Origin of the sequence: Rhizobium ruizarguesonis (assembly GCF_017357285.1) — a bacterium.
Lineage (GTDB): Bacteria > Pseudomonadota > Alphaproteobacteria > Rhizobiales > Rhizobiaceae > Rhizobium > Rhizobium ruizarguesonis.
In genome coordinates this window covers 1-114,306 of sequence record NZ_CP071679.1, presented here as the reverse complement: position 1 = coordinate 114,306, position 114,306 = coordinate 1, and the positions used below count along the sequence as shown (strand labels likewise).

Genomic DNA, 114,306 nt, shown 5'->3' with positions numbered 1-114,306 from the left:
CCGCCTGATGGCCGATCTCATCACGGGCGTCGAACCGCCCGTCGACATGAAACCCTATCGCGTCGACCGTTTCTGAGAGCGGCGTCGACGCAAGGCGAAGGGAGTGACTATGCGAAGCGAACTCTACATCGATGGGCAATGGGTGAAACCGGCCAAGGGCGGAACCTGCGAGGTGATCAATCCGGCGACTGAGGAGGTGATCCACAGGATCGCCGCCGCAACGGCCGAAGACGTCGACCTCGCCGTGAAGGCCGCGCGCCGCGCCTTCGACAGGGATGGCTGGCCGAAGCTGACGGGAGCCCGGCGCGCCGGATATCTCCGCGCCATCGCGGACGGCATCCGCGCCCGTCAGGCCGAGATCGCCCGCCTCGAAGTTCTCGACAACGGCAAGCCGTTTCCAGAGGCCGACTGGGACGTCGCCGATGCGGCGGGCTGCTTCGACTTCTATGCGGGTCTGGCCGAACAGCTCGACAACAATCCCGAGGAGGCGATCGCGCTTCCCGACGCACGGTTCACGTCCAAGGCGGTGCGCGAGCCGATCGGGGTGGCCGGCGCGATCATTCCCTGGAACTATCCGTTGCTGATGGCGGCATGGAAGGTCGCCCCGGCACTTGCCGCCGGCTGCACCGTCGTGCTCAAGCCCGCCGAATTGACATCGCTGACGGCGCTCGAGCTGGCGGCGGTCGCCGACGAAGCCGGGCTGCCTGCTGGCGTCCTCAATATCGTGACGGGGGCAGGCTCGATCGCCGGGCAGGCGATCATCGACCACAGACAGGTCGACAAGCTCGCCTTTACCGGCTCCGGACCGGTCGGCTCGAAGATCATGGCCGCGGCCGCCCGCGACATCAAGCGCGTCAGCCTGGAGCTCGGCGGCAAGTCACCCTTCGTCGTCTTCGAGGACGCCGATATCGACAAGGCCGTCGAATGGATCATGTTCGGCATCTTCTGGAACCAGGGCCAGGTCTGCTCTGCCACCTCCCGCGTTCTCGTGCACGAAGCAATCTACGGCCGTCTGCTCGAACGGCTGGTCGAAGAGACGAACAGGATCAAGATCGGCAATGGTCTCGACGAGGGAACCCTTCTCGGCCCGCTCGTCTCGAAACGCCAGTACGACCAGGTCGTCGCGGCGATCGAAGGCGCCCGGAAGGCCGGCGCCACGGTTGCCTGCGGCGGCACCCGCCCGGAAGGATTCGACAGGGGGTTCTATCTCAGGCCGACGGTACTGGCCGACGTGCCGCTCGACAGCGACGCTTGGAAGGAGGAGATATTCGGACCGGTCGTCTGCGTGCGCTCCTTCAAGACAGAAGAGGAGGCCGTGGAGCTCGCAAACGACTCCCGCTTCGGCCTGGCCGCGGCTGTCATGTCGAAGGACGATACCCGCGCCGAGCGGGTTGCCGCCGCCTTCCGCGCCGGGATCGTCTGGATCAATTGCTCGCAACCGACGTTCACGGAAGCTCCGTGGGGCGGCTACAAGGAATCCGGCATCGGCCGTGAACTCGGACGCTGGGGCCTCGACAACTATCTCGAGACCAAGCAGATCACCCGCTTCGCCAGCGAGGCCCCCTGGGGCTGGTACATCAAGCCGGAGGCGGCCGAATGAACTGGAACCGGACCCTCGATCTGCTGCAGGTCCACTGCCAGGGCGAGATCGGCAAGGTCATCGTGGCAGGAGCGCCGGAGATACCTGGCGCGACGATGCTCGACAAGATGAACCACATCAACACGGTCGACGACAGTCTGCGCCGCTTCGTCACCTTTGAGCCGCGCGCCAACGTCGCCATGTCCGTGAACCTGCTGGTCGAGCCGACACGCAGCGATGCGGATGCCGGCTTCATCGTCCTCCAGGCCGACCGCGCCCACCCGATGTCCGGCAGCAACTGCATCTGCGTGGTCACGGCACTTCTCGAGAGCGGGCGGGTGCCGATGTCGGAGCCGGAGACGGTCGTCCGCCTCGACACGCCCGCCGGACTCATCGTCGCACGCGCCGCCTGCCGCAACGGCCAGTGCCTGTCCGTCAGCCTCGACAACGTGCCGAGCTTCGCCGAAGCGCTGGACAAGGAGGTGGAGACGCCGAAATGGGGCCGCATCAAGATCGACGTCGCCTTCGGCGGCGTCTATTACGCGCTCGTGGATGTCGAGCAACTCGGCCTCGATATTGCGCCTGCCAATGCCCGGCTGCTCGCAGAAACCGGTATCGAGCTCAAGTCGCTTCTGTCAGGGCAGGTCTCGGTCGCCCATCCCGTCCTCAGCGGTATCGACGAGATCGCTTATGTGATGTTTCGTGGACAGGAAGCCGATGGCGCGGTGCGGACCTGCACGACGCTGCAACCCGGCCGCGTCGACCGATCGCCCTGTGGGACTGGTAGCTCGGCGAACCTCGCTGCGCTCTACGCCCGCGGAGAGGTCTCCGTCGGAGACCGCAGGACGTCGCGGTCGATCATCGGCAGCGAATTCCTGGCGGAGGCGATCGGCGAGACCGAGGTGGGCGGCCGCCGCGCCGTGCTGCCGAGAATAACCGGCCGGGCCTTCGTCTATGGCCGGGAGCAGCTGCGCATCTCCGCCGATGATCCTTTCGCTGCAGGATTCGCACTGTCCGACACCTGGGGTCCCCAGGTCGGCCTTCTCGGTTAGGAGCCAAAGTTGTCTCACCCTCAAGCACTGGCCGGCCAGACGGTCCTCGTCACCGGGGCGTCGGGCGGGATCGGCGCAGCCATCGCCGAACGCCTGGCTGCGGAAGGAGCCCGGCCCATCATCCATTATGGGCGCGACAGGCAGCGCGCAGAAGCTTTGCTTCGCAAGCTCGGCGGAAACGGCCTGATCGTCCAGGCCGATCTCTCCCGTCCAGACGGCGCCTTCGCGCTATGGCACGAAGCACTTGCGGCGGCGGGGCGCATCCATGCCGTCGTCAACAATGCCGGCATCCGCAACGAGATCTCGATTGACGCCGATCCGTCCGATTGGCAGGCCGCCTGGCAGAAGGAGTTTCAGGTGAACTTCTTCGCGGCAGCGGACCTGTGCAAGGAAGCTCTCGTGCATTTCAGGCAGAACGGCGGCGGGCGGATCGTCAACATCGCAAGTCGCGCCGGACAGCGCGGCTACGCAGCCGACGCCATGCCATACGGCGCGACAAAGGCAGCGCTGATCAATCTCACCAAATCGATCGCGCGCAGCTTCGGGCGCGACGGCGTCGTCGCCGTCTCCATCGCGCCGGGGTGGGTGCGAACCGATATGGCCGAGAATTTCGTGGTGAGGCACGGAAAGGATGCGGCAGTTGGCGATATCCCGATCGGGGAGATGGCCGAAACGGGAGAGATCGCCGAGCTGGTGGCGTTCCTGCTTCGCCCGTCGCAGGCCTCGGTCAACGGGGCGACGTTCGACGTCAACGGCGGCAGCTACATCAGATAGAGCAATTCCAGCAAAACTGCGCAGCGGTTTTGTGTCCGGAATTGCGAAAAGCAAAGAGCTCCAAGAGGTTCGATATGAAAAGATTTGTCAATAAAGTCGCGGTCGTGACGGGCGGCGGAGGCGGCATAGGATCGGCCATCTCCAGGAGGCTGGCCGACGAAGGTGCCTTCGTGGTGGTGACGGACGCCAACATAGAGGCGGCAGGCGAAGTCGCCTCGCTGATAGGGGCCACGGGCGGATCTGCAACTGCGATCGCGGCTGATATCTCCCGGAAGCCGGAATGCGTCGACCTCGTCGCGAAGGCCTTTGCGATCAAGGGACGGTTGGATGTTCTGGTCAACAATGCGGGCATAAACCGGCGCGGAAATCTGCTGTCGCTGTCGGATGAAGACTGGCAGACGAGCTTCGCGGTCAATCTGGATTCGATGTTCCATCTCTGCCGTGCGGCCCTCCCGCACATGATCAATGCCGGTGGCGGCGCGATCGTCAACACGGCCTCGCAATGGGGGCTCTACCCCGCGCCGAACCACATCGCCTACAACACGACGAAGGCGGCAGTCGCCGCCTTCACCCAGAACCTCGCCCGCGACTATGCGCCCGACAAGGTCCGGGTCAATGCCGTCTGCCCCGGTGAAATCCATACACCGATGCTCGAAGCCGGCGTCACCCGCTCTGGTCGGACGATCGCCGATCTCGACAAACTCGTGCCTTACGGCCGTATCGGCAGGCCGGAGGAGGTGGCAGCGCTCGTTGCTTTCCTTGCATCGGACGAAGCGGCCTTCATGTGCGGCTCGCTCGTGGAAATCACCGGCGCGCAAGCTGTGGCTTGAACGGGTCGGCCGAATTCGGTGGCAGCATGCCGGACTGTCGGAGGCGCTTGATCCTGCTTTCGTTTCGGATTTCATCCGGTTACAAGGCGAGGAGGCTGCGAACATTCGACCGAACGGAAGGCATCGATCTTGAATCTCCTGCGTCGCGCACTCTTGGCGTCCATCGGGGCGTTGGTCGGCTGGAAGCAGTCATCGGCGAAGGAACCCAGCCCTCATGGTGGCGAGGAAACGGCGGTGCAAGCGGCGGCGGGATCGTCGGTAACGCCTCGGCATGTCTTATGTTTCCTCAGCAGGGAACGAAACCTCAGCGCCTTGTCCGAGGCCGCATCACAGGCGATCCGTGACTTCGCCACGGGCTTCAGCGTCGACGAGAATTACTCCCAGGCCGAGCCCGATGACCGGATGGTCCAGTCCTTCGCCGTGTGCTGGGACCGGGTCGAAGCCGATGCATGGAGCCCGGCAGACGAGGAAGCCGTCGCCGATCATCAATCGGTCCTCTATGTCCTCGGGCCGAGCGTGACGCAGGCAGAGACGGTGAAGGTTTCTATGCTGGCGCTGCGCCTCGTCGAACGCTTGATCGATGCGGGAGCGGTTGCTGTCAAGGGTGAAAGCGCCGGCATTGCCCACGGCCTCGACCGATGGAGCGAGCTGATCCGGCAAGGAGCGGAGGCGCTGAAGGCCGCCGACCCGCTGGCTCAGCAGCGGATCGGCCGACTGGCCTTTGCGAAGCGGCCGCTATCGGTTCCGGGGTACCTGGAGAGCGTCGGTTTCCATCTCGTCGGATTGCCGGAGGTCTATGTGCCTGAGACGGCTGGCAGCGAAAGACAGATCGTCGCCATCATGGATGCGGTTGCCGACGAGATCGCGCAGCGGGGCCTCGAGCCGACGCTTAGGGATCGCCGTGCAAGCCTCTCCTTCGATTCCACCTACGAACCGGATGAGTTCAAGTTCAATCCATACGGCGTTTTCAGGCTGCCCAAGTGAGCCTGGGACGTCCAGCCGATTGCGACAGCTCTCTCGGCTCAGTTGTAGGTGATCGTGTCGCCGACCCTCGGGCGATTGAAGTAATGGCGATCGAAGCTGTAGCCATTCTGCCCGGTGAAGTTTGAAAAGAACGCCGAGACCGGCGTCGTCAATGTGTACTGCACCCGGGTCAGCACGACCTGCACGCCGTCATCCTGGATCTCCGAAGGGACCTCGATTGTGCTCGCCGAGCCGGAGTTCAGTGCGGAGGTGTTGAGTGCTGCAGACCAGTTGACCGTTGCGCTGCCGCTCTTCGCGATATCGTCCACCGCAACGGTGATCGTCAGCCCTGTTGTCTCATAGGGCTGCAGGATGAAGCTGGCGCCGGAGAGAAGCTTGGCGACATCGGACTTCGTCCAGGAGCCCTGCTGTGAAATCATGTCGCCTGTGGAAGAGGCGATCTCATCTATCTTTCGGCTGACTGTCAACGCATGGCCGAGATCGACGGTGCCGAACAGGAGCATCACCAGGATCGGCAACACGAGCGCGAATTCCACGCCCGAAGCCGCCGACCGGTCGCGCATGAGATGAGGGGCGAGGGATCGGGCAAAGCGGAAAAAGGACTGGCTCCGTCTCATCATGTCAGAAAGGCTCGTTGCGGAACAGAACGGAAGATCCGAGCAGGTAGCGGCCGTCGGCAAGCTTGGCGCTCGATAGGCTGAAGAAATTCACGACGGCAGTCCATGGCAGGAACGTCTGAACCAGGACGTAGTCGCTGCCCTTGCCGATATCATAGGTCTCGGTGACCGTGAGATTGCCGCTGTCGTCGATGGGATCGGCGCTGGCGGCGGACGAGAGGTCCGAGAGCACGTTCACCTTGACCAGGAGATCGCTGGAACAGCTGAACGAGAGAAGCATGTCATTGCAAATTCTGGCCTTGAAATCGGCCTGCGTGATCTTCGAGGACGCCACCTCGCCGGTACGGATCATCCGGGAGATCTTGTGAACCGAAGCGTCCAGCGCCGAGTTGACGAAGAACATCAGCGACACTTCGATAATGCCGAAGATCATGATGAAGAGCGGCAGAGCCAGGATCGCAAATTCGATCGCAGCGACCCCTTTGCGATCGCCAAGCAGGCGGTGCAGCGATGCCAAGCGTTTCCCTGGCCTCATTGGGTCAGCCGAACGGATGCGAGATATTGGGTGAACAGCGCCGACAGGCCTGCCGTGATCTCGGCCGACGACGATGCTGATATGAACAGGCTCTTGGAAGATGCGCAATCGGAAAGCGCATAGGGAATGTAGTCGCGTCTCGTGATGCTGGACGACACGCCGCTTTGCATGGTGCCACCATAGGTGCTCTTCCAGTTGGCGCTTGCCATGGTCGAACCGACGGTCGCATTGTAGCCCCAATCCGAAGTGAGCGGCAGGTATTCGGTATAGAGAACCGCCATGGTGGCGGACTGGTTTTTGACGTAGGCGCACCAGTCCGGATTGAGAGGCGCCACCTTGTTCCAGTATGCCCCGGAAATTGCTTTGTTGTTCGACCATGTGACCTTGTCGGTCACCCATTCGCGCTGCGACTGGACGCCATCCGTCAGCAAGAGAACCAGCTTGAGCGGCGAGTTCGTGGAGGTTCCGTCCCCGCCGGTCCCGACCTTCTGCTTGAGCGTCGCAAGCGACACGTCAAAATAGGTGGCTGCCTTCGAGGTCGCGCTGGTGAGACCGTAGCTTGAGTCTGCTAGGCGTGTTCGCGCCGTGTCCGTGCTCAGCGTCGGGGCCAGGACTTCCGTGAGGGTATCGCCGAGGCTATATAATCCGACCTTGATGCGTTGATGATTGCTGTCTGAGGTGTCGATCAGGGCAAGCACGTCCTTGACGGCATCTCCGGCGACGTCGGCGCGCAGCTTTATGTTCTTGGCCGTGCTGTATTCATAGTTGTTTGCGTATGTCGTCTTGCCGATTTTGTGCGCATCGCCCGTGTGGCAGGCGAACTGGCAGCCGATGCCGGAATACATGGTCGTCTGGCCGGCCGTTGTTGCCGCCAGAAGCATCGACGGTGATGTGTCGATGACGATATAGACATTGAGATAGGAGGTGGCCGGCCCCTTGACGGCGCTTGCCACGCTGACGTCAACGGTGTCGATGTTGGCGATCTTCATCAGCGTCGTCGGAACCGTGCCGCTCGCCGTCGCCGTGATCTTATGGTTTGATGTATCGATGTCGATGTCGCCAAGCGTATAGCTGTTTTCCACTTGTGCGTGGAACCAGTCGGAAACTTTTTGCTTGAGAGCGACGGTGTCGTCGGTATCGATCTCTTTGACTGCGGCGATCAGCGCCGTGTCGAGGTCGCTCTGCATCCTCTGGCGGACATTGTAGGTACGAATGTAGTCAAAACTGGCGCCGACTGCGACGATCATCGGCACCAGGGTGAGCGCAACGACGATCGCGACATTGCCGCCCCGGTCGCTTCCGAGACCGCGGAGAGCTTTGAAGATCCGAGCAAATGAATATGAAAGACCCGAGCGCAAGAAACCACCGTCACATAAGTCATACTAATGTGCAAGAAGTATCCGAATTGCTTAAGTCTCTGTTAATTTTTGCATTTTCCGGCAGAACGCGGACTGTCGACGCATTGTTTCATGCGCATATTGTATATGTCTGCGAATTATGGATAGTCGCGGAATGACACGTCATCTCTTTCATGCCGGGGGGATCCGCATGAGTGAGTAAGCCGGAAGCGGGGATACGCACGTGGCGCATCCGCGACCTCTCCAGCGTTTTCGTTCAACAGCGTGAACTATCCAAGCGCGGAGATCATGACCGGCAGTGTGGCCGCGGCGAGGGATAGCGCTTGCAGAAAACGGCGTCGGAGAAATTCACGTGTCATCGCGTCCTCCTGGGGTGCACCTGGGTCATCAGTCGAGCAGACGGCCCTTATTGTATTCGTCGTCGGAGACCTTTTCCATCCAGGTGACCGAGTTCCCGTCCAGGGCTTCTGCGACCGCGAAATGCGTCATCCCCTCGTCCATTGAGGCGCCATGCCAGTGTCTGATATGCGGCGGGATCCAGACGACATCACCCGCGCCGACCTGTTCGACGGGGCCATTCGCCTTCTGAACCCAACCTTTCCCGGAGACGATGAAGAGCGTCTGGCCAAGCGGATGGGTATGCCATGCAGTACGGGCGCCAGCGGAAAACGACACCGTCGCGCCGCCAATCCTTGCCGGCGCATCGCCACGATAGAATCCTGACGTTTCCACTTTGCCCGTGAAGTACTGTTCCGGTGCGGATGCCTTGCCATTCCCCGCGCGTGTGATTTTAATTTCTGTCGTCACGGTCGACTCCTTTACCGTTGGTGTCTCGCGCTGATCGAAAACACGTTTCACCACTGGAACGGCGGACATGGCTCTTGGCCAACCGGCATAGAAAGCGATGTGGGTGACGATCTCGGAAACCTCTGCACGCGTCAGGCCATTGTCCATCGCGCGGTTCGCATGGAAAGGAAGCTGTTCAGGCTGCCCGATCGCCACCAGGGCCGCCATGGTCACGAGGCTGCGGTCTCGGGCAGATAGATCTGGACGCTGCCAGAGGTCGCCGAACAGGACGCGGTTGGTGAGGTCGGCAAGCGCCGACGCCGTCGATGCGACATTGGTGTCCACGGTCGCCGCACGCGCCGCCTCGGCCGCAGCGTCAAAGTCGATCCGGGCGGCATCGCTGTTCGAAACGGTGCCGATCCCGCGCTCTTCGAATACCTTCTTCGTCTCGGTGACAGCAGACATGGCATTGGGCCAGCCGGTATAGAAGGCAAGCTGCGTGATCAGTTCGCCGATCTCTTCAGGCTTCACGCCGTTGTCGAGTGCCCGGCGGACATGGCTTCCGGTCTGCGCGGCCTTGCCGGTTGCCACCAGGGTGGCAACGGTCACGAGGCTGCGGTCACGAGGCGAAAGTTCCTGACGTTCCCAGACCTCACCGAACAGCACGTCGTCGGTGAAATGCCCAAGACCCGGCGCGGTCTCGTAGACGGCCGGAGGGGCAACGCGCGCGCGCCTGTCTTCGGCTTCGGCGCCCGCTGCTGCCAGTGTGGACATTGCGATGGTGGCTGCGATCTTCTTCATGAATTTGTCTCCGTCGAAGGTTTAATCAGACACATAAGCTTTAAGGCTCGCCGGAGCGGCCAACCGCCCCTACCGTCGAAGCAGCGTCTTGATGGCCCGGCGTTCGTCCATGGCGCGGTAGCCCTCCGCCACGTCCGCAAGTGGGCACACAAGGGGAGCCTATGCTGATCCCTCAGCAGTCCGGGTCGTAGCCGCGCCGGGAAGCTGACGCCTGACTGACGGTCTTGCGTCTCGATCTATTATTGCTGCGTCCTCGCTCTGTGCCGGAGGAAATATACTGCCCTACCATTGATCGGATTAGATGGGATGTTTGGCATGAACCTATGACAGTCATTCATGAATGCGCTTTTCATGTTCGCGCGCGCGCCAACCGTGTCACGCATTGATGAATGAGAATGATGAGATGCGATGAGAGGCACCTGATTGGGTTGGTTTTCGCCCAACGTTTGTCTTCGACGCCTTTACCAGCCGGCGTCGCTCCGCCTCAGCTTCCTTACGCCGATGACCCATAATTCCTGCGAGAGCTGCAATCGTGTCCGCCTCACCTGAACGGCCACGCTCTACATATGCCTCGGGCAGTGGTCATGTTCTACTCGTTCTTCGTGGACTACTACGTCTCCTCGATGACCGGCGCAGTGAAGGAGTGAAGTCTACCGCAGGCACGCCGTTGCTTCCTGCAGCGGAGCCTTCCCATCATGTATCGACACCTCGTCTTGCCGAGATCGAATAATTGTAAATTGCCGCGTAGCTCGTCGATACGAGCAGCGGAAATGCGATGGTCTTGAGTATTTCCGGCGTGCCGGTCGCCGCATGGATTGCCACGAGAATGCTGGCTGAGCCGATACAGGCAATGAGAGGCGGCGCCCAAAATCGCACAGATCCGACGAAGCGCTTTGAAAGCCAGTCGATGACGGATTTCAGGAAAAGCGTCAGGCAGGCGGATATCGTACCCTGCACAAGGCCGGCATAGAGTGGCAATGGCATGGCGTGCGCGCGATTGGCGAAAACCGCCCAGCTGCCCATTGCCAAAAAGGCGAAGAGAACATGTACGCCGCCGCTGCGGAGTAGCCGGTGCAGTGCATTCGGCATCACAGCGACCACCCGTGGCGTACAAGATGGTGCAATAGGGTCAGAGGCCGTTCTTCATCGCAGCGCGCAACGTATCGTTGATACGATCCTGCCAGCCAGCGCCATTTTCCTGGAAAAAGGCAAGCACATCACTGTCGATCTTGAGCGAAACAAGCTCCTTGACATTCGGCAGTGCCGGCCGCTCAACGGCTTGTTCCGGCTTCTTCTTCGCGGGTTTGAACAATGCTTCGGCAGCATCCAGTGGATTGACAGGTCTGCGGGGCGGGTTTGCCATGGTTGTCACTTTCTATTGTCTATCGGAGCGACATATGAGCGGCATACGTGATGTCGGCCGCTTCGTCGACTATTTATCTTGTTTTGCGAGAAGGCGATTTAGCCGAACTGCTTGATCGCCAGCGTGCCGGGCCGCAGGTCGTCGTATGGAACGATGTCGGGTCTTGGCTCCATCGTCAGCATCGTGAAGGCTTGGCGGCGGCGGCGCATCAAAGCGGAAGGCTGATGGTGGTTCCTCAATCGCCCATGAAGCCAGTCATATCGAAGACAGCGGCGTTATCTTGAACCTCGCGCAGCCCCTTGTAGGACGCATGGCGGAGATTGCCGTCATCGGTCCAGCCGCGAAACTCGATCTCGGCAATCAGCGTCGGCTGCACGAAGACGAGGCGCTTGCCCTTCAACGGAGTAACCGGCCGGCTCGTCTTCAACCGATCGAGCGTCTTTTTTAGCTGCTCCGCATCCCTGGCACTGAAACCAGTCCCGACCGACCCCACGTAAACCCAGTCGAAACCTTGTCTGCCGGCCACAAGCAGGCTGCCGATGCCGCCGCGGGCGGATGCCGACTGCTCGTAGCCGACGATCATGAAGCTTTCGCTCTGGACGCACTTGATCTTCAGCCAGTCGCCCGTGCGGCCGCTGCGGTAGGGCCGGTCGCGATGCTTGGCGATGATGCCTTCCAGATGACGATGGCAGGCGTGCTCGAGGAGATCTTCGGCCGGCAGGTCTATTTCTTCGGAAATGCTGATCGTGCCATTGCCGCCTTCCGGTATCAGGTCTTCAAGAAGGTGCCGTCGCACGTCAAGCTCGGTGCCAGTGAGATCGTGACCGTCGAGATAGAGAAGGTCGAAGGCGACGAGGATCGACTCTATCGACACTCGCTTGCCGCCCCGCCCGCCAAGCGAACGCTGCAGGGCGCCAAAATCCGATCGGCCCTGCGCGTCAAGAACGACCGCCTCGCCATCGAGGATGGCTGTCGTTACCCCAAGCGCTTTTGCTGCAGCGGCGATGGTGGGGAAGCGATGGGTCCAATCATGGCCGCCGCGAGTGGTGACCCGCACGCCCTTCGGCTCAACATGGATTGCCAATCGATAGCCATCCAACTTGACCTCATAGAGCCAATCCGACCCCACAGGCACGGTCGGCTTCAGCAGCGCAAGGCAGGGCTCGACGCGCAACGGCATTGGATCGAAGGGCAGGCTTGGCTGGTCGGGATCGCGCTTGCGGATCGGACGAGACTGCAGCGTTGCGTGGGACTCGTCGAGCAAAGGCAGAATGGGGCGGCGCGGGCGCGTCATGATTGGGTTTAACGCCTCCCCGGGCGGTTTTCCGCTTCGACCGACTTGCGCAGGGCATCCATGATATTGATGACATTGCTCGGTGCCGGTTGTTGTTTTTCCCCAGCCTTGGGCTTTGCCCTGCTCGGCTTTTTCATCTGCTTCTTCTTCGCGTCGATGATATCGAGGAGCTTGTCCTGAACGGGATCGGAGACCATCGTCGGGCTCCAGTGTTGCGTCTGCTTTTTGATGAGCTGCTGGACGAGCGGCATCATCTCGCTGTCGGCAGCCTCGTCATCGACCCTCTCGAAATAGGTGTCGGCGTTGCGCACCTCATCACCATATCGCAGCGTCCAGAGCACGATGCCCTTGCCGCGTGGCTCCAGCATGACGGCGCGTTCCCGCCTTGAGATCACGAGTCTTGATATGCCGACCATATTCTCGGCGGCCATGGCGTCGCGGATGACGGAAAACGCTTCCTGGCCGACCGGATCGTCCGGAGAAAGATAGTAGGGCGTATCGAGCCAGATCCAGTCGACGCCATCCCGCGGTGCGAAAACTTCGATGTCGATTGTCTTGGTACTGTCGAGTGCAACGTTTTCGAGTTCCTCATCTTCCAGAATGACATACCCGTTCTCCCCGCGCTGATAACCCTTCACCTCGTCCTCGTCCTTCACCTCCTTGCCGGTGACGGAATCGACATAATGGCTGACGACGCGGTTCTGCGTCTCTCGGTTCAAGGTGTGGAAGCGGACCTTCTCATTTTCCGACGTCGCCGGCATCATCTGAACAGGGCAGGTGACGAGCGACAGCTTGAGGTAGCCTTTCCAGTGGGGACGAAGGGCCATGGAATCCTCCAATCAGCTGGCGCGGCGGTGTTGAGCGCCACCGGTGCCACGCGATTTCGCCGACGTCGCACGCGCTGCCGTCTGGCGCCCCTTTCCGGCATTGGCGTTAACCGCTGAGCGCTTGGTCTTGGCGGACGCGGACATTCCGGCACTTTCACGCAGCGCCTGAAGGAGGTCGCCGGGCTTGGATGCCGGGGGCGTCTTCTTCTTCGGCAGCGTCCGGCCCTCAATCTTAGCCTTCACAAGCTCTGCCACCGCCGCCTCATAGCGGTCGTCAAACTGCTTGGGATCAAATTGGCCCTTTTTCGTGTTGATGATGTGTTTGGCGAGCTCCAGCATCTCACCTTCGATCTTGAGGTCCGGCATTTCCTCGAAAGCCTTTTGCGACGAACGGACCTCATAGTCATAGTTCAAGGTGGAACCAACCAGGCCGTTGCCGTGCGGCCGAATGAGAACGGTGCGCAGACGCCGGAACAAGACCGTGCGAGCAATTGCAGCAACCCTGGCCTTTTTCATGCCGTCGCGCAGCAGCTTGTAGGCGTCGCCGCCTATCTTGTCAGGAGCAAGGTAGTAGGGCTTGTCGAAATAGACATCATCGACTTCCTCGCAGGGAATGAACGCTTCGACCGTAAGTGTCTTGTCGCTGTTTGGAATGGCTGCCGCGACTTCGTCGGGTTCGAGGACGACATATCGCCCGTCCTCGATCTCAAAGCCTTTGACCTGATCCTCACGCTCGACGGGATTGCCGGTTTGGCTGTCGACGAACTCGCGCCGAACACGATTGCCGGTCTTTCGGTTCAGAGTGTTGAAGGCGATCCGTTCGGAGGAGGATGCCGCGGTGTAGAGCGCGACAGGAAACGCGACTTCTCCAAACTTGATGTAGCCTTTCCAATTCGCCCGCGGGGCAACCATCTACGCGACTCCCTCACACAACCAACGCGATTCAACTGAATCACCTGGCAAATTGTTCCGAGTCGAAACGAATCTAAATTCAAGGACTTAACACGTAGAGATCTCCCGTATTCCGAGTCTGGAGATGTTATTGTTTCGATGACTCTTTTTGTCGCAACGTGCGTTTGAACGAGGCGGCAACCACCAAGATATATCCGACTTCACCGCCAGCATTCTTCAACGGGCGCTGTACTTCGCGTCGAGATCATCCATGGCCTTGACGTTACCGGCAGAGCGGCCGTTCTCGTCGAAGGTCTGGGCAAGAAACGCATCAGCGATCGACTTTGCAAGCTCGGTTCCGATGACGCGGGCTCCCATGGTGATGATCTGCGCATTGTTGGAAAGCGCGGCACGCTCGGCAGAATAGGTGTCGTGCGTCAGGGCGGCGCGGATGCCCGGAACCTTGTTGGCCGAGATGCAGACGCCGATGCCGGTGCCGCAAACAAGGATCGCCTTGTCGTAGGTGCCGTCGATGACGCCTGAGGCGACGCGGTCCGAGAGGTTAGCGTAGAAAGGATCGGCGCCGGCGCTGGTGCGCGAGACTTCGTAGACGTCGAAGCGCTCCTTCAGATGGTCTGCCAGGATCTTGGCGAGGCCTTCGCCGGCGCTGTCTCCTGCAATGGCAAGCTTCATGGTCTTTCTCCTCAGAGTTTGGCGGCGCATTTGGCCAGGATGTCGAGGTAACCTTCGACGTTCCAGGCCGAACGGCCGATGAAGAGCCCGTCGATATGCGGGCTCAAGATCAGTTCTTCGCAGTTCTGGGGGTTGACCGACCCGCCGTAAAGGCAGGGGATCGTCCGGCCCAGCACAGCTTCAGCAACGGCGATGATTTCAGACTGGCGGGCATCCGCATAATCTGCGGTCGCCGGGATGCCCTTCTCGCCGATCGCCCAGACCGGCTCGTAGGCCAGCAGGATTTCGGCACCCTTTTGGGCGCCCGAAAGCTTCGAAAGCGCGCCGCGCACCTGGGTCGCGAGGATATCGGCGGCCTTTCCGCTTTCGCGGTCGGAAAGCGTCTCGCCAATGCAGATCAGCGGAACGAGACCGTGGCGAACGGCCGCTTCGGTCTTCAGACCCACAGTCTCGTCGGTCTCTCCAAAATGTTCGCGCCGTTCGGAATGACCGAGCTCGACGAGATCGAGATTGCAGTCCTTCAGCATTACCGGCGAGACTTCGCCGGTCCAGGCACCCTGGTCGGCCCAATGCATATTCTGGGCGCCGACCTTCACCGAGGTCGTGGCAAGCATCGCCTTGACCTCGCGCACGGCGGTGAAAGACGGAATGACGAAGCGCTGGATATGCGGGTCGCGCGCGGCGTCGGCAGCTTCGAGACCGCGGGCGAAATGTTCGGCTTCAGCAAGCGTCTTGTTCATCTTCCAACTGGTGCCAATCCAGAAGCGCGGCTTTTCGGTCATGTCGGATCCTGCGTTGATGCGATGGTGAGCGTAATGCCCGCCTGCTCGAATTCTTCCAGGACAGCAGCATCCGGTGCGCTGTCGGTGATAATCGCGTCGAAATCGGCCAGATCCGCCATGACATGCAGGGCGGTGTGGCCGATGCGCTGATGGTTGACCAGAAGGCAGGTCCTGGTCGACGACGCAATCATCGCCCGCTTGGCGCGCACGACGTTGTCGTCCATATGATAGGCGCGCCCACCGCTGACGGCAGGCGTTGAAATGAAGGCGATGTCGGCCCTCAGCCGCGACAGTGCCTCCTCGGTGACGACGCCGAGATAGGCGTTGAATTTCGCCGAATAGATGCCGCCAAGCGCGATCAGCGTGATGCCGGTTTCGCCTTTCAGCCGCTCCATGATCGCCGCATTGTTGGTGATCAACGTCAGCGGCCGCTTCTGCAGCAGCATTTCCCCGAGCACGGCCGCCATTGAGCCGTCATTTACCATCACCGTCATCCCCGGCTCGACCAGTTCCAGCGCGGTCTCAGCCATAGCCAGCTTGGCTTCGCTGCCTTGGCGCTCGCGAATGCGGAAATCGCTTTCGAACTGCGTTCCGGCATCAATGGTCGCGCCGCCGCGAACCTTGCGCAGGACGCCCGCCTGCTCGAGATCGTCGAGATCGCGATGGATCGTCATCTTTGACACGGTGAAGCGATCGGCAAGGTCGTCGAGATCGACGGTCTTGTTTTCGACGAGCAGGTTGACGATCAACTGCTGCCGCTCTTCTCGCCTCATCCCGCTCTCCCACCCTCGTTGATGTTAAGATAACGGAGTATGCGTGATAATCAACATTTATTGTGTTATTTTGCGATAAAATGTTGTTGTCTTCCCATAGCTACTTCAGCAGCGCCTGCGCAGTTCGCTCATCGGTGATCAGCCCGAAAAGACGGCGGCTATTCAGAATTGCCCGGATGGCCGCCACTTTCGACTGTCCGCCCGCCAGCGCCACAAGCCGCTCTTTCTTGGTCTTAGGGAAAGACGCAGAGAGCGTGCGCGCCGTCAGCGCGGTGTCGAGGATGTGGCCGTCGGCGTCGAAAAAATGTCCGAGGATTTCGCCGACGCCGCCAGCTGCGGCAATGTCGTCGATTTCACCGGGTTCGACCATGCCGGACAAAACAAGCTGCGCCTCGGCATCGACAGTTCCCAGGCCGACGAGCTTCAGGTCAGCATTATTGGCAAGATCGAAGACCTCCTTGACGGCACGCTGCGCCTTCAGCACTTCGCGGTCCTCGCCGGTATTGGCGAAAAAGGGAACCGGCATCACATAGGCGTGGGCGCCGGTCTTTTCGGCGATGCGATGCATCACGTCATAAGGATTGGCGCCATAGTTTCGTGTCAACCCGCCAAGCAACGAGACGAAGCGCAGGTTCTTCGCGCTCACCCTCGGCATATATTGGACGGCGGCGGAAAGCGTGCGGCCATGACCAAGGCCGATGACTGTGTTGTCGCCGCGCTCGATCTCGCGCTTGAGATAGCCGGCGCCGGCATGACCGAGTGCGCGCAGCGGCAAGCCTTCCTCGCCGAGATCGGGGGCGACCTCGCAATATTGAAGCCCGAACCGTTCCGAAAGCCGCATCTCCAGCTCGACGCATTCGACGATATCCCCGTCGATGGTGACTTTGACGACACCATCGGCAACCGCTCTTGCGATCAGGCGATGGGCCTTTACCGACGGCACGCCGAGGCGGCGAGCAACGTCGGACTGCGTCAGGCCACCGGCATAGTGAAGCCAGGCAGCACGCACGGCAAGCGTATCATCGGCGTCCGTCATCACGGCTCCTTTTCGAAGGTCATGCGGCGATTCCGCCGTATCGCAGTGCTGCCTTTTAAAGATCTCCGCCTCAGATGTTCAAGTCAGTGACGCCGGTGTCGATATGCGGCGCCCAGAAGGCGACGCTTTCGGCGATCTGCGGGATGACCTGGCGATCGTTCGGCTCGCGTTCCTTGAAGGAGAGTTCCAGGCAGATTTCATTGTCCTTCGCCCCACCTTCGGCCAGTGCCTGGAGCAGAGGTGCCGGCTGGATGCGGCCCTTGGTGTTGAATTCGGCGGTAAAGGGCCGGTGCCCGCCCTTGTCCATCAGGCTCTGTTTGATGTGGATGATCGGCGATACCGGCGGGACGGCGCGCGCCCAGGCATAGGGGTCGTAGTCATCGGGATCGGCGGAGGTGATGTCGCCATGATCGATATCCGCCATCATCCACATCGGAATGGCCATTCCGGCGGCCGTCAACCGCTCCTGCAGCGACAGGCAAGCGCCGATCGTCTCGCCGAACTCGCGGCCGATGCTCATCGGCTCCCAGAACATGTAGGAGAGGCCTGCGGCGCGCGCGTGCTCGGCGACATCAGCCCAACAATCGATGGCGATCTTGATCAACTCCTCGCGTCTGGCCGGATCGTCGAAGTCCTTGTAAGTGAAGATCGCAAATTGCGTTCCGACCGCGTGGCCGCCGAGATCGGCAGTGATGTCGGCAAAGGTCTTGAACCAGTCGACGTAGTAGCGGCGGACATCGGCATCCGGATGTCCGAAATGGTTGAGGCGCCCGTAGGGGCCTGTCATGCCCGAGGTGACACGTACGCCGGTGCGCTTCAGCGCAGCGCTCATCGTGCGCGTCAGGCGGCTGATCACGGGCGCCTGCCAGCTCGGATTGATAAATTCGTGGGTCAGTTGGAGGTCGCGGATCCGCAGGTCACGCGCAACCGTGTCGATCAGATCGTCTGGGTCGGCGAAGCGGTTCACCAGCGGATTGGTATTGAGCGAAAGGGTCAGCGGCATGGCGGCATCCTTCAGGCGGCGGCAAGGCGGGTTGAAGCAAACCACTCGCCAAAGGCCGCGCGCTCCGCTTCGTTCAGATGGAGGTAGTGTTTGGTGCGGCGATAGAGGATGTCGTCGGCCGTTTCGGCCCATTCCGTGGCGACGAGGTAGCGGGCCTCGGCCTCATAGAGCTGTCCACCGAAATGCCGCCCGAGCCCTTCTAAGCCCGTCGCACCGGCAACCACATTCCTGGCGCGGGCGCCATAGAGACGGCCATAGTGATGCACGAGCTTGCGCGGCATCCAGGGATAGATATCGCGCAGGCTGTTGGCAAAGCTCTCGTAGTCGGCATTCGGAATTTCGCCGCCCGGCAGCGGCGCTTTCTCAGTCCAGTCGCCTCCCATGTTCGGGAAGATGTGCTTCAGGCGCTGCATGCCGCGTTCAGCGAGCTCGCGGAACGTGGTGATCTTGCCGCCGAAGACGTTGAGCAGTGGGGCGGCGCCTGTCTCGTCGAGATCGAAGACATAGTCGCGGGTAACGGCCGACGGATTGCCCTTGCCATCGTCAAACAGCGGGCGCACGCCGGAGAAGCTGTGCAGCACATCGTGGCGACGCAGCTTTTCCTTGAAGTAGCGATTGACCGCCTGGAGCAGATACTCGATCTCCGTCTCGTCGGCGGTAACATCCTCGGCCCGGCCTTCGTACGCGATATCGGTCGTCCCGATCAGCGCCTTGTCGCCCTCGTAGGGATTGATGAAAATGACGCGTTTGTCGTGGTTCTGCACCAGATAGGCATTGGCGCCCGCCCAGAACTTCGGCACGATGATGTGGCTGCCCTTGACGAGGCGGACGTTGCGGCCGGAGTTCGATCCGGCGACGCGATTGATGATGTCCATCACCCAGGGGCCGGCGCAGTTCACCAGACATTTGGCACGGAAGGTTCGCGTCTCTCCCGTGGAGTTGCTTTTGGTGACCACGGTCCAACCGCCATTCTCGCGGCGGGCCGACACGGCGGGCGAGCGGGTCAGCACCAGGGCGCCGTTTTCCGCTGCGCTGACCGCATTCAAGGTCACGAGGCGGGCGTCGTCGACCCAGCAATCGGAATATTCAAAGCCGCGTGTGTATTGATCGAGGATCGGCGTGCCTTCCGGGTCGCGGAGCAGATTGAGCGTGCGGGTCCCGGGCAGCTTCTTGCGGCCGCCGAGATGATCATAGAGGAAGAGGCCGAGCCGCACGAGCCATGCGGGGCGATCCTCTGGGCTGTGCGGCAGGACGAAGCGCATCGGCCAGATGATATGCGGCGCGGCATTGAGCAGCACTTCACGCTCGATCAACGCCTCACGCACCAGGCGGAATTCGTAATATTCGAGGTAACGCAAACCGCCATGCACCAGCTTGCCCGAACGTGACGACGTTCCCTGTGCCAGATCGTCCTTTTCGCACAGCACGACCTTCAAGCCGCGGCCCGCGGCATCGCGTGCTATCCCCGCGCCGTTGATGCCTCCGCCGATGACGAAGAGATCCAGGAGTTCGGGTTCAGTCATGTCGTACTCCTTCGATGCCTGCTGCATCAGAACTTGATTACTCGCCCACCGGCGATGTCGTTGCGGCTTCGGCGAGCTTGTCCCAGGCGGGCGCCATTGCCTGGCGTACATCGGTGTAGGCAGAAAAAAGCCGGTCGAACCGGTGGGCCTCACTGGCATCCGGTGTTTCCGGATCGCCGAGCAGCGGCGTCACCCAGTCGGCAATGCAATCGTCCATGCTGGAATAGACGCCGACAGCCACCGCGGCCATCATCGCCACCCCGGCCGCCCCCGTCTCCTCGCGGCGCGACTGGCGGATCGGTGCGTTAACGGCGGCCGAGAGTGAGCGGCGAAGGGCGACGGAGCGTGTTGCCCCGCCCGTGAGCCGCAGCTCTTCGGGCATCGCGCCCATCGCCGCGTAGCAGTCGCGCGTCGCAAGCCCCAACCCTTCGACCACGCCGCGCAGCAGGTCGGGGAAACCGTGACGCATTGAAAGCCCGGTGAAGCCCGCGCGCGCATTGGCGTTGACGAAAGGCCCACGTTCGCCCGCTTCTGAAATGTAGGGGTGGTAAAGCACCGCCCCCGGTCGGCTTTCTGCAAACCAGCCGTCGATGCGCGCAATGAGGTCTGCATGCGAAGCAGGCTTGCCTGCCTCGGCCATCAGATAGGCGGCGACATCGAGGATCCAGTCGATGTTGATCGTGGCGCCCATATTCGTCTGGACCTGGGTGACGATGCCGGGGATGGGCAGGGCGATCACATAGCCGGTGCCCTCACGATTGAGCTGAACGTCGGCAACGGACTTGGCGCGCAAGTGCACGCCGGTCGAGCCGATCGTCGAGCAGGCGGCGTTGCGAGCGCTGCTGCGCACGCCTGCACCAAGCGCCGTCATCACCATGTCGACATAGCCGAGGCAGACCGGCGTTCCGGTCAGAAGTCCACAGGCCTTCGCCGCCTCCGATGTCAGCGGGTGGGCGATCTCGCTGCCGTCGATGATTTCGGGCAGCAGCCCGCGCCTGTGGTCAAGGCCGAGCGCGTCGATCACCACTGCATCATACTGGCGCGTTCTGAAATTGCCGAAGGTGAAACTCGCCTCGGACGGATCGGTCGCCCGCACGCCTGTGAGGTTGAGATAGAGCCAGTCCTTGCAGTGCAGCGCCGTCTCCGCCTGGTCGAGAAGATCCGGCGTGAAGCGATCCATATGGGCAAGTTGCGCGCCCTGCTGGCAAGTGTTGAGGCCGGTGCCCGTTGCCTCGAAGCGGGCACGGTTCTGGGTTCCGCCGGCAAGTGCCGTAACCGTCGGCGCAGCACGCGCGTCGAGCCACAGCCAGGCATCGGCGACCGGCGTATTGCCGCGGCCGACGAGCCAGGTGCCGTCGCCCTGTCCGGTGACGGCGATGGCTGCGGTGCGGGATGCAAGATCAGGGACTTTTTCGCTAAGGCCACGCAACGCGCTGGCGCAATCGAGCCAGGTCTGATCCAGCGACTGCGTTGCCGAGCCATCGTCTCCGGTGGTGTATCTGTTGCGAACGGAGGCCGTGGCAATCTGGCGTCCGGACGGATCGAAGGCGACGGCCTTGATGACCGAGGTGCCGGCATCTATGCCAATGATGATCTTCTGGGTCGATATCATTGCAGGCCTATCTCGTCACCACCGCAAGCCCCACGGCGGGCAATACGCGCATCAAATTCATCTGAAGTCCTCCCAATCCCTGAATTCTCTGGGATGATGCATCCGGCTGCCAACTTCGGCCCTTCCACGGGCAACGACAAGCGCGCCGCCTTTGACAAATCCCAGATCTGGCGCGCAGCCGAAACCTCCCTAAGCTCGCTCGGAAACATAACATAAAGATACCATAATGCCAGTAAGATTTTTCTAGCGATGTAATTTTTTTCATTTAAAATAGAGGAGCAAGGAGTTTACTTCCGCGCTGTCGAGCTATCGGCGTGTGGCATGGAAAACGGCGGTGCGCGCGATGCTCGATCTGTGATTTTTTGAATGAAAAACAAATAGATGCTTGCATCGTTCGATCGAATGACAAGTGTGAAGGCGATTGCATTTCCTGCCACTTTTTGCTGCGCCGCAGCGTGATGAACAAGATGTGAGGCCGTGCCTTTTAATCGAGTTGCTGCGAAAGTGCCGTTGACAGTTCGTAAAATTTATAACATCATTTGCGGCATAAATAACATACTTCTATCACGGAAGTGCGCTTCCTGATGGAGAATTTGCAGGGCCAGGCGGTTGGAGGAGACGGCCGCCGGTCTTGTTGAGGAGGCTTCCAATGCGAATTTTCGTCCAGAGTTGTGCTCTTGCGGGTGGCCCGCCGGCTTATGTTCCGGTGCGACGCAATGCTTCAGCCCGCCTGCGATCATCGTCGCGCTAACCCTCCATCTCGCCATTCCAAGCCAAGGCCGTCCGGACATGAGTACATCGCCCGATTATCCAGCATCAAAGCCGAGCAGCGGCAATCGCGGGCTCCTTGTCAGCGCGGCGTTGGCGGTTATCGTCGTTGCAGCGATCGCGTTCGATACGACGGTCGTCAAGATCGGTTCCGAAAACGATGTCCGCCAGCAGGCATTCTCTCCGGAAACCTTCGGCGCCGAGCAGTTTCCGAAAATCAAGGCTAATGTCGAGGAGCGGGCCGTTGCAGCCGCCGATCTCGCGGCCGCCATTGCCGCCGACAAGAAGGCGGCGGCCGAGAAATACGGCACTGCGACGAGCACCGGACCGGTCATTCCCGTCACGCTGACCGGCGTTTTCGGCGCCCGCAAGTCGAACACCAACGAAATGAAGATCGATGGGCTGCCTCCCGAGACGGTGGTCCGTGTCCAGACCGGTCCTGCGGTCAACGGCACGGACCTCCGCGACGCAACCGGCACCATCGAATTCGGCCAGTTCACCAACCAGATCCAGTATCAGGATGCCGGCTCGGCCATCAATAACGAGATGAAGAAGGCGGTTTTTGCGGGCCTGGATGCTGACGCCCTGGACGGAAAGCAGGCGACCGTCGTCGGCGTCTTCAAGCTCATCAATCCGAAGAACTGGCTCGTCACGCCGGTGAAGGTCGAGCTCAAATGAGCCAGCCGCAACGCAGCAACGGCGCGAAAGGCGAGGTCGTCCTCGCTGCCCGCAACATCGCAAAATCCTACGGCAGCGTTCACGCCCTGAAGGGGGTGAACTTCGACATTCATCGCGGCCAGGTCACAACGTTGTTCGGGGAGAACGGCGCGGGCAAGTCGACCTTGATGAAGATCCTTTCGGGTGTGGCGCAGGCAAGCTCCGGCGAGATCATTCTCGACGGCTCGCCGATCAGCTTCAGCTCGTCGACCCATGCGCGCGAGTGCGGGATCTCCATCATTCACCAGGAGCTCAGCCTCGCCCCCAATCTCAGTGTCCGCGACAATATTTTCATGGGCCGGGAGATCATCAAAGGTGGTGTCGTCGACTTCGCAGAAGAGGAGCGTCAGACCCGGGCGCTGATGGAAGAGCTCGAGGAAGACATCGATCCGCAGACCCGCGTCGAGGATCTTCGCCTGGGCCAGCAGCAGATCGTCGAAATTGCACGAGCCCTCTCCGTCAATTCGCGCATCCTGATCATGGACGAACCGACCTCAGCGCTGAGCGCGACGGAGGTGGAAGTGCTCTTCAAGGTCATCCACGACCTGACCAGCCGCGGCGTGTCGATCGTCTACATCTCGCATCATCTGGAAGAGGCGCTGCAGATCACCAATCACGCCGTCGTTCTGCGCGACGGAAACATGACGGCCTACGCCGAGCGCAAGGATATCGATCTCGAATGGATCGTCCGCAACATGGTCGGTGAGAATTTCGACCTCGGCAGCCCGCCGCAAGGTCACCAGTTCGGAAACGTCTCGCTTTCCATCGAAAACCTCAGTGTCCCCGGTCCTTCCGGCGCTGCCTATAATGCAGTCGATCGTCTGTCTCTCAAGGTGCGTGCCGGTGAGATCGTCTGCATCTACGGGCTGATGGGCGCCGGGCGCACGGAACTGCTCGAGTGCATTGCCGGACGTCTGCGCGCAAGCGGCGGACAGGTTCTGCTCGAAGGACAGGACGTCAGTGGGCTCAGCATCGCCGGGCGCATTGCCAGCGGTCTCGTGCTCGTGCCCGAAGATCGCCAGCGCGACGGTCTCGTCCAGACGATGACGGTCGGCTCCAATCTGTCGCTTGCGAGTATCCGCGCCTTCACCAAAGGGCTTTTCACCTCCGGCCATCGGGAGCGCGATCTCGTCAATGACGCGATCCGGCGGGTGCATGTGAAAACCGATGGCGGTGCAGCTTCGATCGGCTCGCTCTCCGGCGGCAACCAGCAGAAGGTTGTTATCGGCAAGATGCTGGCAACCCAGCCGAAGGTCATCCTGCTCGATGAGCCAAGCCGCGGCATCGACATCGGCGCCAAGGCGGAAGTTTTCAAGTTGCTTGCAGAGCGCGCCAAGCAGGGATTGGCGGTCATCTATTCGACGTCCGAAGTCAATGAATGCCTGAGCATCGCGCACCGCATCATCGTCATGCATCGCGGCAGGATATCGGCCGAGTTCGGCTCGGATGTCACCAAGGAAAAGATCATGGCCGCCTCCGGCGAAGCCGTGGTCGCGCACTAGCCTGGATTATGGAGCACTGATTATGTCAGTCACGAACATCACCGAAAAGAAATCAGTTTCCAGCGGGCAGAAACGCAATACCAATATCGTGCGTCTCATCCTGGAAGGCCGAGCCTTCTTCGCGCTGATCGTCATCATCGCGGTCTTCTCGTTCCTGTCGCCCTATTACTTCACGCTGAACAACTTCCTGATCATGGCGTCGCACGTCGCGATCTTCGGCATTCTGGCGATCGGCATGCTGCTCGTCATCCTGAATGGCGGCATCGATCTGTCGGTCGGCTCGACACTGGGGCTTGCAGGCTGCATCGCCGGTTTCCTGATGCACGGCGTCACGCTCACCTATTTCGGCGTCATCCTCTATCCGCCGGTCTGGGCCGTCGTCGTCATCACATGTGCGCTCGGTGCGCTGGTCGGTGCGGTCAACGGCGTGTTGATCGCCTACCTCAAGGTGCCGGCCTTCGTCGCCTCGCTCGGCGTGCTCTACGTGGCCCGCGGTATCGCGCTCTTGATGACCAACGGCCTGACCTACAACAATCTCGGCGGCCGTCCGGAACTCGGCAATACCGGCTTCGACTGGCTCGGCTTCAATCGGCTCGCAGGCATTCCGATCGGGGTCATCGTGCTTGCGGTTCTCGCCATCATTTGCGGCATCGTGCTGAGCCGCACCGCCTTCGGCCGCTGGCTCTACGCCTCAGGTGGGAACGAGCGTGCCGCCGACCTCTCCGGCGTCCCGGTCAAGCGCGTGAAGATCATCGTCTATGTGCTTTCCGGCGTCTGTGCTGCGATCGCCGGCCTGGTCCTCTCCTCGCAGCTGACCTCCGCCGGTCCGACGGCAGGCACAACCTACGAGCTGACGGCGATCGCAGCCGTGGTCATCGGCGGTGCGGCGCTGACCGGCGGCCGCGGTACCGTCCGCGGCACCATGCTCGGCGCCTTCGTTATCGGCTTCCTTTCGGACGGCCTCGTGATCATCGGCGTCTCGGCCTACTGGCAGACGGTATTTACCGGCGCGGTGATCGTTCTCGCCGTCCTCATGAACAGCATCCAATACGGCCGCCGGGTCAAATCGTCCTGACGGCTGAGACCGAAACTTATCCACGACGGCGGGCTGGAGTCCACGAAGCCGATTGGGGAAAGCACTGCCGGATCCCCGGCAATAACTGAACTCACAAATGGGAGAGAGACTATGTTTAAGAAAGGCATGCGCATACTTCTGGCCGCCGCGGCCGTAGCACCGCTTCTTGCAAGCTCCGCTTGGGCAGCGGGCATGATGACGATCATCGTCAACGATCCGTCGAATCCCTATTGGCTGACGGAAGGCAATGTCGCCAAGGCAACTGCCGAAAAGCTGGGCTACACGGCCTCGGTCAACGCCCACAAGGGTGACACCAATACCGAAAGCAACCTGATCGATACGGCGATCACCAACAAGTCGGTGGCGATCATCCTCGACCCGGCAAACGCCGACGGTTCCGTCGGTGCGGTCAAGAAGGCCGTTGCTGCCGGCATCCCGGTCCTCCTCGTCAACGCCGAAATCAACCAGGAAGGCCTGGCGAAGGCGCAGCTTGTTTCCAACAACGCACAGGGTGCCGCCCTCGGCGCACAGCAATGGGTCGAAGCGATCGGCGACAAGGGCAACTATGCCGAACTCTTCGGCGCTCCTTCCGACAACAACGCTGCAACGCGTTCGAATGGCTACGAGACCGTCCTTTCGCAGTATCCTGATCTGAAGAAGGTCGCCAAGGAAGTTGCCAACTGGGACCGCACCCAGGGCCACAACAAGATGCAGTCCATGCTGCAGGCCAACCCGGATATCGTCGGCGTCATCTCGGGCAATGACGAAATGGCGCTCGGTGCGATCGCAGCACTCAAGGAAGCCGGCAAGCTCGCCAATGTGAAGGTCGGCGGCTTCGACGGTTCGCCGGATGCCGTTGCTGCCATCAAGGCGGGCGAACTCCAATACACCGTCCTCCAACCGGTTGCCGTCTTCTCCGAAGAAGCCGTCAAGCAGGCCGACAACCTGATCAAGACGGGCAACACGGGCGCCAAGAGCGAGAAGCAGCTCTTCGATTGCCTGTTGATCACCAAGGACAACATCGACAAGTACACCGGCCCGTTCGTTCTGGCGCAGTAAACGGTAAAAGGGCGCTCGTTAGAGCGCCCTCATTTTCATGCTGGAAGCGATGGCCGACGGTCCAACCGCCGGTTGCGTTTCGCCTTTTTGCCTTGGCGCGGCAATCACTGTACGAAGCTGGGATCCATAATTCAGCGACAGGAGTGACCCGTGACACAGAAGACCAGCCGGGACGACGATCTGTTGGACCAGCTCACCAGCGACAGCCGGCAGACGCGCCAGATCGCGCGCCGCCGCATGATTGCAGAGGCCGTTATGGGTGAAGGCTCGATGCGGATTGAAGACCTGACAGACCGTTTTGGGATCAGCCTGATGACGGCTCACCGCGATGTCGATGAACTCGTCAGCCGCGGCCTCTTCAGGAAGACGCGCGGTATCGTCACGGCGGCGGCGACCAATCTCATCGAATCCAGCGACGTCTATCGCTCGAACCGTCAGTCGGTGGAAAAGAAGCTGATTGCCGAGGCGGCAATGCAATTCGTCGAACCGGGACAGGCGATCTTTTTCGATGACTCGACCACGGTTCTTCAGATGGCGGCACATCTGCCTTCGAAGGCGCCGGTCACGGCAATCACCAATTCCCTGACGCTGATGAATGCGCTGACGGGCCTGCACGACGTGACGCTGCTCGCCCTTGGCGGCCAGTATTACAATTGGTGCAACGCCTTCATGGGTCGCATGACCATCAACGAGATCAAGGCTCTCAGGGCAGATGTCGCGTTCATCTCGATGTCGGCGATCAGCGACGGCACGGTGCTGCACCAGTCTCCTGAAACAGTCGATACCAAGCGGGCCATGTTCGATTGTTCCGTAAAACGCATCCTGCTTGCCGATCATACCAAGTTCGAACGGCGCGCACTCCACAGTTTCGCAGCACTGGATGAGTTCGACGTCGTTATCGTCGACGACAAGACCCAGCCGGTGCACATCGACCGCATGCGGTCCAGAGATATCAACGTGGTCATCGCCAAGGGCGCCGGAGGGCGCTCCTGACGGCGTGGGCCAGTTGCTCGTCATGAGGTAAACCTGAATGCCGACACTGCTCGGGATCGATAGTGGTTTGACCGTCACCAAGGCGGTCATCTTCGATATCGATGGCACGCCGCTTGCAGCCGCCCGGCGCCGCGTTACGCAGTTCATTCCGAAGGCCCGCCATATCGAGCGCGACATGGATGAATTATGGAACGCGACGGCCGATGCCATCCGCGAAGCGATTTCGCTCAGCGGGCGACCGGCAAGCGACATAGAGGGCATTGCCGCTACCGCGCATGGAGACGGCATCTACCTGCTCGATCACGCCCGGAAGCCGCTTGGCCGGGCCATTCTCTCGCTGGACAGCCGGGCAGGGGCGATCGTCGACCGGTGGACGAAAAGCGACGTCGCCGACCTGGCGATCGAACTGACGGGGCAGATCCCGCACGTCTCCGCGCCATCGGCATTGCTTGCCTGGATCCGCGAAATGGAGCCTGAGCGCTACAAGCGCATCGGCCATTTCATCAGCTGCAAGGACTGGCTGCGGTTCTGCCTGACCGGGATCATCGGTACGGACCGCACCGAAGCCAGCACCTCCTTCACCAATGTCAAAACGCAGAACTACAGTGAGGACGCTCTTCGGCTGTTTGGATTGGAGGATCTCGTCCACGCCCTGCCACCAGCCTCGCGCTCCGACCAGATCGTCGGACGCGTGACGCGTGAGGCCGCGCAACTGACGGGCCTTGCCGAAGGAACGCCTGTCGTTGCCGGCCTCCACGACGTCACGGCCTCGGCGCTCGGGGCAGGGGGCTATGCCGAGGGTGTTGTCGCGGTCATTGCCGGAACCTATTCGATCAACGAAACGCTTTCGTCGGAACCGCGTGTCGACCGGCGCTGGTTCTGCCGCAACGGGATTGCACCCGGCATCTGGAACAGCATGTCGATCTCCCCGGCATCGACAGCCAATTACGACTGGTTTCTGGACACGCTCTGCGCTGCCGAACGCAAGAATGGCGAGGTGCAAGGCAACTCGATCCACGCCCTGCTGGCGCCCGAGATCGATGCCGCTTTCGAACGCCCCTCGACGGCGCTCTTCCATCCCTATCTGTTCGGCTCGCCTTATGGCGCAGCCGCCAGCGCCGGTTTCTTCGGGCTCGGTGGATGGCACGACCGCGGCGACATGCTGCGCGCCGTGCTTGAGGGCATCGCTTTCAATCATCGCATTCATGTCGACGCGCTTCGCGACGGCTTTGCCTTCGATCAGGCGCGGCTCGCCGGTGGCGTCTCGCGCAATCCTGCCGTCGTGCAGATGTTTGCCGATGTGCTTGGCATGCCGGTCACGGTAACCGAGACGGATGAGGCGGCCGCCTGGGGTGCTGCGCTTTGTGCCGGGTCGGGCGCCGGGGTCTTCGCCGACCCGCAGAGCGATCCGCGCGACACTGCCTCCATCGCAAAGACTTGCCGGCCCGATGCAGCGCGCAGCGCGGATTATGAAAAGCGTTACCAGGTGTTCCGCGAGATTGCCGACGCGATGATCCCCCTTTGGCCTAGGATTGCCGCGCTTGCGCCGGAGCAATCGGCAAACTGAAAAGACAGATGCCTGCTGCGGCGGGCAATTTAGGACGATGAGCATGACCCCCGATTTGCAGCAGCGCTTCTCGAATCTCGGCGAGAACGATATCGACGTTTTGATCATCGGGGCGGGCATCAACGGCGCCGGCCTGTTCCGCGACCTCTCGCTACAGGGTGTCAATTGCCTGATCGTCGACAAGGCCGACTTTGGTTCCGGCACGAGCGCTGCACCATCGCGGCTCATTCACGGCGGCCTGAAATATCTGGAAACGGGTGAGTTCGGACTGGTTGCGCAGTCGACGCTTGAGCGCAACCTCCTGCTCAAGAACGCGCCGCATTGCGTCGAGCCGCTGCCGACCTTCATTCCGGTCTTTTCCTGGACCCGTGGTATCTGGGCAGCGATACGGACGCTCTTCGGGTCGAAGACGGCGCCACGCAGCCGTGGTGCCGTTCTCATCAAGATCGGGCTTCGGCTCTACGACTTTTTCGGTTCACGCGACCAGGTCATGCCGCGCCACCGGCTGATCCTGAAGAAACAAGCGCGCAAGGAAATGCCGCATGTCACCCCCGCCATCGTCGCCGGCGGCATCTACTACGATGCCAAGATCAGCAGGCCGGAGCGGCTCGTCTATGAGCTCGTGAGCGATGGTCTCGATGCGAATACGAGGAGCCTCGCGGCAAATTTCGCGACACTGGCTGCCGTTTCAGATGGGCGTTTGACCTTCCGGCTGCCCGATGGTCGCGATGTCACCGTTGCTCCCAAGCTGGTCGTTAATGCGGCAGGTCCCTGGATCGATCACGTCAACACTTTGCTCGGCGCTCCATCGCGCCTGATCGGCGGCACCAAGGGTTCCCATATCCTGCTTGACCATCCCGAATTGGTGCGAAGCCTCAACGGCCATATGATCTATTTTGAGGCCGACGACGGTCGCATCTGCCTCGTCTACGACTATCTCGGCCTGGCACTGGTCGGGTCGACCGACATTCCGGCGGATGATCCGGACAATGTCCGCTGCGAAGAGCCGGAAACCGAGTATTTCCTCGAAAGCGTCCGCTCGCTACTGCCGACGCTCCGCTTCGATCGCGACCAGATCGTCTACAGCTATAGCGGTATCCGCCCGCTGCCGGCATCGGATGCGGCCGCACCGGGGTTGATCAGCCGCGATCACTCCGCGCCGGTGAAGGAGCCAGAGAAGGGCAGACCTTTTCCGATCATTTCGCTGGTCGGAGGCAAGTGGACGACGTTCCGCGGCTTTGCGGAAGAGGTTGCCGACACCGTTCTCTCCCGGCTGCAGCGCCGCCGCAGCCAGTCGACACGCTATCTAGCGATCGGCGGCGGCAAGGCCTTTCCGGCTGATGCCGAGCAGCGTAACGCCTGGATCAGCGATGCCGCGTCACGCAGCGGCGTCGCCGCCGAGCGTGCTGACGAACTGCTCCGCCGCTACGGCACGACGGCCGCAGCCCTGCTTTCTTCTGTTTCAGGCTATACCGACGAACAGCGCCTGACGGGTGCGCCGCGTTACAGTCTCCGCGAGATCGACTGGATCGCCCGGAACGAGCTCGCTATCCACCTGTCGGACATCGTGATGCGCCGCACGACGCTTGCGATCGAGGGTCGGTTGACGCTGGAAGGCTTGCAGGAAATCGCCGGCGTTGCCGGGGCAGCGCTCGATTGGAATGCCGAACGAACGGCAAGCGAAATCGAGGACGTTGTCAGCCAGCTGAGCCGCTTCCACGGCCAAGCACTGACAGGCAAGGTTGCCGCCGAGCCGGAAAAGGCACCGCGCCCGGCCGCAGGCTAGAACAGGATGATTTTAGGCCGGGTCGGCCTAAAATCTGAATCCTGTTCTCCATTATATAGTTAGAGCATGATGTCGTCCGAAAACCGCTTCACACTTTTCGGCATCATGCTCTAGCCCAGTTTCAGGAGAAAGCCGGATCGAGAGAACCGGACTTGTAACGCTTGGCCATTTCCGAAACGGGAAGGGGCGTGATGCGGCCGGCCATACCGGCAGTGCCGAACTGTTCGAAGCGCTCCTTGCAGAGCTTGGTCAGCGCCGCCATCGCCGGCTTCAGATATTTGCGCGGATCGAACTCGCTTGGGTCCTCCTGCAGCACGCGGCGGATCTGACCGGTCATCGCCATTCTGCCATCGGTGTCGATATTGACCTTACGCACGCCATTCTTGATGCCGCGCTGGATTTCCTCGACCGGCACTCCCCATGTCGGCTTCATCTGACCGCCATATTTGTTGATGATCTCCTGCAGCTCGATCGGGACCGAGGACGAGCCATGCATGACGAGATGCGTGTTCGGGAGCTTACGGTGAATTTCTTCGATGACGTTCATCGCCAGCACCGAACCGTCCGGCTTGCGGGTGAACTTGTAAGCGCCATGCGATGTGCCCATCGCGATGGCGAGCGCATCGACCTTGGTTTCGCGCACGAACTTCACGGCTTCGTCCGGATCGGTCAGCAATTGGTCATGCGAAAGCTTGCCCTCGGCGCCGTGGCCGTCCTCGGCCTCGCCCATGCCGGTCTCCAGAGAACCGAGAACGCCGAGTTCACCTTCCACCGAGATGCCGCCGAAATGCGCCATATCGGTCACCATCTTGGTGACGCCGACATTATAGGCCCAGTCGGCGGGCGTCTTGGCGTCCGCCTTCAGTGAACCATCCATCATCACCGAGGTGAAGCCCGCCTGGATCGCCGTCATGCAGTTGGAGGGATCGTTGCCGTGATCGAGATGCACGCAAACCGGAATATGCGGATAGATCTCAACGACGGCATCCATCATGTGCTTCAGCATGATGTCATGGGCGTAGGCGCGTGCTCCGCGCGACGCCTGCATGATAACCGGCGCCTGACACGCGTCCGCGGCTTCCATGATGGCGAGCGCCTGCTCCATGTTGTTGATGTTGAAAGCGGGAACGCCGTAGCCTTCCTCCGCAGCATGGTCGAGCAGTTGCCTCAGCGTAATGCGTGCCATCCAAGATTCCCCCATATCGATGGTCGATCGAAACGCCGCCATCTCTTCGAGACTAGAGCCCGGGCGTGAGCCGTTCAAGCGTCTTATTTTAATAGGCAAAATGGCATAGGAGGAGGAACGTAACAAGCAATAATAACAATATCACAACGAGTATGATATTTCTCAAGAGTCATCTCGCATGCGTGAGCCGAATGAAATTCAGGCCTGTGCTGAAGAGACGGGGCGTCATGCCCCTTGCCGGCGATGGCGAGAACTCTTCAGCCAGACACCCGTGCGGCCGCTGGCTGTTATGGCTTGTGGTTGATGGCAGTCGGCCAGCAGTGGAATCCGGAATATCCGGCACCGGGTCAGATGAGACCGTATTGTTCCGCCTTATTGCGCAGGAACGGCAGGCCCTTGTCCATGACCTCTTCCATATCGCGTGCAACGGGGCGCCAGACGGCCAGGCCATAGGCGACCTCGGGCGGCATGTTGATGAAGCTTTCCATCGCAAGCCCGCCCTTGAAGCCGATTGCGGCAAGCGCGGCATAGATCGCATCCCACGGAATGTTGCCATAGCCCGGCGTACCGCGGTCGCTCTCGGAAAGGTGGATATATTTTAGGTGGTCGCGGGCGATCAGGATGCCGTTTGCCGCACCCTTTTCCTCGATATTCATGTGGTAGGTGTCGAGGTGAACGAAGATGTTATCCGCGCCGACACGCTCCACCATGTCGACGGCTTGCTGCGCCGAGTTGATCAGGTGGTTCTCGTAGCGGTTCACAGCTTCGACGCCGAGTTGGATGCCGTACTTCTTCGCATGTTTTGCCGCAACGTCGAGCACTTTGGCGATGTTGTCGTATTCACCTTGCGTCGGCGGCACGCCGGTGCGCTCGCCGATGCCGCCGAAGATGACGCCGGACAGAGCTTCCCCGTTCATGTCAGCGGTCTTTTCGATCGCAACCTTCAAGTGCTCGATTGCTGCCTCCGGGCGGACGGAGGCCCAGGCATGCTCCGGCAGGCCGAGCGAGCAGACGGCCCGCAGCTTGTTCTTTTCAAGCAGGTCGCGGGTGTGTTTGGCATCGACGGCAGGCGCATTGAGCAGCGCGATCTCGATGAAATCCATCTTGTAGTGCACCGCTCCGGCAATCGCCTTCTCGGCGCCTGCGCGGTCCCAGTTCATGGTCCACATGCTGGTGTGAACGCCGAAACCTTCCATGATCGTATCTCCTATTTCACGATTCTGATGAACTTGGCCGAGAACCATCGCAGCACCATCACGACGATGAGCAGGATGCCCCAGACGGCAGTGGTGAGGTGCTGGTTGGCGCCGAGCAGGTTGAGCCCCGAAGAGAGAAGCTGCAGTACGATGAGCGCCACAAAGACGGGCAGGACGCGGCCGAAGCCGCCGAATGGATTGATGCCGCCGAGGAAGCAGGCGAGCACGGTGATCAGCAGATAGGACTCGCCGTGGCCGACGCGCACCGAATTGAAGCGCGCAAGCATGATGATGCCGGCAACCGCAGCCATCACGCCGGAGAGCATGTAGACCAGCACCAGGATTTTGCGGGTGTTGATGCCGGAATAGCGGGCAGACTCGATATTGGAGCCGATCATGTAGGTGGAAAAGCCGAGCTTGGAGCGCGAGAGCAGGATGTGGCTGGCGATCACGCAGGCGATCAGGATCAACAACGGTACCGGGATGCCGAGGATGCTGCCGTGGCCGATCGGAGCGATGAAGGTGGGGAAGCCCGAGATATCGCCGCCGCGCGTCAGGAACTCGCCGAGGCCGCGTAGGAAGATCATCATCGACAGCGAAACGAGGATCGGATGGGCGCGGGTAAAGGCGATGACGAGGCCCATGACCAGGCCGCTCGCGGCGCCGACGGCAAGTGCCAGAGCCGAGCCGAGCAGGAAGGCGCCCGGACCGGCTTCGATGCCGCCATTGGCCTGCAGCGTCCAGGCGAGCGTCAGGCCGGCGATGTTGGCGGTGAAGGTGATCGCAAGGTTGAGGCCGCCGGTGAGGATCGGCATCAGCATGGCAAGCGTCAGGACGCCAAGCTCGGGAAGCTGAAAAGCGACCGATCCGAAGGTCGCGCCCGTCAGGAAATGCGGCGAGGCGAAACCGAAGACGATGAGCACGGCCGCCAGCGCGGCGAGGGGACCGGCCATGTCGGCCCCGAAGATGGCGTTGAAGCGGGCGGCGAGTGCGTTCATCAGCTCTCTCCCCTTTCTGCAGGCCTGTCACCGGTCGATTTGCGGGTCGCAAACACCGGCACCAGGTTGCCGATGCGGGCGCTCGACAGGGTGATCGCAACGAGGATGATTGCGCCGACGATCATCTTGAAGGCGAAGGGCGAGACGCCCATCAGGTTGAGGCCGTTCTGGGTGATCGAGACGAGCAGCACGCCCAGCACGCAACCGAGCACGGAGCCCTTGCCGCCGCCCAGCCGCGCCCCACCGAGCACCACAGCAGCCAGGACATCAAGCTCGCGGCCATAAAGTGCGTTCGGTACGACCTCCTGCGCATAATGCGCCTGCATGAGCCCGGCGATGCCTGCCATCAGTCCAAGCCAGCCGAAGGCGATGAACTGCATGGCGCCGATATTGATGCCGAAGCGGCGCGCGCCTTCCGGATTGTCGCCGAAGGCATAGAGCTGCCGGCCGGTCGTCGTGCGGGTAATGAAGAACCAGGTGGCGAGCGTGCAGACGGCCATGACGACGACCGGCAACGTGATCTCGGCCCAGCTCCCGTCGGCCATTTCGCGCTCGTAAATGATGACGCGGGTCGTCAGCCAGTCGGGCAGATTGTAGATCGACACGCCCTTGGTGAAGAACATCAGCAGGCCGAAATAGACGTTGAAGGTCGCGATCGTCGCGACGATCGAGATGATCCGGAAGCGGTGGATCAGGAAGGCGTTGATCACGCCGAGCACGATGCCGATTCCGGCCGCGATCAGGAAGCCGGATACCCATCCACCCCCGCCGATCCGCTCGAGCGCAAGTGCAGTGACATATTGCACGATCGAGGCGGCGACGGCGAAGGAGATGTCGATCCCACCTGATATCAGCACCACGAGCAGGCCGACGGCGAAGATGATGTTGACCGCGCTGATATTGAGCAGGTCGAAGACATTGCCGAGCGTGAAGAAACGGTCGGTCATAAAGGCCAGGGCAACGCTCATCGCGATGATGACGGCAAACAGCACGAATTCGGTCGTATGGGACAGGAACAGCTTACGCATAGACCGCCGCCTCCAGGTCCTTCAGTGTGGTCGCGCGCGGATCGTGCCAGCCGGCGATGCGGCCCTTTTCCATATGGATGATCCGATCGGCGTTGAAATAGACCTCCGGCACCTCGTCCGAAATCAGGATGATCGCAAGCCCCGCCTCGGCGAGACGTGCAACGATTTCGAAGATGCCGGCGCGTGCGCCGACATCGACGCCGACCGTGGGTGCATCGAGGATCAAGACCCTCGGATCGGTGGCGAGCCATTTGGCGATCGCGACGCGCTGCTGGTTGCCGCCCGAAAGCGTCGAGATCGCATCGTCCTGCTTGCCGATCTTGACGCCGAGATCGGCGATCCAGCGTGCGACCAGCGAGCGCTTCTTTTCCGGCGAAATGAGCCGGCCACCCAGGATGCGGTTGAGCGAGGCCATGACCAGATTGTCGGCGATGGATTGCGGCTGGTTGAGACCGAGCGAAAGGCGGTCTTCGGAGAGATAAGCGACGCCTGATGTGATCGCCTCGCGGTTGGAGGCAAAGCGCACCGGCCTTCCCTCCAGCATAATCGTGCCGGCTGCGGGCCGGCGCATGCCGAACAGCGTGAGCGCAAGTTCGGTGCGCCCGGAGCCGAGCAGGCCGGTGATCCCGAGCGTCTCGCCATGGCGCAGATCAAAGGAGATGTCCTCGAACTCGCCGGGCCGGGAAAGCTTGCTGACAGAAAGCAGGACCGGGTTCTGCGATACGTCGCGGGCGCGAACATTCTGGTCGAAGGTGCGCCCGGTCATCAGCTCGGTGATCTGAGACTGGGTCATGCCCTCCACCGGATAGACCCCGACCAGCGCGCCATCGCGCAGCACCGTGATGCGCGAGGAAATTTCCAGCACTTCCGCAAGGCGATGGCTGACGAAGACCACGGCAACGCCCGAAGCCGACAGCGTGCGCACGATCGCCAGCAGATTATCAGTCTCCGACTGGGTGAGCGAGGCGGTCGGCTCGTCCATGAAGACGATCCGGGCCTCTCCGACCAGCGCGCGGGCAATGGCGACGATCTGGCGCTGCGCGATGGCGAAGTCCTTGAGGGGTCTGTCGACGTCGAGTGTGACGCCAAGCCGGGCAAGCGCCTCCTCGGCTATTGCGCGGATCGCGGCATAGTTGACGAAGCGCGGGCGCGAACCGGAAAGGGTCTGGAAGGCGATATTCTCAGCCACGCTCATCTCCGGAAAGAGCGCGAGGTCCTGCCAGATGATCTGGATGCCGCGGGACTGGGCCATGCCTGGCGTCATGTGGGATATCGTCTCGCCGTCGAAGACGATCTCGGCGCCGTCTGCGGGCCGATAGACGCCGGAGATCACCTTGATAAGGGTACTCTTGCCGGAACCATTCTCGCCGGCCAAGCAATGCACCTCGCCAGGCAAGACTTCGAAGGAGACATTTTTCAGCGCCTTCACACCGCCGAATGTCATGTTGATGCCGCGAAGCGAAAGAAGCGGCTGGGCCTTCACACCATCATCCGTTGCCATGCTCATGCCGGTTGCCTGTCCAGTCGAATGCCATGAAAGGTCAATGGTCCAGCCATGGCCGGATACCGCTCTTTTTCCCGAACGTCGGGCCGGTCCACATCGACCGGCCCGACACCCGGGGAGGGGGCCTCTTCAGAGGCCCATTGCGGCCAGGTCGTCGACCGTATCCTTGTTGATCGGCAGCAGTTGATCGACGATGATGTCGTTGCCGACCGGCTTGATCACGCCGAGACCCGGAATGTCATCACCTTCCTTGACGCTCTCGCCCTTGATCAGGCGATCGGCGAGCGTGACGAAGACTTCGCCGGCCTGTTTCGGATTCCACATGAAGCCGCCCGATATCGCACCTGATTTGATCAGCTTCTGGCCTTGGCCTGGCGAGAACGGGCCGAGCACGAAGATCTTGCCCGTCTTGCGGCGTTCCTCGATAGCGCGCCCGGCGCCGATCGGACCCTGGCTGCCGAAGGCGAGGAAGCCGGTCAGATCCGGATGCGCAGCGATGAGATCGAGCGCCGTCGAGCGGCTCTTGTCGACGTCTTCCGCCACGCCGTAGCGCTCGCCGACGAGTTTCATGTCTGGGTAGTTTGCCTTGATATAGGCAATTGCGGCGTCCGCCCAGGCATTGTGGAGCGGCACGGTCAGCGAACCGACGAAGACGGCATATTCGCCTTTGCCGCCCATTTTCTCGGCGAGCAGCTTGCCATGCGCTTCACCGAAGCCTGTGGCCGATGCGAGTTCGAAATTCCAGTCGGCGCCCTTCTGCGAGGGCGATTCATGCGTAATGACCTTGATGCCGGCGGCCTGCGCCTTGGTGAGCACGGGCTCGAGCACCTTGGCATCGTTGGGCACCACGCCGATGACCTTGACGCCCTGGGCGATCAGATCTTCGATGGCGCGCACCTGCAGCGCCGGGTCGGCGCTGGTCGGGCCGATCATGAAGGCATCGACGCCGAGTTTCTGGCCCTGTTCCTTGATCCCGGCCTCCATCGCATTGAACCATGGAATGCCGCCGATCTTGACGACAATGCCGACCTTCGGTGCGTCCTCTGCAAACGCGACCACCGCCCCGGCAAGCGATAGCGATGCGGCAAATGCCGCTGCGATAAGTCTCCTCATCTTCACTCCTCCTCAAGGTCGCTCATACGAACGACGACCACCGGCCGGCTTGCGGCAGGTTGTTCCTGGTTGCTTCTTGGCGAGGGAATACCCTTGCCTCCCGTCCCGCCTCCTCCGGCGAACCATCTTTTGCACAATCGATCTTTCTTTTTTGCACAATCGATGGTGCAATGACTATCGATCAAGGTGGGGCTTTCGTCAAGAGGGGTTTGTTTCTAAGGGAAGCGACAAAGGAAAGGCGATATATGACCGACATCAGCAAGAAGAAGGCGACGATCTACGATCTCTCGATCCTATCGGGTGCGTCGCCTTCCACCGTGAGCGCCGTGCTGAACGGAAGCTGGCGGAAACGGCGTATCAAGGAGGCGACGGCGCAGCTGATTCAGAACCTGGCAAACGAGCACGGCTATACGGCAAATCTGCAGGCCCGCGGCCTGCGTTCGTCCCGCTCTGGCCTCGTCGGTCTTCTGCTGCCGGTGCACGACAACCGTTATTTCTCCTCCATGGCGCAGTCTTTCGAGGCGCAGGTCAGAAGCCGCGGCCAGTGTCCCCTCGTCGTCAGCGCCTGTCGCGACCCGGAGGAGGAGCGCCAGGTCGTCGAGACACTGATCTCCTATTCCATCGACGAACTTTTCATCGCCGGCGCAACCGATCCGGATGGCGTGCACAAGGTCTGCGAAAAGGCAGGGCTGAAACACGTCAACATCGATCTGCCCGGCACGCTGGCGCCGTCGATCATCAGCGACAATTGTGAAGGTGCGCGCATGCTGACGCAGGCGATCATCGGGCGCGCGCAGGAGGATGGACCGCTTTCACCTGACGATCTGTACCTCTTCGGCGGCCGCAACGATCATGCCAGCCATGAGCGAATTCGCGGTTTCCGCGACGTAAAGCGCGCACTGCTGGGCGCAGATCCGGACGTCTGCATCCAGCCGACCGGCTATTCCCCTGCCATGACTGCCCGCGCCTTCGAAACCTTCTACGAAGGCCACGGAAAGCTGCCGCGCGCATTCTTCGTCAATTCCTCAATCAATCTCGAAGGGCTGATGCGCTTCCTCGCGCTGCACCCGCACGAGACCTTCGCCGACATCATCGTCGGCTGTTACGATTACGATCCCTTCGGCTCCTTCCTGCCTTTCCCCGTCTTCATGATCCGGCAGGACAGCGAGGCGATGATCACCAAGGGGTTTGCGATCCTCGATGCAGACCGCGGCGCGCCAATCACGCATCTGGTGCGGCCGACGCTCGTCCCACCCCGCACGGCACTGACCGGCCCACTCGACGCACTGAAGGATATCGAGTAATGCGTCCCACCTCGTTGGAAATGCTGGGCTGACGGAGAACAGACCCTTTGATGCCCGATCGCGTTGGCATCGACAACTGCCTTATCGGATCTAGCTTTCTGTGATGCGGCGATCTTCATCGGAGCCGACGGAAAGCTGCTTCCAGTCCAGGTCTTCCTGCAGCTCGAGATATTGCGTCGCGCCGATCTGGTCTGTGTCGCGCAATTCCTCGAGCCGCTGGCGCTGGGCAAGAACGGCGGCGATCGTCAGGTGGCGGCGGCGATCGAGCGGCGAGGTCTTGTTTGCATCGGTTGATGCAGTCCAATGATCCTTGCAGATCGTCCGTATCGCTTCGGCTTCAGTGCCGCCCTCCTTCTCAAGCCGCTGAAAGGCCGCTTCGGCGAGCGATCTTCGGGCCGCCTTGAGTTCATCCTGGACTTCTGCCTGCCGACCGAGTTTCAGGAAATGGATCATCGGTGCCAGGGTCGCCCCCTGAATGACCAGGGTTGCGAGCACCACCGCGAAGGCCGTCAGCACGACCAGGTCTCGTTCCGGAAAGTCGGCGGGGAGCGCGAAGGCCGTCGCCAGCGTAACGAGGCCGCGCATACCGGCCCACCCCACCAGCAAGGTCTCCCCGGATGTGAAAGGCGCCAGTTCATGGCCGCGTCGGTGGCGAGACGCGACGACGGCGTGAAGCAGGAACGCCATCACCATACGCGCCAGGATGACGCCGACCACCACGATGGCGGCAAATCCCATCGCCCGCTGAAGCTCTTCGGCCGACATCGCTTCAAGGATGCGGCGCGCCTGCAGGCCCATCAGCAGGAAAGCCACCACGTTCAGCAGGAAGACGACAGTCGTCCAGACGGCGAAGGAATGCACCCGCATCCGTGGTGAATCCTTGACCGAAGAGAGAGTGGCGAGCGTCATTGCGCTCGCCACTGTGGCAAGGACAGCCGACAGATGCAGATGTTCGGCGATAAGCCAGGTTGAAAAAGCGTAGACGAATTGAAGCAGGGTCCCGCCGACCGTGTTTTCGGTTATCGGCCGAAGCCGCGAGACAAAAAAGCCGAAAACGATGCCGAAAACGATCCCACCAGGTGCGGCAAGCCCCACCTGAAGCGCCGTCCCGGCATCCAGTCCGCCACGCGCCTGGACAGTCAGCGCAGCCCCGAAAAGCAGCAGCGCGGTTGCGTCGTTGAACAGGCTTTCTCCCTTGAGCAAAGCATCCACACGGCGGGCGACCGGCAAATTGGAAAGGACTGCCGTGGCGGCTGCGGCATCGGGCGGCGAAACAATTGCGCCGAGTGTGACCGCAACCGCAATCGGAAGCCCGACCGTCAGCATGCTGATCGACACGACCACGCCTGTCGTAACGAGAACCGCAACAACAGCATAGAAGAACAACGGCAGCAGCATGCGCCGCGCCGCGCCCACCGGGAAATCATAGGCCGAATCGACAAGGACCGGCGCGATGAACAGAGCGAGCGCTGTCGGCGGATCGATGGGGATCGTGGGCGCGCCGGGCAACATCGCCACGCCGACGCCGGCGGCAGCCAGAATGCCGGGGTAGGGCAGGCGCATGCGACGCGTGACCTGCAGCAGCAGGATGGCAACCGCCAGCAATGCAACAAGTGTTTCGAAGAACGTCATTTCAGCATACTAGCAGGCTTTCGAGCACATTGAAGCGGGTGCCACCCCGATGTAAAGCTTGTGTCGTATCAAGCTGATGAGGGCGACGATGGACTACGAGGTTGCGATTGTCGGCGCTGGCGCAGCCGGGATTGCAGCGGCAAAAGGCCTGGCCGATGCCGGGCGCTCGGTCATCATCCTGGAGGCCAGCAACCGCGTGGGTGGACGGGCCTGGACAATCGAATTGGCCGGAATGCCGCTGGATATGGGTTGCGGCTGGCTGCACTCTGCCGAGCGCAATCCTCTCGTCGCCATTGGCCGTGGGGCCGGGTTCAATATCGAGCGCGGGCCGACGGCGTGGCAAAGCCAGTGGCGCGATCTCGGCTTTACTCAGGATGAGCGCGCGGCGGCGGCGGCGGCATGGACCGCTCTTGAGGAGCGGATGCGGACCAATCCTCCCGCCAGCGACAAGGCGTCGGACGCGCTGGAGCCAGATGGCAAATGGAACGCCTACTGCCAGTCCCTCAGCGGATATATGAACGGCGCGCCGCTCGATCGGCTGTCGGTCGCCGACTTTCTTGCCTATGACAATGCAGCGACCGATGCCAATTGGCGGGTGCATGAAGGCTATGGAAGTCTGATCAGCGCGGCCGTTCCGAACGTGGCCCTGCACCTTTCGACGCCCGTACGACGCGTGACATTGACCGCGAACGGCGTCCAGCTGGAGACCGACCGCGGTCTTGTCACATCAGGTGCCGCGATCATCACTGCATCGACCACCGTGCTGGCCCGCGGAACCATTATCTTCGACCCGGAGGCCGACGATCACCTCCATGCCGCAAGTCAGCTGCCGCTTGGCCTCGCAGACAAGCTGTTTTTGGAGCTCCATGGCAATCATGGTCTAGAGCCGGAAACCCATCTGCTCGGCGACCCGCAAAATGCCGAGACCGGCAGCTATTATATCCGGCCGCTCGGCCGGCCGGTCGTCGAAGGCTTCTTTGGCGGAAACGGCGCTGTCGTCATCGAACGCGCGGGTTTGGTAGAAGCATTTGCCTTCGCACTCGACCAGCTGGCATCACTGCTCGGCAGCAACATCCGCCGCTACCTGCGGCCCCTGGCAGCCTCTTCCTGGTGTCGCACCGATTGGATCGGCGGCTCCTACAGCCATGCGCTGCCCGGCCATGCGGGCGCACGCGCAGTCCTGGCGCGCCCGCTCGGCGACCGGCTATTTTTCGCCGGCGAGGCGACGCACCAATCCGACTTTTCGACCGCGCATGGCGCATGGGAAAGCGGATTGCGGGCCGCCGACCAGGTTGCAGCTGTTCTAACACCCTCGTGATATAGAAGGGTGAATCTCGTTTGTCTTTATTGGCCGGCGGTGCAGGGCCATGTCGATACTCGACGGATGTGATGACAGTATCATTACGACGCGTGTGAAGATGATGTCGTTACGTGCTTAGACTGTTCTTCCAAGCCACGATTTCGATCCTGTAGGAGATAGGTCTGTTATGCGATCTTCCGCTACGATATTCTTGGACGATGAAACTTAGTCAGACCATACGGTTCTGTGCCTCCAAGGACGGCACCCGTATCGCCGTCGCGTCTTGCGGGCAGGGACAGGTGATCCTGCGGGCGGCGCACTGGCTTAGCCATGTCGATTATGATCTCGAGAGCCCGGTGTGGCGGCCATGGCTCCAGGCGCTGTCCGCCCACAACCGGTTTGTGCGCTACGATCCGCGTGGCTGCGGCCTGTCGGATCGGCATGTCGGCGACCTCTCCCTTGAAGCGTGGCACGCCGATCTCGATGCCGTGGCGGCGTCGATCGAGGAGCCCCGCTTTGTCCTCCTCGGTCTTTCGCAGGGCGGCGCACTCGCTATCGCATATGCCCTTAGATATCCCGAGCGGGTATCGCATCTGGTGCTCCTGAACGCGTATGCTCAAGGTGCCCGTGCCAGAGCTCAGACCGAGGCCGAGCGGCTGGAAGCCGAGACCCTTGTCAATTTCGTTCGCATCGGCTGGGGACGCGATAATCCAGCGTTTTGTCGGTTCTTCACCAACCTCTTTATCCCCGACGGCACACCCGAACAGCATCGCTGGTGGGGCGATCTCGAGCGCCAAACGGCAACGGCCGACGTCGCCGCGCAACTGCTTTGGCAGATGCAGGGGATCGATGTGCTGGACCTTGCGGCGATGCTGCGCCTCCCAACGTTGATCGCGCATAGCCGCGGCGACGTGCGCGTGCCGTTTGATCAAGGTTGCAAGCTGGCCGCCGCGATTCCGAACGCGAGCTTCGTGCCGCTTGAGAGCAAGAACCATGTGCTCTTGCCGGACGAACCAGCTTGGAATGTGTTTCAAGCCGAACTTGCTGCCTTCCTCGGACAGGATCGGTCCGTACGGCCGCGCGCAGTCAGCGAGGCCGGTCTGACACCCGCCGAGGCGACCCTTCTCGACCTCGTCGCAGAGGGGCTCGACAACCGCGCAATCGCAGAGCGGCTTGGCAAGAGTGCAAAGACCGTGCGAAACCAGCTGTCGGTGATCTTCAGCAAACTCGGCGTGCATAGTCGCTCGCAAGCGATCGTCATCGCGCTCTCCGGATAAATCCGCGTCGCAGGCAGGTCGCCACATCCTCCGTTGCCGATGGGACATCTGTCCCTCCAATGAGCGGATTTCTTCGCAGACGCGGGACGACCGCCTCATGCCCGGCAAGACGACGGCCTTCATCCTTGACGGCACGGGTGGCAAGACGCCGCCCGAGGACCGGGAGGAATTTCACGTGACGGAACTCAACGAAACAACGCTCAATGAACTCGTAGGTCGCGTCCTTGGCGACCTTGGCGGAGCGGTCAGTGTGCCGCTGGTTCGGATCGGTGATGCTCTCGGGCTATACAGGACGCTTAAGGAGATCGGGCCTGCGAAGGTCGACGAGCTTGCCGATGCTGCCGGATGCGCGCCTCGCTATGTGCGCGAGTGGCTGGCCGCACAGGCCGCCTCAGGTTACGTGCACTATGAGCGAGGAAGGTTCTCGCTGACGCCCGAGCAGGCCCTTGTGTTTGCCGAGCCGGACAGCCCGGTCAATCTGATTGGCGCATTCGATACCGCTGCTGCGATGGTCGAGAACCAGCCAAAGGTGCAGTCTGCCTTCAAAACCGGCAGAGGCGTCGCCTGGGGCGATCAGGCCGGTTGCATGTTCTGTGCCGTCGCGCGACTGTTTCGTCCAGGATATGTCAATGCCCTTGTGCAGGAGTGGCTGCCGGCGCTTGACGGTGTCATCGACAAGTTGAAATCGGGTGCAACGGTGGCGGACGTCGGATGTGGGCACGGGCTCTCGACGATCCTGATGGCGCAGGCGTTTCCCGATTCCCGGTTTACAGGCTACGACTTTCATCCGGGCTCGATTGCCGCTGCGACCGCGCACGCCCAAGCACACGGGTTAACGAACCTGCACTTCGAGGTCGGCCGGGCGCAGGACTTCGACGGTCGAGATTTCGATTTGATCACCTGCTTCGACTGCTTGCACGACATGGGCGACCCGAAAGCCGCGGCGGCTCATATCCGAAAGGCGCTGAAAGACGGCGGCGTCTGGATGGTGGTCGAGCCAATGGCCGGAGATACGCTGGAGGAGAACATCAATCCGGTTGGGCGGCTTTACTACTCAGCTTCGACGATGATCTGCGTTCCGACCTCGCTTGCGCAGGAGACAGGGCTCGCGCTTGGTGCGCAAGCGGGAGAGAGGCGATTGGCCGAGGTGATCCGGTCGGGCGGTTTCACTCATGTCCGGCGTGCAGCCCAGACGCCCCTCAACATGGTTCTCGAGGCGACCTGAGAGGGTCGCAGCCTCTCCATGGAAATGCCGCGCCGCATTCAAGGCCTCGTCAGGAAAGTCGACGAGTGCGGCGACTGGCTTGCGGCAGCGCGCCCGCCACCTGATCCCCAGCGGCGGCGATAACGCGTTCAGGCTGACGAAGGAGCAGGTGCTTCGGTGTCTTCCCGCCGAGCAAGCTGTCCGCCAACCGATATTATAGATAGCAAATAATTTGAATCCTATCGATATTGATGCTATATACTCGTTCATGAACACCTACAGCAACCTCCAGCGTGTCTTCACCGCCAACCTTCTTTCGACCGGTCGCCAGTGGCGCCGTGCCGTAGATCTGGCGTTGAGTTCGCATGGCATCTCCGAAGCCTGTGCGGCACCGCTCCTCTGGATCGGCCGCCTGGGCGGCGGTGTTCGTCAGGTCGTGCTCGCCAGCCACGTCGGCATCGAAGGACCGTCGCTGGTGCGTCTGCTCGACCAGCTCGAAACGCTCGGGCTCGTCATTCGGAAGGACGATCCGGCCGACCGGCGGGCCAAGGGATTGTGGCTGACCGAGCAAGGGGCAACGCTTGCCGCTCGCATGGAAAAAGTGCTCGACGATCTGCGCGGCCACATTCTTCAAAACGTCGACAAGGCCGATCTGGAGGCCGCCATCCGGGTGCTGCAGGCCTTCGACAACAGCGAGATGCCGCAACCAGGCACCTTGGAAAAGCAGGTCGAGGCAGCATCGTGAGTTTTCCCAGTTGGCGTGATTGGCTATTTTCAGCCAAGGCTTTCCTTGCATCGATGCTTGCGCTCTTCGTCGCATTGTCGCTCGACCTGCCGCGCCCTTATTGGGCTATGGCTGCCGTCTATGTCGTTGCCAACCCGTTGGCCGGCGCGACGAGCTCGAAAGGTCTTTACCGCGCGCTAGGAACGCTGCTCGGCGCCTCGGCCGCCGTCTTCCTCGTGCCGCTCTTCGTCAATGCGCCGGAGCTTCTGTCGCTGGTGATCGCGCTCTGGACCGGCACGCTGCTCTTCCTGTCGATGCTCGACCGCAGCGCCCGAAGCTATGTCTTCATGCTGGCGGGATATTCGCTGCCGCTCATTGCTCTGCCATCTGTCGGCGCGCCGGAGACGATTTTCGATACCGCGCTTGCCCGTTCCGAAGAGATCATCATCGGCATCACCTGCGCCAGCATCGTCAGCGCTGTCGTATTTCCGGCAAGCGTCCGCACCGTGCTCGGCGGGCGTATCGTCTCATGGTTCGATGACGCCGGAAGCTGGGCCGACGAAATCCTGCGCGGGGAGGGCGCATCGCCCGCAACCCCGCTGAAGCGGCAGAAGCTCGCTGCCGACATGACTGGCCTGGACCTCATCATCAGCCAGCTCGGACATGATGCGAACGGCCGTGATATCGTTCGCCATTCCCGCGAATTGCGGGGACGGCTGTTGATGTTATTGCCTCTCTTCTCCTCGCTCGCCGATCGCCTCCATGCACTAAAGGCCGACGGCGAACGGCTACCTGCGGAACTCTCGAACGTCCTCAACGACATAGCCGATTGGCTGCGGCAAGGCGGCAAAGGCGAGGCCGGGGATAACGCCGAGCGTCTGCGCGGGCGCGTCGAAGCCCTCCAGCAATCGGACCCGGACAATGTCGGTTGGAATGCGCTGCTTTTCCGCAGTGCGCTGGCTCGCCTGGCGGAGATCGTCGATCTCTGGCACGACTGCCTGACACTGCGCGACCAGATCCGAAGCAGCGATCACGCCGGACCTTGGCATCCCGTCTTCCGGCACCGCCGCATCGTCGGCCGCAACCGCCATTACGATTATGCGCTGCTGGCCTTCGCCGCCTGTTCGGTGATTGCAGCGATCGTCGTCGCGTCCTTCTTCTGGATCTTCTCCGGCTGGCAGAACGGCGCAGGTTTCGTCACCATGGCCGCGGTGGCATGTTCTTTCTTCGCGGCGCTGGACCGACCGGCGCCCTTCATCCGTTCGATGTTCATCTGGTGTGCCGTCAGCCTTGTCATCTCCTTCATCTACATCTTCGCCATCCTGCCGGCTGTGAACAGCTACGAACTGCTGGTGCTGGTATTTGCGCCGCCCTTCCTGCTTCTCGGCCTGCTGATCCCGAAGCCTCAGTTCAACATGCTGGCGATGCTGCTTGCGGTAAACAGCGCGTCCTTCATCGCGCTTCAGGATCGGTACTCTTCGGATTTCACGACCTTCGCCAACGAAGCGATCGCGGCCCTTGCCGGCATCGGCTTTGCCCTGGGCTGGACACTGATCGCTCGTCCCTTCGGCGCCGAACTCGCGGCGCGGCGGCTCCTCCGGGCTGGCTGGAGAGACCTTGCCGAGACCGCCGCCGGCGAACGGCGGACCGACCATGAACAGCTTTCGGGGCGCATCCTCGATCGTCTCGGTCAGCTGGTTCCCCGGCTGGCCGCCGTCGAGGATCGCGAACTGAAAAAGGTCGACGGCTTTGCCGAGGTGCGTCTGGGTTTCAACGTTCTGATGCTGCAAACGAAGAGAGCCGAGTTGCGCGGCTCAAGCAGTTTGTCGGTCGGGCATGTTCTGACCGGCGTATCGGATTTCTACCGGTCGCGCCTCAAGGCGGGACAGGCGATCGATCCGCCGGACGAACTGCGTCAATCGATCGACGACAGTCTCGCGACAGTCGTACTCGAAAACCCGCAAGCGGATAGAGAGAATGTCGATGCCCTCGTCGGCCTTCGCCGCGCGCTCTTCCCGGAAGCGGCTCCGCCGGCAAACTGGCGCGATCCGCAAGCTCTTGCCACTCCTCTCCAAATTGCCGCCGAGTAAAAGCCAATGCCTGCCGAATTCGATCTCTACGGCGTCTATGTGCCACGCCTCCTCGTTCTCATGATCTTAAGCTTCATGCTGGTCATCCTCATTCGCCGGAGCCTTAGTTGGCTCGGCGCCTATTCGCTGGTCTGGCACCGCGGCCTCTTCGACCTTTCCCTCTATGTGCTGCTCCTGGGAGCAGTTTCCTCTTTGACACGCTGGTACTTCGTATGAACACGCTCAAATTTTCAATCCGCCTCATCGTGACCCTGGCCTTCGTTTGCGCCGCCTTCTATGTCGGCCGCGGCCTCTGGGTTCATTACATGGACGAGCCCTGGACGCGGGACGCCCGCTTGCGCGCCGACGTCGTCGGCATTGCACCCGACGTATCCGGCCTCGTCAGCGAAGTGGATGTACAAGACAATCAGCGTGTGAAGAAAGGTGACGTGCTCTTCCGCGTCGATCGCGAACGCTTCAACATTGCGCTTGCCCAGGCAGAAGCTGCCCTCGAAGGAAGCAGGGCTGCGATGGAGCAGGCACACCGCGAACGCGAACGCCAGGAGCGGCTTGGCGATGCGGCGTCGTTGCAGCAAAAGGAACAGGCCCGCACTGCGGAAGACCAGGCACGGGCCGCCTATGGGCAGGCGCTCGCAAACCGCGATCTCGCCAAGCTCAATCTCGACCGTTCAGAAATCAAGGCGACCGTCAACGGCACGGTTTCGAACCTGAGTTTGAGACCCGGCGACTATGTCACCGCCGGTACCGCGAAGGTCGCGCTCGTCGATACCGACTCCTTGCGCGTCGAAGGTTATTTCGAAGAGACGAAGCTGCCGCGCATCCACGTCGGCGATACGGTGTCGGTCCGCCTCATGGGGCAGAGCCAAAGGCTCCAGGGTCATATCGACAGCATTGCGACCGGCATCGAGGATCGCGAGCGCACCGCAGGCACCGGCCTGCTTGCCAATATCAATCCCACCTTCAGCTGGGTGCGGCTGGCGCAGCGCGTGCCCGTGCGCATCAATCTCGACAATGTGCCTGGAAACGTTCACCTCATTGCTGGCCTGACGGCAACCGTCGAAGTGCGAGAACCATCATCGAAGCCTACCTCGATTGACTGAGCCCGCGCGCCATACGGACCCCGGATTGGGGGGTCAGAAACCCATCAATCCGGGTCCGTTTTCCAAGGCGGTGAGAGCAAAAGGATATCGCTGTCGCCGCGCCGTACTGACTTGCGTTTAATCGAGTTCCATAAACTGCATTATGCCACTTTGGCATGACAGATGGTGCGTTCAAGGATGAAGTGCGAAAGAAACCAATGGGTTATCGCTCGCAAGGAAAGCGCACGGATATTCTAGTTGACGCCGAGAAACTGCTTCAGCTCTGCAGTCTGAGGATTGGCGAAGACGTCCTCCGGCAGGCCTATTTCGTGAACGCGGCCCTGATGCATGAAGACGACGCGGCTGCAGACGTCGCGGGCGAACTTCATCTCGTGCGTTACCATCAGGAGCGTCATTCCCTCGGCGGCAAGCTCGCGCACGACGGCCAGGACTTCGGCGACCAGTTCCGGATCGAGCGCGGAGGTGATCTCGTCGCAAAGAAGCGCGGTCGGCTGCATGGCCAGCGCGCGGGCGATGGCGACGCGCTGCTGCTGGCCACCCGAGAGCTCGTCGGGATAGGCGTCGAACCTGTGGCCCAGCCCTACCCGCTCCAGCATCTTTCGGGCGGTGGCCTCGGCTTCGACTTTCGGGGTCTTCTTGACCACGGTCTGTGACAGCATGACGTTGCCGCCGACGGTCAGGTGCGGGAAGAGGTTGAACTGCTGAAAGATCATGCCGACCTTGAGGCGCAGTGCCTTCAGATGCACTTCGTCATCAAGGAGCTGCGCGCCGGCCACGGAGATGGAGCCGTCGGTGATGGTCTCAAGGCCGTTGATGCAGCGAAGCAGGGTCGATTTGCCTGAACCGCTCTTGCCGATAATAGCGATGACTTCGCCAGCCTCCACATCGAGATTGATGCCTTTCAGCACCTCGGTGCTGCCGAAGCTCTTGCGGACTTCAGTGATTTCGATGAGCGACATTGAGCTTCCTTTCCAGGATCTGGCTGCTTTTCGACAAAGGCCAGCAAAGGGCGAAGTAGATGAGGGCGACGAGCCCGTAGACGGTGAAGGGCTGGAAGGTGGCATTGGTGACCACCGTGCCGGCTTTCGACAATTCAACGAAACCGATGATCGAAGTCAGCGCCGTTCCCTTGACGATTTGAACGGAGAAGCCGACCGTGGGCGGTATGGCGACCCTCAGCGCCTGGGGCAAGATGACGTAGCGCATCTGCTGCAACCGGCCCATGCCGAGGCTGGCGGAGGCTTCCCATTGACCCCTCACGACCGCTTCGACGCAGCCTCGCCATATTTCGGCGAGGAAGGCGGCGCTCCACAGGGTGAGCGTCAATCCCGCAGCAAGCCAGGCCGGCACATCTATCCCGAAGAGACCGAGACCGAAAAACGCGATGAAGAGCTGCATCAGCAGCGGCGTGCCTTGGAAGAGCTCAATATAGTATTTCGCAAGTACCCTGAACGCCTTGCGCTTGCTGATGCGCAAGAAGAGCAGCCCCAGTCCGACCGCGCCGCCGCCGATGAAGGAGACGAGCGAAAGCAGGATCGTCCAGCGGGTGGCGAGCAGCAGGTTGCGCAGGATGTCCCAGAGTGTGAACTCGATCATCGCGTCGCCCTCCTCGGGAAAATGAACCCACCGACCACCGCCAGCACCTGCCGAAGCAGGATCGCCAGCACAAGATAGATGGCTGTCGAGACGATGTAGGCCTCGAAGGCGCGGAAGGTTCGCGATTGTATGAAGTTCGCAGCAAAGGTCAGATCCTCGGCGGCGATCTGCGACACCACCGATGAGCCGAGCATGACGATGACGACTTGCGACGACAGCGCCGGCCAGATGCGCTGCAGCGACGGCACGAGAACGACATGCCGGAAGGTTTCGAAGCGCGTCATGGCAAGGCTCTCGCCCGCCTCGAACTGACCCTTCGGAGTTGCCTGGATGCCCGCGCGGATAATCTCGCAGCTATAGGCGCCGAGGTTGACGACCATCGCGAGGTTGGCGGCCGTCAGTTCGGAAAGCTTGAGGCCTAGCGACGGCAGACCGAAAAAGATGAAAAAGAGCTGGATGAGAAACGGCGTATTGCGGATCAGTTCGACATAGGTCGCAACGACAGGCTTCAACCAAGCCGGGCCGAGCGCGCGCACCCAGGCACAGAAGATGCCGAGCGAAATGCCGAGCACGCCGCCGATCGCGATAAGCTCCAGGGTGATCAGTATGCCCTTGATGATCTCAGGATAATATTCAAGCAGCCAGCCGAATTCGAAATGATAGCTCAAGGAATTGTCCCCTCTTCTGGCGACGGAGCGTCACGTCATCCCGCGCGCAGGCGCGGGATGACGTCCGTGAGACCGGCTTCCTTACAGATCCGACGGGAGATCGGCGCCGAGCCACTTCTGCGAGATGGCGTTGAGCGATCCATCGGTTTTGGCGGCAGCGATAATGCCGTTTACCTTCTCCAGAAGAGCCGCCTGTTCCTTGTTGAGACCGATGTAGCAGGGCGAGTTCTTGATGAGGAATTTCATCTCAGGGCGCTTGGGAGGATTTTTGGCGAGGATCGCAGCGGCCACGACATTGCCGGTCGCGATGGTGTCGACCTGACCGGACAGGAAGGCCGAGATGGTGCCGTTATTGTCCTCGTAGCGCTTGATCGTCGCATCGGCCGGCGCGATCTTCGTCAGCTCGAGATCTTCGACAGCGCCGCGCGTAACACCGATGCTTTTGCCTGCGAGATCTTCCACCTTGGCGATCGAAAGATCGGCGGGCGCGAACACGCCATTGAAGAAGGGGGCGTAGGCCGTGGTGAAATCGATCACCTTTTCGCGCTCCGCATTCTTGCCGAGGCTTGATATGACCAGATCGACTTTGTTCGTCTGCAGATAGGGGACGCGGTTGGCGCTGGTGACCGGCACGAGTTCGGTTTTGACAGCCAGCTTCTCGGCAATGAGATTGGCCACATCGATATCGTAGCCCATCGGCGCCATGTCAGTGCCGACGCTGCCAAAGGGCGGGAAATCCTGCGGGACGGCGACACGCAGCGTACCGCGCGCCGTGATGTCGGCGAGAGCATCGGCGTAAGACGCGGAGCCGAAGCCGAAGGTTGCAGCCAGGGTCGCCATTGCGAAGAAGACTCGTCTTGTCAGCATGTTTTAATTGCTCCTTTGAAGTTGTGGTTTTTTGGGTCCGGGAGTTGGGGACACGGTCTTGGGAGGAAGTGACAGGGAACTGCGCAGTTCCGAGAGCGGGTCCGGGCGTGTGGTGAGATCGAGCCCCATTTCCACTTCGTCCAGATGTTCGACAGAGAGTTCCGCAGCTCTGACGAAATCGCCCGCTTGCATGGCCTCGAAGATGCGGCAGTGCCCGTCATGGGACTGTGCGGCATGAAATTCAGATTGATAGAGCATCGAGATGAGGATCGTCCTCGCTGTGAGATCGCGGAGGATATCGACGATGATGGCGTTCCCGCTCAATTCTGCGATGCGGATGTGGAAATCACCCATCAAATAGGTCAGGCGCTGGCGGTCGCCCGCAGCCATTGCCGTCTTTTCCTCGTTCAAATGCACGTCGAGAGCTTCGCTTCCCTCGTCCGTCAATACGCGCATGCTGCGCAGCAATCCGGCCTCGATGACGCGCCGTGCCTCATAGACCGCGATCGCCTCTTCAGCGGACGGCTCGACAACAAACCAGCCTCGTCTCGGACTGACATGCACGATACCGCGTGTTTCCAAGCGCATCATGGCTTCACGGACGCGGGTTCGAGACACGCTGAAGAGCGTTGCCAGCTGGTTTTCACTGAGACGCGTCCCAGGCCGAATTTTGGCTGAAAGAATCCCGGAGACGATCGTCTCCTCGATGGTCTTCTGCGTGCTCTCAGATGTCTGGCTATCTTGCATACAAGACAGGAAAGCAAAGCTCGTGCCAAAATTCTGCGTTCAGGACTTCCAAGATGTCTCGGATCCCTCCCCCTGGAATTTGCACGCTGGGAATGCAAACTGAGCGTAAATTGAGCGAGTCCCCGCAATTCCTTGCAAACTTCTCAGCGTCGGCCGCGCAAAGCCGGGAAAGCCCCTTCCCTATCGAAAAGTTGCTTGCGGCTAGACCGGTTCGGCTTATATAGTCATGATAGTCACTATAGTCAGGGTATAGCGAATGCAGCCATCCCGACCAGAGGATAAAAGTTGGACCGTCGCCAGTGCGAAGGCCAAGCTGTCTGAGGTTATCGAACGCGCGCAAGCAACACCGCAAACGATCATGCGCAATGGTAAACCAAGCGTCGTCGTCGTTTCGGCCGAGGAATGGCAGCGGAAGACCGCGCGCAAGGGCACCCTTGCAGAGTTTCTGATGCAATCGCCGCTGCGTGGCGCCGATCTGGACCTCGAACGGCAGCGCGACGAACCGCGTGATCTCCAGCTGTGAGACTTCTGCTGGACACCAATGTGCTTTCCGAGGTGACAAGGCCGCGTCCCGATGCACATGTCCTGCAATGGCTGGACGATCTCGACGAGGATCGCTCATTCATCAGCGTCGTATCGATCGCGGAGATCCGGCGTGGTGTTGCATTGATGGAAAGCGGTCGGAAGCGCGACGCGCTGGCTGAATGGCTTGCCCAGGACCTGCCGCAACGCTTCGAGCAGCGTGTCATCCCTGTAGACCAGGCGGTTGCGATAACCTCGGGAGACTTGATGGGGCTCGCAAAGCGAAGCGGACGCGGCTTGTCGTCAATGGGTGGCTTGATTGCCGCCACCGCGATTGCCCACGATCTCACCCTCGCCACCCGTAATATAAAGGATTTCGAGAGCCTTGGGATCGAGCTTGTCGATCCTTGGATCGAGCGCCCGTGACGATCCGCAGAGCGGACCGTCACGGGATCTTTTCGTCTAGTTGAAACTCGAGGTCTTGAGGAATTCCGCCAGCCGTTCGGTCTTCGGATGCACGAACATGTCCTTCGGATCGCCCTCCTCGCAGATGACGCCCTGGTTCATGAAGATGACCCGTGACGAAACGTCGTAGGCAAAGCGCATCTCGTGCGTGACCAGCAGCATGGTCATGCCGTCGGCGGCAAGCCCCTTGATGACCTGGAGCACTTCGCCCACCAGTTCCGGGTCGAGCGCGGAGGTCACTTCGTCGAACAGCATCAGCCTCGGCGACATGGCGATGGCGCGGGCGATCGCGACGCGCTGCTGCTGGCCGCCGGAAAGCTGTCCGGGATAATGGTTCGAGCGGGCGGAAAGGCCGACACGATCGAGCCATTTTTCCGCGATGGCGCGGGCATCCGGCTTCGTCATTTTCTTGACCTTGACGAGGCCGAGCATGACATTTTCAGCGGCACTCATATGCGGGAAAAGATTGAACTGCTGAAACGCCATGCCGGTCAGCGCGCGTTGGCGTGCAATCTCTTTCTCGCTCTTGCGGCGCCGCGTTGCGCCTTCGGCGCGGTAGCCGATCTCCTCGCCGTCGAGGCTGATCGTGCCGCCCTGGAATTCCTCAAGCATGTTGATGCAGCGCAGCAAGGTGGTCTTTCCGGAGCCGGATGAGCCGATGATGGAAATGACTTCGCCTTCCTGCACGGCGCAATCGACGCCCTTGAGGACTTCGTGGATGCCGTAAGTCTTGCGCAGACCCTGGATGTCGAGAATGGTCTTGGCCATCGGGGGAACTCCTCAGGACGGCAGGGCGGTCTTGCGCTCGACATATTTGCCGAAGTGCTCGATGCCGTAGTTGATGATGAAATAGAGACCGCCAGCCAGGAAATAGAACTGGAGGCTCATGAAATTGCGGGAGATGATCTCCTGTGTGCGCAGGAGAAGTTCTGCGACGCCGATGACGGAGAGCAGTGTCGAGGCTTTCACCATCTCGGCCGCCGTATTCACCCAGGCCGGCAGGCACTGGCGCATGGCCTGCGGCCACAGCACCGAGGTGAAGGTCTGGGTAAAGGTGAGGCCGATCGCCTTGGCGGCTTCGGTCTGCCCCTTCGGGATTGCCTGAAGCGCTCCGCGCACGATTTCGCCGACATGGGAGGAGCAGAAGATGGCAAGGGCAAGCACGCCGGCCGAGAACGGCCCGAGATCGAGGCCGACGGCGGCCGACACATAGTAGCTCGCCAGCACGAGCACGAGCACCGGCGTGCCGCGGATGATATCCGTATAGGCGCGCACGGCCAGACGCAAAACAACGCCGCCATAGACGAGCGCCAAACCAACGAAAACACCGAGTACGGAACCGGCGAGGATGGCCAGCAGGGAGATCGACACGGTCACGCCGATGCCGTTCATGATGACGTAGCGGGCGATCCAGAGTTGTTCGAGAAAAGTGTGGGACATCAGGGCTTATCTCGGCAGGGCCAGACGGCGCTCGACGAAGCGCATCACGGCGGCGATGAGGAAACAGGTCGCGACATAGAGCGCTGACGTCACCATCCAGGTCTCTATGACGCGGAAGCTCTCGACATTGATCTTGCGGGCAGCAAACGTCAGTTCGGGCACGGCGATGGCGGCGGCGAGCGAGGTGTCCTTGAAGAGCGAAATAATCGTCGAGGACAGCGACGGCAGCACGTTGCGCAGCATCAGCGGAGCGATGATGGAACTGCGGATCTGCATCCCCGTCAGGCCGATGGCAAGACCCGCTTCCGTCAATCCTCTCGGGATCGACAGCAGCCCGGCGCGGAACACCTCGGCCAGATAGGCGCCGGAGTAAAGGGATAGAACCAGGACGAAGCTTTTTATCTTGTCGAGGCGCAAGCCCATCTGCGGCAGCGCGAAAAAGGCGAAAAGCACCAGGACGAGAATCGGCAGATTGCGAATGACAGTGACATAGACCCGTGCCGGCACGACTGCAAAACGGCTTTTGGACGTCAGCGCGAAGGCCACGACGAGGCCGATCGCGGCGCCGATCAGGATCGAGATCATGGCAAGGCCGAGGCTGAGCGCGAGCCCGCTCAAAAGAAAATCAAAATTGCGCCAGACGGCAGCGAAATTCAACGTGTAACCCATACGGGCCGCCCTTTCAGACCAGAGCATGATGCCGAAAACTGTGAGCGGTTTTCGGACGACGTCGTGCTCTCACTCTCTAAATGCGGAGCGGGAAACGTGTCCCGCTCCACATGGCTGTTACTTGAACTCGACGGGAAAGCCGATCTGTGGCGGGGTCAGATCCTTGCCGAACCAAGTCTTGAAGGACTTGGCGTAAAAGTCGAATTCAACGCCGGTCATGGCTTCGTGCAGGGCGGTGTTGACGAAGTTCAACCAATCCTGATCGCCGCGTTTGACGGCGCAGGCATAGGTCTGCGGGTTCCAGCCGTAGCCGGCATCTTTATAGCGACCCGGATTCTGCGTCATGTACCAGGCGAGCGACGACTGATCCGTGGCGACTGCATCGGCGCGTCCCGATTCCAGCGCCTGATAGATCAGGTCGACGGAATCGTACTGGTCGACGGTGGCCTCCGGCAATGCCGCATGCACCATCGCCTCGGCATAGACGTTCTGGAGAACCGAGATGGTGACGGAGGAGCCGGCCGTCTTGAGGGCGGCGTAGTCGGCATATTTTCCGTCCGCCTTGAGCATCAGGCCTACACCCTCGCGATAATAGGGAATGGTGAAGGCAACCTGCTGGGCGCGCTCGCCGGTAACGGTCATGAACTGGCAGGTGATGTCGACTTTGTCGGTGGTGATGTTCGGGATGCGGGCATCGGAGGACTGGTTCACATATTCGATCTTCTCAGGGTCGCCGAAAAGCGCCTTGGCGATGATATGGCCCATGTCGACGTCGAATCCCTGAAGCTTGTCGTCGGCGCTCTTGAAGTGCCAAGGCGCATTGGTGCTGCCCGTGCCGAGGACGAGATGGCCGCGGGCCAGCACTTCATCGAGCTTGCTGCCTTCGGCCAGCACAGGCGTGGACAACAGAGCGGCGGCGGCCAGCGACATCACGCCGGTGCGAAAGGAAATGGTCATGGCGTTCCCCTTATGGATGATTTCTATTGTTCCAGTATAATGGACGCATGTCTGTTTTACTGGAATAACGTTATCAAGTGCCATCAAGGATGAATTGTCAATGGGTCGTGCCGAAAAAACGCGCAGTGGTGCGCGTGGCGATTTTTTTGGCAGCGCAGCATTTTTCTCTTGTTTCCGAGCTTCATCATCATGCCCCTCCCGCTCCGTGACCTGGCGGCCGAACCGAGCCTTTATCTTCGGTGGGTTGATGAAATCTCCGCCGGTGGGCTGCCGACGATGCGGCCGCAGAGCCGGCGCCTCCGGATCCGGCCGCCTTAGGGGGGGTGCGGTCGCGGCGCGGATCAGCGAACCGGCCGCTTCACCTGCGGCGAACGAGCCATCGAGTTGCAGGATAATCTGCCGGGTGAAGGCGAACAATTCACCCGCATGGCGCCGACGGTCGATTTGCGCGAAAGGCCCGACGCATGGATCGAGCGTTGCAAGCCGAACCATCCCGGTTCGAGGTAGCTTGATTGAAGTGGGGTGGGCAGCGCGGCTGAAGTGTGGGAGACAACCAGCCGAGCATATGGCCAGCCCAGCCGTCCTGGGCGCGGCATTGCAACGCATACAGCCGTCGCGCTGTTTGCGAGCTTTATCGTGTCCCGCTTCGGCCTTTCGATCACGGTGACGTTCTGCCGTCACCGATACTGCTCAGATATGGCCTCAACTTGGGCAGATCAGAATTCCTCCCAATCAGACTTCAGCGCGACGGACGCCGACCCACGCATGGACGCGGCAGGCGAGGTACGAACGACTTTCAAAGCCGTCGGTGCGGCGGCGTGGCGATCCGCCTGCACGAACGAAGACCTCGATCTCGGTGCATCGTTGAAACGGAACTGTTCAAGAAGCTCGAAGAGCGCGGCAGCCTCTCGCGCAAGGCCGTGGCTCGCGGCCGTCTGCTCCTCGACCATCGCGGCATTCTGCTGCGTTCCCTGGTCGACGGTGTTGATGGACTGGCTGATCTCGCCGAGCGCAGTCGATTGCTCGCGCGCCGCCTCCACGATCGCCGTGACGTTGGTATTGATTTCGTGAACCTGACTGGCGATTTCCTGGAGCGCGGATCCGGCATTCGTGACGAGGGCAACGCCGTTTGCGACATGAGAACCGGATGCCGTAATCAGGCTCTTTATCTCCTTTGCAGCTTTCGCCGATCGCTGCGCCAGTTCGCGGACCTCCTGGGCAACGACCGCAAAACCCTTGCCGGCCTCCCCTGCCCGTGCCGCTTCTACGCCGGCATTAAGCGCCAAAAGGTTCGTCTGGAAGGCAATCTCATCGATGACACCGATGATGTTGGAAATCTCGCGTGACGAATTTTCGATCTGGTCCATCGCTCCAATCGCGTCACGAACCACCTGGCCGGAATGTTCCGCATGGTTCCTGGTACGCGCCACGAGCTGACCGGCTTCCTCCGCACGGCGGCTCGAATCCTTGACCGTCGTCGTGATTTCCTCAAGGGCGGCGGCGGTTTCTTCGACGGATGCCGCTTGCTGCTCGGTACGTTTTGCCAGGTCGTCGGCCGCCGTGCGGATTTCGTTGGAACCGGCGGAGATCGCCTTGGCATTTTCGGCAACCGTCGCCATCGCGCCCTTCAACTTTTCCGAGGCGCTGTTGAAGTCGGAACGCAGCCTTTCCAGTGAAGGAATGAAAGGCTTCTGGATCGCCTGCGACAGGTCGCCATCCGCAAGATTCGTCAGGCAAAGCGCAAGTTGTTCGACATTTTCGACGCGTGCCGTGACATCGGTCGCGAACTTCACGACTTTGAACACCTTGCCGTTCAGGTCAAAGATCGGATTGTAGGAAGCCTGGATGTAAACCTTTCGTCCACCCTTGCCCACACGCGTGAATTCGTCGGCAACCAGTTGGCCGCTCGCAAGTTTCCGCCAGAATTCCTTGTAAGCCTCCGACCTCGAGTAATCGGCTTCACAGAACATCGAATGATGTTTGCCCTGGATTTCGGCAAGCGAATAACCAAGCGCGGTCAGGAAATTGTCGTTCGCGGTCAGGATTTCGCCGGCCGGCGTGAATTCGATGATCGCCTGAGCCCGGGACAATGCGTCGATCTTGCCCGCATGCTCGGCAGATTTCAGCTTCTGCGCGGTGATATCGGTTGCAATCTTGATGACCTTGACCGGCTTCCCGCGTCGGAACACGGGATTGTAGGATGCTTCGATCCAGACCTCACGCCCGCCCTTTCCGAGCCGCTTATATTGTTGTTGATCGAATTTCCCGGCCGACAGCTTCGTCCAGAAAGCCTTGTATTCTGCCGAGGATGCGTAGGCAGGTTCGACAAACATGCTGTGATGTTTTCCGACGATCTCCCTCAACTCGTAACCGAGCGCCCTGCAGAAGCTTTCGTTTGCGGTGAGGATATTGCCCGATAAATCAAACTCGATCATCGCTTGCGACTTCGACAGAGCCGCAAGAACCGCGACAGCATTTGCACCACGATCAAGAATATTCATTCGCAAATCCCCCTAGATTCATCGCTGTCGATCCCGCCATTTCGGGAATATTCGCCCATGCTTATTAACGGGGATTTAATTATGAATATAACGTGCAGGATATTTTGTTTTCAACCAGCGCTGCGTTCATCAGGCGCATCCGGGCAAAGGCACCGGCCCCCTGCCCCGCAGGGCAGCGATGCACTTCCGTCAGCTTCTCCGGGAACGGGCCTACAGGCCGCTCAACTGCTTTTCAACTGCGCCACCGCAAGCAGCGTGTCAGCGCTGATTGTCGCCGAGCCGGTCAGGATCGACAGGGCTGACGACGTGGTGCCCGTGCCGTTGGCCATGTCATACATGGCGGTGAAGCGTTGGATCAGATCGTCGACTTTGTCAGGATCCGACAGATCCTTCATGTCGATGAAATTGTCGACCATCTCGGCTTGCTTGTCGACGTCCATGTTCGAGACGTAACTGGACAGGTTGAAGGTCGTCGTAAAGAACTCAAAGAGCGCGCTGTCGCCCAGAATGTCATAGGCGTTCGAAATCTCCGGCGCCTTGCGTGCGAAATAGAGGGCAAGGCGCACGCCGGTGTTGCTGTCGCCCTGGTCGTCTTCGAGCGTCAGCCTGACATAGGAGTCGATCGTTTCCAGCACATCGCCGCGCTGCTGCACAGTCCCGGTCGGATCGGCGGAAATATTGCCGTCCTGATCGAAATTGAACGAGCCGACGAGTTCGCCGAAACGATTGTCGTCCAGCTTGTTGACATAACTATCTTCGTCGTCGAGATCGGAAGAAAACATCTTCTCCAACTCGTCCGACGTGACATCGTCCGGGTCGAGCCCCTTCGCCTCAAGCGCAAAGCTAACCAGGCGATCGTCGGCCAGAAATTCGCTGGCCGTGGTGATCGTCGCCATCTGCTCGCGAAAATAGGTGATCTCGTCATTCGCTGCATCGGTCGCCTCGGTCAGTTCGTCGCCTTCGAGGTATCGGATTTTGTTCTGCTTGTAATAGGCGGCATAGTCGTCGACGACGGATTCCGACATGGCCTGCAAGGGAACGGTGACGTCACCATTGTCGTCGAAGTTGAAGGCTTTGCGAAAGGCTACGAACCGGTCGTCGTCGAGGCTGTTGACATAGCTTTTCGAGTCCGCGGGATCGCTTTCGAGAATTTTCCGAACTTCGCTTCTCGAAACGCTGTCCGGGTCTATGTCATAGGCGCGCAACGCCATTTCCCACAGTTCCGGAAGATCGTCGTTGTCGTCGTCATCATCGTCATCGTTCGATACGAGGAAATCATCGATCGAGGTGACGCTGGCGATGCGTGTCGTATAGTTGTCGGTGGCATCTTCCGTGCTGGCATTGGCGACCAGCACCTGATAATTTTCGTCGAAGGCTGCCGTGGTCGTGGCGGTCTGGTTCGAGGTCTGGGCGGTGTCGCCATCGGCAAGCGCGCCGTCCTCGTCGAAATTGAAGGCGTCGTGCAGGTCAGACAAGCCGATCGCTTCGGCGATGTCGGCGCTTTTCAGGGCTGCCGAAATGTAGGAGTCGGATTCGTCGTCGGAAAGCCCGTAGGCGATCCTGAGATAGCCGACCAGTTTGTCGTCGCTCATCAATTGGTCGACGGAGGTGATGTTGCCAATTTCGGCAGCAAAATAGGTGTCGTAGGCCTCCCCGGTTTCCGTGGACGCGATCGTCGACGAGGCCACCGCATAAGCACTTGATACCAGCGAGATCTGGTCCTCCGACATCAAGTCGCCGTCGGTCGAGCCATCCTCGTTGAAGTTGAAGGCCCTGGCCAGGCTGACATAGACGTCGTCGCCAAGCTGGTTGACGAAACTGTCGGCATCGTCCAGATCGCTCGTCAAAACCTGCTTCAGGAAGCTGCTGGACGTGTATTCGGTGCTGAGACCGAAGGCCGTCAGCGCATAGTTCTTCAGTCTGGAGCTCGACAGAAATTCATCGACAGAGGTGATCGACGAGATATTGTCTTCAAAATAATCCGTCTCGTCCGCGATGTCGTCCGCCTCGGTGTCGAAGGATTCCTCATAGGCATCGAGCAGATTGTCCCGCTGCACGTCTGACTGCGCCGTCTTCGTCTCGCCCCCGAATTTGAAGGCGGCGGCGAATTCGGCGTAGCGGCCGTCGCTCAGACTGTTGGCGAAGCTCGATGAATCGCTGAGGTCGCTTTCCAGCACCTTCTTCATGAAGGCCTTGGCATATGTCATGTCGTCGAGCCCGTAGGCCTTCATGGCATAGGAGTAGAGCTTATAATCGCCCATGAATTCATCGACCGTCGTGACCTTGTCGATGTTTTCCTTGTAATAGGCACTGTCGCGGGAAACCGTTGCCTGCGAAGCCACACTCGAGAGACTGGCGTTCAGATTTCTGGCGACCGAGAGGTAGCTCACATAGGTGGAAACCAACGTCTGTCCCTTTGCATGAGCGCGCGCGCGAAAGCCTGCCGGCAGTCACGGTTGAAACTTTTCATGTTTGCTGAGATGTTGCCGCCGCTCATGGCGCATACGGACCGCATTCATGCGGCCGAATCAATTTAATAGAACCACATGGTACTATAATTATTCGAAAATGCAACAGGACGTCGAAAGCCGAGGGATTGCGGCTTTATCGCGTTAAGCGGCCCCGACGCCCGCCGCAAAGATTGCAATGCAACGCCTGAGATGGGCAAGCAGCACCGCCCGATCAGGCCAGGCCTGAGCGCGCCCTTCCGGCGGACCCATGCCGCCGAAAATCATATCCATCAGCATCCGGGCTCCGCTGGCCGGATCATCAAGTGACAACTTGCCTTCCGCCCTACGGTGGCTCAGCCAGTCGGTGAGGTCCTGCCGGCTGGCAAGCATGCCTTCGCGCTGCAGAATATCGACGAGCTCGGGAAACTGCGCCGCTTCGCGAAAGACGAGTTGCAGGAATCCGGCACGATCCGCGTCCTTGTCCTCATCCATATCGATCATGAAGATACGTTCGAGGCTCTCGGCGATCGAGATATCTTCAGCAGGCCGCGGCAAGTCGAGCATCAGGCGCCGATGCGCGCCGACCACAGCGGCAAACAGCTCTTCCTTGCTCTGAAACAGCTTGTAAAGCGTCTGTTTTGAAACACTCGCCTCGCTGGCGACGACTGCGGTCGTACTTCCGGCATAGCCGTATTTTACAAAAACGCGGCGGGCAATTTCGACAATATGCGCCCGCTTGTCCTCGTCGCTTGAGACTTTCGGCCGGCCTCGCTTGCGCGGCTCATCTACGGGCTCGTCGGCAACATCCATAATGATCTAGACCGCCTCATCGAAGCACAAGCCGACGCCCGCAGAAAGGAGACTACGATTTCTGAGGGACGATTTTTTCGGTTGTGGCATTAGCAATTTCGATTTAGAGAACTCATCAGTTCTGTAATGCGTTGCATCCCCACCCTCTATCGATGGAGCGCTTATGACGACCATTTCTGCCGCAACGTCGATCTCTTCCTATTCCTATAGCAAGAGTTCGACGTCAGCATCCCAGGACACCCTATCCTGTAATACGGTTTCGGCAAAAAAATCAACCGCAAGCCAGCAGCTCAGCGAAGACGCGACCAACAGCGCCGAGAAACTCATGTCGCAGTTGATGTCGTTGACGATGAACGGCCTCGCCGGTCAGTCCGCTTCCAGCGAGCAGCAGGACGGCGGCGCAGACATGGACGTTGCGCAGCTGGACAGCGATGGCGACGGGTACGTGAGCAAGGCCGAGTTCGTCGCAGCCCGGCCGTCCGATGTGTCGGAGGATGAAGCCGGCACGCTGTTCAACAGCTTCGACAGCGAAGGTTCCGGCTCGCTATCGGTCGATGCGCTGACCGAGGCCCTGTCCGCCCAGCAGTCGGAACGCGCCGAGGGGCCGCCACCCCCGCCACCTTCCGACGATGACGAACTTGCATCCATGCTCTCCGATCTCGATACCGACGGCGATGGGCAGGTGAGCAAGGCCGAGTTCGTTGCAGGTCGGCCGTCCGATCTGAGCGAGGACCAGGCCGGCACGCTGTTCGACAGCTTCGACAGCGAAAGTTCCGGCTCGCTATCGGTTGATACGCTGACCGAGGCCATGTCCGCTCAGCGGTCGGAACGTCCCGAAGGACCGCCGCCGTCCGCTGACGATGACGATGACCAGTTTGCATCCCTGCTCTCCGATCTCGATACGGACGGAGACGGGCTTGTGACATTGGACGAGTTTATGGCGGGTAAGCCGGACGACATCACCGAAAGTCAGGCGAGCCAGCTCTTTAGTCTGCTCGACACGTCAGGCACGGGTTCATTGTCTGCACAGTCCACGAGCTGACGGTCGTTAAGCCGTCGCCATTGCGGTCGCTGGAGGATCTGCACTGAGACGGTTTTAAAGCGACCCGGCAGTCGAGCCGGCAGAGCCGGCAGTCGGGTCGCTTGTGAAATATGGAAACGTTCGAATGGTGCGCCGTCACAGGCGCACGGATAACCAGCGCGCGGATGAGCCGAAGCGCCTATCGCCATCACGGGGTCAGTCCAGACAATCAGATCATCGACCGGCGTCGGCCTTTGCCCGGCGCCAGCGATGTGGTGCGCCCGCCATCCGGGCCCTGGAAGCCCCTCGTCACATGGCATGTTCCCAAACCTTAAAGGATCGAGCCATGAGCATTTTTGGAAGCATGAAAACCGCCGTCTCCGGCATGAGCGCCCAGGCAAACCGGCTCAGCACGGTTTCCGACAATATCGCCAACGCGAACACCACCGGCTACAAAGCCGTTTCGACGTCCTTTTCGTCATTGGTCCTGCCGTCTTCCTCGGGCAATTATAATTCAGGCGGCGTTCAGACCTCCGTGCGCCAGGCAATTTCTCAGCAAGGCGACATTTCCTATACGACGTCGGCCTACGACCTGGCGATCTCGGGAGACGGGTTCTTCATCGTCGAAAGCGCCGACGGCACGCCTGTGCTCACCCGGGCCGGCGACTTCTCGGTCGACAGCGACGGCAATCTCGTCAACGGCGCCGGTTTCACGCTCATGGGATACTCCTATGACTCCGGCGTGCCGGCTGTGGTCGTCAACGGCTTCGACGGCCTGGTGCCGGTCAACGTCTCTCAATCGGGCTTGAGCGCCGTCGCTTCGAGCAGCGCTTATTTCAGCGGCAACCTGAACTCCGAAGCGACCGTCGTCACCGATACGACGACACTGCCGAGCGCGAACACGGCGAGCGTCACCGACGACACGCAGAAGATGTCGCTGGTTGCCTATGACAGCCTCGGCGGCACCGTCCAGTACGACTATTACTTCACCAAGACCGGCGTCACGACAGACGCGAGCGGCGCGGTCACCGGCAGCACCTGGGAGGTCGCGGTTTACCGCAATGCCGATGCATCCACCGGCAGCACGGCGTCCTTTCCCTACTCTTCCGATGCCGTGAGCGTTGCCACGCTCTCCTTCGACGCCGATGGCCAGCTAACCTCCGCAACCGACACCGACATCGTCGATCCGGTGACGGCCAAGACGATCACCATGGATTATTCCGACTTCACCCAGCTTTCCTCCGACTTCTCGGCAACGGGCTCGGCAGACGGCCAGGCGGCAAGTGCCGTGAGTTCGGTGTCTATCGGTACGGACGGCGTGGTGTCGGTCTCCTATGCGAACGGCGCGACGAAGGCTCTCTATCAGATTCCTCTCGCGACGGTTGCCAGCCCCGACAATCTGACGCTGCTCAGCGGCAACGTCTACAGTGCCAACGGATTATCCGGCGTAACGGTCACCGGCTTCCCGCAGACGAACGGGCTTGGCTCCATCCAGTCCGGTGCTCTCGAAAGCTCGAACGTCGATCTCGCCGGCGAACTGACGGAAATGATCGAGGCGCAGCGCAGCTATACCGCCAATTCGAAGGTGTTTCAGACCGGCTCCGATATCATGGATGTCCTCGTCAATCTGAAACGATAGGAGGGCGCCGGCATGTCGCTCACCTCCGCCTTGAACAGCGTGCAAAGTATTTTCAATACTACGGGCCAGCAAAGCAGCATCGTCTCGACCAATATCGCCAATGTCGGAAATTCCGACTATGTGAGACGGGAGGCGTCGGTTACGACGTCTCTTTCCGGCGCCCAGGTCGTCAGCATCAGCCGGGCGCAGGAAACGGCGCTGCTTGCCCAGTATCTGCAAACGAATGCCAAGGACAGCGCCCAGCAGACGCTGGTAACCGGCCTCGAAAGCCTGAAGTCGCTGGTGGGCGGCAATGACTACGAGACCTCGCCGAGTACCTATCTCACGGCATTCCAGCAGGCGCTCCAGACGTTCTCCACATCCCCGAGCAGCACGACATCAGCGCAATCGGCCGTGACCGCCGCGCAGGATCTTGCCAATTCGTTGAATACAGCAAGCGACGGCGTCCAGTCGATCAGAACCGAGGCCGATGCGGAGATCACCACTCAGGTCTCCACCCTGAATACGCTGCTGTCGCAGTTCGAGGCGGCCAACAATGCGGTCAAGCTGGCCACATCGACCGGCACCGATACATCCTCGGCGCTCGACGAGCGTGAAAAGCTGCTGAAGCAGATCTCCTCGATCGTTGGCGTCACCTCAACCGTGCGCGACAATAGCGATATGGCGCTCTATACCTCTGATGGCACCGTGCTGTTCGAGACCATTCCCCGCACCGTCACGTTCGCGACGACGGCAACCTATGTTGCCGGAACGGAAGGCAATTCCATCTATATCGACGGCGTTGCACTCGACGCCGGCGAGGGATCGACGACGAGTGCCTCGGGCAGCCTGCAGGCGCTGCTGCAGCTTCGCGACGAGATCGCCCCGACATTCCAGGCCCAGCTCGACGAGATCGCCAAATCGCTCGTCCAGAGCTTCTCGGAAACCGACGGCAGCACGAGCGCGCCGGGACTTTTCGTGTGGACGACGGCGTCAGGCGCAGCCGGGGCAACACCTGCTGCTTCCGACGATACGACAGGGATCGCCTCCACCATTTCGGTCAATCCAGCCGTCATCACGAGCGAGGGCGGCGATGCGACGAAGCTGCGCGATGGCTCCATCAGCGGCATCACCGATCTCAACACTTCGGGAGACGGCGGCTTCTCGGACAATCTCGATGCCCTGTATCAGGCGCTGACGGAACAGCGCTCGTTCTCTTCCGACGCCGGTCTCTCCACGTCGCAAGGCCTGACGGACTACGCCAGCGCCTCCATCGGCTGGCTCGAACAATATCGAAGCGATGCAACGTCGGCCTCCGAAACAACGGCTGCGGCCTTGTCACGCTCCGACGAGGCCTATTCCAACGAAACCGGCGTCAACCTCGACGAGGAACTGACGCTGCTTCTCGACATCGAACAATCCTACAAAGCGGCGACAAAGATCCTGAACGTCATCGACGAGATGTTCCAGTCGCTCCTCGACATAGCGAGCTAGTCATGAAAGCATCTTTTGTCTCATCATCGGCGATGCAGAATGTTTTGCGGCTCACCATCAGCCAGTCCCAAAACAAGCTGCAGCAGGCCTCGACGGAAGCAACGACGGGAACCTACGCCGATATCGGCGTATCCCTCGGCAACGGCGCTGCAAAGTCGATCAATCTCACCAGCGCTATCGCCCAGGCCGCCTCGTTCAAGGCGAGCAATGCCGTCGTCGAATTGCGAATGGACGCATCGCAAACCGCCCTTTCGAGCCTCAAGGATGCCGGCGACAGCCTGGTCTCGAACCTGACCGCGCTCCAGGCGAGCCAGGATACGACAAGCATCGCCGTTGCCCTGCAGACGGCGGGCGCCACGATTTCGCAGTTGGTCTCGACGGCAAACACGTCGGTCAATGGCGAGTTCCTGTTTGGCGGAACGAACCTCGACAGCCAGCCTCTGAGCGATCAATCCTCGGCGGTCTCGGATACAATCGTTTCGGCTCTGAACGATTATGCAACCGGTCTCGGAAAAGACGTCAACGAGTTGACAGGCGAGGAAATCGGCAGCTTCATCACCGACACGGTCGAGCCGATGTTCTCCGAGAGCGCCTGGACGGACACTTCCGACGGCTGGTCGACCGCTTCCAGCACCGACATGACAAGCCGGATCAGCGGATCGGAAACCATCACCTCGTCGACCAACGCCAATTCCGAAGGCATGCGTTATCTCGCGCTGGCGTCCGTCGTGGTCTCCGCCCTCTTCGGCCAGGATCTCAGCTCCGACGCACAGAGCACCGTCGCATCCAAGGCGATCGCCTATGCGGCGCAGGCGACCTCCGGGATCGTGACGCAGCAAAGCGAACTCGGTCTCGCGCAGGAGCGGCTCGAAAAGGCAAATGACGCCCTCGACGCTCAATCCACTCTGCTTCAGGGAAACCTCGTCGATCTCCAGGGCGTGGATACCTATGAGGCTTCGACGCTCGTCAACCAGCTGCAGACGCAACTGGAAACGGCCTACACGCTCGTCTCGAAACTCCAGAGCCTGAGCCTGGTCAACTATCTCTGACGGATTGAAAAATGCGGGAATTCAAGCGGATGCAAATACCGGCCTTAGCGAGGGAGCCCAACACGACGTGTTCCGAAATCGTGGCGGAAGCGGCCTTCGCGCTTGCTTCCGGCATTATCGATACGATCCCCTTCGTCGGCAGCAAACTCGACGAGCAACAGACGCGGGCATGGCCGCGATCGGGTGTCTTCACAGATGACGGCGTCGAGATGACGGGTACGCCCCCTGAAATATTTGAGCTTTGCGAGCTGCTGGCAGCCCACATCGAGAAAGGCACGTCATTCGACGTATTCGAGGTTTTCCACAAGATTGCGCGCATCGACCGGCTGATCGACTGGCGCCATGGCGCAGTGCTGTCACCGGAGCCGCATCCGGTAACGCATTGACAGAAGGCGCAAAATATCTTCCGAATGGCGGCACGATCACGGCCGCGCCGCCAGGAAGCATGGCATGGGCTGATCTTGCAAGTGGCTTCTCCGTTGCGGCAATGTGGGCTTTGCCATAGGGGAGATCGAGGGCGATTGTCGAAGGTCTGCCGGCAATGGTCTTTCAGAGACCGAGTGTGTTGTTAATGTCAAAGCCGCGCGCGAAGCTTCCGTTCTCCGAAGAGACCTTGCAGGCCATGCTGATCCGCGTGCTTCGCCCGCTGGTCAAGCTTGCACTCGCCTCCGGCTTCAACTTCATCTCTTTTTCGACCGTTCTTCGCCGCCTCTATATCGAGGTTGCGGAGAAGGAATTCGCGCTGCCGAACAAGAACCAGACGGATAGCCGTATCTCGCTTCTGACCGGCATTCACCGTAAGGACGTCAATCGGCTGCGCGGACAGGTGCTTGCGGCATCCTTCCTGACCGTCGGCGTTTCGCAGACAAGCCGCATTCTCGCCAGATGGCTCGCCGATCCGTTTTATTGCGATGCGGAGGATCGGCCGAGCGCCCTGCCCCGGACCTCCAGCGACGGCGGTCCGTCATTCGAGAGCCTGGTGAGCGACATCACCAAGGACGTCCACCCCCGCTCCATCCTGGACGACTGGCTGGATAAAGGCATCGTCGTTCTCGATCAGAACGGCTGGATTCAGCTCGATCTCTCATCCATCATCCCCAATGCCGGTGACGAAGCCCGCCGGCATTATTTTACGCGCAACCTCCGTGACCATGTGCAGGCGTCGGTCATGAACCTGATGAACGAGCCTCCACCCTACTTCGAACGTGCGGTTCACTACGACGGGATATCCCCCGCGCTGGCGGCCCGGCTCGACGAGATTGCACGCCAGGAAGGGATGGCGCTGCTTCTGAAGCTCAACAAGATCGCCCATCAGGCGATCAAGGACGACCTCGGAGGCAACAGCCGCTGGATCGCTGGACTCTATGTCATGACCGAGGAGGATGAGGCCGATCGTCAGGCAGACGCCGCCTCCAAGACGGAGACAGACGAATGACCCCGTCGGCGATTTCGAGAAGGCAATTTCTGCTGGCCGGAATAGCGCTTCAAGTCCTGGGGGCCAAGATTGCAGCCGCGCAGCCGACGGGCACCAGCGATCATGGAATCGGCGGGTCTGGACTTTCCATCCAGGGCGGCGGCGAGAACGAAGATCACGGCATCGGCGGAACGGGCATCGTCGGAACCATCCAGGGCTTTGGAAGCATCATCGTCAACAACATCCACATACCGTTCAGCGCGACGACACCGATCGAAATCGACGGCCGACGCGTTCACGCTCGTGCGATGAAGGTCGGTCATGTCGCCCGGGTGCTGCTGACGGGCGGGCTTGCCGCCCGCATCACGATCGCCAGCGAAGTCCAGGGCCGCATCGACCGGATAGACAAGACCGGCATGACCATATTGGGGCAAACAATCGACACAACGGGTGTGCCGACGAAGGGTCTGCGGAAAGGCAAGCGGGTCGCCGTGTTCGGCATCCGCAAACCTGACGGTGCGATCATTGCCCGGCGCATCGAGCCCCGCTCCGTTTCCGAAGGCGCCCATGTTCGTGGCGTCCCTGTCAAGAGCAGCAATCGCGTCCTGATCGGCGGCCTTTCGCTTGGAAGCACGCATGGATACCTGGCCGGCAAGCAAACGCTCGTGCGTCTCAAGGCTGTCGCCGATCGATTGATCATCACGCGCATTCAGGCTGAACCCGTGGTGCCGGGCCTCAAACGTGGCATCGTCAACCTCGAGACCTTCCGGCCGACGGATAAGGACGGGCCGAGCGTAGGACCCAGAGGCTCCGCGCCTTTCGGCTCGATGCCGCTGTCGCCTGATGGTCATGGCTTCGTCGATGTCGGCGTGCGGGACTCAAGCAGAATGACAGGCTTTCCCGACGGGCGCATTCCGGACGGCTTCGGTTCGCGACCGCCAGGTGGCCCTTCGGATCGGCCGCCGCCCGATCATTCGCCTTTCGGCAGAGGCGGGCCGGGAGATTTTCCCGCTCCGGACAGAGGGGGGCCGCCAACGCAGGACGCCCCGCCGCCTGGGCCGCCACCGCCCCCAGGCCCGGGCCCGGGTCCGCGCTGAAAACGCTGTCACTCCCACGTTGACAAATGGGAAATTTTCCCATTTATTGTTCATGCGAATTCTGCTTCGGGTGATTCCAAGGAGGGTTTGCCGATTGGCTAACGTGTCCGCCCCACACCCGCTAGCCAATCGTTTGATTTTCAATCGTTCTGAGACTGTCAAACCCATGCTCCTGAGTCATCGCGGGGATGGCCCATCCCGTAGGCTTGATGGCGCCATCCGAACCAAACCGTTATCGCCCAAGAGGAATCAGGAATTGTTTTTGCTGGAACGCGAGCCGGACATGTCGATGGAAATGGAGCAACCGACGGTCGTTACAACCTGGGAAAATCGAGCGCAAATCATCGAAATCATGAGCATCGCGCTAAAGACGAGCCAAGAATTTCAGCATCTTTGGCAGAGCAGCGGCGGAACGGGCCGGCTCAGTCAAGACGACACGGATAAACTGATCGCGCTGCTGCGGCAGATCGGCGACCTTAACGAAATGCTCATGCGATTGGCCTGAAAAGCGTCGATACTCGAGTAACAGCGCCAAGCATGTTCCGAGATGTCAAAACTCCCATGGGGAGATCAACTGAAGGCCCGTGGTCGCAAAATCGCCCAGATTTCGCGTCGCAAGTCGACCACCATTGACCCGTGCAATAGCGGCGATCATGCCATCCGGCGCTGACATCCCGCGCCCCTGACGAGCGGCCGAACCCAAAATGTCGCCATAAGCAAGAGCGGCCTCTTCGGTCAGACCAAAAATCCGGCCTGCAAAGCGACGACGCCAGTCGGACAGTCCCTGCTCGAGGCGTTCGGCTCGCTGATCAGGCCGGATCTTCTGGATACCGAAAGCGATCTCGGCAATCGTTACCGTCGGCAGAGCCAATTCAGCATCATGGCGGACGAGCCATGCGATCACGGCTTCATTGGGAGATTTTCTCAAAGTTTCCGAAACAATGTTCGTATCGAGAAAAATCAAAGCTCGATGCCCTTATGAACCTGCCTGCCTTCCTTGATAACGGCCTCAAGGTCGATGTCCGTCCCGCTTTGCTGCGAAAGCCTGGCATAGAAGGACGCAGCCGGCTCTCTTCCGGCTTCGCGTATTTCATACGATTCGAGGGCCCGTTCGACAATGTCGGCTATCGAGCGGTTTTCACGGCGGGAAAGCCGGTGAGCAAGATCACGCGCTTTTGCGCTCCGTACAGAAAGCTGAGGTTCGGCCATTCCGATCTCCTTTACGATGGGATATAAAGCCGTTAGCCATCAAGATGGCAAGTGATGGCTTGATAGCATGGCTTTCGCAAATCATCAACCCAATTTTGGACGGTTCCCTGGACCTTCAAGAGCTTGCTAAGCTCCGATGTCAAAAGAATTAACCATATTTCAGTGTTCTTGGCCAAATAATGCCATACGTAGATCAGGCCTCTCGAAGTAGAGAAGCCAAAGTTATTTGGAGACAGTCTTGGCATTCACTATTGCTCGCAGCTTGGTGGCGTTTGGTGTCGCCGTTTCAGCTGGCCTTTTCATGTCAATCGGTTTGCAGCAATCGGCGCTCGAACGGCTGAAGGTCAATGGTCCGGTCTACGAACAGGTGGTCTACGGCAAGGATTTGATCGCCGATATTCTACCGCCGCCTCTGTTTGTGGTCGAATCCTACATGCTCTCCTTTGAGGCGAGCAAATTTCCCGAACTCACCGACACCAATCTTGCCAAGATCGCGAATCTCAAAGCCGCTTACGACGACCGCCGCGCCTATTGGAAAACCACCCGGCTGCCGCAAGCTTTGAAGGACGAGCTTGAAAACGATGTCATCGCCAAGGGCGATGCATTCTGGGGAGTGATGAACCGTGAGATCATCCCGGCCTTGAATGCCAGGGATGAAGACAAGGCACATGGTGCGATCGAGCAGCTGCGCGTCGCCTTTCATTCGCATCAGGACGCGGTCGAGAAACTCGTTGCCAATTCCGACGCCTTCCTGAAGGGCGAGGAACGCAATGCGGCCTCGGAGATCGTGACCTGGACGATCTATGCCGGCGCTGCGGGCTTCGGATCGTTCGGGCTATTGCTGGTAGGGCTCTATCTTCTGCGACGCCGGGCGATCGTACCGCTCGATGGTATGAAGGCCTATATGGGCAATCTTGCTGAAGGCGATTTTTCGACTGACGTTCCCTACGCCAACCGTTCCGACGAGATCGGAGCCATGTCCAAGGCCGTCGCGGTATTCCGCCGCAACGCGCTCGAGCGGCAGGACGCACAGAAGCGTGAGACCGCACTTCGCGATGCGGAATTCGAGCGTGAACGCAGCCAGCTGGCCGAAAAGGCCGCCGAGGAGCAGATCCGAGAAACGGTGATCGATCAGCTGACATACGGACTGGAACAGCTATCGACTGGCAATCTCGATTGCCGGATCAAGACACCCTTCGCCGCTGCCTACGAGACTTTGCGCGCGAAGTTCAACGACAGTATGGACGCGCTTTGCGCTTCGATGGCTGAGATTGCCCAGACCTCCAAGCAAGTGGGCAGCTCCTCGGCTGGCATCACAGATGCAGCCGACAGTCTTGCGTCGCGCACGGAACAGCAGGCCGCAATGCTCGAAGAGGCGACAGCCGCGCTCGATGAAATGAATATCAAAGCCAAAGATGCCTCCGACCATGCCGGCAGGGCGACAGGCATGATGGCTCAGACCCGCACCAGCGCCGAACATTCGGCAGCCGTCGTTCGCGAAGCCATCGCCGCCATGGAAAAGATCGAAGGCTCATCCTCCCAGATTGGCGCCATCGTCAATGTCATCGATGAAATCGCCTTCCAGACCAATCTTCTGGCGCTCAACGCCGGGGTTGAAGCAGCGCGCGCCGGCGAAGCAGGCAAGGGTTTTGCCGTGGTCGCGCAGGAAGTGCGTGAACTTGCCATGCGCTCGGCCAACGCCGCCAAGGAGATCAGATCTCTGATCTCCACCTCCTCGGCCCAGGTCTCCACCGGGGTGGAGCTCGTCAACCGAACCGGCAAGGCGCTCCTGGAAATCGAAGGGCAAGTCGAGCGGGTTGCCGGCCTGATCGCCCGCATCGTTTCGGTGTCCTCCGAACAGGCGGTAGCGATCAACGAGATCAACGCCTCCGTCAACGCGCTCGATCAGGTAACCCAGCGCAACGCAGCCATGGCGGTCGAAACTGCCTCGGCCTGCCGGGCGCTCGGCAGCCAGACACAGACACTGGAGGGGGTGGTCAACCGCTTTCAGGTCGATGCGGGAGCCGGCACGTCCAGACCGCAGAAAGCTGCTTGAGGTGTGATCAGCCGTCGAAACTGATCCCCTCTGCCTGTTTGATCGCCTCAGCCCGTAACGATCGCCACGACGGCAACGCAGTCACCAGCCTTGACCAGCCCTGGGAAATGCCGGGCACAAAGAATACCGTTCATGCCGGCGCGGATATCGCGGGGCGCCACCCCGGTCCGCCCGGTCGGATAGATGCGAGCGATGACGGCATCGGCTGTGACGGCTTCACCGAGATCAATGACAGGTTCGATCAGCCCGCCCTCCTCTGCGAAGGAGAAGCAGCGGCCGTCCGGCATGTCGAGCCAGGTCGTCGGACCAGGATCGACGGCGCCGGCGACGATCCCTGCGTGACGCAGCACGTTCATCGTGCCGCGCTTGGCAATCGCAGCACTTTTGGCCGTGGCGGTGCCGCCGCCGCCGAGTTCCGTGGTGATGAAGATCTTGCCCATCTCCTCGGCCGCGGTGTCGTACATGCCGACCGCATCGATCTCCAGCATCTTCATCGAATAGGGAGCGGCAAAAGCCCTCACGAATTCGAAGGCTTTTTCCTCCTGTTGCTTGTTCGGCAGGATGTGGGCCGCGCAGAACGGCAGAAAATCGAGCGTCTTGCCGCCGGAATGGAAGTCGAGAACGACATCCGCCATCGGCAGAAGCACACGTTGGAAATAGTCGGCGATCTTCTCGGTCACCGTGCCGTCCGGCCGGCCCGGGAAGCTGCGGTTCATGTTGCCCCTGTCGATCGGCGAGGTTCTGGTTCCCGCTTGGAATGCCGGATAATTCATGACCGGCACGATGATGACAGTGCCGTTCACCTCTTCGGCCTTCAGCGTGCGGGCAAGATCGAAAAGCGCGATCGGTCCTTCGTACTCGTCGCCATGATTGCCGCCAGTCAGCAGGGCCGTCGGCCCTTTGCCGTTCCTGATGAGCGTTATCGGCACCACCACCGACCCCCAGGCGGAATCGTCGCGGCTGTAAGGCAGCCTCAGGAAACCGTGCTGGATGCCCTCGGCGGCGAAATTGACCGTCGCGCTGATCGGCGACGGTCGCAAGCCAATCTCTGTCATGACAGCCTCAATCCTTCACCATCAGCCTGCGCGGCACGTTGGCGAAGCATTCGACGCCGCTCTCGGTGATGAGGATGCTCTCGGTCGTCTCGAAGCCCATATCGTCGAGCCAGAGGCCGGTCATGAAATGGAAGGTCATGCCGGGCTTCAGCTCCGTCCGGTCGCCGGGACGCAGGCTCATGGTGCGCTCGCCCCAGTCCGGCGGATAGGAAAGGCCGATCGGGTAACCCGTGCGATTGTCCTTGACGATGCCGTATTTCTTCAACACGGCGAAGAAGGCATTGGCGATATCCTCGCAGCTATTGCCGGGTCTGGCGACCGCAAGACCGGCCTCCATGCCTTCCAGTGTCGCCTTTTCGGCGTCGAGAAACGCCTGCGTCGGCTTTCCGAGGAAGACGGTGCGCGATAGCGGCAGGTGATAGCGGTTGTAGCAGCCGGCGATCTCGAAAAAGGTGCCCTCGCCCTCCTTCATCGGCCGGTCGTCCCAGGTCAGATGCGGTGCGGACGCTTCGACGCCGGACGGCAACAGCGGCACGATCGCCGGATAATCGCCGCCGATGCCGTCGATGCCGCGGGTGCCGGCATCATAGATTTCCGCAACCAGATCGCACTTGCGCATACCGACCTCGATCTTGTCGAAGATACGGGCATGCATCGCCTCGACGATGCGGGCGGCATTGCGCATGTACCTGATTTCGGTCTCGCTCTTGACCGCGCGCTGCCAGTTGACGAGCGCGGTAGCGTCGACGAAGCGGGCGTTCGGCAGGTGCTTCTGCAGCGCCGCAAAGGCCGCCGCCGAGAACCAGTAATTGTCCATCTCGACGCCGATCGTCAGCTTGCCGAAGCCGCGCTCGGTCAGGATGCTCGAGAGGTAGTCCATCGGGTGGCGCTCGGTCGACTGCACATAGTGATCGGGATAGCCGACGATGTTGTCGTGCTTCAGATAGGCGGTGAACTTGGCGCCGTTGGCATCCTGGCCGCGGCCGAACCAGATCGGTTCGCCCTGCGGCGGCACGATCACCGCTTGATGCACATAGAAAGACCAGCCGTCATAACCGGTCAACCAAGCCATGTTCGACGGATCGCTGGCGATCAGCAGGTCTACGCCCTTCGCCTCCATGGCACGCCGTGTCTTTTCCAGCCGCGCGGCATATTCACCGAGCGAGAATTTGAGATTGGGCTGGGTCATGTCTCTTCCCTTCTTTTCCGGCGCCGCGCCGGTCAGCTTTCGAATGCGGTCCCGGCCTTCGCCGCGCCGGCGCGGGCAAAGGCGAGTGTGGCGATAGCGGTGTCCTGGATGCCGGTTCCGGTCAGGTCCGCGATGGTGATCTGGTCGTTGCGCGTCCGCCCCGGCGTCCGGCCGGCGACGATCTCGCCGAGCTCGGCAAAGACCGCATCGCCTGCGACCAGGCCGGCATCGATTGCGTGATGCAACTCGCCGAGACGGCGTGTCTGCTTCAAGCTGTCGGCGACGTAGAGGTCGGCAGCCGCAATGGCGGCCGGATGGATCTCGTTCTTGTGTTCGGCATCCGAGCCCATGGCCGTCAGATGCTGTCCGGGTTCCAGCCACCCGGCCTCGATGATCGGGATTTCCGACGGCGTGGTGGTGACGATGAGATCAGCGCCGGTCACCGCACCTCTGGCATCCGATGTGGCGGTGACGGGAAACCCGAGCTTTGCGGCCAATTCCATTGCCGCGGCTTTCGCCTTGGCAGCATCGCGCGCCCATATCCTCGCTTCGCGGATCGGCCGGACCAGCGTCAGTGCTTCGAGCTGCAGCCGCGCCTGCATACCCGCACCGAAGATCGCGGCCACGGACGCATTTTCCCGCGACAGATGTTTTGCCGCGACGGCGCCGGCTGCTGCGGTGCGCACGTCGGTGAGATAGCCATTGTCTAGCAGCAGCGCCTGCACCAGTCCGGTTCGGCTCGACAGCAGCACCATCATGCCGTTGGTGCTCGGCAGACCAATCTTTGGATTGTCGAAGAAACCGGGGCTGATCTTGATAGCGAAGCCCTCGATGCCGGGCACGTAGGCCGTCTTCACATCGACTTCGCCCCGATATTCCGGAATGTCGAGCCGCAGGATCGGCGGCATGGCGACGGCTTTGGTCGCAAGCGCTGCGAAAGCGGCCTCGACACAATCAACCGCATCGCGATCAAGCGTGATGACTTTCCTCAGTTCTGCTTCCGTCAGAATGATCATCCGGCTCATGGTCTCTCCTCGCCGCAGAGTGCCGCCTTGCCATTGATCACCCGCCGATGCTGTTCCATGTCGACATTCGCCCCGGACAGGATCGCGACGATGGGGCCACCGCCCCTGATTTTTCCGGCAAGCAGTGCGGCGATGCCGACCGCGCCCGCGCCTTCGACGATCTGGCGTTCGGCGGCATAGGCATGGCGCATGCCCACGGCAATTTCCGCTTCCGTCAGCAGGATGACCTCGTCGAGAAGGTCGCGGCACATGGCAAAGGTCACGCGATTGTCGAGGCCGATGCCGCCGCCGAGCGAGTCGGCAAGGCTCGGCACTTCCTCGACCTGCACCGGCCGTCCGGCATCGAGGCTCGCCTTCATCGCAGCCCCCTTCTCCATCGTCAGGCCGATCACCTTGGTCTTCGGACTGATGCCTTTGACCGCAGCCGCGACCCCCGCTGCTAGGCCACCGCCCGAGAGCGGCACCAGCACGGTCGCCGCCTCCGGCAAGGCGGCAATAATTTCGAGTCCCAGCGTCCCCTGCCCGGCCACGACATCAGGATGGTCGAAGGGCGGGACCATCACCAGCCCCTCCTCGCGAACCAGTCGGTCGACTTCCTGCTGCGCCTCGTCCTGCGACCCGCCGACGATGCGAACATCGGCACCGAGGCGGCGGATTTCCGAAACCTTGTTCTCCGGCACCAGCCGCGACATGCAGATGGTCGCAACCGCCCCTTCCGCCTTTGCCGCATAGGCAAGCGCCCGGCCGTGATTTCCGGTCGAGGCCGCGACGACACCGCGCGAGCGCTCTGCCGGCGACAAGGAGAGCACCGCATTGGTCGCACCCCGCAGCTTGAAGCTGCCGGTCGTCTGGTGATGCTCGAGCTTGAGATGGACAGGCGCGCCGGCCAATTCGCCGAGGGAAGCGGACTGCACCATCGGTGTGCCGATCACGCGGCCGGCAATCCGGCGTGCCGCAGCGCGGATATCCTCCAGCGAAACGGGCAAGGGGCTCACCATGATCTCAGCCTTCCCGATAGGGCTTGGTCATCAATTGACCGAGTTCGGGCCGCGCCTGATCATCGCCGCAAAGCCTCAGGCAGGCCCAGGCGGTCGCTAGATTGCTGGTGATCACCGGCTTGCCGGTCTCCCCTTCAATGCGGGCGGCGACCTGGGCGGCACGCACCGCCGTACAGGAGATAAACAGCGCATCGGACTGCGGCGCCAGCGCCTGGCGTGCGAAGGCAAGGATCTCGTCCGGTGCGATCCGCGCCATCTCGCGGTCATCGGTAAGGCCGAGACAGGTGAAGCGGTCGATCGCAAAGCCGAGATCCGAAAAATAGTCCGCCATCGGCCGGCTGGTCTCGATCGTATAGGGCGTCAGCACCGAAATCCGTCTGGCGCCCAGCGCCTTCAGGCCGGTCACGGCGGCAGCCGTTGGCGTCACGACGGGAACGCCGGGCTTGGCCGCATGGATCGCCGCCTCGATGTTCCGGTCGCCGATCACCACCGAAGCGGAGGTGCAGGAATAGACGACCGCATCGAGCGCCTCCTCCGGCAGGATCAGTGCCGCGCCTTCCGTCAGCGACGGCTGCATCCGCAAGAGGTTTTCCGGTGTGACCGGATTGGCATAATGGATGCGGCTGACATAGACGCCGAGGCGAGCGCTGGCGACCATACGCTGGAAGTCGACTTCCGTCGTATGGTCCGTCGCGAGGATGATGAGGCCGATGCGCTTTTCCAGCGGCCGATCTTCCAGTCGCGGCAGCCGGCCGGTAGCGATGATCTCGATCTCTACGGTCATGGTCAGTCATCCATCCTGGCATAGCGTTCCTCAAGCCAACGTAATCCCACGACCGAGATCAGGCTGATGACGAGGAAGAAAACGCCGACCAGCGTCATCGGCTCGATGTAGCGGTAATTGCTATTGGCGATGCTCTTTGCCTGGTTCATGAGTTCGAGCACGGTGATCGCCGAAAGCAGCGGCGTCTCCTTGAACATGGCAATGAAATAATTGGCGAGCGCCGGGATCATCGGCGGGATCGCCTGCGGCAGGATCACGTGGATCCAGGCCTGGCGCGTCGACAGATTGGTGGCCTTGGCTGCCTCCCATTGTCCACGCGGCACGTTCTCGATGCCGGCGCGATAGACCTCGGCGGTATAGGTCGCATAGTGAATGCCCATGCCGATGACGCCGGCGACCAGCGGCGCCAGCCGGATGCCGATATCCGGCAGCACGTAGAAGATGAAGTAGAGCTGCACCAGCAGCGGTGTGCCGCGGATGAATTCCGAGACGAAGCCGACCGTCCTGGAAATGCCGGCGACCGGTGAGCGCCGCGCAATGGCAAGAGCCAGGCCGACGATCATGGCGACGGCAGCGCCGAGGATGGTCGCGAGAAGAGTGATCTTGAAGCCTTCGAGAAGGGTCGGCATGATCTGCCAGACGAAGTCCCAATCCCATTCCATCTGATCAGGTCCTTATGCCGTCGAGGCTGCGCGCCATCCGCCGCTCCAGCCAGCGCATCGTCGCGGAGATCGCCCAGGCCATGAGGAAATAGAGGATGAGGATTGTCGCGAAGGGCACCAGCGTATTGCCGGTCTGCGCCCGCACCACCTGCGCCTGGAAGGTCATATCCGTCAGCGAGATCAGCGAGACGACGGCCGTGCCCTTCAAGAGTTCGATCGCATTGTTGCAGAAGGTCGGCAGCATCAGCGGCAGCGCCTGCGGCAGGATGACGTGGCGCATGCGCTGGGTTCGCGAAAGGTTGAGCGCGATGCAGGCTTCCGACTGTTCGCGCCCGACGGCCTTGACGGCGCCGCGCACCACTTCCGCCGCATAGGCGCCGACGTTCAGCCCGAGCGCCAGCACGCCCGCCTGCAGCGGCGTCAGGGTCAAGCCCGCAAAAGGCAGCACGAAATAGACCCAGAAGAGCTGGACGAAGATCGAGGTGCCGCGGAAGAATTCGATATAGGCCGTCGCCAGAGCCCGCACGGCGAAGAAGCGCGACAACCGGCCGAGGCCCGCCAGGAAGGCCATCACCAGCGCCAGCGCAGATCCCATGATCGTCAGTTCGAGCGTCACCAGGGCGCCCTCAAGGATCAGTGTCAGATAGCCGGACCATACCGACATCGGCAACTCACTTCCTAGAGCATATCGCGCAAAACTGTGCAGCGGTTTTGCGATAACGACATGCGTAAAACAAGGACCTAAAGCGCGAGGAGCGCATCTGAAAGATCGCGACGCGCTTTAGGAGATCGTTCGGGGACGATCCGGCCATGCCTGGGGCATGGCCGGCTGCTTACCCCTTGTTACTTCGCCGCGGCGCAGAGCTTTTCGCGGCTCGTCGACATCGCCGCCTTGGCCGAGAAGCCGTAGGGCTCGATAATCTTGGCGAATTCGCCCGATTCCTTCAGCTTCTTCAGCTCGACGTCGAAGGCGTCGCGGAGCGCAACATCCTGCTTGCGGAAGGCAGCGCCATCGCAATAGACCGGCGCATTGACGACGGGTGCGACGGTTTCAAGGTTCGGATCGTTCGCCTTGGCCATCAGGTCATGGATCGAAAGGACCGGCAGCGAGTAGACGTCGATGCGGCCATCCTGCAGCATCTTGATGCCGCTCTGGCCATCCGGAACGACGATGACGCGGTCACGCGGCACGCCGGCTTCAAGCGCCAGCTTCTCTTCGGTCCCGCCGCCCGGCGCGCCGATCTTGGCGTCCGGATTGTCGGCGATATCCTTGTAGCTTGTCAGCTTCAGCGGATTGCCCTTCTTGAGAGCGAAAGCCTCGGCGTCGCAAAGGATCGGTTCGGAATAGGCGACGGCGGCGCAACGCTCAGGCTTCATGAAAAGGCCCGCCGTGATCGCGTCGTGGCGGCCGGCCTGCAGGCCGGGGATCATCGCGCCATATTCCGAGATCGAGGCGACCACTTCCTTGACGCCCAGCTTTTCGAAGATTGCGCGCGCCACGTCGGGGGCGGCGCCGGACACCTTGCCGTCGGCGCCGACCGCCGTGAACGGCGGCTCGTTGGCGATAGCGATACGCGCAAAGCCCTGCTCCTTCAGCTGTTCGAGCTTGTCATCGGCGGCAGAGGCCGGGCCGGCGGCCGTGATCAAAAGCACCGACAGGCTGGCGGCGCTCAAAAAATATCCTGCATTCATCGTTCCCAACTCCTCTGATTTTCCTTGAGCCTTGTTCTTGCGGGCAATGTCTGAGTTCAGACGCGGTGCCCCGCCGCAATGATCTTGCGCAGGAAGGTCTGCGTCCTCTCCTGCGTCGGATTGCGAAAGATGTCGCTCGGCTTGCCTTCCTCGACGATCTTGCCGCGATCGAAGAACAGGACACGGTCAGCGAAATCATGGGCAAAGCCCATTTCATGCGTGACGAGAAGCATGGTCATGTCGGTCTCGGATGCCAGCCGCCGCATGACGTTCAGCACCTCCTCGACCAGTTCCGGGTCAAGCGCCGAGGTCACCTCGTCGAACAGCATGATCTTCGGCGACAGCGCCAGCGCCCTAGCAATGGCGACGCGCTGCTTCTGTCCGCCGGAAAGCTGCGCCGGAACGCTCTTTGCCTTGTCGGCCAAGCCGACCATGTCGAGCAGTTCCATCGCCCGCTTTTCGGCCACGGGCCGCTTGATGCCCTTCGTCAGCATCGGCGCCAGCGTCACGTTGTCGAGCACGCATTTATGCGGGAACAGATTGAAATGCTGAAAGACCATGCCGATCTTTTCGCGCATGCGATGCAGATGCCGTTCGTCGGCGGGCACCAGCCCGCTGCCATTTGGCATATGGTAGAGCTGTTCGCCGTCGACCTCGATATGGCCGCCGCTGATCGTCTCCAGCGTCATCAGAATGCGCAGGATCGTCGTCTTGCCGGAGCCGGATGGCCCGATCAGCGCCAGCTTCTCGCCCGGCATGACATTCATCGACAGGCCGTCGAGCACGGTCAGCGGGCCGTATTTCTTGACGATGTTGTCGATGCGGATGATGGGCGGAAGCATTCATGTCTCTCCCTGTTGAGACAAGCAATGTCCTAACGATGACGGCCCATCAAAATCATGTCAATTCGTAAAATAATATCATGACAATTATTCTGCATGCGCTCAAATACAAGGCATCGGCATCAGATCGCAAGCAGCAGCTCTTCCGGATTGCCCTGCGCCAATGAGGCGACGATGCCGAGCCCGGTCCGCAACTCGCTTTCCGTCGTCGAACCAAGCGAGATGCGCACGGCCGGCGTCCAGCCCTGATCGGCGGTGTGGAACGATTTGCCAGGCGCGATCGCCACACCCCGCAGCCTTGCCTGCGAAACGAACCCATCCTCCGTATGATTGCCGGAGAGTGGCAGCCAGACGTGCAGGCTTTGCGGATGCGCCCGGTAGGTAAGGCCCGCCAGCATCTCCGCCGCGATCGCGTGCCGGCTCAAAAGCGCACGGCGCTGCCAGTTGACCAGTTCCATTGCCGTGCCGTCGCTGACCCAGCGGGTGGCGATCTCGGCCATGGCAGGCGTCGCCATCCAGTTGGAGACGAGATGCCGGTTGGCGACGGCGGCGACATAGCGATCGGGTGCGGTGAGATAGCCGATCCGCAGGCCCGGAACGGTAATCTTGGTGAAGCTCGTGACGTAGAGCGTCCGCTCCGGCGCAAACGCGGCCATCGGCGGCGCACGACCCTCGACCATCGGGCCGAGAATATCGTTTTCGATGATCGCGATGTCATGTTTGGCGGCGACAGTGGCGAGCGCCTGTCTACGTTCCGCGCTCATCAGCGCCGCCATCGGATTGATCACCGAGGGCTGCAGGAAGATTGCCCGGATCGGTCCCTTCCGGCAGGCCTCGTCCAGCGCCTCGGGGATCATGCCTTCCTCGTCGATCGCCAGCCCTTCGAGGTGCAAACCGAGATAGGTGGAGAGCGGAACGAGCGTGTGATGGCTGATCGCCTCGGTCGCAACCGTCGAGCCGGGCGGGGCGACGCTCATCAGCGCCACCGTCATCCCCGATGTCGCACCGTTCGTCACGCTGACGTTCAGCGGCGATACCTCCAACCCGCAGCGCGCCAGCCATTCCGTGGCGACCGCGCGATGGCGCGGAAACACCATGTTCGGCCTGAAGGAAAGGGCGGAGCTGGAGGGCAGGTTTTCCGAAAGCCAGCCGAAGGCCTGCCGCAGCCTTTCCAAATGGATCTGCTCGCAGACCGGCTTCAGGATCGACAGATCGATCACCTCGCCCAGCCTTTCCGGCAGATAGGGCGGCTCCGGCTCGCGCGGCCTGGTCTGGACAAAGCTGCCGCGTCCGATCTCGCCTGATATCAGCCCCCGGCGGATCAACTCGTCATAGGCGCGGCTGACCGTCTGCACCGAAAGATGCAGATCATCCGCCATCTTCCGGTGCGGCGGCAATTGTGTGCCATCGCTGAGCTTGCCGTCCGTGATCGCGTTTGCGATCTGCTCGGCAAGCGAGAGATAAGCCGGACGGCGGAGTTGCGAGGGATCGGGGCGCCACTTTGTCATGATTTTAACACTGCTGAAAATCAGTTCAATTGACAATGCAAAAATGCGCTCCCATTGTCTTTTCCCTGCGATTGAAATGATTTCTTTCTAAAGAAAGCACCATGAAGCTCGACGCCATCGACCTGCGCATTCTCGACGCCGTCCAGCGCGACGGCCGCATCACCAAACTGGCGCTGGCCGAAAAGGCCGGACTGTCGCCGACACCGTGCTGGATGCGGCTGCGCAAGCTCGAAAAGGCGGGTGTTATCACCGGCTATCACGCACGCATCGCGCCACGGCGCATCGCGCCGGTCGCCAGCGTGATGATGGAAGTGACACTCGCCAATCACCGCCAGGCGGATTTCGAACGCTTCGAGCGCGCCGTGACCGCAATCCCGGAGATCGTTGCCTGCTGGTCGGTCGGCGGCGGCGTCGATTACATCCTGAAGATCATCGCCCCCGATATCGACGCCTATCAACGGCTGGTCGACGGGCTTCTCGACCGCGAACTCGGCATCGACCGCTACTTCACCTACATCGTCACCAAGACGGTGAAGGAGGAAACAGTCCTTCCGGTCTCTTCCTATACTGCGACCGGTGAAGAACAGACCACGTCGTAGACAATCTCTCTGCCAGGCCGCCATCCTTTAGACCATCTCTCTCTTTTCGCATCCCCCAACAGACAATCTCTCGCCCGCTCCCGTGGAAGACTGACGTCAACCGCCACGAGGAGACTTGATATGACCGCCGTTTTTGCCCGCCCCGCCTTTCATGACGCGCTGTCGCGGCTTGGCGACCGTCATCTCCTGCGCGATCTGGCCTATGTCGGCGGCCGCTGGATCGCCGGCCAATCAGGGAAAAGTTTCGAGATCACCGATCCCGCCTCTTCGGCGACGCTGGCCTGGGTTGCAAGCCTTGGCGCCGACGAAACGGCAGTGGCGATCGATGCTGCGTCGGAGGCTTTCGCCGGCTGGCGCGCAATGCTGCCGCAGAGCCGCGCGGCGATCCTGCGCAAATGGTTTGAGCTGATGCTGGCAGCCAAGGAGGATCTGGCGCTGATCATGACGCTCGAACAGGGCAAGCCGCTGGCGGAATCGCGTGGCGAGATCGATTACGCCGCCTCCTTCGTCGAATGGTATGCCGAGGAAGGCAAGCGGCTGAACGCCGAAAGCGTCACCAGCCATCTGCCCGGCGCGGAAATGATTGTCCGGCGCGAGGCGCTCGGCGTCGTCGGCATCGTCACGCCCTGGAATTTCCCCGCTGCCATGCTCACCCGAAAGGCTGCCGCGGCGCTGGCCGCCGGCTGCACGGCCGTCGCCCACCCCTCCTCAGAAACGCCGCTTTCGGCACTTGCCCTTGCCGAGCTCGGCGAGCGGGCGGGCATTCCCGCCGGCGTCTTCAACGTGGTCACCGGCAATGCTGCAACGATCGTCGGACGGATGTGTGCCGATGTCCGCGTGCGTGCCATGAGCTTAACCGGCTCCACCGGCATTGGACGGCTGATCGCCGCCCAATGCGCACCGACCCTGAAGCGGCTGGTGATGGAACTCGGCGGCCACGCCCCGCTGATCATCTTCGACGACACCGACATCTCAAAGGCGGTCGAGATCGCCGTCAACGCCAAGTTTGCCACATCAGGCCAGGATTGCCTTGCCGCCAACCGCATCTTCGTCCAGCGCCGGATCGCCAATGCCTTTGCCAAGGCCTTCGCAGACCGCATTGCCGAACTGAAGGTCGGTCCGGGGCTCGAGGATGGCGCCGAGATCGGCCCGCTGATGCATGAACGCGCCGTCGCCAAGATCGAGGAACAGGTCGCCGACGCGCTGGCGCGCGGCGCGCAGCTCCTCACCGGCGGCAAGCGCCACAAGGCCGGCCGACTCTTTTATGAGCCGACGCTGCTGACCGATGTGCCGGCGGATGCGCTGATCATGCGCGAGGAGACTTTCGGTCCTGTGGCGGCCATTACCGCCTTCGACACGGAAGACGAGGTTATCGCCCGCGCCAACGATACCGAATACGGCCTCGTCGCCTATATCGTCACGGAAAACGGCGCCCGCCAGATGCGCCTCGGCCGCGCACTGGAATACGGCATGGTGGCGGTCAACCGCGTGAAGATCACCGGCGCTCCCATTCCCTTCGGCGGCTGGAAGCAGTCCGGCCTCGGACGCGAGGGTTCACGCCATGGGCTCGAGGCCTTCACCGAGCTCAAATATCTCTGCATCGACACGGCCGCCTGACCCCATTTCAAGTGAGCCCCCATTTCAAGAAAGAGGCTAGACATGCTCGACAGAAGCAACGAACTCACCGCCTGGGACCGCGATCACTTCTTCCATCCCTCGACCCATATGGGTGCGCATGCTCGTGGCGAGACGCCGACCCGTGTCGTTGCCGGCGGCGAAGGCGTCTACATCACCGACACGACAGGACGCAAAAGCCTCGACGCCTTTGCCGGCCTCTATTGCGTCAATGTCGGCTACGGCCGCCAGAAGATTGCCGACGCGATTGCCGAACAGGCGAAGAACCTCGCCTATTACCACGCCTATGTCGGCCACGGCACGGAAGCTTCGATTACGCTGTCGAAGATGATTATCGACCGCGCGCCCACCGGCATGAGCCGCGTCTATTTCGGTCTCTCCGGCTCGGATGCCAACGAGACCAACATCAAGCTCATCTGGTACTACAACAACATCCTCGGCCGTCCGGAAAAGAAGAAGATCATCTCGCGCTGGCGCGGTTATCACGGCTCCGGCGTCATGACCGGCAGCCTCACCGGCCTGGCGCTCTTTCACAACGCTTTCGACCTGCCGCGCGCACCGGTGCTGCACACCGAAGCACCCTATTATTTCCGCCGCCTCGACCGGTCGATGAGCGAGGAGCAGTTCTCGCAATATTGCGCCGACAAGCTTGAAGAGATGATCATTGCCGAAGGCCCGGAAACGATCGCCGCCTTCATCGGCGAACCCATCCTCGGCACCGGCGGCATCGTGCCGCCGCCGAAAACCTACTGGCAGAAGATCCAGGCCGTGCTCGACAAATATGACATCCTGCTCGTCGCCGATGAAGTCGTCACTGGCTTCGGCCGCCTCGGCACGATGTTCGGTTCGGACCATTACGGCATGAAGCCGGACCTGATCACCATCGCCAAGGGCCTGACCTCGGCCTACGCTCCCCTTTCCGGCACAATCGTTTCGAACAAGATGTGGCAAGTCCTGGTGCAGGGTTCCGATCAGATGGGCGCGATCGGTCACGGCTGGACCTATTCCGCCCACCCGATCTGTGCTGCCGCAGGTATTGCCAATCTCGAACTGATCGACGAACTCGGCATTGTCGAGAATGCCGGCACGACCGGTTCCTATTTCCGCTCGGAACTGGAAAAGGCGGTCGGCGGCCACCGCAATGTCGGCGAAGTCCGCGGTGACGGGCTGATGGCGGCCATCGAATTCGTCGAGGACAGGGACGACCGCACGTTCTTCGATGCCGGCCGCAAGATCGGCCCGCAGGTCGCATCCGCCCTCCTCGAACGCGGCGTCATCGGCCGCGCCATGCCGCAGGGCGATATCCTCGGCTTCGCCCCGCCGCTCTGCCTGACACGCGAGGAGGCAGACATCGTGGTCAAGGCCGCGGCGGATGCGATCGAAACCGTCTTCAAGAACATCTGAGGGAGAGATCTGCATGACGATCCCGGAAAAGATGGCGGCCGTATTGCTCACCGGCCATGGCGGTCTGGATAAGCTCGTCTATAGCATGGACGTGCCCGTTCCGAGGCCCGCGGACGGCGAGGTTCTGATCCGCGTCACGGCCTGCGGCATGAACAATACCGACGTCTGGGTCCGCCAAGGCGCCTACGGCACCGAGGACGATCCGTCCGCCGTCTCCACATGGCGCAGGCAAGGCAATACGCTGACATTCCCGCGCATCCAGGGCACCGATACGGTCGGTCATATCGTCGCCGTCGGCGCCGGCGTTAATCCGGCGCGCATCGGCGATCGCGTCATGGTCGACTTCTCGATCTATAACCGCGACGACGACAGCCTCGCCGACATCGATTACATCGGCCATGGCCGCGACGGCGGTTATGCCGAATACATGGCGCTGCCGGCCGAGAATGCCCATGTCGTCGCAACCGATCTGACCGACGTCGAACTCGCCACCTTCTGCTGCGCCTATCTGACCGGCGAGCGCATGCTGGAACGGGCAAGGCTGTCGGTCGGCGAACGCGTCCTCGTGACCGGCGCCTCGGGCGGCGTCGGCTCGGCGATCATCCAGCTCGCGCGTGCCCGCGGCGCCATCCCGATCGCGGTCGCAGGTCCTGGCAAGGAAGCGGCGATGCTCGATATCGGCGCCGAAGCGGTTGTAACCCGCGGCAAGGGCGATCTGGTAGAAGCCATCCATTCCGCCAGCCGTGGCCAGCCGATCGATGTCGTCGCCGATCTCGTCGGTGGACCGCTGTTCAACGATCTTCTGAAGATCCTGCGCCCCGAAGGCCGCTACACGACAGCTGGCGCCATCGCCGGCCCGGTCGTCCAGCTCGATTTACGGACCATGTATTTGAAGCAGCTGGAGCTGCACGGCTCGAGCCAGGGAAGCCGCGCCGACTTCCGTCGGATCGTCGGCTATATCGAAAGCCGGAAAATCCGGCCGCTCGTCGGCGGCGTCTATCCGCTGTCGGAATTCCACCGCGCACAGACCGATTTCATGGCGAAGAACTTCGTCGGCAAATTGGTGGTGGTTCCCGACGCAAGATGATCCTTGCTTTCGCGGCCGAACCTTGTCGGGTTTGCCGCGTTTCACGGCCATGGAATATCATCATGGCACCGAGCTTTCGCTGCGTCGGACTATTTCGCAGCAATGCGATGACATCCTTCCCGCGCCCTCACTCGAGGAGGCGGAACGGTCGTTCGCGCCCAAAGGTCGCTGATGCCAGCCTCCGCCAGCACGAAACACCTGACGTCCATCGAACTTGGAAGAATTCGGCGCGCCGTCGGCATAGCGCGCCTGATGGATACCGCGGTCAGATTGCCTGTCATCGGCGTGCGGATCGGCGCGGACTCGGTTCTCGGGCTCATCCCGGCCGTCGGCGACATTGCCGGATCCCTCATCGGTCTTTTCATCATCGATGAGGCACGACGTCTCGGTGTTCCCACCCACAAGCTCGCCCGCATGGCCGTGAATCTCGGGATCGACGCCGCCGGCGGAACGGTTCCGCTGATCGGCGATCTTTTCGACGTCTATTTCAAGTCTCATCGCCGAAACGTCGGCATCATTCTCGATCATTTTGGGATCAGCGAAGACGAACTGAACCAGCGTATTTGACGACGCCGATCGCTTCGCCGGTTTGGATCACGTCCGAGTGACCTTCCCGGCCAGAAACGCCAGAGCGGCTGCGCCGACGAGGCCTGAGTTCTGGTCCAATGCCGCCAGCATTACCCTGACATCCTTGAATGCCGGCATTGCCCATTGCGTGATGTAGCTTTGAATGCCCGGTTGCAGCCGATCGAACTCGTGGGAAAGTCCGCCCCCCATCACGATAATATCGGGGCTGAAGATATGGATCAGGCTGGTGAAGCCGCGACCGAGAATTTCCGCTTCCTCGTCAACCAGTTGATTTGCCAGACGATCGCCATCTCTTGCGGCCGCGAAAACGCTGCGGCTGTCGATGGCGCCGCCATCGCTGCCTATCGTTGTCTCGCCAGATTCCATAGCCCTCATCTGGGCGCGGCGCGCAAAAGCCGTTCCGGATCCGTAGGCCTCGAAACATCCTCTGTTGCCGCAGGGGCAAAGCTCTCCGTCCGGCACGACCGACATGTGCCCGACATGGGCTGCCATGCCCTTGCGGCCGCGCACGACGCGACCATCCGACACAACGCCACCGCCAATGCCGGTGCTCACGGTGACATAGACCAGATTATCCAGGCCCTTGCCGGCTCCGAACTGCCACTCGCCGATGGCAGCGGCGATAGCATCATTCTCAAGGTCGACCGGAAACGGAAACCGCTTCTGCAACTCCGCCTTCAGCGGAAAGTCGACAAAGCCGGAGAGGGTCGGGATATGCGAGGCGACACCGGCGACCGTATCGAGCGGGCCTGGAGCGGATACGCCGACGCCAACCACAGAGGCAGGGTTCGATGCTTCAAGCAGTCCATCGGTCAGTCCGCAAATCTGGTCGAGCACGCGGGCGGGGCCTGCCAGCGCATCCGTTGATTCGGCTGCGCGCGCCAGAATCCTGCCCTGCTCGTCAACGAGGGCAGCGCGCACCTGCGTCCCGCCGAGGTCGATTCCAATGGCAACCTGCTGCTGCATGTGAAGACCATGAGTTAGAGTGCGCGCACCCATGCCATCCGCTCGTCGAGCGATGGCGCATTGAAAGCCAGAGAACCGAGAACGACCGTTTCCGCACCGGACTGGCGCAGGAGAGGCACAGTGTGCTCGCGAATGCCGCCGTCGGCCGCCAGCACGATCCGATGCGCCGCACTGCAGCCGCCGATAATCTGCTTTGCCTGCTGAAGCCGCGCACTGGCCTTCTCGTCGAGGCCCTGGCCCTTCACGCCGATCGCCGTGCCGAGCAGCGTCACAAAGCTCAGCCGGGAAGCATATTTCTCGACCCGCTCGACAGGGGTGTCGACCTTGAGCACCATGCCGGCGGCGACACCGCGGCGGTCGAGAAGATCAAGAGCCTCGTCGGCGACGCTTTCGTTTTCAACATGGAGACTGATCAGGTCGCTGCCCGCATCGGCGAACTGCTCGATCTGCGACAGGAGGATGCTGTCGGCGACCATCAGGTGAACATGGATCGGGCGCGAGGACACTTTGCGCACGCCGGCAACAAGATCAGGGAAAAACAACATTGCCGGTGCGAAATGGCCATCGGCGACATCGATGTGGAGAATGTCGACGTAAGGATCGACGCGTGCCAGATCGTCCGACAGACGGACGAGATCGGCCGACCAGACCGAGAATTCGGCAATCAGGCGATCCTTCGGAAGATCGGCGATCCAGGTCTTGGAGGGGGTCGTCATTGTTTTCAGAGCTCCTTCAGAAAATTGCCCATGGCAAGCCGGAAGTCGGCGACGTATTGCGGGCGGCTCTCGGTCTTCGATGTGATCTGCACCAAACGCGCGCCGGCAATCCGCTCGGCAAGAGCACGCGCATGGCTGAGAGGATGAATGCTGTCCCGATCATGGCCGATGACCAGCGTCGGTACAGTGAGATTGCCGACCTCCTCGTCGGTCACATCAGGACCGTCATTGGAAATCCTGGTGAGCAGCTCGGCGGTCACTTCCAAAGGCGTGCGGGAGAAAAAGCCGGCAAGCGAGGCCAGATTGTCCGGCGCCTCGGCGGCGAGCCGCACGCCCACCGGCCCGGCAAGGAACGCGGTCTTTGCCTCGCCCAGTGGCAGAGTTTTCAAAAGATGCCCGACTTCGGCATTGGGTGCCATATTCTCCGGCGCGGGTGCCGTCAGCCAGGCCGGCCTTGCAATGATCAGAGCCTTGACAAGATAGGGTCGCTTGACCGCGAGACGCAAGGCGATCGCAGCACCCATCGAGATGCCGCCGATGACCATCGGCGGCGTAAGGTTTTTCTCGATATAGGCGGCGATATCATCGCAGAAGGTCGCGATCGATAACCGCTCCGGATTGCCGGCTTGGGAATGGCCGTGGCCGCGCGCTTCGATGGTAACCCGGCGAAAACCCGCTTCGAGCGGAAAGACTTCGTCGGTCTGCGCCACGTCTCCGCATAGGCCGTGCTGGAATATGACGGACGCGCCCTCGCCCGCCATATCGACATTGAGAATAGTCCCGTCGCTGGTTTCGAACGGTTGCGCCCGTCTCATGCTCCTGCCCCCGCAGCTTCACCGCCGAGACTGCTCTTCAAGAAACTCGCCGCACCGGCCGCCTCCGAAGCCGAAAGGCCATGCGTGACGAGACTGCCCTTAAAGCCGATCGCCTTGAGACGGCCGAGATAATGCGCGTAGTCGAGGACACCTTTGCCGGCGGTCGCGAAACTGCCGTTCGGATTGCGATCTTTCGCATGCGCCATGACGATCCGATCGGCCAGAAGGTCGATGGCGGAAGAGACAATACTCCGCTGCTCATCCAGCGTCGCGACCTCAAAGAGATTGGCCGGATCGAGCACGATCTTGATGCGGGGGCTCTTCAGTGCCGCGATCAGCCGATAGGCTTTCTCAGCCGAGTTGACGACATTGGCAAGCTCGGGCTCGATGCCGAGATCCACATCGTAGCGCTCGGCGATCTCGATGGCCGCGCCCATGGCGTCGAGGAGATCCCGCCAAGCCTCCGGCGTGTCGTTGTCGGCATGCGCCTTCCACTGGTCGATGGGGTCGCGTGTGCCGGTGCAAAGCGTGATCAGAGCCGTCGACATGCCAGCGCAGCGTTCGGCCAGCGTTGCCAGTCTGCGAAGGCCGGCCTCGCGCACGGCGGGATCCGGATGGATCATGTTGAAGGTGCCCGAAACGGCAACGATCTCGACGCCGCTTTCGCGCGCCGCTTCGGCGACCGAGCCGGCCTGGACTTCCGTGATGATCTCCGGCATCGGCGCAAGGCCCGAGCAGGCCATATTATATTGTGCGCAGGTGAACCCGGCCGCGGCGACCGAGTTGAGAACGGTTGCGGGTTCCGTTCCCTCGAAGGTCTTTGCGAAGATGCCGAGCTTCATCACACGCCACCCGTGACGTCAGCCAGCGCAACCGCCTTGCCGCTTTCGACGGAGCGCGCGACGGCAACCATGGCCCGGACGGATGCCAGGCCATCATCGATATCGGCGCCTTCCATCACCGCGCCATCCAGAATGGTACGGGCGAAGCCCTCGACCTGACGGCGGTAGAAATGGCCGTCGGCACCGAGAACGCGATGGGTCGCGCCGTCCGCTTCCCGGAAAATGTCCACCTCGCTGGTCTTGTAGTACCATGGGTTATAGGTCTTGCCCAAAATGCTGCCGTTCTTGCCGTAGATCTGGAAGCCTTCGTGCCAGTCCATGCGCACCTGGACGGTAAGATCGAGATGGCCGAGCGTGCCGGAGGCAAATTCCACGTCCACGAACCAGCACCAGATACCGGCGCGCTCCGACAGACGAGCGTTGACGGAGACGATGTCGCCGGCGAAATAACGTGCCGTGTCGATTAGATGGCAACCGTGCGCAAGCATGTAGTAACGCCGCAGGTCGGCTTTCGGATTGGCGGAGGGTTTCTTCGCATTGGCGCTGGTGACGATCAGCGGCTGGACCGCATCGGTCATCGGATAGCGATGCGTGCTGTCGCAATACCATGCTTTGAGAGCGACCATCTCGCCCATTTCATCGCGGATGAAGGACTTGGCAGCCTGGAGCCCCGCATCGAAACGCTTCATGTGTCCGACCTGGAACACCTTTCCCGACTTGTCGACCACAGCCTTCAGTTCAAGGCATTCCTCGATGGTGACGCCGACGGGTTTTTCGCAGAGGACATGCTTGCCCGCCTGAAGGGCGCGTAGAGAAGCCGGGACGTGAAAGGCATCGGCCGTCGCGATGACCACGGCATCGAGGTCGGGATCGGCCAGCATCTGATCGTAATCGCCATAGGTTTTTTCCGCCCCGTGGGTGATTGCCATGCGTTCGCGGAGATCTTCGGCAACGTCGCAAATTGCATAGAGGTCGGCATTGGCTGCCTTGGTGCAGCTCTCGAAATGCGCGGCCTGGGCAATCTGGCCCGCTCCCAATACGCCGATGCGGAGACGTCGTTCCTGTTTTGCTGGCATCGATAAGCCCTTTGGATCGGATATTGAAGATGAATGCTGGTTTCGGCTTCGGATGGAATGCATTGAAGACATCGAACGTCGCCGACGTCTTCTGGCCGGACTGCCACCGGCGCCTGGCGGCTCTCCCTCGTCACATCACAGCGCCATATGCGTTTGAGGGTGGAAAAAGTGCAGTTTCGCCGGGTCGATGGCCAGATCGATCGACTGGCCCGTCTCGACCGCGCTGACCGCTTCGAACCGCGCGACGGCATTGGCGGCCCCGCTCAGGTCCTCGACGGCATCGGGGTCGCCCGAGTCGATCCGGACCGCGTCGATCTTCAAATGCACGATCAGTTCGGAGCCGAGCTCCTCGATCGACTTCACGACAACCGGGATCGTCGGATGGGAGGCTCCAGACGGCAACCGGCTGTCGTAGAGGTCCTCGGGCCTGACCCCAAAGATCACGTCCTTTCCCTCGAAAGCGGAAAGACCGGGAGCGCGCTCGAAAGCGCCGCCGGACAAGGGAATGGAGAAGCCCGGCAGATGGATCCGTCCGCTCGCCAGACGCCCTTCGAAAAGGTTCATCGACGGCGAACCGATAAAGCCGGCGACAAACGCATTGACCGGGCGGTGATATAGAGCCTTGGGCGTATCCACCTGCTGAAGCACGCCGCCCTTCAGCACCGCGACCCGATCGCCCATGGTCAGCGCTTCGGTCTGGTCGTGCGTCACGTAGATCGTCGTCACGCCCAGCTGTCTCTGCAGGCTGGCGATCTCCGCCCGCATCTGAACGCGCAGCTTCGCATCGAGGTTCGAGAGCGGTTCGTCCATGAGGAATGCCGCGGGTTCGCGGACCATGGCGCGTCCCATCGCAACACGCTGGCGCTGGCCGCCGGAAAGCTGCGCGGGCTTGTTGCCCAGCAAGGGCTCCAGCTGCAGGATCTTGGCGATTTCGTGGACGCGCTTGGTGCGTTCGGCCTTGTTCTTTCCGGCCAGCTTCATCGAAAAGGCAATGTTGTCGAAGACGGTCATGTGCGGATAAAGCGCATAGCTCTGAAAGACCATGGCAATGTCCCGGTCCTTGGGCGCGAGATCCACGACGTCCTGACCGCCGATGCTCAATGTTCCGCTGCTGATTTCTTCGAGCCCGGCAATCATGCGCAGAGCGGTCGATTTTCCGCATCCGGATGGACCGACCAGAATCAGAAACTCGCCATCATGGATCGTCAGGCTCAGATCCTTGATCGCATGGTAGCTGTTTCCATAGGTCTTGCAGATTTTGTCGAGTACAACCACAGCCACGTCTCATCCTCCCGTGCCAGTCCGGATCACATCTTCACACGGCGCTCCCCGCCGTCTCCGATCGTTTCGACAAGAAGGCTCAGGACTGAGCTTCAAAGTCAACAAAAGATTCGAGGATAATTCGCCGAAGATCGCCAGAAGTTTTTCATATCTATTTGAAAAAATTAAATCTTCTTCTATAAATTAAAAATCAATTGCGGAACTATATTTTTTATCGCGCGTAATTTTTTGATGGAAGTACAGCTGTTGAGAGATCGCTCAATGCGATTCAATGACACGTCACCCGTGAGGCTCTGTTGGGGCGGTCGACCGGAGCCGGCACCCATCGCCGCCCGCGCTCATTTTTGGCATCCCGGCATCGGCATTGGCACAGGCGTATTCTCCGCCGCCATCCATGCCATGCACGTCTGGTGATCTGGCAGGCCTCTGCGCCCTCCCCGTGCGGTCACGGAAATGGCGGCCGCCGCCGTGGCATAGGCAGTGCATTCAAGTGGGCGCTTGCCCTCCGCAAGGGCAAGGGCGTAGGCACCGTGAAAACAATCACCGGCGCCGGTCGTGTCGACCGCCTGTACCTGATAGGCCGGCATATGCCACCGGGTGGCATCGCCCTTCTGGCGGAAGTAGGTCCCTCGTTCGCCATCAGTCAGAACAACCGCGGACCGATCCTTTGACCAGAGCTGATCCAGGATCATCGTTGGATCACCCTCGCCGGTGTACTCCCGTCCGAAGGCAATCGGCAGCACCAGGTGATCTGCGAAAGCCAGGATCCGGTCGGTCGCGGCACCGACCGTCCATTCGATATCGGCAATCACGGCCAGGCCCAAGGCGCGTGCGCGCGCCACGACACTTTCGGAGTGCGTGGCATAGCCATCGATCAGCAGTACCGGGGCCTGCATCAGAACATCGTCGGGCAGCGCATCCGACGTGCCGTGCAGCACATTGTCGTCATAGGCGATGAACCGGTCGCCGTCGGGACCGACCGTGATCACGGAGCGGATCGGAGCGGCATCCGCGTGGCGGGGAGCCAGCGATATGTCGACACCGTCGCGCTCGAGCTCGCTGCCCGCCATGTCGGCCGTTGTCTCATCGCCGAGCCAGCCGATGAAGCCGGCGCGACCGCCGAGCCGGGCGACGGCAACAAGAGCCGTCGCCACGTTGCCGCCATGGTCCGTGGCGCGCTTCGTCACCTTCCCCTTGCCGGCCGTCAGCCCCCGATCGACATAGATGATGTCATCGATTGCCAGGGCGCCGAAGCCCAGAACCTGGAAAGGGCGCGACACGTCTCAAGCACCGGCCGCCGCCAGCGCATCCTCCGGCGCCATCCCCTTGTGAATGACGAATTTGAAGGCGCGCGCGGCCATGGTCGTATCGCCGTGACCCCAGAGGTTGCGTCCGACGACCGCGCCTTTGGCCCCAGCGCGCAATGCTTCCGACGTCTGGACGAGCGCCCCGAGCAGCGTATCGGTCTTCGGGCCGCCGGCGATCACGACCGGAACCGGGCAGGTCGCAACGGTCTCGCGGAAGGATTCGAAATCGCCGGTATAGCCCACCTTGATCACGTCGACGCCAGCCTCGAAGCCGATGCGCACCGCATAGGCAATCTCATCCGGGGTGAATACGATCTTGCCGCCGTCGGAGAAATCACGGGGATAGACATGGGCGACGACCGGCATCTCGAAGCGGGCGGCGGCGTTGACCGTATCGGTGAGCCAGCGGATGTACTCTCCTTCGGTGGCGCCGCGCACGGGAATGGCAACAGCCAGAGCGTCCGCACCATAACGCACCGCGTCCTCCGGGGTCGCGATGAGCTGACGAATACGGTCGTCGGCGGTGAAGCAACCGCCCTGTATGACGAGCGCTGCCTTTCCGGCATATTCCGACCACAGGTGGCGCGCCGCGCCAGGCTGGATACTGATGTAGTCGGGCCCTCCCGCCATGACGCGTCTGAGCGCACCCGGCAGGTCGGCAAGCCCGCCCTCACGCACATTGCCATAACCGACAAAATGATCGACGGCGCCTCCGAACAGATGACCCGATGGGTTCGAGAACAGGCGTGCGAGGCGGACTTTGGTTCCGAGACCCATGGCGATACTTCCTTTGTGATTGCCGGCTTTGCGATTGCTGGCGCCGATGCTGAGGAAACCCTAACTCGAAAACAAACAAATATTCAATATTTCGATTTCTTTCGTTTTTACATCAATGATGAATTTTTGACGTGCATTTTCGTCATCATGCGGCTATTTTTGTAGCACGAGCCGTAGGATAAGGCGGCGAACTTTCGTTTTTCAAAAGTCATATGGTCGCAAAGGGCGGCAGGTCGGGATCACATATGCTTGCAGAACAAAGGCGGCAGCAGATCATGCTGGAACTTCAACGGGTCGGTCAGGCCCGCACCCGCCAGCTCGCGGAATTCTTCGAAGTCTCGGAAGTGACGATCCGCTCCGATCTCGAAATCATGGACGCGAAGAAGCAACTGATCAAAACGCATGGCGGGGCAATTGCCCTGCCGTCCGACTCGCCCGCGGCGGCCTTCGAGGAACGCATGCAACGCAATTTCGATGCAAAGCGACGCATCGCCCAGATGGCTGCGCGACAGATCATCGACAATCAGTCGATCGTCTTCGACAGCGGTTCGACGCTGCTGCAGGTGGCCATGCAGATGCCCCCGGTCAGCAACGTCGTGGTTGCGACAACGGCAATGAACATCGCCCAGCATCTGATGTACCGGCCGGGACTCGACGTGCACATGATCGGCGGCCGCGTGTTTCCCAGCACCGTGAGCACCATCGTATCGGACTCCGACAAGGCGGTCGGCGGCCTCGTCGCCCACCAGGCCTTTGTCAGCGCCCACGCGATCGATCAGGCCTTCGACGTCGTCGATGTCTCCGAGGACATTGCGCGGACAAAGCGCAACCTGGTTCGCATGGCCCGGCGTGTCGTCCTCGTGGCGGATTCGAGCAAATTTGACATCGGCGCCTCCTCCAAAGCCTTCTCGCTATCGCGCGTCGATCTGATCATCACGGACAGCAACATGCCGCACAGCATTCGCCACCGGCTGGACAAGCTGGGCGTGGAGGTTCGCTACGCGTGACCTGCAGTCCACCTGTCCATTTCAGAAGAGAACCGGGAGAGACTTTGGCGCGGGCCGAAGGCCCCGGCCGATGCCGGGGAAAACGAGATGGGCTAAAATCCCAGACGTCGAAGCGTCTCACGGTTCGCGCGAACGGCGGCGGCAGGATCGGTTCCGGCATGGTCGGATTCTTCTTCCACCACGATCCAGCCGATAAAGTTCGGCGCATCCCGAACGGCCGAAATGACGGCAGGCACGTCGCAGACGCCTTCGCCCAGCATCGCCCAGATCCCGCCGGCGTCGACATCCTTAAGATGCACGTAACGGATACGGTCCCGGTGGGCCGCCAGCGTGTCGCCGATCTGCTGGCCGCCACGCAGGATATGGCCGGTATCCGGCACCCAACCCACTCCTGGATCCAAGAGAGCAAACAGGCGATCATAGTCGTTCCGGGTGAAGAGCAGCGTATTGTGATGCGAGGAAGGATGGACAGCTACAGTGACCCCAGCCGACTGTCCGATCTCGGTCGCACGATTGTAGCACTCGGCCGCAATCGCGAATTTCTCATCGCGCGGACCATCCGAGACGACCGTCGCCGATCCCATCGATACCATCGCACCGGGAAAGTTCACGGCGAAATCGACCCATCGCCGCGCAGTGTCGAGATCGGAGGCAATCTTTTCCGGCACCGTGAAGCCGCTGGCGGAGCCGAAAGCAAAGGAGACCAGCGCCAAACCGGCATCCGTCAGTGTGCGGGCAAAGTCGGCAGGCTTGAGCGCGTAGTGACCAATCATCGTATCGGTGATTTCGATACCGGCATATCCACCGTCGGCGACGGCGCGCACCAGATCGTCCGGACCGCCGTTCCAATCCGTACCCAGCATCTCCCAGGTGAATGTTTGGCAGCCGATCCGCAGCTCAGCATTTTTCATATCTCGGTCCTGACCTATTCGTTGATGACAGCCGATACCGAAGCCGGCGGCTTCCCCGCGCGAGCAATCCTCGGGGGCTTCGCCGGCCTTGCCGAAAACCCCTTCCGCCGGGAGAGGCGGCCGAAGACCGGAACGGCGGGCTCTTCAGCAAGGATTGCGACGCCAGCGTCTTGCCATTACGTACGGTCAAATGTTACCGTGCGTCAATATATTTTATTCCTTGCGATTAAATTGTAACGCGCCCCTCAATCCTTCGCACTCGCAATCGCAAAATCAGGTTCTTCGATGACACAGACCAATGGTATGAAACTCAGGATCGGCGTGGTGGGATGCGGCAACATTTCGCTCGCCTATATGCGCAACGCGCCGCTGTTTTGCGGCGTCGAAATCATCGCCTGCGCAGACCTCAACGCAGACGCCGCCACGCGCCGCGCGGCCGAGTTCAATTTGCGCGCCGCTGACGTCGATAGCCTCATCGACGACAAGAACATCGACCTCATCCTCAATCTGACGATCCCGGCTGCACATTTTGACGTTTCGATGCGGGCGCTGTCGGCAGGCAAGCATGTCTTCACTGAGAAGCCGCTCGGCGTCACGGCCGCAGAAGGACGCCGGTTGGTGGATGCCGCCGCCTTAAAGGGCCTCATGCTCGGCTCGGCGCCAGACACGTTCCTCGGGGCGGCAGGACGCCATGCCCGGCGGCGAATGGAAGCCGGCGCCATCGGCAAGCCGGTGACCGGGACAGCCTTCATGATGGGACGCGGCATGGAGCACTGGCATCCGGATCCCAGCTTTTATTATCAGGCCGGCGCAGGCCCGGTCATGGATATGGGGCCTTACTATCTGACGATGATGGTCAATCTGATAGGGCCGATCCGCCGTGTGCAGGCCGTCGCCACAAGCGGGCAGGAAGAGCGGCTCATCACGGCGGAGGGACGGAAGCAGGGCACCACGTTCAAGGTTGGCACGCCGACCAGCGTGCTGTCGCTGCTGGAATTCGATTGCGGCGCTACGGTCACCTTCGGCACCTCCTGGGACGTCTTCCGCCATTCCAACCACCCCATCGAGCTCCACGGGACCGAAGGCTCGCTGCGCCTGCCCGACCCCGACAATTTCGGCGGCTCCGTCGCGCTGTCCAGCCGTGGCGCGCCCTGGCAGGAAACGGATACATCAGGCGACCTCTTCGGCGCCGTCAACTGGCCGATCGCAGCGCCGGATCGTGCCAACTACCGCATGCTTGGCCTTGCCGATCTCGCGCGCGCAATCATCGAAGGCCGTGCGCCGCGTGCTTCGGGCGATCTCGCGCTGCATGTGCTCGAAGTCATGGAAGCGATCCTGCGTGCCGGTGAAACCGGTGTCGCGCAGACCATTGCGGGTATCGTCGCGCAGCCAAAAGAATTGCGGGAAGAAGAAGCGAGGAGTTTGCTGGCATGACGCAACTCGACGAATCCGCCAAACGCGCGCTTGCATGGCCTGGCGATCCACAAACGCCGGTCGAAAACTGCACGCCGGCGCTGGCGCGGCAGCAATATCTGGACAGTTTCGCAGACATCCAGCGGCCGCTCGAAGACGTGGCCGAGATCCTGGAAAGGCATGCGGGCGCCATCCGGTTGAAGATATGGCGCGGACGATCCGCGCCGCGCCAGGGCGCACCGGCCTTGCTTTATCTCCATGGCGGCGGTTTTGTGATCGGCGCGCCGGAAACCCATGAGGATATCTGCCGGACGCTTGCCAATATGGCAGGCGCCGTCGTCGTTTCGCCCGACTATCGCCTGGCCCCGGAACACCCCTTTCCGGCAGCGATTGACGATTGCGCCGCCACACTCGTCTCGATGACGGAGCAGGCGGATGCGCTCGGTATCGATCCCTTGCGAATTCTCGTCGCCGGCGATAGCGCCGGCGGCAATCTGGCCGCCGTCGTCGCCCTGCTGGCACGGGACGGACAGGTGCCGGCTGTCATCGGACAGGTGTTGATCTATCCGGTGACCGACCAATTGCAGGCAAGCGACAGCTACTTGCGTTATGCGGAGGGTTACGGCCTGACGGCCGCAGCGATGCAATGGTTCCGAGACCACTATCTGCCGGAAGCCGCGAGCAGGCCGGATTGGCGCGCCTCGCCGCTGCGCGTGGCGTCGCTAGCAGGCGTGGCGCCGGCCCTCGTGATCCTTGCCGGATACGACGTGCTGTTCGACGAAGGGGCCGCTTATGCCGAGCGGCTCAGCTTGGAAGCGCAGGCCACAAGCCGGACCTGGGCCGGACAGATCCACGGCTTCGTATCGAAGCGACGGGCCATTCCGGAGGCGCAAGAGGCCCTTGAAGCCATTGCTATGGCCTGGCGCACCATGGACCCTGGGCTTGCCCGTTGAAGCGCAACCGCGACTGACTCAAGCCGAGTCGCGCATAACAAGCGTCGCTTCGAGGATCACCCTGTTCGTCACAGGGGTCGTTCCATCATCCTCGCTTTCGATATGCGCCAGCAAAAGCTCCACGGATTTCGCGGCGATCTCCGGCGCGTTCTGGGCCATCGTCGTCAGCGACGGACAGGTATATCGGCTCAGCGGGTGATCGTCGTGCCCGGCGATACGCACGTCGCACGCGTCACTACGGCCGATTTTCAGTCCCGAAGCGAATGCGGCAGCCATCGCACCGAAAGCAAAGCGATCGTTGGCGCATAGCAGCGTTTTGCCGGGAAGACCGCCATTCGCAAGAATTCGCTGCATCTGCTCGTATCCGAGACGCTCGAATTCCCAAGAGGGTGGTGCGTCGCAATCGATGACCAACGGAGCATGCCCTTCCTTCGCCATGGTCGCGCGGTAGCTCTCCTGCCGCTCGCCGGCATTTTCGGTCAAATGCGGAATTTCCAGGAAGATCGGTGGCTCACCGGACCGGCAGAGATATTGCACAATGGCTGCCATGCTTTGCGCGTTGTCGTTGCCGACATAGGGAAGGTCGGCGCCGGCAGGGTTGTCGAAGCAGACGACGGGGATTGCGCCGCTTAGTCTTTCCAACGCGGAACGGCGAGAACCGGCCCCGAGCGGCGCCACGATCGCACCTGCGACCTTCAGCGACAGCAAGGTTCGCACGGCCTCCGCTTCGAGTTCCGGCCGCGTGTGGGACGAGATCTGGACAGGCCAGAATCCCTTTTCGCGCAACTCCAGCTCGATCAGCGACACGACCTGCACATAAAAGGGATCCGACATGGTCGGCACCAGAATGCCGATATTCCTGGTCCGCTTGCGATTAAGGTGCCGCGCGAAAAGGTTCGGCTCGAAATGCGACTTCTTGAGAGCCGCCTCGATACGCTTACGGGTCACCTCCTTGATCTGCGAGGGATCATCGAAATATTTCGACAAGGTCGGACGCGATACGCCGGCGGCGGTCGCGAAGTCGTCCATCGATTTATAATTCTTCTTGGCCATTCAATTCCTTACTGGCGGGATGACGACACTGATCGGGAATGATTTCGCACTCAACGGCAGATCCGCCGACGCGCCTAATCACGCATTCGGCAATTTGTACAGGTGATCTTCGTATCCTGAATCGTCGAAAATCAACGCGTAAGCCGGCGTGATCCGTCATTTTTGGTGCGGGGCCTGCCCTCCCTTTCGAAAATCGAAATATTCCCTTCAACTTGCGCCGTATGCGCCGTCTGCGCCGCGTGGTTGCAAAAGGCGCTTGTTTCAGCACCCCAAATTCCAAAATTTGCAGTGAAGAAGCCGAGTTCCACGCTTTTCATTTTGTTGGGTAAACTTTCATTTGTTTACGAAAGTAAAGAAAAAATGCGTCACAAGCAATACAAATGCTGCAGAAAAATACTGATGATGTCAATCAATTTTATTATTTTTTATCAATGATTTAACTCAACACGCTCCGTGAATGCCGGCCTGCCATCTTTTCCCGACCGCAGTTCTTCATTGACAGATAGGGGCTTCAGGGAACCTACTTTGCCTACGATCTTGAGGAGGATCGATTAACTGACAATCTTTGGGAGGCACAGATGAATATCAGAAAATTCGGCGTGACGATGCGGGCTGCCGTGGCGGTATGGGCGCTCTGCGCCACATCGGCGTTTGCCGACACCACCATCGAGTTCATTCAATGGTGGGAACCCGAAATGCCGTCTGGCGCCCTGCGCGGCATCATGAACGATTTCGAAGCCAAAAACCCCGGCATCAAGGTGACGCTGGTCAGCGGTCCCTATGCCACGACGCGTGACCAGATTGTCGTCGGCGCCGCCTCGGGAACGCTGAGCGACGTGGTGGGCCTCGATGGCGCCTGGGTAAACGGGCTTGCCAAGCAGGGTGCGATCGCCTCGATGGACGAGCTGATGGAGAAGGCGAAGTACGACAAGAGCCAGATCACCGATATCGTCAAGGTCGATGGCAAGAGCGTGATGTTCCCGCTGGCATCCTTCGTCTATCCCGTCTTCGTGAACCTGGATATCGCCAAGGCGTCCGGCGTCGACAAGCTGCCGACGACGCGCACGGAATTCGCTGAAGCCGCGAAGAAGATGACCGACGCCTCGAAAAACCAGTATGGCTGGGTTCTGCCGCTGTCGTTGCAGTCTCCGAGCGGTATCCAGAACGATGTGATGTCCTGGGTCTGGGCCTCCGGCGCCTCGATGATGAAGGACGGCAAGCCTGACCTCGAAAATGATGCCGTCGTCGGCACGCTCGACTATCTCTCCTCCCTCAACAAGGAAGGCGTGATTTCTCCCGGCATTTTCGCCAAGAAGGAACAGGACAAGGTCGAGGAATTCGTCAACGGCCGCGTCGGCATGATGGTCGATTCACTCGCGCATGTGAACCTCATCCGCGAGCGCAATCCGAAGCTCAAATTCGGCATCTCCGCCTTGCCGGCCACTGATGGCTACACCGGCAAGCGCGGCATGCCCTATGCCTCCTGGGGCATCGGCATCAGCGAGGGCAGCCAGCACAAGGAAGAAGCCTGGAAGCTGGTCGAATACCTGATGAGCCCTGACGTCAACGGCCGTCTGGTCTCGATTGCCAACGCCTTCCCCGGCAACGTCCATGCCAAGCCGGACTTCGTGGCCTCGGACCCGATCTTCGCGGAAGCTTTTAAAATCTTCCAGAGCGGCTATCCTGCGAACGAATTCGTCGGTCTTCCGGTTGCCGAAGAGCTGATGCGCGACATGAACGTCGAAGTTCAGAAGATGTTCGACGGCGGACAGTCGGCCAAGGATGCAGCTGCCAATACCGAGAAGGCTTGGCTCGCGAAGTTCTAAGCACGTCGCTTTCACGGATCACCGGCAGCGCGACCTGGCGCTGCCGGTGTAAGTCGTCAAATCTCGGCAGAACGGGAAGTCACAGCTCATGAATCATTCCGCTCCGGCTCTCGTCGCCGCGCACGCCAAGCCGCGAAGAAAAGCAAGACTTCGTTACAGCACCTTGAGGAAGCTGGTGCCGTATTTCTATGTTTCGCCGGCGACCCTGCTGCTTGTTCTGCTGATGCTGTTTCCCATGGTGATGGTCTTCAAATATTCATTGATGGACGGCGCCATCATGAAAAAGGACGCCGCGTTCGCAGGCGTGCAGAATTATCTGACCATCTTCGAGAATCCCGTCTTCTGGCAGTCGGTCGTACAGACGCTTTATTTTACGATCATGAGCGTCGTCTTCCACTTCATCATCGGCTTGGCATTCGCGCTGCTGTTGAACACCAACCGCGTCGATCCGCTCATTCGCAGCATCCTTCGTGTGCTGTTCATCCTGCCCTGGCTGTTCACGGCCGTCATCATCGCCATCATCTGGCGCCTGTTGCTCGACCCGAACGGCGTCGTCAACAGCGTGCTGATGGCGCTCCATATCATCAACTTCAAGGTCGAGTGGTTTTCGTCGACGCGCACCGCCATCCACGCTTTGACCTTCGCAAACATCTGGGCAGGCTATCCGCTCTACATGGTCAGCCTGCTCGCCGGCCTCCAGGGCATTTCGAAGGAGCTTTACGAGGCAGCCGGTATCGATGGCGCGAACGAACTCCAAAAGTTCTGGTACATCACCATTCCGCAGTTAATGCCGATCATCATCAGCATCGCGCTCCTCGATTTCATCTGGACGATGCAGGTCTTTCCGCTCGTCTGGATGACGACGGGCGGTGGTCCGATCTATTCGACGGAGGTGCTCTCCACCTTCACCTACAAGCTCGCCTTCTCCCAATATGAATTTTCACTGGCTTCGGCGAGCGCAATGATCATCCTGATCATTTCGATGAGCGTCACCTACTTCTACATCAAACACCAGCAGCGCAGGTGACCGCCATGGCAAAACGTTCCTTCAAGAACTCGGTCTTGCCGACCATCCTGACCTATCTCGGACTGGCGATCGGCCTGGTCTTTTCGGCCTTCCCGATCGTGTGGATGTTTTTCAGCTCGCTGAAATCGAATACCGAAATCTTCGCCCTTCCGCCGCGGCTTTTTCCGCAGGATTTCACGGTGGCCGCCTATCTGACGATCTTCAACGATCCGGTGAAAGTGCGGTTCTTCATCAACAGCTACTTCGTCGCCGGCGTCGTCACCGGCCTGACCCTCGTCGTCGCCATCGTGACCGCCTACGGATTCAGCCGCTATCAGTTCCGGTTCAAGAACACCTTGAACATCTTCATCATCAGCACGCAGACCGTTCCGCCGATCACCCTTCTCATCCCCTATTTCGGAATGGTGGTGGCCTTCAGGATCTTCGATACTTATCTGGCGCTGATCCTCACCTACATGGTCTTCACGCTGCCCTATGCCATCCTGCTGATGACAGGCTATCTCAACACCTTGCCGAAAGAGCTGGACGAGGCCGTCCTTGTCGACGGCGGCTCGAGCTGGACGGCGCTATGGCGCGTCATCGTTCCCGTCTCCATCCCGGGGATCGTCGCCACCGCGGTCTACACGTTTCTGCTAGCCTGGAACGAATTCCTCTTCGCGCTGACGCTGACGAAATCGATGAACCTCAGAACCGTTCCGATCGGTATCCAGCTTCTGATGGGCCAGCACGCCTTCGAATGGAACGAGATGATGGCGATGAGCGTGCTCGGTTCCCTTCCTCTTCTTGTCCTTTACCTGGTTGCTCAACGCTACTTCCTGGCCGGCATGACAGCCGGCTCGGTCAAAAGCTGATGGAGCGCTGATCCTAAACTGGCTTTGACAACGCATGCCGCAGGCAGATCGCTTCTCCGATACGCCTGCCCGCCACTACTACCGTCCAGCGCTCCAATCCCGGAGAGCATTGCGGACTTCGGCTCTTGTGGGGGCACCGATACGTCCGCCGAACACCTGGCATTTGAGTGCCGCCGCCATGGATGACAAGCGCATCGTCTCTTCGATCGGTAAGCCTTCCGCAGTGGCCAGCGCAAAAGCGCCATGGAAAATATCGCCGGCTGCGAGCGTGTCGACGGTCCTCACCTTCGGAGCCGCAAGATGGACAATTTCGCCGGTTCGGTCGTCGAACCAGAAGCAGCCGTTTTCGCCGGCCGTGACGCTGATGAAGGCATGCTCGAACTTTCGCTTGAGAAGGCCGACGACCTTCACCAGCTCGGCCGTTCCGGCAAGCCGCTCGGCGGCCGGCTGCGAGAACACAATGTGGCTGGCCGCCGGTGCCAGCATCTCGATCACGCCATCGCCTGCGACGTCGCCATCGAGAATGGCCGGCTTTCCCGCCTCTCGGGCGGCCAATAGCGTCCGCAATGCAAGCTTCGGCCACCGCACGTCGACCAGCACCGCATCGAAAGCAGAAACATCCTGTTGCGTGACCGGCTTGACCGTTTCGTGCAAGCCCGCATCGTAGAAAGGCACGATCAAGCGCTCGCCCTGATCATCGACAAGGATCGTCGAGACGGCCGAGCGGGCGGCTTCGACGCGCACCACGCCGCTCGTGTCTATGCCGCTATTGCTGAGGTCGGCAATGATGCGTTCGCCGGTGTCGTCATTGCCGACCGCACCCCAGAGGCTGGCATGGCCGCCCAGTCGGGTGACCGCAAAGGCGGCACTCGATGCCATGCCCTCGGCGATCTGCAGCATATCATAGGGCAGAATTTTGCCCTGGCCGGTGGGTAACGAGCGCACGCGAAACAGTGTGTCCATAACCGCAGCGCCGACACACAAGACGCGGCGCGCCTGACCGGGAGGCTGTTCGAAGGCAGCAGAAGTCGTCAAAACCGTTGTCTCACCAGCTCACTTGACGGCTCCGGCCGTCAGGCCCGCCACGATCTGCCGTTGCGCAAACACCGTCAATATCAGCACAGGCAAGGTGACGATCAACGCCGCCGCCGCCAACGGACCCCAACTGACCTGCTCGAACGAGAGCATGTTGTAGACCGCGACAGGAAGCGTGCGCGTCTCGCGGCTGGCAAGCACGATGCCGAAGACGAAGTTGTTCCACGAGAAGATGACCGACAGTATGAAGGCAACGACGATGCCCGGCCTTGCGATCGGCAAGGCGACCAGGCGGAAAACCTGCCAGGGTGTTGCGCCGTCGATGCTTGCAGCCTCCTCCAGCTCCATCGGCGTCGTCTCGAAATAACCGATCATGATCCATACGACGATCGGTACAGTGACGACGAGGTGGATGATGATCTGCGGCATGAGCGTGCCGAGCAGGTTCAGCCACTGGAACAGCAGGAAGAGCGGGATCAGGAATGAAAGGCCCGGCGTCATGCGCGCAATCATGATGACCATGGCAGACTTCTCGGCTTTCAGGCGCGCGATGCCATATCCGGCCGGCACGCCGATCAGCAGCGCCAGAAGCGTGGCCGCACCCGTCACCAGCACCGAATTCCAGAGATAGAGGAAGAAGTTGTTCTCTTCGAAGACCTTCAGATAGTTCGACCAGGCCAAGCGCTCCGGAATGAAGATCGGCGGATAGGCGCCGTTGTCGATCTCATATTTCAGCGACAGCGAGATCATCCAGAGGAAGAACAGGACGACGGGCGAGATCATCACCAGGGCAACAAACAGCAGTCCGATGCGATCGAGCGTCTTGCGCTTCATCAGCGTGCCTCCCCGTCGGACCAGTTCACGCGCTGCCGGAGCATCATAAGGACGAAGGAGAGCAGGACGATGAGGATGAAGAAGACAACCGCCATGGCCGAGCCATAGCCGATATCGTAATAGGCGAAAGCGGTGTTGTAGAGATAGATGTTGATCGTCTCCGACGCCGTGCCGGGACCGCCTTGGGTCATGGCATAGATGATGTCGAAACTTTTCACCGCATCGATGCTGCGGATAATCACGGCAATCATCAGGAACGGCGCGATCATCGGCAGCGTCAGATAGCGGAATTTCTGCCAGACATTGGCTCCGTCGATTTCAGCACTTTCATAGGGCTCGCGCGGAACCGCCGCCAGACCGCCGAGCACGATCAGCATGATAAGCGGCGTCCACTGCCAGGTCTCGACCAGCACCAGCGACGGGATGACGCTGCTCTGATTATAGATCCACTCCTGCGGGCCGATGCCGACGAAGGAGAGGAGATAGTTGAGGACGCCGAGCTGCGGATGGAACATCATCGTCCAGACGAGCGCGATGGCGACGGGTGTGGCCATCATCGGCATCACGAATATGCCGCGTATAAGACCGCGCAGCGGAAATTGAGCATCAAAGATCAGCGCCGCGAGCGTCCCCAGAAAAAGGGGAACCACTACGGAGAGCGTCGTATAGAGCACAGTGTGCCACAGCGACTCCCAAAAACGCATGTCGGTGGCGAGGCGCGCGTAGTTGTCCAGCCCCGCAAAGACCTGCGATTGGCCGAGCGTCCAGCTGTTGACGCTCATCCAGACCGTAAACACCCACGGAAAGACGATGACGGCAGCTATGACGATGAGCGCCGGGATGACGAAGGGCCAGTAGTTAGGAGCAAACCGATCCGGTTTGCTCCTTCCTTTCGACGTCTTGGCCACGGCGGCCGTTTCGATACTTGTCGAGGCCATTATCCCTCGCTTTTTGCCAGGACGGGTTCGAACTGTGCCGTCGCTGCCTTCAGTTCGGTTTCGGGATCGGCGCCGCCGATCATGTTGGTGAGACCGACGCCATAAACGTCGCGGAACTCGGTGACCGGAATAATGACCGGCAGCGCGAGCTGCGAGATCTTGCCGGAACCGACGACGGCATCAAGCCATGCGCCCGGCATTTTGACGCCTTCGCGGACCTTCGCGTCCTCGAGGACGGACTGGCGGAAAGGAACCCCGGCGCCAGCCTGCAGCAGACGTGCGCCCATTTCATGCGAAATCGCCCATTGGCAGAAGAGATACCCGGCTTCTTTTTTCTGGCTTGCCGCGACGACGCCAAGCCCGTCGCCGAAGGTGCCTGCGGCCTGTGCCTTCGGACCTTTCGGCATGATGCCGTAACCGACCTGGCCGACGACGCGCGATTTTTCCGGATTCTCGATCGGCGGCGCAAAACCAACGCCGTCCAGCCACATGCCGATCTTGCCCTGCAGGAAGGCCGACTGCGCCTCGGCCCAGTTGAAGCCGGAAACGCCGGGAGGGGCTGTCTTGGTCATCAGTCTTTGATAAAGCTTGGCCGCATCGATCGCTTCTTGCGACGTCGTGCGCAGCTTGCCATCGGGGCCGAGCGGGCTCGAACCATATCCGAGCAGCAGCGACGTCCAGACCGGCGTATTGGCATTCTTCAGGCCGCGGGCGACGAAGCCGTAGGTGTTGCTCGAAGGATCGGTGAGCGCCTCCGCAGCACTGGCGAGTTCTTCGAACGTCGTCGGGTAGGCAAGCCCCTTCTTCTCGAAGAGCGCCTTGTTCCAATAGATGATCCAGTAATCGACCGAGAATGGAAGCGAACGCAGAACGCCGTCCGGATCTTTGGCAAAAGTCAGGCCGGCTTCGGCGAAGTCGGTTTCTACCAGAGACGGGTCGGTCAGAGAGGGGTCCTTGAGAAAACCGCCGATATCGGCAAGCCAGCCGCCCTTTTCGAACTGCCGCTTTTGGACATGATAGCTCATGTGCACGACGTCGAAGCTCGGCTTGCCGGAGCTCAGCTCGATGGTCGTCTTCTGTCGCTGCTGTTGTTCGGGCGTCGCTTCGGCATTGACCTTGATGCCGGTGAGCTCCTCGAATTCGGACAGGTACTTCAGCAGTATTTCGCTGCGCGGGCTCTTGACCAGGTTGACTTCGAGCGTCGTGCCGGCAAAGCGCTTCCAATCGACGGCAGCCGACGCCAACCGCACGCCGAGCATGCTGCTGGCGCCAAAAGCGGCCGTACCCGCCAGAAAGCCGCGCCTCGTCGGATTCAAAAACGATGACATGTGGTACCTCCTCCTTTTGCCGGCGATCTCCTCACCCCCGGCTGTTTATTTCCGATTATATCCTCAGCGCACGATCTCTTGCGTGATTGATGTGTGCGACAAGGCTGTTGACGGCGTCCTCCGCCGATCGTCTTTCGATCGCCTCGAGCACTTTCAGATGCTCGCCCATGACAGGTCCGACGTGACCATCGATGCGAAAACGATCCTGACTGATCAGGCGCATCTTGATCGAGTTCACCCGGTAGGCATTCGAGATGATGGTATTTCCAAGGGCATCGATAAAGGCGTCGTGCATGCCCCAATCGACAGCTTGCGCGTGCACTTCCAATTCGTGCGATCCATCGCCGTTTCGAATGGCGTCGGCGATATCCCGATGCTGCTTCAGGAGCCCGGCGATCGTCTCGTCAGACGCAGAGCGGGTGAAAAGCGCGACTGCTTCCTTCTCCAGGAAGACGCGCAGCTGGAACGCCTCGCGAATGAGGTTCAGGTCGATATGAGCAATCTGCAAACCCCGCTGGGGGACCGTCTTGATCAGCCCTTCGGCTTCGAGCCGCGGGATGAGTTCGCGGATGGCGCCGAGCGTCAGCCCCGTCAGCTCGACGAGGCGGCGCTGCGAAACGAACTGGCCGGGGCGCACGTCACGCGCAAGAAGGTGGCGTGTGAAGCTCTCATACGCCTTTTCCCGCAGTGTCGGCTGCTCGTCCGTTCCGTCCATCACCTCTCCCAGAAACATGTCCGACCTATGCCGCTTTCGAGCGGAAAAGAGTGTCGAACGCAAGAGCGAGTTGCGCCTGCCCATCGCCGGATATTGAAACGAGTGGTGGGCGAACCGCAAGCCAGATTTCATCCGACGTCAAGTGAGCCACCATGGCCTTCACGGCAGCGGTCACCGGAAATTTCAGCAGTTCGTCCACGAAATCCTCGATGCGGGAATCGTCCTTGCCTTCCTCTGCCATCAGCTTGACTTCATGGGGTACGAAATTCGCCATGCCGGAGATTGCACCCTGGCCGCCAAGCCGCACGCCCTTCGCCAGATGACGTTCGTCCCCCACCAGGATGACAAGATCGCCATGCGCCTTCAACAGCGCTTCCGTGAACGGCCAGTCGCCGGAAGAATCCTTGACGCCCGTGACGATATTGGGAAAGGCGGTCCGCAGTCGGCCGATCAGCGATACGCTCAGCGGGACCATGGTGACCGAGGGGATGTTGTAGACGATAATGTCTCGCGCCTTGTCGCCCAGGATGGCGAAAACAGCCGAAAACCACTGGAAGACGCCGTCGTCACTGACGTTTTTGAAGTAGCAAGGGGGAGCAAGAAGGATATTGCGGGCTCCCTCGGAAAGCGCATGCCCGGCCTGCATCGCAGCATCCTCGGCCGCGTCGACCAGTACGCCGACGATGATTTGCTTTGCTGCTATCCCATTATCAAGCATGGAAGTGAGGACACGTTCACGTTCCTGGGTTCCTATGGAAGAACCTTCACCCGTCGTCCCGAACAGCGTCACGCTCGAACATCCGGCAGCGAGGCTTCGCCGTGCCTGCTCGATCATCGCCTCGATCATGATATCGCCATGGCTGTCGAATGGTGTGGCGAGAGCGACTGAGAGCCCGAATTTTTGTGTCAAATATGCCTCCTCCCAATTACCGGCTCAGATGTAGCAGACTAACATGTTAGATGTAAAGCGTTGATTGCACACCGCCTCGTTACACGATTGTCGCGGCCGTGGCTTCCCTCCGGTCAACTGGCATGCCTTGCTGTTGGCCCATTCGCCCGCACGAGCGCCATCAGCATCGGGCCGATCGCAAACTCACCCCTCTCGGTCCTTCGGGTCAGATCTCTGAGATAGCCGCCGGGCGAGTTGATGTGCCCTCCCCTTTCCAGAATGCAGGCAATCACGGTGGCGGCATTTTCCGGCCCCATGCCGGAGCAGGCTTCCTCATAGGCCGAGGGACTGACGCCGAGCATCGAGCGCACGACGACAGCGGCCGACATCAGATCTCGCCAGTTGCCGATGCTTCCGCCGGGCCCGTAGTCGAGAATACCGGGGCAGGCCTGGAGGACGAGGCCGAGCGGGAAGGATTTCAGGCTATGCCCGGCTCCTGGATCGGCGGCACCCCCCGCCTTGTTGCTCATCCCGCCGGAAGGCTTCGGTTGTTTCAGTCTTTGCTCGTCCGGCGATCCGGCATTCGGTTCAAGATCGGCAACTGCCCGTTCGCCCTGCTTCGTTTCGAAGCTTGGTTCAAGTTCATAGGTGGATTTGGGATTTGAATTCTGTTTGTGCTGCTCATTCTGAGACTCATTGGCGTCTATTTTTTGTGTTTTTATCTGCCTTTCCAGCAAGTTGACGACTTCAGCCCGCAGCAATCCCATCTCATCGACCAGCGGAGCCAATTCTTCTGCGGTCGCCACGCGCGGAATCCGGGCGAGGAGCGTTCGAAACATCACTGAAATGCCTTCCCAATCACCGGAGACCTCTTCTTCGAGGGCCGTCGCAATCAGCTTGGAGATGTCGCGCCGGCAGATGGTCAACCGTTCCCTGATCGCGCGCAGCAGTTCCCGGTCGGCAACCGCCTGGGCGGCCAGGTTTTCGATTTCGACTGCACGCGCCAGAAGCGGTGCCACGCTGAACCCGAAGGCCTCGCCGACGGTCCCTGCCCTGTCGCGGCGCGCATAGCGCTTTCCGTTCGGGCTGTCCTTGCGCAGGATCAGGCCGGCCTCGACCAGAACCCCAAGATGCCGCCTGAGGGTCGCCGGCGTCATGCCGCGGGCGCGCAGCGAAAGTTGCGCATTCGACGGGAAGACAATCAGGCCCTTCTCCTCGGAAATCTCGTCGTCTGGGTAGAAGGTCAGAAGCGCGTCGAGCACCGTCAGCGCCCGATCGGTGACGCCAAGCGCCGGCCGCGCCTCACAGATCGCCCTGAACAGCTTCCACTTGCTGCGCTTCATCCCCGGCTCGATGGTCTCGGCCAGTTGCTGGCTTGCCAGCATGCCAAGTGACATCGGCCGCCGCCCAAAGGGCGTCGTCACATATCCACTCTCCATTTGCCTTCACCTTCGTTCAGGCAAAAGAAAACCATCCACCAATTTGGTGCCTAAGACGCTTGACTGTGATTCGGGGAAATGCGATTCTCGATGTGCTTAAGATCTGAGAAGGGCTTCCACGACGGCGTCGTTGGGGGCCTTTTTCTTTTGCGCGCTACGCTCCTCTGTCCTTATTGAACTCCTGGAACAGGCCCTTCAGCCTTTCCTGGACGAATTGATCGAAACCGGGTGCGGTCTTGCCGTCGAAAACGAAGGTTGCACCGGACGCTGTCTTTTTGATCATGACAGGCACCCCATTAACCTGGGTTTTGGCCACCGCTGGCTTCGGCGCAGCCGTCTTCTTCGTTGCCAGAATGAGTGCCCGCTGAAACCGCTCGTCGCTCGAAATTTTGCGCGCGTCGTCCGCGGACAACTCCACGATGATCTTCTCGACGTCGGCTTTCTCAAGCCGCTCGCCCAATTCCAACCATCGCCGGCGGCCGATATCGGGCGCGGCGCCGATGGCGTTGACGAGCGTAAGGGGGACCTGTCGGATGACGATCAGCATTCTCGACAGCGCCGCCTTATCCACGCCGAGAGCCGCCATAATGACATCGCGGCCAAAGCTGCGTTCCTCAAGCCTCGATGCAAAGAGCGCGCGTTCGATGTAGGAGAGATTGGTTCGAGCACTGTTTTCCTGTCCCTGGCTGACGACCAGCTGACCGTCGGTGAGATCACGGACGACCGCGCGCACCCTGATGCCGATTTCTCGGGCGGCAGCCAGGCGTCGATGGCCGTAGGCGACCTGATAGCGTCCCCTGGTTTCGGGATGCGGGCGGACAAGGATCGGAACCTGCTGGCCATGCTCGCGGATCTGCTCGACAAGCTGCGCAAGTTCGGCCGCGTCGATCGCCAATCGATCGCTGACGAAGGAAGCATCGATCAGTCCGGGATCGAGTTCGACGATGGTCTGGCCGGCAGCGAGCTGCCGTTCCAGCTCACTTGCCCGCTCCATCTTCTCGGTAATGTTGCCGAGCGTCTTGGTAATGCCGCCGACCGGCGCCGCACTGCGCTCCTGCGGCACGAATCCCGCGATCGGACGATTGTCGCGCGGTGCGACTGCGTCCATCCTTTCCGGGTTCGGAGCGGAAATTTCGATGAGGTTCTTGCGCGCCATCTGTTATTTCCTTCCCCAGGTCGAGCGAATATGCGCCTCGATCTCGCCGTTCACGAGGTTGAGGGACTCCAGAGCCCGATCGTAGGTTCCGCGTGTGAACTGCGATCGCTCGACCTCGTAGAGTGTCTGCTTGGTGACGCCGGCGTCGGCGACCGCCGTCGACTTCACCATGGCGTTGTGGAGCATTCGATTGCCAAAGATCGCCCGCATGAAGCCGGTCATCTGGCTTTGCGGTCCGTCGTTCGGCTCGAACCGCGTCACGAGATAGCGCATCCAGTCATAGCTGGTACGCCCTCCGGCCTTTTCGACGACCGACATCAACTCACTTGTCATCGTCAGAAACTGCGACATCGACATGACATCCAGCATCTGCGGGTGGACCGTGATCAAGACCGAAGTGGCCGCGCAGAGCGCCGACATCGTCAGGAACCCCAGCTGCGGCGGGCAGTCGATGACCACAACGTCGTAAAGGCTTTCGATCTCCGTCAGGACTTCGCCAATGCGGGCAAAGAACATCGTCTCCGCCGTACCCGACGCCATCGCCTTCGGCGTCTCGTGCTCGAATTCCATCAGCTCGAGATTGCCCGGAATGAGATGCAGATTGGGCGTGTAGGTAGCGCGCACGATGTCGGCGATGGGGCGCGGCTCCTCGTATCGGATCGCACCGTAGATCGTTTCGCCCTCTCCGACGTCGAACTCCGGCTGATGACCGAACAAGGCGGACAAGGAAGCCTGCGGATCGAGGTCGACGGCGAGCACGCGGTAGCCCCTGAGCGCCATGAACTGCGCCAGATGGGCCGCAGTGGTGGTCTTGCCCGAGCCACCCTTGAAATTCATGACGGAGATGATCTGGAGCTTTTCCCCCGGCCGGCGGGCCGGCACATATTTCGGCGTTCCGTTTCGCTCGTCGAGGACCCGGCGAATCCGGTCCATGTCCGTTGCACTGTAAAGCCGCCGTCCGTTTGCGAGCGGATCGGGCCCATGGCCGTCGGCGGCTACCTGGCGGAGATAACCTTCGCCGATGCCGATAAAGGCCGCAGCTTCCGCCGGCGAAAATGTTCTGATGGTCTTTTGCGAGAGCGGGGGAAAGATTTTTGCCTGATGCTGCTGAAGTTGATAGGATAACTCCTTCGCATCTGTTGCCAGAAGCGATGGGAGGTGCTCTTGATCGTCTTGAAGAGCAAGACTCGGCTGCAT

109 protein-coding genes and 1 pseudogene (1 of these 110 only partly in view) are annotated in these 114,306 nt (G+C 60.9%); 44 read left to right on the top strand and 66 right to left on the bottom strand.

Going from position 1 to position 114,306, the window contains the following annotated elements; all coding sequences use genetic code 11:
- The 6 genes from J3P73_RS25095 to J3P73_RS25070 all read left to right on the top strand — a co-directional run.
- Positions 1-76 carry the end of an NAD(P)/FAD-dependent oxidoreductase gene (locus J3P73_RS25095; protein ID WP_027688166.1) on the top strand. 1,163 nt of this gene lie to the left of the window's left edge, so 76 of the gene's 1,239 nt are visible here — the last part of the coding sequence; its start codon lies beyond the left edge, outside the window; it ends in the stop codon at positions 74-76.
- Between the two features lie 33 nt (positions 77-109).
- Complete coding sequence (locus J3P73_RS25090) at positions 110-1,600, top strand: aldehyde dehydrogenase family protein (protein WP_130673796.1); 1,491 nt, start codon at positions 110-112, stop codon at positions 1,598-1,600.
- A complete protein-coding gene (locus J3P73_RS25085; RefSeq protein WP_130665718.1) occupies positions 1,597-2,631 on the top strand; it encodes a proline racemase family protein in 1,035 nt (344 codons plus the stop codon). The genes J3P73_RS25090 and J3P73_RS25085 overlap by 4 nt, the downstream gene beginning before the upstream one ends.
- Before the next feature lie 9 nt (positions 2,632-2,640).
- On the top strand, positions 2,641-3,405 hold the full coding sequence (locus tag J3P73_RS25080) for an SDR family NAD(P)-dependent oxidoreductase (RefSeq protein WP_027688169.1): 765 nt from the start codon (positions 2,641-2,643) through the stop codon (positions 3,403-3,405).
- A 74-nt stretch (positions 3,406-3,479) separates the two neighbouring features.
- Positions 3,480-4,235, top strand: coding sequence for an SDR family NAD(P)-dependent oxidoreductase (locus tag J3P73_RS25075; RefSeq protein ID WP_024319830.1), 756 nt, complete (start codon positions 3,480-3,482; stop codon positions 4,233-4,235).
- A 129-nt stretch (positions 4,236-4,364) separates the two neighbouring features.
- Complete coding sequence (locus J3P73_RS25070) at positions 4,365-5,219, top strand: hypothetical protein (RefSeq protein ID WP_130687388.1); 855 nt, start codon at positions 4,365-4,367, stop codon at positions 5,217-5,219.
- 38 nt (positions 5,220-5,257) lie between these two features.
- Here the strand turns inward: J3P73_RS25070 and J3P73_RS25065 are convergent, their stop codons facing one another.
- From J3P73_RS25065 to J3P73_RS25050, 4 genes are all read right to left on the bottom strand, one after another.
- Positions 5,258-5,839: a TadE/TadG family type IV pilus assembly protein gene (locus J3P73_RS25065; RefSeq protein ID WP_024319828.1), complete on the bottom strand. Its 582-nt coding sequence runs from the start codon at positions 5,837-5,839 to the stop codon at positions 5,258-5,260.
- A gap of 1 nt (position 5,840) precedes the next feature.
- Positions 5,841-6,371, bottom strand: a complete 531-nt coding sequence (locus J3P73_RS25060) for a TadE/TadG family type IV pilus assembly protein (protein ID WP_130665719.1) — start codon at positions 6,369-6,371, stop codon at positions 5,841-5,843.
- Positions 6,368-7,729, bottom strand: a complete 1,362-nt coding sequence (locus J3P73_RS25055; RefSeq protein WP_024319826.1) for a TadE/TadG family type IV pilus assembly protein — start codon at positions 7,727-7,729, stop codon at positions 6,368-6,370. Before J3P73_RS25055 ends, J3P73_RS25060 begins: the two co-directional genes overlap by 4 nt.
- Positions 7,730-8,116: 387 nt before the next feature.
- Positions 8,117-9,316: a (R)-mandelonitrile lyase gene (locus J3P73_RS25050; protein ID WP_024319825.1), complete on the bottom strand. Its 1,200-nt coding sequence runs from the start codon at positions 9,314-9,316 to the stop codon at positions 8,117-8,119.
- Positions 9,317-9,894: 578 nt separating this feature from the next.
- Between J3P73_RS25050 and J3P73_RS25040 the strand changes: the two are divergent.
- A pseudogene (locus J3P73_RS25040) lies at positions 9,895-9,963 on the top strand (carbohydrate ABC transporter permease); the annotation flags it as partial.
- A gap of 46 nt (positions 9,964-10,009) precedes the next feature.
- Here J3P73_RS25040 and J3P73_RS25035 read toward each other — a convergent pair.
- The 12 genes from J3P73_RS25035 to J3P73_RS24980 all read right to left on the bottom strand — a co-directional run bounded on the left by J3P73_RS25035 (position 10,010) and on the right by J3P73_RS24980 (position 21,113).
- Positions 10,010-10,405, bottom strand: coding sequence for a hypothetical protein (locus J3P73_RS25035; protein ID WP_032988777.1), 396 nt, complete (start codon positions 10,403-10,405; stop codon positions 10,010-10,012).
- Positions 10,406-10,445: 40 nt separating this feature from the next.
- A complete protein-coding gene (locus J3P73_RS25030) occupies positions 10,446-10,679 on the bottom strand; it encodes a BrnA antitoxin family protein (RefSeq protein ID WP_018068520.1) in 234 nt (77 codons plus the stop codon).
- Between the two features lie 235 nt (positions 10,680-10,914).
- On the bottom strand, positions 10,915-11,973 hold the full coding sequence (gene ligD / locus J3P73_RS25025; RefSeq protein WP_130673627.1) for a non-homologous end-joining DNA ligase: 1,059 nt from the start codon (positions 11,971-11,973) through the stop codon (positions 10,915-10,917).
- Between the two features lie 8 nt (positions 11,974-11,981).
- Positions 11,982-12,800, bottom strand: a complete 819-nt coding sequence (gene ku / locus J3P73_RS25020; RefSeq protein ID WP_130665721.1) for a non-homologous end joining protein Ku — start codon at positions 12,798-12,800, stop codon at positions 11,982-11,984.
- 12 nt (positions 12,801-12,812) lie between these two features.
- The gene (gene ku / locus J3P73_RS25015) at positions 12,813-13,712 is read right to left on the bottom strand and encodes a non-homologous end joining protein Ku (protein WP_018068524.1); all 900 of its coding nucleotides are present in this window, start codon (positions 13,710-13,712) and stop codon (positions 12,813-12,815) included.
- 216 nt (positions 13,713-13,928) lie between these two features.
- A complete protein-coding gene (gene derI, locus J3P73_RS25010) occupies positions 13,929-14,384 on the bottom strand; it encodes a D-erythrulose-4-phosphate isomerase (protein WP_017996196.1) in 456 nt (151 codons plus the stop codon).
- 11 nt (positions 14,385-14,395) lie between these two features.
- Positions 14,396-15,166 (bottom strand): triose-phosphate isomerase, encoded by a 771-nt coding sequence (locus tag J3P73_RS25005; RefSeq protein ID WP_018068525.1) that lies wholly within the window; start codon positions 15,164-15,166, stop codon positions 14,396-14,398.
- Complete coding sequence (locus J3P73_RS25000; protein WP_017991649.1) at positions 15,163-15,939, bottom strand: DeoR/GlpR family DNA-binding transcription regulator; 777 nt, start codon at positions 15,937-15,939, stop codon at positions 15,163-15,165. The genes J3P73_RS25005 and J3P73_RS25000 overlap by 4 nt, the downstream gene beginning before the upstream one ends.
- A gap of 100 nt (positions 15,940-16,039) precedes the next feature.
- The gene (locus J3P73_RS24995; protein ID WP_018480514.1) at positions 16,040-16,975 is read right to left on the bottom strand and encodes a sugar-binding transcriptional regulator; all 936 of its coding nucleotides are present in this window, start codon (positions 16,973-16,975) and stop codon (positions 16,040-16,042) included.
- Positions 16,976-17,045: 70 nt separating this feature from the next.
- Positions 17,046-17,978: a sugar phosphate isomerase/epimerase family protein gene (locus J3P73_RS24990; RefSeq protein WP_024319818.1), complete on the bottom strand. Its 933-nt coding sequence runs from the start codon at positions 17,976-17,978 to the stop codon at positions 17,046-17,048.
- An 11-nt stretch (positions 17,979-17,989) separates the two neighbouring features.
- Positions 17,990-19,501, bottom strand: a complete 1,512-nt coding sequence (locus J3P73_RS24985; protein WP_130673626.1) for a glycerol-3-phosphate dehydrogenase — start codon at positions 19,499-19,501, stop codon at positions 17,990-17,992.
- A 37-nt stretch (positions 19,502-19,538) separates the two neighbouring features.
- A complete protein-coding gene (locus J3P73_RS24980; protein WP_024319816.1) occupies positions 19,539-21,113 on the bottom strand; it encodes an FGGY-family carbohydrate kinase in 1,575 nt (524 codons plus the stop codon).
- A gap of 789 nt (positions 21,114-21,902) precedes the next feature.
- Here J3P73_RS24980 and J3P73_RS24975 point away from each other — a divergent pair.
- The 7 genes from J3P73_RS24975 to J3P73_RS24945 all read left to right on the top strand — a co-directional run bounded on the left by J3P73_RS24975 (position 21,903) and on the right by J3P73_RS24945 (position 30,580).
- Positions 21,903-22,559, top strand: a complete 657-nt coding sequence (locus tag J3P73_RS24975) for a DUF2291 domain-containing protein (RefSeq protein WP_024319815.1) — start codon at positions 21,903-21,905, stop codon at positions 22,557-22,559.
- Complete coding sequence (locus J3P73_RS24970; RefSeq protein WP_018480520.1) at positions 22,556-24,100, top strand: sugar ABC transporter ATP-binding protein; 1,545 nt, start codon at positions 22,556-22,558, stop codon at positions 24,098-24,100. Before J3P73_RS24975 ends, J3P73_RS24970 begins: the two co-directional genes overlap by 4 nt.
- Positions 24,101-24,122: 22 nt before the next feature.
- Positions 24,123-25,175: an ABC transporter permease gene (locus J3P73_RS24965; protein ID WP_007637093.1), complete on the top strand. Its 1,053-nt coding sequence runs from the start codon at positions 24,123-24,125 to the stop codon at positions 25,173-25,175.
- A gap of 111 nt (positions 25,176-25,286) precedes the next feature.
- On the top strand, positions 25,287-26,234 hold the full coding sequence (locus J3P73_RS24960; RefSeq protein WP_017967825.1) for a D-ribose ABC transporter substrate-binding protein: 948 nt from the start codon (positions 25,287-25,289) through the stop codon (positions 26,232-26,234).
- A gap of 150 nt (positions 26,235-26,384) precedes the next feature.
- Complete coding sequence (locus J3P73_RS24955; protein WP_018068535.1) at positions 26,385-27,227, top strand: DeoR/GlpR family DNA-binding transcription regulator; 843 nt, start codon at positions 26,385-26,387, stop codon at positions 27,225-27,227.
- Between the two features lie 37 nt (positions 27,228-27,264).
- A complete protein-coding gene (locus J3P73_RS24950) occupies positions 27,265-28,794 on the top strand; it encodes an FGGY-family carbohydrate kinase (RefSeq protein ID WP_130673625.1) in 1,530 nt (509 codons plus the stop codon).
- Between the two features lie 37 nt (positions 28,795-28,831).
- Positions 28,832-30,580 carry a glycerol-3-phosphate dehydrogenase/oxidase gene (locus J3P73_RS24945; protein WP_130673624.1) on the top strand — a complete coding sequence of 583 codons (1,749 nt, stop codon included), beginning with the start codon at positions 28,832-28,834 and terminating at the stop codon, positions 30,578-30,580.
- Positions 30,581-30,701: 121 nt separating this feature from the next.
- On the opposite strand, the gene fba is transcribed toward J3P73_RS24945, so the two are convergent.
- The 6 genes from fba to J3P73_RS24915 all read right to left on the bottom strand — a co-directional run bounded on the left by fba (position 30,702) and on the right by J3P73_RS24915 (position 37,605).
- On the bottom strand, positions 30,702-31,766 hold the full coding sequence (gene fba / locus J3P73_RS24940; protein WP_018068538.1) for a class II fructose-bisphosphate aldolase: 1,065 nt from the start codon (positions 31,764-31,766) through the stop codon (positions 30,702-30,704).
- A gap of 347 nt (positions 31,767-32,113) precedes the next feature.
- Entirely contained in the window at positions 32,114-32,962 is an 849-nt protein-coding gene (locus J3P73_RS24935) for a sugar phosphate isomerase/epimerase family protein (RefSeq protein ID WP_018068539.1), read from the bottom strand.
- Positions 32,963-32,973: 11 nt separating this feature from the next.
- Complete coding sequence (locus J3P73_RS24930) at positions 32,974-33,960, bottom strand: ABC transporter permease (RefSeq protein WP_018068540.1); 987 nt, start codon at positions 33,958-33,960, stop codon at positions 32,974-32,976.
- Positions 33,960-34,988 (bottom strand): ABC transporter permease, encoded by a 1,029-nt coding sequence (locus tag J3P73_RS24925; protein ID WP_024319811.1) that lies wholly within the window; start codon positions 34,986-34,988, stop codon positions 33,960-33,962. The genes J3P73_RS24930 and J3P73_RS24925 overlap by 1 nt, the downstream gene beginning before the upstream one ends.
- Positions 34,981-36,495, bottom strand: a complete 1,515-nt coding sequence (locus J3P73_RS24920) for a sugar ABC transporter ATP-binding protein (protein WP_024319810.1) — start codon at positions 36,493-36,495, stop codon at positions 34,981-34,983. The genes J3P73_RS24925 and J3P73_RS24920 overlap by 8 nt, the downstream gene beginning before the upstream one ends.
- Before the next feature lie 126 nt (positions 36,496-36,621).
- Entirely contained in the window at positions 36,622-37,605 is a 984-nt protein-coding gene (locus tag J3P73_RS24915) for an autoinducer 2 ABC transporter substrate-binding protein (protein WP_018068543.1), read from the bottom strand.
- A gap of 245 nt (positions 37,606-37,850) precedes the next feature.
- Here J3P73_RS24915 and J3P73_RS24910 point away from each other — a divergent pair, with 245 nt between their 5' ends.
- Entirely contained in the window at positions 37,851-38,909 is a 1,059-nt protein-coding gene (locus J3P73_RS24910; protein ID WP_130673623.1) for a LacI family DNA-binding transcriptional regulator, read from the top strand.
- 90 nt (positions 38,910-38,999) lie between these two features.
- Here the strand turns inward: J3P73_RS24910 and J3P73_RS24905 are convergent, their stop codons facing one another.
- On the bottom strand, positions 39,000-40,541 hold the full coding sequence (locus J3P73_RS24905) for a cation:proton antiporter (protein ID WP_018068545.1): 1,542 nt from the start codon (positions 40,539-40,541) through the stop codon (positions 39,000-39,002).
- Between the two features lie 88 nt (positions 40,542-40,629).
- Between J3P73_RS24905 and J3P73_RS24900 the strand changes: the two genes are divergently transcribed.
- From J3P73_RS24900 to J3P73_RS24870, 7 genes are all read left to right on the top strand, one after another.
- Complete coding sequence (locus J3P73_RS24900) at positions 40,630-41,859, top strand: flavin monoamine oxidase family protein (protein WP_130673622.1); 1,230 nt, start codon at positions 40,630-40,632, stop codon at positions 41,857-41,859.
- A gap of 200 nt (positions 41,860-42,059) precedes the next feature.
- On the top strand, positions 42,060-43,118 hold the full coding sequence (locus J3P73_RS24895; protein WP_018068547.1) for an alpha/beta fold hydrolase: 1,059 nt from the start codon (positions 42,060-42,062) through the stop codon (positions 43,116-43,118).
- A 175-nt stretch (positions 43,119-43,293) separates the two neighbouring features.
- Positions 43,294-44,343 (top strand): class I SAM-dependent methyltransferase, encoded by a 1,050-nt coding sequence (locus J3P73_RS24890; protein ID WP_024319807.1) that lies wholly within the window; start codon positions 43,294-43,296, stop codon positions 44,341-44,343.
- A gap of 247 nt (positions 44,344-44,590) precedes the next feature.
- Positions 44,591-45,067 carry a MarR family winged helix-turn-helix transcriptional regulator gene (locus J3P73_RS24885; RefSeq protein ID WP_130673621.1) on the top strand — a complete coding sequence of 159 codons (477 nt, stop codon included), beginning with the start codon at positions 44,591-44,593 and terminating at the stop codon, positions 45,065-45,067.
- Positions 45,064-47,136, top strand: a complete 2,073-nt coding sequence (locus tag J3P73_RS24880) for an FUSC family protein (RefSeq protein WP_130687390.1) — start codon at positions 45,064-45,066, stop codon at positions 47,134-47,136. The genes J3P73_RS24885 and J3P73_RS24880 overlap by 4 nt, the downstream gene beginning before the upstream one ends.
- 6 nt (positions 47,137-47,142) lie before the next feature.
- The gene (locus tag J3P73_RS24875) at positions 47,143-47,352 is read left to right on the top strand and encodes a DUF1656 domain-containing protein (RefSeq protein ID WP_024319805.1); all 210 of its coding nucleotides are present in this window, start codon (positions 47,143-47,145) and stop codon (positions 47,350-47,352) included.
- The gene (locus tag J3P73_RS24870; RefSeq protein ID WP_130657075.1) at positions 47,349-48,236 is read left to right on the top strand and encodes an efflux RND transporter periplasmic adaptor subunit; all 888 of its coding nucleotides are present in this window, start codon (positions 47,349-47,351) and stop codon (positions 48,234-48,236) included. The genes J3P73_RS24875 and J3P73_RS24870 overlap by 4 nt, the downstream gene beginning before the upstream one ends.
- Before the next feature lie 233 nt (positions 48,237-48,469).
- Here J3P73_RS24870 and J3P73_RS24865 read toward each other — a convergent pair whose 3' ends face one another.
- The 5 genes from J3P73_RS24865 to J3P73_RS24845 all read right to left on the bottom strand — a co-directional run bounded on the left by J3P73_RS24865 (position 48,470) and on the right by J3P73_RS24845 (position 52,114).
- Positions 48,470-49,195: an amino acid ABC transporter ATP-binding protein gene (locus J3P73_RS24865; RefSeq protein WP_024319803.1), complete on the bottom strand. Its 726-nt coding sequence runs from the start codon at positions 49,193-49,195 to the stop codon at positions 48,470-48,472.
- On the bottom strand, positions 49,173-49,832 hold the full coding sequence (locus tag J3P73_RS24860) for an amino acid ABC transporter permease (protein ID WP_024319802.1): 660 nt from the start codon (positions 49,830-49,832) through the stop codon (positions 49,173-49,175). Before J3P73_RS24860 ends, J3P73_RS24865 begins: the two co-directional genes overlap by 23 nt.
- A complete protein-coding gene (locus J3P73_RS24855; RefSeq protein ID WP_024319801.1) occupies positions 49,829-50,500 on the bottom strand; it encodes an amino acid ABC transporter permease in 672 nt (223 codons plus the stop codon). The genes J3P73_RS24860 and J3P73_RS24855 overlap by 4 nt, the downstream gene beginning before the upstream one ends.
- Before the next feature lie 81 nt (positions 50,501-50,581).
- Positions 50,582-51,367, bottom strand: a complete 786-nt coding sequence (locus J3P73_RS24850) for a transporter substrate-binding domain-containing protein (RefSeq protein ID WP_024319800.1) — start codon at positions 51,365-51,367, stop codon at positions 50,582-50,584.
- A 3-nt stretch (positions 51,368-51,370) separates the two neighbouring features.
- Positions 51,371-52,114: a GntR family transcriptional regulator gene (locus J3P73_RS24845; RefSeq protein ID WP_024319799.1), complete on the bottom strand. Its 744-nt coding sequence runs from the start codon at positions 52,112-52,114 to the stop codon at positions 51,371-51,373.
- A gap of 256 nt (positions 52,115-52,370) precedes the next feature.
- Here J3P73_RS24845 and J3P73_RS24840 point away from each other — a divergent pair, with 256 nt between their 5' ends.
- Together J3P73_RS24840 and J3P73_RS24835 are read left to right on the top strand one after the other, a co-directional pair.
- Complete coding sequence (locus tag J3P73_RS24840) at positions 52,371-52,637, top strand: type II toxin-antitoxin system Phd/YefM family antitoxin (protein ID WP_017991284.1); 267 nt, start codon at positions 52,371-52,373, stop codon at positions 52,635-52,637.
- The gene (locus J3P73_RS24835) at positions 52,634-53,062 is read left to right on the top strand and encodes a type II toxin-antitoxin system VapC family toxin (protein WP_130687391.1); all 429 of its coding nucleotides are present in this window, start codon (positions 52,634-52,636) and stop codon (positions 53,060-53,062) included. Before J3P73_RS24840 ends, J3P73_RS24835 begins: the two co-directional genes overlap by 4 nt.
- A gap of 36 nt (positions 53,063-53,098) precedes the next feature.
- On the opposite strand, the gene J3P73_RS24830 is transcribed toward J3P73_RS24835, so the two are convergent.
- From J3P73_RS24830 to J3P73_RS24800, 7 genes are all read right to left on the bottom strand, one after another.
- Positions 53,099-53,869 carry an amino acid ABC transporter ATP-binding protein gene (locus tag J3P73_RS24830; protein ID WP_018480586.1) on the bottom strand — a complete coding sequence of 257 codons (771 nt, stop codon included), beginning with the start codon at positions 53,867-53,869 and terminating at the stop codon, positions 53,099-53,101.
- Between the two features lie 12 nt (positions 53,870-53,881).
- Positions 53,882-54,541, bottom strand: a complete 660-nt coding sequence (locus J3P73_RS24825; RefSeq protein WP_024319797.1) for an amino acid ABC transporter permease — start codon at positions 54,539-54,541, stop codon at positions 53,882-53,884.
- A 6-nt stretch (positions 54,542-54,547) separates the two neighbouring features.
- Positions 54,548-55,210, bottom strand: a complete 663-nt coding sequence (locus tag J3P73_RS24820; RefSeq protein WP_024319796.1) for an amino acid ABC transporter permease — start codon at positions 55,208-55,210, stop codon at positions 54,548-54,550.
- Between the two features lie 117 nt (positions 55,211-55,327).
- Positions 55,328-56,167: a transporter substrate-binding protein gene (locus J3P73_RS24815; protein ID WP_024319795.1), complete on the bottom strand. Its 840-nt coding sequence runs from the start codon at positions 56,165-56,167 to the stop codon at positions 55,328-55,330.
- 716 nt (positions 56,168-56,883) lie between these two features.
- Positions 56,884-58,668, bottom strand: coding sequence for a methyl-accepting chemotaxis protein (locus J3P73_RS24810; protein WP_130687392.1), 1,785 nt, complete (start codon positions 58,666-58,668; stop codon positions 56,884-56,886).
- Positions 58,669-58,889: 221 nt separating this feature from the next.
- Positions 58,890-61,073, bottom strand: a complete 2,184-nt coding sequence (locus J3P73_RS24805; RefSeq protein ID WP_024319793.1) for a DUF1217 domain-containing protein — start codon at positions 61,071-61,073, stop codon at positions 58,890-58,892.
- 207 nt (positions 61,074-61,280) lie between these two features.
- Entirely contained in the window at positions 61,281-61,928 is a 648-nt protein-coding gene (locus tag J3P73_RS24800; protein WP_024319792.1) for a TetR/AcrR family transcriptional regulator, read from the bottom strand.
- Positions 61,929-62,091: 163 nt separating this feature from the next.
- Between J3P73_RS24800 and J3P73_RS24795 the strand changes: the two genes are divergently transcribed.
- From J3P73_RS24795 to J3P73_RS24760, 8 genes are all read left to right on the top strand, one after another.
- Positions 62,092-62,970: an EF-hand domain-containing protein gene (locus J3P73_RS24795; protein ID WP_130657069.1), complete on the top strand. Its 879-nt coding sequence runs from the start codon at positions 62,092-62,094 to the stop codon at positions 62,968-62,970.
- Positions 62,971-63,295: 325 nt separating this feature from the next.
- Positions 63,296-64,588: a flagellar hook protein FlgE gene (locus tag J3P73_RS24790; RefSeq protein WP_075224160.1), complete on the top strand. Its 1,293-nt coding sequence runs from the start codon at positions 63,296-63,298 to the stop codon at positions 64,586-64,588.
- 12 nt (positions 64,589-64,600) lie between these two features.
- Positions 64,601-66,061 (top strand): flagellar hook-associated protein FlgK, encoded by a 1,461-nt coding sequence (gene flgK, locus J3P73_RS24785; protein WP_130687393.1) that lies wholly within the window; start codon positions 64,601-64,603, stop codon positions 66,059-66,061.
- Between the two features lie 2 nt (positions 66,062-66,063).
- Positions 66,064-67,110, top strand: a complete 1,047-nt coding sequence (locus tag J3P73_RS24780; RefSeq protein WP_130687394.1) for a flagellar hook-associated family protein — start codon at positions 66,064-66,066, stop codon at positions 67,108-67,110.
- An 11-nt stretch (positions 67,111-67,121) separates the two neighbouring features.
- Entirely contained in the window at positions 67,122-67,496 is a 375-nt protein-coding gene (locus J3P73_RS24775; RefSeq protein WP_012755563.1) for a hypothetical protein, read from the top strand.
- Between the two features lie 155 nt (positions 67,497-67,651).
- Positions 67,652-68,545, top strand: coding sequence for a DUF6502 family protein (locus J3P73_RS24770; RefSeq protein ID WP_075224159.1), 894 nt, complete (start codon positions 67,652-67,654; stop codon positions 68,543-68,545).
- Positions 68,542-69,621 carry a DUF5666 domain-containing protein gene (locus J3P73_RS24765; protein ID WP_024319787.1) on the top strand — a complete coding sequence of 360 codons (1,080 nt, stop codon included), beginning with the start codon at positions 68,542-68,544 and terminating at the stop codon, positions 69,619-69,621. The genes J3P73_RS24770 and J3P73_RS24765 overlap by 4 nt, the downstream gene beginning before the upstream one ends.
- A gap of 256 nt (positions 69,622-69,877) precedes the next feature.
- The gene (locus J3P73_RS24760; protein ID WP_024319786.1) at positions 69,878-70,126 is read left to right on the top strand and encodes a hypothetical protein; all 249 of its coding nucleotides are present in this window, start codon (positions 69,878-69,880) and stop codon (positions 70,124-70,126) included.
- A 45-nt stretch (positions 70,127-70,171) separates the two neighbouring features.
- Here the strand turns inward: J3P73_RS24760 and J3P73_RS24755 are convergent, their stop codons facing one another.
- Complete coding sequence (locus J3P73_RS24755) at positions 70,172-70,585, bottom strand: type II toxin-antitoxin system VapC family toxin (protein ID WP_024319785.1); 414 nt, start codon at positions 70,583-70,585, stop codon at positions 70,172-70,174.
- Positions 70,582-70,830 carry a plasmid stabilization protein gene (locus tag J3P73_RS24750; RefSeq protein WP_130657064.1) on the bottom strand — a complete coding sequence of 83 codons (249 nt, stop codon included), beginning with the start codon at positions 70,828-70,830 and terminating at the stop codon, positions 70,582-70,584. Before J3P73_RS24750 ends, J3P73_RS24755 begins: the two co-directional genes overlap by 4 nt.
- A gap of 238 nt (positions 70,831-71,068) precedes the next feature.
- Between J3P73_RS24750 and J3P73_RS24745 the strand changes: the two genes are divergently transcribed.
- Entirely contained in the window at positions 71,069-72,886 is a 1,818-nt protein-coding gene (locus tag J3P73_RS24745) for a methyl-accepting chemotaxis protein (protein WP_130663284.1), read from the top strand.
- A 47-nt stretch (positions 72,887-72,933) separates the two neighbouring features.
- On the opposite strand, the gene doeB is transcribed toward J3P73_RS24745, so the two are convergent.
- From doeB to ehuR, 10 genes are all read right to left on the bottom strand, one after another.
- Positions 72,934-73,941, bottom strand: a complete 1,008-nt coding sequence (doeB, locus tag J3P73_RS24740) for a N(2)-acetyl-L-2,4-diaminobutanoate deacetylase DoeB (RefSeq protein WP_130687395.1) — start codon at positions 73,939-73,941, stop codon at positions 72,934-72,936.
- Positions 73,942-73,948: 7 nt separating this feature from the next.
- Positions 73,949-75,130: an ectoine hydrolase DoeA gene (gene doeA, locus J3P73_RS24735; RefSeq protein ID WP_130687396.1), complete on the bottom strand. Its 1,182-nt coding sequence runs from the start codon at positions 75,128-75,130 to the stop codon at positions 73,949-73,951.
- 32 nt (positions 75,131-75,162) lie between these two features.
- Complete coding sequence (gene eutC / locus J3P73_RS24730; protein ID WP_130687397.1) at positions 75,163-76,155, bottom strand: ectoine utilization protein EutC; 993 nt, start codon at positions 76,153-76,155, stop codon at positions 75,163-75,165.
- Positions 76,152-77,153 carry a hydroxyectoine utilization dehydratase EutB gene (gene eutB / locus J3P73_RS24725; RefSeq protein WP_130687398.1) on the bottom strand — a complete coding sequence of 334 codons (1,002 nt, stop codon included), beginning with the start codon at positions 77,151-77,153 and terminating at the stop codon, positions 76,152-76,154. The genes eutC and eutB overlap by 4 nt, the downstream gene beginning before the upstream one ends.
- Positions 77,154-77,157: 4 nt before the next feature.
- A complete protein-coding gene (gene eutA, locus J3P73_RS24720) occupies positions 77,158-77,937 on the bottom strand; it encodes an ectoine utilization protein EutA (RefSeq protein WP_130687399.1) in 780 nt (259 codons plus the stop codon).
- 2 nt (positions 77,938-77,939) lie between these two features.
- Complete coding sequence (ehuD, locus tag J3P73_RS24715) at positions 77,940-78,599, bottom strand: ectoine/hydroxyectoine ABC transporter permease subunit EhuD (protein WP_018480607.1); 660 nt, start codon at positions 78,597-78,599, stop codon at positions 77,940-77,942.
- Between the two features lie 4 nt (positions 78,600-78,603).
- A complete protein-coding gene (ehuC, locus tag J3P73_RS24710) occupies positions 78,604-79,263 on the bottom strand; it encodes an ectoine/hydroxyectoine ABC transporter permease subunit EhuC (RefSeq protein WP_130687400.1) in 660 nt (219 codons plus the stop codon).
- Positions 79,264-79,442: 179 nt separating this feature from the next.
- Positions 79,443-80,291: an ectoine/hydroxyectoine ABC transporter substrate-binding protein EhuB gene (gene ehuB, locus J3P73_RS24705; RefSeq protein ID WP_130687401.1), complete on the bottom strand. Its 849-nt coding sequence runs from the start codon at positions 80,289-80,291 to the stop codon at positions 79,443-79,445.
- A gap of 56 nt (positions 80,292-80,347) precedes the next feature.
- The gene (gene ehuA, locus J3P73_RS24700) at positions 80,348-81,133 is read right to left on the bottom strand and encodes an ectoine/hydroxyectoine ABC transporter ATP-binding protein EhuA (protein ID WP_130687402.1); all 786 of its coding nucleotides are present in this window, start codon (positions 81,131-81,133) and stop codon (positions 80,348-80,350) included.
- 122 nt (positions 81,134-81,255) lie between these two features.
- A complete protein-coding gene (ehuR, locus tag J3P73_RS24695) occupies positions 81,256-82,641 on the bottom strand; it encodes a MocR-like ectoine utilization transcription factor EhuR (protein ID WP_130663290.1) in 1,386 nt (461 codons plus the stop codon).
- Between the two features lie 101 nt (positions 82,642-82,742).
- Here ehuR and J3P73_RS24690 point away from each other — a divergent pair, with 101 nt between their 5' ends.
- The 5 genes from J3P73_RS24690 to J3P73_RS24670 all read left to right on the top strand — a co-directional run bounded on the left by J3P73_RS24690 (position 82,743) and on the right by J3P73_RS24670 (position 87,933).
- Positions 82,743-83,240, top strand: a complete 498-nt coding sequence (locus tag J3P73_RS24690) for an Lrp/AsnC family transcriptional regulator (RefSeq protein WP_130687403.1) — start codon at positions 82,743-82,745, stop codon at positions 83,238-83,240.
- A 120-nt stretch (positions 83,241-83,360) separates the two neighbouring features.
- Positions 83,361-84,857, top strand: a complete 1,497-nt coding sequence (locus J3P73_RS24685; protein WP_130673609.1) for an NAD-dependent succinate-semialdehyde dehydrogenase — start codon at positions 83,361-83,363, stop codon at positions 84,855-84,857.
- A 42-nt stretch (positions 84,858-84,899) separates the two neighbouring features.
- Positions 84,900-86,279 carry an aspartate aminotransferase family protein gene (locus J3P73_RS24680; protein ID WP_130673608.1) on the top strand — a complete coding sequence of 460 codons (1,380 nt, stop codon included), beginning with the start codon at positions 84,900-84,902 and terminating at the stop codon, positions 86,277-86,279.
- A gap of 13 nt (positions 86,280-86,292) precedes the next feature.
- Positions 86,293-87,366 (top strand): alcohol dehydrogenase family protein, encoded by a 1,074-nt coding sequence (locus J3P73_RS24675; protein ID WP_130687404.1) that lies wholly within the window; start codon positions 86,293-86,295, stop codon positions 87,364-87,366.
- Positions 87,367-87,537: 171 nt separating this feature from the next.
- Positions 87,538-87,933 (top strand): DUF4112 domain-containing protein, encoded by a 396-nt coding sequence (locus tag J3P73_RS24670; protein ID WP_024319770.1) that lies wholly within the window; start codon positions 87,538-87,540, stop codon positions 87,931-87,933.
- 27 nt (positions 87,934-87,960) lie between these two features.
- Here J3P73_RS24670 and J3P73_RS24665 read toward each other — a convergent pair whose 3' ends face one another.
- The 8 genes from J3P73_RS24665 to J3P73_RS24630 all read right to left on the bottom strand — a co-directional run bounded on the left by J3P73_RS24665 (position 87,961) and on the right by J3P73_RS24630 (position 95,734).
- Positions 87,961-88,920, bottom strand: coding sequence for an ROK family protein (locus J3P73_RS24665; protein ID WP_130663374.1), 960 nt, complete (start codon positions 88,918-88,920; stop codon positions 87,961-87,963).
- A 14-nt stretch (positions 88,921-88,934) separates the two neighbouring features.
- Complete coding sequence (locus J3P73_RS24660) at positions 88,935-89,636, bottom strand: ribulose-phosphate 3-epimerase (RefSeq protein ID WP_130663295.1); 702 nt, start codon at positions 89,634-89,636, stop codon at positions 88,935-88,937.
- A 5-nt stretch (positions 89,637-89,641) separates the two neighbouring features.
- Positions 89,642-90,451, bottom strand: coding sequence for an alpha/beta fold hydrolase (locus J3P73_RS24655; RefSeq protein WP_130687405.1), 810 nt, complete (start codon positions 90,449-90,451; stop codon positions 89,642-89,644).
- Entirely contained in the window at positions 90,448-91,293 is an 846-nt protein-coding gene (locus J3P73_RS24650) for a sugar phosphate isomerase/epimerase family protein (protein ID WP_130687406.1), read from the bottom strand. The genes J3P73_RS24655 and J3P73_RS24650 overlap by 4 nt, the downstream gene beginning before the upstream one ends.
- A complete protein-coding gene (locus tag J3P73_RS24645) occupies positions 91,293-92,369 on the bottom strand; it encodes a Gfo/Idh/MocA family protein (protein WP_130663298.1) in 1,077 nt (358 codons plus the stop codon). The genes J3P73_RS24650 and J3P73_RS24645 overlap by 1 nt, the downstream gene beginning before the upstream one ends.
- 135 nt (positions 92,370-92,504) lie before the next feature.
- Positions 92,505-93,650 carry an ABC transporter ATP-binding protein gene (locus tag J3P73_RS24640; protein ID WP_018480621.1) on the bottom strand — a complete coding sequence of 382 codons (1,146 nt, stop codon included), beginning with the start codon at positions 93,648-93,650 and terminating at the stop codon, positions 92,505-92,507.
- 338 nt (positions 93,651-93,988) lie between these two features.
- Entirely contained in the window at positions 93,989-94,930 is a 942-nt protein-coding gene (locus tag J3P73_RS24635) for a PfkB family carbohydrate kinase (RefSeq protein ID WP_130687407.1), read from the bottom strand.
- A 3-nt stretch (positions 94,931-94,933) separates the two neighbouring features.
- A complete protein-coding gene (locus tag J3P73_RS24630; protein ID WP_018073131.1) occupies positions 94,934-95,734 on the bottom strand; it encodes a beta/alpha barrel domain-containing protein in 801 nt (266 codons plus the stop codon).
- Positions 95,735-95,979: 245 nt separating this feature from the next.
- Here J3P73_RS24630 and J3P73_RS24625 point away from each other — a divergent pair, with 245 nt between their 5' ends.
- Positions 95,980-96,741 (top strand): DeoR/GlpR family DNA-binding transcription regulator, encoded by a 762-nt coding sequence (locus J3P73_RS24625; RefSeq protein ID WP_024319763.1) that lies wholly within the window; start codon positions 95,980-95,982, stop codon positions 96,739-96,741.
- A gap of 92 nt (positions 96,742-96,833) precedes the next feature.
- On the opposite strand, the gene J3P73_RS24620 is transcribed toward J3P73_RS24625, so the two are convergent.
- Entirely contained in the window at positions 96,834-97,652 is an 819-nt protein-coding gene (locus tag J3P73_RS24620; protein ID WP_024319762.1) for a sugar phosphate isomerase/epimerase family protein, read from the bottom strand.
- A gap of 285 nt (positions 97,653-97,937) precedes the next feature.
- Between J3P73_RS24620 and J3P73_RS24615 the strand changes: the two genes are divergently transcribed.
- Together J3P73_RS24615 and J3P73_RS24610 are read left to right on the top strand one after the other, a co-directional pair.
- Positions 97,938-99,086 carry a Gfo/Idh/MocA family protein gene (locus J3P73_RS24615; RefSeq protein ID WP_130665745.1) on the top strand — a complete coding sequence of 383 codons (1,149 nt, stop codon included), beginning with the start codon at positions 97,938-97,940 and terminating at the stop codon, positions 99,084-99,086.
- Positions 99,083-100,018, top strand: coding sequence for an alpha/beta hydrolase (locus J3P73_RS24610; protein ID WP_130663301.1), 936 nt, complete (start codon positions 99,083-99,085; stop codon positions 100,016-100,018). Before J3P73_RS24615 ends, J3P73_RS24610 begins: the two co-directional genes overlap by 4 nt.
- Positions 100,019-100,036: 18 nt before the next feature.
- On the opposite strand, the gene J3P73_RS24605 is transcribed toward J3P73_RS24610, so the two are convergent.
- On the bottom strand, positions 100,037-101,071 hold the full coding sequence (locus J3P73_RS24605; RefSeq protein ID WP_130682891.1) for a LacI family DNA-binding transcriptional regulator: 1,035 nt from the start codon (positions 101,069-101,071) through the stop codon (positions 100,037-100,039).
- A gap of 578 nt (positions 101,072-101,649) precedes the next feature.
- Between J3P73_RS24605 and J3P73_RS24600 the strand changes: the two genes are divergently transcribed.
- The 3 genes from J3P73_RS24600 (at position 101,650) to J3P73_RS24590 (ending at position 104,775) form a co-directional block, all read left to right on the top strand.
- On the top strand, positions 101,650-102,897 hold the full coding sequence (locus J3P73_RS24600; protein ID WP_024319758.1) for an ABC transporter substrate-binding protein: 1,248 nt from the start codon (positions 101,650-101,652) through the stop codon (positions 102,895-102,897).
- An 88-nt stretch (positions 102,898-102,985) separates the two neighbouring features.
- Complete coding sequence (locus J3P73_RS24595) at positions 102,986-103,924, top strand: carbohydrate ABC transporter permease (RefSeq protein ID WP_018073124.1); 939 nt, start codon at positions 102,986-102,988, stop codon at positions 103,922-103,924.
- A gap of 5 nt (positions 103,925-103,929) precedes the next feature.
- The gene (locus tag J3P73_RS24590; protein WP_018480632.1) at positions 103,930-104,775 is read left to right on the top strand and encodes a carbohydrate ABC transporter permease; all 846 of its coding nucleotides are present in this window, start codon (positions 103,930-103,932) and stop codon (positions 104,773-104,775) included.
- A gap of 78 nt (positions 104,776-104,853) precedes the next feature.
- Here the strand turns inward: J3P73_RS24590 and J3P73_RS24585 are convergent, their stop codons facing one another.
- The 9 genes from J3P73_RS24585 to repA all read right to left on the bottom strand — a co-directional run bounded on the left by J3P73_RS24585 (position 104,854) and on the right by repA (position 114,306).
- Positions 104,854-105,810: a sugar kinase gene (locus tag J3P73_RS24585; RefSeq protein ID WP_024319756.1), complete on the bottom strand. Its 957-nt coding sequence runs from the start codon at positions 105,808-105,810 to the stop codon at positions 104,854-104,856.
- 18 nt (positions 105,811-105,828) lie between these two features.
- Positions 105,829-106,644 (bottom strand): carbohydrate ABC transporter permease, encoded by an 816-nt coding sequence (locus J3P73_RS24580; RefSeq protein ID WP_003550140.1) that lies wholly within the window; start codon positions 106,642-106,644, stop codon positions 105,829-105,831.
- On the bottom strand, positions 106,644-107,582 hold the full coding sequence (locus tag J3P73_RS24575; RefSeq protein WP_018480642.1) for a carbohydrate ABC transporter permease: 939 nt from the start codon (positions 107,580-107,582) through the stop codon (positions 106,644-106,646). Before J3P73_RS24575 ends, J3P73_RS24580 begins: the two co-directional genes overlap by 1 nt.
- Entirely contained in the window at positions 107,582-108,910 is a 1,329-nt protein-coding gene (locus J3P73_RS24570) for an ABC transporter substrate-binding protein (protein ID WP_018480643.1), read from the bottom strand. The genes J3P73_RS24575 and J3P73_RS24570 overlap by 1 nt, the downstream gene beginning before the upstream one ends.
- A gap of 55 nt (positions 108,911-108,965) precedes the next feature.
- Positions 108,966-109,643, bottom strand: coding sequence for a GntR family transcriptional regulator (locus tag J3P73_RS24565; protein ID WP_024319755.1), 678 nt, complete (start codon positions 109,641-109,643; stop codon positions 108,966-108,968).
- A gap of 7 nt (positions 109,644-109,650) precedes the next feature.
- Positions 109,651-110,535, bottom strand: a complete 885-nt coding sequence (locus tag J3P73_RS24560) for a dihydrodipicolinate synthase family protein (protein WP_130663303.1) — start codon at positions 110,533-110,535, stop codon at positions 109,651-109,653.
- Between the two features lie 113 nt (positions 110,536-110,648).
- Positions 110,649-111,953 carry a plasmid replication protein RepC gene (gene repC, locus J3P73_RS24555; RefSeq protein WP_130682893.1) on the bottom strand — a complete coding sequence of 435 codons (1,305 nt, stop codon included), beginning with the start codon at positions 111,951-111,953 and terminating at the stop codon, positions 110,649-110,651.
- Between the two features lie 154 nt (positions 111,954-112,107).
- Entirely contained in the window at positions 112,108-113,109 is a 1,002-nt protein-coding gene (gene repB, locus J3P73_RS24550) for a plasmid partitioning protein RepB (protein ID WP_130663305.1), read from the bottom strand.
- 3 nt (positions 113,110-113,112) lie between these two features.
- Complete coding sequence (repA, locus tag J3P73_RS24545; protein ID WP_003550127.1) at positions 113,113-114,306, bottom strand: plasmid partitioning protein RepA; 1,194 nt, start codon at positions 114,304-114,306, stop codon at positions 113,113-113,115.

Excerpts from the sequence above, each read along its gene's own strand:
- J3P73_RS24750 (WP_130657064.1), bottom strand. The coding sequence starts at position 70,830 with ATGGCCGAACCTCAGCTTTCTGTACGGAGCGCAAAAGCGCGTGATCTT.
- J3P73_RS25005 (WP_018068525.1), bottom strand. The coding sequence starts at position 15,166 with ATGACCGAAAAGCCGCGCTTCTGGATTGGCACCAGTTGGAAGATGAAC.
- J3P73_RS24615 (WP_130665745.1), top strand. The coding sequence starts at position 97,938 with ATGACACAGACCAATGGTATGAAACTCAGGATCGGCGTGGTGGGATGC.
- J3P73_RS24580 (WP_003550140.1), bottom strand. The coding sequence starts at position 106,644 with ATGAAGCGCAAGACGCTCGATCGCATCGGACTGCTGTTTGTTGCCCTG.
- J3P73_RS24800 (WP_024319792.1), bottom strand. The coding sequence starts at position 61,928 with ATGGATGTTGCCGACGAGCCCGTAGATGAGCCGCGCAAGCGAGGCCGG.
- derI (WP_017996196.1), bottom strand. The coding sequence starts at position 14,384 with ATGAAGCTTGCCATTGCAGGAGACAGCGCCGGCGAAGGCCTCGCCAAG.
- J3P73_RS24590 (WP_018480632.1), top strand. The coding sequence starts at position 103,930 with ATGGCAAAACGTTCCTTCAAGAACTCGGTCTTGCCGACCATCCTGACC.
- J3P73_RS25035 (WP_032988777.1), bottom strand. The coding sequence starts at position 10,405 with ATGCCGAATGCACTGCACCGGCTACTCCGCAGCGGCGGCGTACATGTT.
- J3P73_RS24980 (WP_024319816.1), bottom strand. The coding sequence starts at position 21,113 with ATGATATCGACCCAGAAGATCATCATTGGCATAGATGCCGGCACCTCG.
- J3P73_RS24660 (WP_130663295.1), bottom strand. The coding sequence starts at position 89,636 with ATGACGACCCCCTCCAAGACCTGGATCGCCGATCTTCCGAAGGATCGC.
- J3P73_RS24860 (WP_024319802.1), bottom strand. The coding sequence starts at position 49,832 with ATGATCGAGTTCACACTCTGGGACATCCTGCGCAACCTGCTGCTCGCC.
- J3P73_RS24570 (WP_018480643.1), bottom strand. The coding sequence starts at position 108,910 with ATGTCATCGTTTTTGAATCCGACGAGGCGCGGCTTTCTGGCGGGTACG.
- repA (WP_003550127.1), bottom strand. The coding sequence starts at position 114,306 with ATGCAGCCGAGTCTTGCTCTTCAAGACGATCAAGAGCACCTCCCATCG.
- J3P73_RS24910 (WP_130673623.1), top strand. The coding sequence starts at position 37,851 with ATGACCGACATCAGCAAGAAGAAGGCGACGATCTACGATCTCTCGATC.
- J3P73_RS24845 (WP_024319799.1), bottom strand. The coding sequence starts at position 52,114 with ATGCAAGATAGCCAGACATCTGAGAGCACGCAGAAGACCATCGAGGAG.
- J3P73_RS24975 (WP_024319815.1), top strand. The coding sequence starts at position 21,903 with ATGAGTACATCGCCCGATTATCCAGCATCAAAGCCGAGCAGCGGCAAT.
- J3P73_RS24670 (WP_024319770.1), top strand. The coding sequence starts at position 87,538 with ATGCCAGCCTCCGCCAGCACGAAACACCTGACGTCCATCGAACTTGGA.
- J3P73_RS24965 (WP_007637093.1), top strand. The coding sequence starts at position 24,123 with ATGTCAGTCACGAACATCACCGAAAAGAAATCAGTTTCCAGCGGGCAG.
- J3P73_RS24685 (WP_130673609.1), top strand. The coding sequence starts at position 83,361 with ATGACCGCCGTTTTTGCCCGCCCCGCCTTTCATGACGCGCTGTCGCGG.
- ehuC (WP_130687400.1), bottom strand. The coding sequence starts at position 79,263 with ATGTCGGTATGGTCCGGCTATCTGACACTGATCCTTGAGGGCGCCCTG.
- ehuD (WP_018480607.1), bottom strand. The coding sequence starts at position 78,599 with ATGGAATGGGATTGGGACTTCGTCTGGCAGATCATGCCGACCCTTCTC.
- J3P73_RS24565 (WP_024319755.1), bottom strand. The coding sequence starts at position 109,643 with ATGTTTCTGGGAGAGGTGATGGACGGAACGGACGAGCAGCCGACACTG.
- J3P73_RS24775 (WP_012755563.1), top strand. The coding sequence starts at position 67,122 with ATGCGGGAATTCAAGCGGATGCAAATACCGGCCTTAGCGAGGGAGCCC.
- J3P73_RS24820 (WP_024319796.1), bottom strand. The coding sequence starts at position 55,210 with ATGGGTTACACGTTGAATTTCGCTGCCGTCTGGCGCAATTTTGATTTT.
- J3P73_RS24675 (WP_130687404.1), top strand. The coding sequence starts at position 86,293 with ATGACGATCCCGGAAAAGATGGCGGCCGTATTGCTCACCGGCCATGGC.
- J3P73_RS24935 (WP_018068539.1), bottom strand. The coding sequence starts at position 32,962 with ATGGAAGGTTTCGGCGTTCACACCAGCATGTGGACCATGAACTGGGAC.
- J3P73_RS24950 (WP_130673625.1), top strand. The coding sequence starts at position 27,265 with ATGCCGACACTGCTCGGGATCGATAGTGGTTTGACCGTCACCAAGGCG.
- J3P73_RS25065 (WP_024319828.1), bottom strand. The coding sequence starts at position 5,839 with ATGATGAGACGGAGCCAGTCCTTTTTCCGCTTTGCCCGATCCCTCGCC.
- J3P73_RS24870 (WP_130657075.1), top strand. The coding sequence starts at position 47,349 with ATGAACACGCTCAAATTTTCAATCCGCCTCATCGTGACCCTGGCCTTC.
- J3P73_RS24885 (WP_130673621.1), top strand. The coding sequence starts at position 44,591 with ATGAACACCTACAGCAACCTCCAGCGTGTCTTCACCGCCAACCTTCTT.
- J3P73_RS24960 (WP_017967825.1), top strand. The coding sequence starts at position 25,287 with ATGTTTAAGAAAGGCATGCGCATACTTCTGGCCGCCGCGGCCGTAGCA.
- J3P73_RS24810 (WP_130687392.1), bottom strand. The coding sequence starts at position 58,668 with ATGAATATTCTTGATCGTGGTGCAAATGCTGTCGCGGTTCTTGCGGCT.
- J3P73_RS24815 (WP_024319795.1), bottom strand. The coding sequence starts at position 56,167 with ATGACCATTTCCTTTCGCACCGGCGTGATGTCGCTGGCCGCCGCCGCT.
- J3P73_RS24575 (WP_018480642.1), bottom strand. The coding sequence starts at position 107,582 with ATGGCCTCGACAAGTATCGAAACGGCCGCCGTGGCCAAGACGTCGAAA.
- flgK (WP_130687393.1), top strand. The coding sequence starts at position 64,601 with ATGTCGCTCACCTCCGCCTTGAACAGCGTGCAAAGTATTTTCAATACT.
- ehuR (WP_130663290.1), bottom strand. The coding sequence starts at position 82,641 with ATGACAAAGTGGCGCCCCGATCCCTCGCAACTCCGCCGTCCGGCTTAT.
- eutA (WP_130687399.1), bottom strand. The coding sequence starts at position 77,937 with ATGACCGTAGAGATCGAGATCATCGCTACCGGCCGGCTGCCGCGACTG.
- J3P73_RS25050 (WP_024319825.1), bottom strand. The coding sequence starts at position 9,316 with ATGAAGAAGATCGCAGCCACCATCGCAATGTCCACACTGGCAGCAGCG.
- J3P73_RS24850 (WP_024319800.1), bottom strand. The coding sequence starts at position 51,367 with ATGCTGACAAGACGAGTCTTCTTCGCAATGGCGACCCTGGCTGCAACC.
- J3P73_RS25085 (WP_130665718.1), top strand. The coding sequence starts at position 1,597 with ATGAACTGGAACCGGACCCTCGATCTGCTGCAGGTCCACTGCCAGGGC.
- J3P73_RS24915 (WP_018068543.1), bottom strand. The coding sequence starts at position 37,605 with ATGAGGAGACTTATCGCAGCGGCATTTGCCGCATCGCTATCGCTTGCC.
- J3P73_RS24770 (WP_075224159.1), top strand. The coding sequence starts at position 67,652 with ATGGTCTTTCAGAGACCGAGTGTGTTGTTAATGTCAAAGCCGCGCGCG.
- fba (WP_018068538.1), bottom strand. The coding sequence starts at position 31,766 with ATGGCACGCATTACGCTGAGGCAACTGCTCGACCATGCTGCGGAGGAA.
- J3P73_RS24690 (WP_130687403.1), top strand. The coding sequence starts at position 82,743 with ATGAAGCTCGACGCCATCGACCTGCGCATTCTCGACGCCGTCCAGCGC.
- repC (WP_130682893.1), bottom strand. The coding sequence starts at position 111,953 with ATGGAGAGTGGATATGTGACGACGCCCTTTGGGCGGCGGCCGATGTCA.
- ku (WP_130665721.1), bottom strand. The coding sequence starts at position 12,800 with ATGGCCCTTCGTCCCCACTGGAAAGGCTACCTCAAGCTGTCGCTCGTC.
- J3P73_RS24650 (WP_130687406.1), bottom strand. The coding sequence starts at position 91,293 with ATGAAGCTCGGCATCTTCGCAAAGACCTTCGAGGGAACGGAACCCGCA.
- J3P73_RS24905 (WP_018068545.1), bottom strand. The coding sequence starts at position 40,541 with ATGACGTTCTTCGAAACACTTGTTGCATTGCTGGCGGTTGCCATCCTG.
- J3P73_RS24970 (WP_018480520.1), top strand. The coding sequence starts at position 22,556 with ATGAGCCAGCCGCAACGCAGCAACGGCGCGAAAGGCGAGGTCGTCCTC.
- eutC (WP_130687397.1), bottom strand. The coding sequence starts at position 76,155 with ATGAGCCGGATGATCATTCTGACGGAAGCAGAACTGAGGAAAGTCATC.
- J3P73_RS25000 (WP_017991649.1), bottom strand. The coding sequence starts at position 15,939 with ATGAGGCGAGAAGAGCGGCAGCAGTTGATCGTCAACCTGCTCGTCGAA.
- J3P73_RS24655 (WP_130687405.1), bottom strand. The coding sequence starts at position 90,451 with ATGAGACGGGCGCAACCGTTCGAAACCAGCGACGGGACTATTCTCAAT.
- repB (WP_130663305.1), bottom strand. The coding sequence starts at position 113,109 with ATGGCGCGCAAGAACCTCATCGAAATTTCCGCTCCGAACCCGGAAAGG.
- J3P73_RS24990 (WP_024319818.1), bottom strand. The coding sequence starts at position 17,978 with ATGCCGCTGACCCTTTCGCTCAATACCAATCCGCTGGTGAACCGCTTC.
- ehuB (WP_130687401.1), bottom strand. The coding sequence starts at position 80,291 with ATGAATGCAGGATATTTTTTGAGCGCCGCCAGCCTGTCGGTGCTTTTG.
- ku (WP_018068524.1), bottom strand. The coding sequence starts at position 13,712 with ATGGTTGCCCCGCGGGCGAATTGGAAAGGCTACATCAAGTTTGGAGAA.
- J3P73_RS24595 (WP_018073124.1), top strand. The coding sequence starts at position 102,986 with ATGAATCATTCCGCTCCGGCTCTCGTCGCCGCGCACGCCAAGCCGCGA.
- ehuA (WP_130687402.1), bottom strand. The coding sequence starts at position 81,133 with ATGCTTCCGCCCATCATCCGCATCGACAACATCGTCAAGAAATACGGC.
- ligD (WP_130673627.1), bottom strand. The coding sequence starts at position 11,973 with ATGACGCGCCCGCGCCGCCCCATTCTGCCTTTGCTCGACGAGTCCCAC.
- J3P73_RS24630 (WP_018073131.1), bottom strand. The coding sequence starts at position 95,734 with ATGGGTCTCGGAACCAAAGTCCGCCTCGCACGCCTGTTCTCGAACCCA.
- J3P73_RS24600 (WP_024319758.1), top strand. The coding sequence starts at position 101,650 with ATGAATATCAGAAAATTCGGCGTGACGATGCGGGCTGCCGTGGCGGTA.
- J3P73_RS24985 (WP_130673626.1), bottom strand. The coding sequence starts at position 19,501 with ATGACTGAACCCGAACTCCTGGATCTCTTCGTCATCGGCGGAGGCATC.
- J3P73_RS24830 (WP_018480586.1), bottom strand. The coding sequence starts at position 53,869 with ATGGCCAAGACCATTCTCGACATCCAGGGTCTGCGCAAGACTTACGGC.
- J3P73_RS24780 (WP_130687394.1), top strand. The coding sequence starts at position 66,064 with ATGAAAGCATCTTTTGTCTCATCATCGGCGATGCAGAATGTTTTGCGG.
- J3P73_RS24665 (WP_130663374.1), bottom strand. The coding sequence starts at position 88,920 with ATGCAGCAGCAGGTTGCCATTGGAATCGACCTCGGCGGGACGCAGGTG.
- J3P73_RS24840 (WP_017991284.1), top strand. The coding sequence starts at position 52,371 with ATGCAGCCATCCCGACCAGAGGATAAAAGTTGGACCGTCGCCAGTGCG.
- J3P73_RS24680 (WP_130673608.1), top strand. The coding sequence starts at position 84,900 with ATGCTCGACAGAAGCAACGAACTCACCGCCTGGGACCGCGATCACTTC.
- J3P73_RS24995 (WP_018480514.1), bottom strand. The coding sequence starts at position 16,975 with ATGACGGACGCCGATGATACGCTTGCCGTGCGTGCTGCCTGGCTTCAC.
- J3P73_RS24865 (WP_024319803.1), bottom strand. The coding sequence starts at position 49,195 with ATGTCGCTCATCGAAATCACTGAAGTCCGCAAGAGCTTCGGCAGCACC.
- J3P73_RS24900 (WP_130673622.1), top strand. The coding sequence starts at position 40,630 with ATGGACTACGAGGTTGCGATTGTCGGCGCTGGCGCAGCCGGGATTGCA.
- J3P73_RS24765 (WP_024319787.1), top strand. The coding sequence starts at position 68,542 with ATGACCCCGTCGGCGATTTCGAGAAGGCAATTTCTGCTGGCCGGAATA.
- J3P73_RS24625 (WP_024319763.1), top strand. The coding sequence starts at position 95,980 with ATGCTTGCAGAACAAAGGCGGCAGCAGATCATGCTGGAACTTCAACGG.
- J3P73_RS25090 (WP_130673796.1), top strand. The coding sequence starts at position 110 with ATGCGAAGCGAACTCTACATCGATGGGCAATGGGTGAAACCGGCCAAG.
- doeA (WP_130687396.1), bottom strand. The coding sequence starts at position 75,130 with ATGACCCAGCCCAATCTCAAATTCTCGCTCGGTGAATATGCCGCGCGG.
- J3P73_RS24645 (WP_130663298.1), bottom strand. The coding sequence starts at position 92,369 with ATGCCAGCAAAACAGGAACGACGTCTCCGCATCGGCGTATTGGGAGCG.
- J3P73_RS24610 (WP_130663301.1), top strand. The coding sequence starts at position 99,083 with ATGACGCAACTCGACGAATCCGCCAAACGCGCGCTTGCATGGCCTGGC.
- J3P73_RS24920 (WP_024319810.1), bottom strand. The coding sequence starts at position 36,495 with ATGAGCATGGCAACGGATGATGGTGTGAAGGCCCAGCCGCTTCTTTCG.
- J3P73_RS24605 (WP_130682891.1), bottom strand. The coding sequence starts at position 101,071 with ATGGCCAAGAAGAATTATAAATCGATGGACGACTTCGCGACCGCCGCC.
- J3P73_RS25075 (WP_024319830.1), top strand. The coding sequence starts at position 3,480 with ATGAAAAGATTTGTCAATAAAGTCGCGGTCGTGACGGGCGGCGGAGGC.
- J3P73_RS24925 (WP_024319811.1), bottom strand. The coding sequence starts at position 34,988 with ATGCGTAAGCTGTTCCTGTCCCATACGACCGAATTCGTGCTGTTTGCC.
- J3P73_RS24895 (WP_018068547.1), top strand. The coding sequence starts at position 42,060 with ATGAAACTTAGTCAGACCATACGGTTCTGTGCCTCCAAGGACGGCACC.
- J3P73_RS25030 (WP_018068520.1), bottom strand. The coding sequence starts at position 10,679 with ATGGCAAACCCGCCCCGCAGACCTGTCAATCCACTGGATGCTGCCGAA.
- J3P73_RS25060 (WP_130665719.1), bottom strand. The coding sequence starts at position 6,371 with ATGAGGCCAGGGAAACGCTTGGCATCGCTGCACCGCCTGCTTGGCGAT.
- J3P73_RS24620 (WP_024319762.1), bottom strand. The coding sequence starts at position 97,652 with ATGAAAAATGCTGAGCTGCGGATCGGCTGCCAAACATTCACCTGGGAG.
- J3P73_RS24790 (WP_075224160.1), top strand. The coding sequence starts at position 63,296 with ATGAGCATTTTTGGAAGCATGAAAACCGCCGTCTCCGGCATGAGCGCC.
- J3P73_RS24875 (WP_024319805.1), top strand. The coding sequence starts at position 47,143 with ATGCCTGCCGAATTCGATCTCTACGGCGTCTATGTGCCACGCCTCCTC.
- J3P73_RS24945 (WP_130673624.1), top strand. The coding sequence starts at position 28,832 with ATGAGCATGACCCCCGATTTGCAGCAGCGCTTCTCGAATCTCGGCGAG.
- eutB (WP_130687398.1), bottom strand. The coding sequence starts at position 77,153 with ATGGTGAGCCCCTTGCCCGTTTCGCTGGAGGATATCCGCGCTGCGGCA.
- J3P73_RS24795 (WP_130657069.1), top strand. The coding sequence starts at position 62,092 with ATGACGACCATTTCTGCCGCAACGTCGATCTCTTCCTATTCCTATAGC.
- J3P73_RS24825 (WP_024319797.1), bottom strand. The coding sequence starts at position 54,541 with ATGTCCCACACTTTTCTCGAACAACTCTGGATCGCCCGCTACGTCATC.
- J3P73_RS24930 (WP_018068540.1), bottom strand. The coding sequence starts at position 33,960 with ATGAACGCACTCGCCGCCCGCTTCAACGCCATCTTCGGGGCCGACATG.
- doeB (WP_130687395.1), bottom strand. The coding sequence starts at position 73,941 with ATGACAGAGATTGGCTTGCGACCGTCGCCGATCAGCGCGACGGTCAAT.